Source organism: Citrobacter sp. wls829 (assembly GCF_005280825.1).
Taxonomy (GTDB): Bacteria; Pseudomonadota; Gammaproteobacteria; order Enterobacterales; family Enterobacteriaceae; genus Citrobacter; species Citrobacter gillenii.
Window position 1 is genome coordinate 1 of sequence record NZ_SZWP01000029.1, and the last position, 115,343, is coordinate 115,343.

General features: G+C 53.1%; 103 protein-coding genes and 2 pseudogenes (1 of these 105 running past the window's edge). 46 read left to right on the forward strand and 59 right to left on the reverse strand.

All coding sequences use genetic code 11. From position 1 onward, the window contains the following. Window positions 1-94 precede the first annotated feature (94 nt). Window positions 95-661, reverse strand: a complete 567-nt coding sequence (gene gmhB, locus FDW88_RS02620; protein WP_115259377.1) for a D-glycero-beta-D-manno-heptose 1,7-bisphosphate 7-phosphatase — start codon at window positions 659-661, stop codon at window positions 95-97. Window positions 662-850: 189 nt separating this feature from the next. Here gmhB and metN point away from each other — a divergent pair, with 189 nt between their 5' ends. From metN to proS, 6 genes are all read left to right on the forward strand, one after another. Beyond that, window positions 851-1,882 carry a methionine ABC transporter ATP-binding protein MetN gene (gene metN, locus FDW88_RS02625; RefSeq protein ID WP_137361968.1) on the forward strand — a complete coding sequence of 344 codons (1,032 nt, stop codon included), beginning with the start codon at window positions 851-853 and terminating at the stop codon, window positions 1,880-1,882. Beyond that, window positions 1,875-2,528, forward strand: coding sequence for a methionine ABC transporter permease MetI (locus FDW88_RS02630; RefSeq protein WP_003018471.1), 654 nt, complete (start codon window positions 1,875-1,877; stop codon window positions 2,526-2,528). The genes metN and FDW88_RS02630 overlap by 8 nt, the downstream gene beginning before the upstream one ends. Window positions 2,529-2,573: 45 nt before the next feature. Then, window positions 2,574-3,389 carry a methionine ABC transporter substrate-binding lipoprotein MetQ gene (gene metQ, locus FDW88_RS02635; RefSeq protein WP_096758215.1) on the forward strand — a complete coding sequence of 272 codons (816 nt, stop codon included), beginning with the start codon at window positions 2,574-2,576 and terminating at the stop codon, window positions 3,387-3,389. Between the two features lie 116 nt (window positions 3,390-3,505). Continuing rightward, window positions 3,506-3,910 carry an Rcs stress response system protein RcsF gene (gene rcsF / locus FDW88_RS02640; RefSeq protein ID WP_096758216.1) on the forward strand — a complete coding sequence of 135 codons (405 nt, stop codon included), beginning with the start codon at window positions 3,506-3,508 and terminating at the stop codon, window positions 3,908-3,910. Beyond that, window positions 3,907-4,614 carry a tRNA (N6-threonylcarbamoyladenosine(37)-N6)-methyltransferase TrmO gene (gene tsaA, locus FDW88_RS02645; protein WP_137361969.1) on the forward strand — a complete coding sequence of 236 codons (708 nt, stop codon included), beginning with the start codon at window positions 3,907-3,909 and terminating at the stop codon, window positions 4,612-4,614. Before rcsF ends, tsaA begins: the two co-directional genes overlap by 4 nt. 110 nt (window positions 4,615-4,724) lie before the next feature. Further along, window positions 4,725-6,443, forward strand: coding sequence for a proline--tRNA ligase (gene proS / locus FDW88_RS02650; protein ID WP_137361970.1), 1,719 nt, complete (start codon window positions 4,725-4,727; stop codon window positions 6,441-6,443). Between the two features lie 41 nt (window positions 6,444-6,484). Here the strand turns inward: proS and nlpE are convergent, their stop codons facing one another. The 3 genes from nlpE to FDW88_RS02665 are packed head-to-tail and all read right to left on the reverse strand — an operon-like array spanning window position 6,485 to window position 8,179. Next, entirely contained in the window at window positions 6,485-7,183 is a 699-nt protein-coding gene (gene nlpE / locus FDW88_RS02655; protein WP_115259383.1) for an envelope stress response activation lipoprotein NlpE, read from the reverse strand. Window positions 7,184-7,214: 31 nt separating this feature from the next. Beyond that, window positions 7,215-7,637, reverse strand: coding sequence for an alternative ribosome rescue aminoacyl-tRNA hydrolase ArfB (gene arfB, locus FDW88_RS02660; protein ID WP_137361971.1), 423 nt, complete (start codon window positions 7,635-7,637; stop codon window positions 7,215-7,217). Beyond that, entirely contained in the window at window positions 7,637-8,179 is a 543-nt protein-coding gene (locus tag FDW88_RS02665; protein ID WP_115259385.1) for a YaeQ family protein, read from the reverse strand. The genes arfB and FDW88_RS02665 overlap by 1 nt, the downstream gene beginning before the upstream one ends. A gap of 188 nt (window positions 8,180-8,367) precedes the next feature. Here FDW88_RS02665 and FDW88_RS02670 point away from each other — a divergent pair, with 188 nt between their 5' ends. Beyond that, window positions 8,368-8,568: a YaeP family protein gene (locus tag FDW88_RS02670; RefSeq protein ID WP_096758222.1), complete on the forward strand. Its 201-nt coding sequence runs from the start codon at window positions 8,368-8,370 to the stop codon at window positions 8,566-8,568. After that, window positions 8,555-8,815 (forward strand): Rho-binding antiterminator, encoded by a 261-nt coding sequence (rof, locus tag FDW88_RS02675; RefSeq protein WP_096758223.1) that lies wholly within the window; start codon window positions 8,555-8,557, stop codon window positions 8,813-8,815. Before FDW88_RS02670 ends, rof begins: the two co-directional genes overlap by 14 nt. 83 nt (window positions 8,816-8,898) lie before the next feature. On the opposite strand, the gene tilS is transcribed toward rof, so the two are convergent. From tilS to rpsB, 20 genes are all read right to left on the reverse strand, one after another. Beyond that, entirely contained in the window at window positions 8,899-10,191 is a 1,293-nt protein-coding gene (gene tilS, locus FDW88_RS02685) for a tRNA lysidine(34) synthetase TilS (protein ID WP_137361972.1), read from the reverse strand. Between the two features lie 61 nt (window positions 10,192-10,252). Further along, window positions 10,253-10,642 (reverse strand): VOC family protein, encoded by a 390-nt coding sequence (locus tag FDW88_RS02690; RefSeq protein WP_096758225.1) that lies wholly within the window; start codon window positions 10,640-10,642, stop codon window positions 10,253-10,255. Between the two features lie 53 nt (window positions 10,643-10,695). After that, window positions 10,696-12,846, reverse strand: coding sequence for a lysine decarboxylase LdcC (ldcC, locus tag FDW88_RS02695; RefSeq protein WP_137361973.1), 2,151 nt, complete (start codon window positions 12,844-12,846; stop codon window positions 10,696-10,698). Window positions 12,847-12,945: 99 nt separating this feature from the next. Beyond that, the gene (gene accA / locus FDW88_RS02700; protein WP_096758227.1) at window positions 12,946-13,905 is read right to left on the reverse strand and encodes an acetyl-CoA carboxylase carboxyl transferase subunit alpha; all 960 of its coding nucleotides are present in this window, start codon (window positions 13,903-13,905) and stop codon (window positions 12,946-12,948) included. A gap of 12 nt (window positions 13,906-13,917) precedes the next feature. After that, window positions 13,918-17,400 (reverse strand): DNA polymerase III subunit alpha, encoded by a 3,483-nt coding sequence (dnaE, locus tag FDW88_RS02705; protein ID WP_096758228.1) that lies wholly within the window; start codon window positions 17,398-17,400, stop codon window positions 13,918-13,920. A 36-nt stretch (window positions 17,401-17,436) separates the two neighbouring features. After that, window positions 17,437-18,033 carry a ribonuclease HII gene (gene rnhB, locus FDW88_RS02710; RefSeq protein ID WP_115259391.1) on the reverse strand — a complete coding sequence of 199 codons (597 nt, stop codon included), beginning with the start codon at window positions 18,031-18,033 and terminating at the stop codon, window positions 17,437-17,439. After that, a complete protein-coding gene (gene lpxB / locus FDW88_RS02715) occupies window positions 18,030-19,178 on the reverse strand; it encodes a lipid-A-disaccharide synthase (RefSeq protein ID WP_137361974.1) in 1,149 nt (382 codons plus the stop codon). The genes rnhB and lpxB overlap by 4 nt, the downstream gene beginning before the upstream one ends. Further along, window positions 19,178-19,966 carry an acyl-ACP--UDP-N-acetylglucosamine O-acyltransferase gene (lpxA, locus tag FDW88_RS02720; protein ID WP_096758231.1) on the reverse strand — a complete coding sequence of 263 codons (789 nt, stop codon included), beginning with the start codon at window positions 19,964-19,966 and terminating at the stop codon, window positions 19,178-19,180. The genes lpxB and lpxA overlap by 1 nt, the downstream gene beginning before the upstream one ends. Before the next feature lie 3 nt (window positions 19,967-19,969). Further along, entirely contained in the window at window positions 19,970-20,425 is a 456-nt protein-coding gene (fabZ, locus tag FDW88_RS02725; protein WP_000210739.1) for a 3-hydroxyacyl-ACP dehydratase FabZ, read from the reverse strand. A gap of 103 nt (window positions 20,426-20,528) precedes the next feature. Beyond that, window positions 20,529-21,554, reverse strand: a complete 1,026-nt coding sequence (gene lpxD / locus FDW88_RS02730; protein WP_115259393.1) for a UDP-3-O-(3-hydroxymyristoyl)glucosamine N-acyltransferase — start codon at window positions 21,552-21,554, stop codon at window positions 20,529-20,531. Window positions 21,555-21,557: 3 nt separating this feature from the next. Beyond that, window positions 21,558-22,043, reverse strand: a complete 486-nt coding sequence (gene skp / locus FDW88_RS02735) for a molecular chaperone Skp (protein ID WP_096758233.1) — start codon at window positions 22,041-22,043, stop codon at window positions 21,558-21,560. A 122-nt stretch (window positions 22,044-22,165) separates the two neighbouring features. Beyond that, a complete protein-coding gene (gene bamA, locus FDW88_RS02740; protein ID WP_137361975.1) occupies window positions 22,166-24,580 on the reverse strand; it encodes an outer membrane protein assembly factor BamA in 2,415 nt (804 codons plus the stop codon). A gap of 29 nt (window positions 24,581-24,609) precedes the next feature. After that, entirely contained in the window at window positions 24,610-25,962 is a 1,353-nt protein-coding gene (gene rseP, locus FDW88_RS02745; RefSeq protein WP_096758235.1) for a sigma E protease regulator RseP, read from the reverse strand. Between the two features lie 11 nt (window positions 25,963-25,973). Next, window positions 25,974-26,831 carry a phosphatidate cytidylyltransferase gene (gene cdsA / locus FDW88_RS02750; protein WP_137361976.1) on the reverse strand — a complete coding sequence of 286 codons (858 nt, stop codon included), beginning with the start codon at window positions 26,829-26,831 and terminating at the stop codon, window positions 25,974-25,976. A 12-nt stretch (window positions 26,832-26,843) separates the two neighbouring features. Continuing rightward, window positions 26,844-27,602 carry a (2E,6E)-farnesyl-diphosphate-specific ditrans,polycis-undecaprenyl-diphosphate synthase gene (gene ispU, locus FDW88_RS02755; protein WP_115259402.1) on the reverse strand — a complete coding sequence of 253 codons (759 nt, stop codon included), beginning with the start codon at window positions 27,600-27,602 and terminating at the stop codon, window positions 26,844-26,846. A gap of 188 nt (window positions 27,603-27,790) precedes the next feature. Continuing rightward, on the reverse strand, window positions 27,791-28,987 hold the full coding sequence (gene ispC / locus FDW88_RS02760; RefSeq protein WP_137361977.1) for a 1-deoxy-D-xylulose-5-phosphate reductoisomerase: 1,197 nt from the start codon (window positions 28,985-28,987) through the stop codon (window positions 27,791-27,793). A 108-nt stretch (window positions 28,988-29,095) separates the two neighbouring features. Then, complete coding sequence (gene frr, locus FDW88_RS02765) at window positions 29,096-29,653, reverse strand: ribosome recycling factor (protein WP_115259405.1); 558 nt, start codon at window positions 29,651-29,653, stop codon at window positions 29,096-29,098. A 139-nt stretch (window positions 29,654-29,792) separates the two neighbouring features. Beyond that, the gene (gene pyrH, locus FDW88_RS02770; RefSeq protein ID WP_096758240.1) at window positions 29,793-30,518 is read right to left on the reverse strand and encodes a UMP kinase; all 726 of its coding nucleotides are present in this window, start codon (window positions 30,516-30,518) and stop codon (window positions 29,793-29,795) included. Between the two features lie 146 nt (window positions 30,519-30,664). Then, entirely contained in the window at window positions 30,665-31,516 is an 852-nt protein-coding gene (tsf, locus tag FDW88_RS02775; protein ID WP_096758241.1) for a translation elongation factor Ts, read from the reverse strand. A gap of 134 nt (window positions 31,517-31,650) precedes the next feature. Further along, window positions 31,651-32,376, reverse strand: a complete 726-nt coding sequence (rpsB, locus tag FDW88_RS02780; protein WP_016151758.1) for a 30S ribosomal protein S2 — start codon at window positions 32,374-32,376, stop codon at window positions 31,651-31,653. Window positions 32,377-32,700: 324 nt separating this feature from the next. Here rpsB and map point away from each other — a divergent pair, with 324 nt between their 5' ends. From map to FDW88_RS02800, 4 genes are all read left to right on the forward strand, one after another. Continuing rightward, the gene (map, locus tag FDW88_RS02785; RefSeq protein ID WP_137361978.1) at window positions 32,701-33,495 is read left to right on the forward strand and encodes a type I methionyl aminopeptidase; all 795 of its coding nucleotides are present in this window, start codon (window positions 32,701-32,703) and stop codon (window positions 33,493-33,495) included. A 103-nt stretch (window positions 33,496-33,598) separates the two neighbouring features. Further along, window positions 33,599-36,271 (forward strand): bifunctional uridylyltransferase/uridylyl-removing protein GlnD, encoded by a 2,673-nt coding sequence (glnD, locus tag FDW88_RS02790; protein ID WP_117342285.1) that lies wholly within the window; start codon window positions 33,599-33,601, stop codon window positions 36,269-36,271. A gap of 31 nt (window positions 36,272-36,302) precedes the next feature. After that, complete coding sequence (dapD, locus tag FDW88_RS02795) at window positions 36,303-37,127, forward strand: 2,3,4,5-tetrahydropyridine-2,6-dicarboxylate N-succinyltransferase (RefSeq protein WP_115259408.1); 825 nt, start codon at window positions 36,303-36,305, stop codon at window positions 37,125-37,127. 109 nt (window positions 37,128-37,236) lie between these two features. Then, window positions 37,237-37,623 carry a DUF3461 family protein gene (locus FDW88_RS02800; RefSeq protein WP_096758245.1) on the forward strand — a complete coding sequence of 129 codons (387 nt, stop codon included), beginning with the start codon at window positions 37,237-37,239 and terminating at the stop codon, window positions 37,621-37,623. 87 nt (window positions 37,624-37,710) lie between these two features. On the opposite strand, the gene cdaR is transcribed toward FDW88_RS02800, so the two are convergent. The 3 genes from cdaR to dgt all read right to left on the reverse strand — a co-directional run bounded on the left by cdaR (window position 37,711) and on the right by dgt (window position 42,099). Continuing rightward, entirely contained in the window at window positions 37,711-38,868 is a 1,158-nt protein-coding gene (gene cdaR / locus FDW88_RS02805; RefSeq protein ID WP_096758246.1) for a DNA-binding transcriptional regulator CdaR, read from the reverse strand. Between the two features lie 150 nt (window positions 38,869-39,018). Next, the gene (degP, locus tag FDW88_RS02810; protein ID WP_137361979.1) at window positions 39,019-40,452 is read right to left on the reverse strand and encodes a serine endoprotease DegP; all 1,434 of its coding nucleotides are present in this window, start codon (window positions 40,450-40,452) and stop codon (window positions 39,019-39,021) included. Window positions 40,453-40,581: 129 nt separating this feature from the next. After that, complete coding sequence (gene dgt / locus FDW88_RS02815; RefSeq protein ID WP_115259411.1) at window positions 40,582-42,099, reverse strand: dGTPase; 1,518 nt, start codon at window positions 42,097-42,099, stop codon at window positions 40,582-40,584. Window positions 42,100-42,182: 83 nt separating this feature from the next. Here dgt and mtnN point away from each other — a divergent pair, with 83 nt between their 5' ends. The 3 genes from mtnN to FDW88_RS02830 are packed head-to-tail and all read left to right on the forward strand — an operon-like array spanning window position 42,183 to window position 44,336. Next, window positions 42,183-42,881, forward strand: a complete 699-nt coding sequence (gene mtnN, locus FDW88_RS02820; protein ID WP_137361980.1) for a 5'-methylthioadenosine/S-adenosylhomocysteine nucleosidase — start codon at window positions 42,183-42,185, stop codon at window positions 42,879-42,881. After that, entirely contained in the window at window positions 42,874-43,674 is an 801-nt protein-coding gene (btuF, locus tag FDW88_RS02825; RefSeq protein ID WP_117342287.1) for a vitamin B12 ABC transporter substrate-binding protein BtuF, read from the forward strand. The genes mtnN and btuF overlap by 8 nt, the downstream gene beginning before the upstream one ends. A gap of 38 nt (window positions 43,675-43,712) precedes the next feature. After that, window positions 43,713-44,336 carry a TRIC cation channel family protein gene (locus FDW88_RS02830; RefSeq protein WP_135912565.1) on the forward strand — a complete coding sequence of 208 codons (624 nt, stop codon included), beginning with the start codon at window positions 43,713-43,715 and terminating at the stop codon, window positions 44,334-44,336. A 119-nt stretch (window positions 44,337-44,455) separates the two neighbouring features. On the opposite strand, the gene erpA is transcribed toward FDW88_RS02830, so the two are convergent. From erpA to clcA, 3 genes and pseudogenes are all read right to left on the reverse strand, one after another. Beyond that, a complete protein-coding gene (gene erpA / locus FDW88_RS02835) occupies window positions 44,456-44,800 on the reverse strand; it encodes an iron-sulfur cluster insertion protein ErpA (protein WP_003018581.1) in 345 nt (114 codons plus the stop codon). Next, window positions 44,793-44,858, reverse strand: a pseudogene (gene yadW, locus FDW88_RS22555) (small protein YadW). The gene erpA and the pseudogene yadW overlap by 8 nt, the downstream one beginning before the upstream one ends. 23 nt (window positions 44,859-44,881) lie before the next feature. Next, window positions 44,882-46,303: a H(+)/Cl(-) exchange transporter ClcA gene (clcA, locus tag FDW88_RS02840; protein WP_115259415.1), complete on the reverse strand. Its 1,422-nt coding sequence runs from the start codon at window positions 46,301-46,303 to the stop codon at window positions 44,882-44,884. Window positions 46,304-46,471: 168 nt separating this feature from the next. Here clcA and hemL point away from each other — a divergent pair, with 168 nt between their 5' ends. After that, window positions 46,472-47,752, forward strand: a complete 1,281-nt coding sequence (gene hemL, locus FDW88_RS02845) for a glutamate-1-semialdehyde 2,1-aminomutase (RefSeq protein WP_096758253.1) — start codon at window positions 46,472-46,474, stop codon at window positions 47,750-47,752. Between the two features lie 136 nt (window positions 47,753-47,888). Here hemL and fhuB read toward each other — a convergent pair whose 3' ends face one another. The 6 genes from fhuB to hrpB form a co-directional block, all read right to left on the reverse strand. Continuing rightward, window positions 47,889-49,928 (reverse strand): Fe(3+)-hydroxamate ABC transporter permease FhuB, encoded by a 2,040-nt coding sequence (gene fhuB, locus FDW88_RS02850; protein ID WP_137362058.1) that lies wholly within the window; start codon window positions 49,926-49,928, stop codon window positions 47,889-47,891. Window positions 49,929-49,942: 14 nt separating this feature from the next. Then, entirely contained in the window at window positions 49,943-50,833 is an 891-nt protein-coding gene (fhuD, locus tag FDW88_RS02855; protein ID WP_137361981.1) for a Fe(3+)-hydroxamate ABC transporter substrate-binding protein FhuD, read from the reverse strand. After that, window positions 50,833-51,630: a Fe3+-hydroxamate ABC transporter ATP-binding protein FhuC gene (gene fhuC, locus FDW88_RS02860; RefSeq protein ID WP_137361982.1), complete on the reverse strand. Its 798-nt coding sequence runs from the start codon at window positions 51,628-51,630 to the stop codon at window positions 50,833-50,835. The genes fhuD and fhuC overlap by 1 nt, the downstream gene beginning before the upstream one ends. 47 nt (window positions 51,631-51,677) lie before the next feature. Then, window positions 51,678-53,867 (reverse strand): ferrichrome porin FhuA, encoded by a 2,190-nt coding sequence (fhuA, locus tag FDW88_RS02865; protein WP_137361983.1) that lies wholly within the window; start codon window positions 53,865-53,867, stop codon window positions 51,678-51,680. A gap of 232 nt (window positions 53,868-54,099) precedes the next feature. Continuing rightward, window positions 54,100-56,637 carry a bifunctional glycosyl transferase/transpeptidase gene (gene mrcB, locus FDW88_RS02870; protein ID WP_115259419.1) on the reverse strand — a complete coding sequence of 846 codons (2,538 nt, stop codon included), beginning with the start codon at window positions 56,635-56,637 and terminating at the stop codon, window positions 54,100-54,102. A 125-nt stretch (window positions 56,638-56,762) separates the two neighbouring features. After that, window positions 56,763-59,192, reverse strand: a complete 2,430-nt coding sequence (gene hrpB / locus FDW88_RS02875; protein ID WP_170974150.1) for an ATP-dependent helicase HrpB — start codon at window positions 59,190-59,192, stop codon at window positions 56,763-56,765. A 73-nt stretch (window positions 59,193-59,265) separates the two neighbouring features. On the opposite strand from hrpB, the gene thpR reads away from it, so the two are divergent. The 16 genes and pseudogenes from thpR to FDW88_RS02955 all read left to right on the forward strand — a co-directional run bounded on the left by thpR (window position 59,266) and on the right by FDW88_RS02955 (window position 73,622). After that, on the forward strand, window positions 59,266-59,799 hold the full coding sequence (gene thpR, locus FDW88_RS02880) for an RNA 2',3'-cyclic phosphodiesterase (protein ID WP_096758260.1): 534 nt from the start codon (window positions 59,266-59,268) through the stop codon (window positions 59,797-59,799). A gap of 12 nt (window positions 59,800-59,811) precedes the next feature. Beyond that, on the forward strand, window positions 59,812-60,516 hold the full coding sequence (gene sfsA / locus FDW88_RS02885; RefSeq protein ID WP_117342293.1) for a DNA/RNA nuclease SfsA: 705 nt from the start codon (window positions 59,812-59,814) through the stop codon (window positions 60,514-60,516). Between the two features lie 178 nt (window positions 60,517-60,694). Continuing rightward, window positions 60,695-61,150, forward strand: a complete 456-nt coding sequence (gene dksA / locus FDW88_RS02890; protein WP_003829221.1) for an RNA polymerase-binding protein DksA — start codon at window positions 60,695-60,697, stop codon at window positions 61,148-61,150. 72 nt (window positions 61,151-61,222) lie between these two features. Further along, window positions 61,223-62,119 carry a tRNA glutamyl-Q(34) synthetase GluQRS gene (gluQRS, locus tag FDW88_RS02895; RefSeq protein WP_115259993.1) on the forward strand — a complete coding sequence of 299 codons (897 nt, stop codon included), beginning with the start codon at window positions 61,223-61,225 and terminating at the stop codon, window positions 62,117-62,119. 83 nt (window positions 62,120-62,202) lie between these two features. Continuing rightward, window positions 62,203-63,588 (forward strand): annotated as a pseudogene (gene pcnB / locus FDW88_RS02900) (polynucleotide adenylyltransferase PcnB); the annotation flags it as partial. Between the two features lie 110 nt (window positions 63,589-63,698). Further along, complete coding sequence (gene folK / locus FDW88_RS02905) at window positions 63,699-64,190, forward strand: 2-amino-4-hydroxy-6-hydroxymethyldihydropteridine diphosphokinase (RefSeq protein ID WP_137361985.1); 492 nt, start codon at window positions 63,699-63,701, stop codon at window positions 64,188-64,190. A 120-nt stretch (window positions 64,191-64,310) separates the two neighbouring features. Further along, window positions 64,311-65,102 (forward strand): 3-methyl-2-oxobutanoate hydroxymethyltransferase, encoded by a 792-nt coding sequence (panB, locus tag FDW88_RS02910; protein WP_137361986.1) that lies wholly within the window; start codon window positions 64,311-64,313, stop codon window positions 65,100-65,102. A gap of 11 nt (window positions 65,103-65,113) precedes the next feature. Then, window positions 65,114-65,968, forward strand: a complete 855-nt coding sequence (panC, locus tag FDW88_RS02915; RefSeq protein ID WP_115259425.1) for a pantoate--beta-alanine ligase — start codon at window positions 65,114-65,116, stop codon at window positions 65,966-65,968. Between the two features lie 95 nt (window positions 65,969-66,063). After that, window positions 66,064-66,444 carry an aspartate 1-decarboxylase gene (gene panD, locus FDW88_RS02920; RefSeq protein ID WP_023178331.1) on the forward strand — a complete coding sequence of 127 codons (381 nt, stop codon included), beginning with the start codon at window positions 66,064-66,066 and terminating at the stop codon, window positions 66,442-66,444. 290 nt (window positions 66,445-66,734) lie between these two features. Next, the gene (locus FDW88_RS02925) at window positions 66,735-67,319 is read left to right on the forward strand and encodes a fimbrial protein (protein ID WP_137361987.1); all 585 of its coding nucleotides are present in this window, start codon (window positions 66,735-66,737) and stop codon (window positions 67,317-67,319) included. A 59-nt stretch (window positions 67,320-67,378) separates the two neighbouring features. Then, a complete protein-coding gene (locus FDW88_RS02930; RefSeq protein WP_137361988.1) occupies window positions 67,379-68,101 on the forward strand; it encodes a fimbrial chaperone in 723 nt (240 codons plus the stop codon). Window positions 68,102-68,146: 45 nt separating this feature from the next. Then, complete coding sequence (locus FDW88_RS02935) at window positions 68,147-70,702, forward strand: outer membrane usher protein (protein WP_137361989.1); 2,556 nt, start codon at window positions 68,147-68,149, stop codon at window positions 70,700-70,702. A gap of 22 nt (window positions 70,703-70,724) precedes the next feature. After that, window positions 70,725-71,306, forward strand: coding sequence for a fimbrial protein (locus tag FDW88_RS02940; RefSeq protein ID WP_137361990.1), 582 nt, complete (start codon window positions 70,725-70,727; stop codon window positions 71,304-71,306). Between the two features lie 22 nt (window positions 71,307-71,328). Further along, entirely contained in the window at window positions 71,329-71,886 is a 558-nt protein-coding gene (locus FDW88_RS02945) for a fimbrial protein (protein WP_137361991.1), read from the forward strand. A 72-nt stretch (window positions 71,887-71,958) separates the two neighbouring features. Continuing rightward, window positions 71,959-72,525, forward strand: a complete 567-nt coding sequence (locus tag FDW88_RS02950; RefSeq protein WP_137361992.1) for a fimbrial-like protein — start codon at window positions 71,959-71,961, stop codon at window positions 72,523-72,525. Window positions 72,526-72,539: 14 nt separating this feature from the next. Further along, window positions 72,540-73,622 (forward strand): fimbrial protein, encoded by a 1,083-nt coding sequence (locus tag FDW88_RS02955; protein ID WP_137361993.1) that lies wholly within the window; start codon window positions 72,540-72,542, stop codon window positions 73,620-73,622. A 17-nt stretch (window positions 73,623-73,639) separates the two neighbouring features. On the opposite strand, the gene FDW88_RS02960 is transcribed toward FDW88_RS02955, so the two are convergent. From FDW88_RS02960 to FDW88_RS02975, 4 genes are all read right to left on the reverse strand, one after another. Next, window positions 73,640-74,833: a polysaccharide deacetylase family protein gene (locus FDW88_RS02960; RefSeq protein ID WP_137361994.1), complete on the reverse strand. Its 1,194-nt coding sequence runs from the start codon at window positions 74,831-74,833 to the stop codon at window positions 73,640-73,642. Between the two features lie 61 nt (window positions 74,834-74,894). After that, a complete protein-coding gene (locus FDW88_RS02965; RefSeq protein ID WP_096758267.1) occupies window positions 74,895-75,335 on the reverse strand; it encodes a PTS sugar transporter subunit IIA in 441 nt (146 codons plus the stop codon). Window positions 75,336-75,438: 103 nt separating this feature from the next. Next, window positions 75,439-76,209 carry an ABC transporter permease gene (locus FDW88_RS02970; RefSeq protein ID WP_096758268.1) on the reverse strand — a complete coding sequence of 257 codons (771 nt, stop codon included), beginning with the start codon at window positions 76,207-76,209 and terminating at the stop codon, window positions 75,439-75,441. Beyond that, window positions 76,206-77,132, reverse strand: a complete 927-nt coding sequence (locus tag FDW88_RS02975; RefSeq protein WP_096758269.1) for an ABC transporter ATP-binding protein — start codon at window positions 77,130-77,132, stop codon at window positions 76,206-76,208. The genes FDW88_RS02970 and FDW88_RS02975 overlap by 4 nt, the downstream gene beginning before the upstream one ends. A gap of 101 nt (window positions 77,133-77,233) precedes the next feature. Here FDW88_RS02975 and can point away from each other — a divergent pair, with 101 nt between their 5' ends. Continuing rightward, window positions 77,234-77,896: a carbonate dehydratase gene (gene can, locus FDW88_RS02980; RefSeq protein ID WP_137361995.1), complete on the forward strand. Its 663-nt coding sequence runs from the start codon at window positions 77,234-77,236 to the stop codon at window positions 77,894-77,896. A 72-nt stretch (window positions 77,897-77,968) separates the two neighbouring features. Here can and hpt read toward each other — a convergent pair whose 3' ends face one another. The 3 genes from hpt to cueO form a co-directional block, all read right to left on the reverse strand. Further along, window positions 77,969-78,505: a hypoxanthine phosphoribosyltransferase gene (gene hpt / locus FDW88_RS02985; RefSeq protein WP_003018658.1), complete on the reverse strand. Its 537-nt coding sequence runs from the start codon at window positions 78,503-78,505 to the stop codon at window positions 77,969-77,971. 248 nt (window positions 78,506-78,753) lie between these two features. Next, complete coding sequence (locus tag FDW88_RS02990) at window positions 78,754-79,278, reverse strand: hypothetical protein (RefSeq protein ID WP_096758271.1); 525 nt, start codon at window positions 79,276-79,278, stop codon at window positions 78,754-78,756. A 125-nt stretch (window positions 79,279-79,403) separates the two neighbouring features. After that, the gene (cueO, locus tag FDW88_RS02995; RefSeq protein WP_117342305.1) at window positions 79,404-81,014 is read right to left on the reverse strand and encodes a multicopper oxidase CueO; all 1,611 of its coding nucleotides are present in this window, start codon (window positions 81,012-81,014) and stop codon (window positions 79,404-79,406) included. 153 nt (window positions 81,015-81,167) lie between these two features. Here cueO and FDW88_RS03000 point away from each other — a divergent pair, with 153 nt between their 5' ends. Further along, window positions 81,168-81,515: a YacC family pilotin-like protein gene (locus FDW88_RS03000; protein ID WP_096758273.1), complete on the forward strand. Its 348-nt coding sequence runs from the start codon at window positions 81,168-81,170 to the stop codon at window positions 81,513-81,515. A 59-nt stretch (window positions 81,516-81,574) separates the two neighbouring features. On the opposite strand, the gene yacL is transcribed toward FDW88_RS03000, so the two are convergent. Both yacL and acnB read right to left on the reverse strand, forming a co-directional pair. Further along, window positions 81,575-81,937: a protein YacL gene (gene yacL, locus FDW88_RS03005; protein ID WP_096758276.1), complete on the reverse strand. Its 363-nt coding sequence runs from the start codon at window positions 81,935-81,937 to the stop codon at window positions 81,575-81,577. Between the two features lie 174 nt (window positions 81,938-82,111). After that, window positions 82,112-84,709 carry a bifunctional aconitate hydratase 2/2-methylisocitrate dehydratase gene (gene acnB / locus FDW88_RS03010; RefSeq protein ID WP_137361996.1) on the reverse strand — a complete coding sequence of 866 codons (2,598 nt, stop codon included), beginning with the start codon at window positions 84,707-84,709 and terminating at the stop codon, window positions 82,112-82,114. Between the two features lie 433 nt (window positions 84,710-85,142). On the opposite strand from acnB, the gene FDW88_RS03015 reads away from it, so the two are divergent. Together FDW88_RS03015 and FDW88_RS03020 are read left to right on the forward strand one after the other, a co-directional pair. Continuing rightward, window positions 85,143-86,747, forward strand: a complete 1,605-nt coding sequence (locus FDW88_RS03015) for a DUF3300 domain-containing protein (protein ID WP_137361997.1) — start codon at window positions 85,143-85,145, stop codon at window positions 86,745-86,747. Window positions 86,748-86,757: 10 nt separating this feature from the next. Further along, window positions 86,758-87,552, forward strand: coding sequence for a DUF2950 family protein (locus FDW88_RS03020; RefSeq protein ID WP_096758279.1), 795 nt, complete (start codon window positions 86,758-86,760; stop codon window positions 87,550-87,552). A 53-nt stretch (window positions 87,553-87,605) separates the two neighbouring features. Here the strand turns inward: FDW88_RS03020 and traT are convergent, their stop codons facing one another. The 5 genes from traT to pdhR all read right to left on the reverse strand — a co-directional run bounded on the left by traT (window position 87,606) and on the right by pdhR (window position 95,627). After that, the gene (traT, locus tag FDW88_RS03025) at window positions 87,606-88,337 is read right to left on the reverse strand and encodes a conjugal transfer complement resistance protein TraT (protein ID WP_137361998.1); all 732 of its coding nucleotides are present in this window, start codon (window positions 88,335-88,337) and stop codon (window positions 87,606-87,608) included. Between the two features lie 194 nt (window positions 88,338-88,531). Continuing rightward, the gene (lpdA, locus tag FDW88_RS03030; protein WP_096758280.1) at window positions 88,532-89,956 is read right to left on the reverse strand and encodes a dihydrolipoyl dehydrogenase; all 1,425 of its coding nucleotides are present in this window, start codon (window positions 89,954-89,956) and stop codon (window positions 88,532-88,534) included. Between the two features lie 175 nt (window positions 89,957-90,131). Next, on the reverse strand, window positions 90,132-92,021 hold the full coding sequence (gene aceF, locus FDW88_RS03035) for a pyruvate dehydrogenase complex dihydrolipoyllysine-residue acetyltransferase (protein WP_137361999.1): 1,890 nt from the start codon (window positions 92,019-92,021) through the stop codon (window positions 90,132-90,134). Between the two features lie 14 nt (window positions 92,022-92,035). Next, window positions 92,036-94,699, reverse strand: a complete 2,664-nt coding sequence (aceE, locus tag FDW88_RS03040; RefSeq protein WP_096758282.1) for a pyruvate dehydrogenase (acetyl-transferring), homodimeric type — start codon at window positions 94,697-94,699, stop codon at window positions 92,036-92,038. Window positions 94,700-94,862: 163 nt separating this feature from the next. Next, window positions 94,863-95,627, reverse strand: coding sequence for a pyruvate dehydrogenase complex transcriptional repressor PdhR (gene pdhR / locus FDW88_RS03045; protein WP_096758283.1), 765 nt, complete (start codon window positions 95,625-95,627; stop codon window positions 94,863-94,865). Window positions 95,628-96,191: 564 nt separating this feature from the next. Between pdhR and aroP the strand changes: the two genes are divergently transcribed. The 3 genes from aroP to FDW88_RS03060 all read left to right on the forward strand — a co-directional run bounded on the left by aroP (window position 96,192) and on the right by FDW88_RS03060 (window position 100,052). Further along, window positions 96,192-97,565: an aromatic amino acid transporter AroP gene (gene aroP / locus FDW88_RS03050; protein WP_096758284.1), complete on the forward strand. Its 1,374-nt coding sequence runs from the start codon at window positions 96,192-96,194 to the stop codon at window positions 97,563-97,565. Between the two features lie 130 nt (window positions 97,566-97,695). Further along, window positions 97,696-99,102, forward strand: coding sequence for a glycoside-pentoside-hexuronide (GPH):cation symporter (locus FDW88_RS03055; protein WP_115259443.1), 1,407 nt, complete (start codon window positions 97,696-97,698; stop codon window positions 99,100-99,102). Next, window positions 99,102-100,052 carry a family 43 glycosylhydrolase gene (locus FDW88_RS03060; protein WP_115259444.1) on the forward strand — a complete coding sequence of 317 codons (951 nt, stop codon included), beginning with the start codon at window positions 99,102-99,104 and terminating at the stop codon, window positions 100,050-100,052. Before FDW88_RS03055 ends, FDW88_RS03060 begins: the two co-directional genes overlap by 1 nt. Before the next feature lie 81 nt (window positions 100,053-100,133). Here the strand turns inward: FDW88_RS03060 and ampE are convergent, their stop codons facing one another. After that, window positions 100,134-100,988 carry a beta-lactamase regulator AmpE gene (gene ampE, locus FDW88_RS03065; RefSeq protein ID WP_137362000.1) on the reverse strand — a complete coding sequence of 285 codons (855 nt, stop codon included), beginning with the start codon at window positions 100,986-100,988 and terminating at the stop codon, window positions 100,134-100,136. Further along, complete coding sequence (gene ampD / locus FDW88_RS03070; protein WP_096758288.1) at window positions 100,985-101,548, reverse strand: 1,6-anhydro-N-acetylmuramyl-L-alanine amidase AmpD; 564 nt, start codon at window positions 101,546-101,548, stop codon at window positions 100,985-100,987. Before ampD ends, ampE begins: the two co-directional genes overlap by 4 nt. 87 nt (window positions 101,549-101,635) lie before the next feature. Here ampD and nadC point away from each other — a divergent pair, with 87 nt between their 5' ends. The 4 genes from nadC (at window position 101,636) to hofC (ending at window position 105,785) form a co-directional block, all read left to right on the forward strand. Then, a complete protein-coding gene (nadC, locus tag FDW88_RS03075; protein ID WP_137362001.1) occupies window positions 101,636-102,529 on the forward strand; it encodes a carboxylating nicotinate-nucleotide diphosphorylase in 894 nt (297 codons plus the stop codon). 231 nt (window positions 102,530-102,760) lie between these two features. Next, complete coding sequence (ppdD, locus tag FDW88_RS03080; protein ID WP_115259446.1) at window positions 102,761-103,198, forward strand: prepilin peptidase-dependent pilin; 438 nt, start codon at window positions 102,761-102,763, stop codon at window positions 103,196-103,198. A 9-nt stretch (window positions 103,199-103,207) separates the two neighbouring features. Further along, a complete protein-coding gene (gene gspE / locus FDW88_RS03085; protein WP_137362002.1) occupies window positions 103,208-104,593 on the forward strand; it encodes a type II secretion system protein GspE in 1,386 nt (461 codons plus the stop codon). Further along, window positions 104,583-105,785, forward strand: a complete 1,203-nt coding sequence (hofC, locus tag FDW88_RS03090; RefSeq protein WP_137362003.1) for a protein transport protein HofC — start codon at window positions 104,583-104,585, stop codon at window positions 105,783-105,785. The genes gspE and hofC overlap by 11 nt, the downstream gene beginning before the upstream one ends. 109 nt (window positions 105,786-105,894) lie before the next feature. Here the strand turns inward: hofC and FDW88_RS03095 are convergent, their stop codons facing one another. Then, complete coding sequence (locus FDW88_RS03095) at window positions 105,895-106,938, reverse strand: GMP reductase (protein ID WP_115259449.1); 1,044 nt, start codon at window positions 106,936-106,938, stop codon at window positions 105,895-105,897. 225 nt (window positions 106,939-107,163) lie between these two features. Here FDW88_RS03095 and coaE point away from each other — a divergent pair, with 225 nt between their 5' ends. Genes coaE through yacG form a run of 3 tightly spaced genes read left to right on the forward strand, consistent with a single transcriptional unit; the run spans window position 107,164 to window position 108,731 of the window. After that, window positions 107,164-107,784 carry a dephospho-CoA kinase gene (gene coaE / locus FDW88_RS03100; RefSeq protein WP_135912586.1) on the forward strand — a complete coding sequence of 207 codons (621 nt, stop codon included), beginning with the start codon at window positions 107,164-107,166 and terminating at the stop codon, window positions 107,782-107,784. Then, window positions 107,784-108,527, forward strand: a complete 744-nt coding sequence (gene zapD, locus FDW88_RS03105; RefSeq protein ID WP_115259451.1) for a cell division protein ZapD — start codon at window positions 107,784-107,786, stop codon at window positions 108,525-108,527. Before coaE ends, zapD begins: the two co-directional genes overlap by 1 nt. A 9-nt stretch (window positions 108,528-108,536) precedes the next feature. Continuing rightward, on the forward strand, window positions 108,537-108,731 hold the full coding sequence (gene yacG, locus FDW88_RS03110; RefSeq protein WP_137362004.1) for a DNA gyrase inhibitor YacG: 195 nt from the start codon (window positions 108,537-108,539) through the stop codon (window positions 108,729-108,731). Between the two features lie 101 nt (window positions 108,732-108,832). On the opposite strand, the gene mutT is transcribed toward yacG, so the two are convergent. From mutT to ftsA, 6 genes are all read right to left on the reverse strand, one after another. Beyond that, window positions 108,833-109,222 carry an 8-oxo-dGTP diphosphatase MutT gene (mutT, locus tag FDW88_RS03115; RefSeq protein ID WP_137362005.1) on the reverse strand — a complete coding sequence of 130 codons (390 nt, stop codon included), beginning with the start codon at window positions 109,220-109,222 and terminating at the stop codon, window positions 108,833-108,835. Window positions 109,223-109,278: 56 nt separating this feature from the next. Next, the gene (secA, locus tag FDW88_RS03120) at window positions 109,279-111,984 is read right to left on the reverse strand and encodes a preprotein translocase subunit SecA (protein ID WP_137362006.1); all 2,706 of its coding nucleotides are present in this window, start codon (window positions 111,982-111,984) and stop codon (window positions 109,279-109,281) included. Window positions 111,985-112,044: 60 nt separating this feature from the next. Beyond that, a complete protein-coding gene (gene secM / locus FDW88_RS03125) occupies window positions 112,045-112,551 on the reverse strand; it encodes a secA translation cis-regulator SecM (RefSeq protein ID WP_115259455.1) in 507 nt (168 codons plus the stop codon). 280 nt (window positions 112,552-112,831) lie between these two features. Next, a complete protein-coding gene (gene lpxC / locus FDW88_RS03130; protein ID WP_045439825.1) occupies window positions 112,832-113,749 on the reverse strand; it encodes a UDP-3-O-acyl-N-acetylglucosamine deacetylase in 918 nt (305 codons plus the stop codon). Window positions 113,750-113,849: 100 nt separating this feature from the next. Continuing rightward, window positions 113,850-115,001, reverse strand: coding sequence for a cell division protein FtsZ (gene ftsZ / locus FDW88_RS03135; protein ID WP_003018753.1), 1,152 nt, complete (start codon window positions 114,999-115,001; stop codon window positions 113,850-113,852). A 185-nt stretch (window positions 115,002-115,186) separates the two neighbouring features. Next, on the reverse strand, window positions 115,187-115,343 hold the 3' end of the coding sequence (ftsA, locus tag FDW88_RS03140) for a cell division protein FtsA (protein ID WP_003018755.1). Its footprint extends 1,106 nt past the window's final position; the window shows 157 of its 1,263 coding nt (coding positions 1,107-1,263); its start codon lies beyond the right edge, outside the window; the stop codon is at window positions 115,187-115,189.

Genomic DNA, 115,343 nt, shown 5'->3' on the forward strand with positions numbered 1-115,343 from the left:
CGTGTCGATGGAGGCGCATTATAGGGAGTCGACTCAGGAAGACAAGCGGAAAAATGCATTTTTGTTTCAACCGCTCACCTTTTATCCATAACGCTTACTTTTGCTGCTTTTTTATCGCCAATGGCAGGTCAGCCAGGCTATTTATCACTAAATCAGCCGCATTTTCTGCTTCTGGCGTGACAGGCTTACCCGTGCGCACCAATACTTTGGTCCCAACGTTAGCGGCTGCTGCTGCCTGCATATCTTCTATTTTGTCGCCCACCATATAGGAAGCCGCCATATCGATGTGCAGGAACTCTTGCGCAGAGAGAAGCATTCCTGGATGCGGTTTACGACAGTCGCAAACCTGGCGGTACTCTTCTACTGTTCCCTGCGGGTGGTGAGGACAATAGTAGATGCCATCCAGATCAACATCACGATCGGCCAGCGACCAGTCCATCCACTCCGTCAGCGTTTCGAACTGCGCTTCAGTAAATTTACCGCGGGCAATACCCGACTGGTTAGTCACGACGATAAGTGCATAGCCCATCTGTTTAAGTTCACGCATGGCATCAATAACGCCGTCGATAAACTCGAACTCGTCGATCTCATGTACGTAACCGTGGTCCACATTAATGGTGCCGTCACGGTCGAGAAAAATTGCAGGTACAGACTTTGCCACCTTTTATAGCTCCTGAATAAGGCATGTTGCTCTAGTATCGCATGTTTCGGCAGGCAAGAAAGTGCTCATCGTGCAAAGCTAGATTGATTTAGACGTCTGGATGCCTTAACATCCATTTTATTAACGACGTCGACCGTACCAGACAGACGAAAATGCCACGGCTAACTTAATTACGATAATAAATAATCCATGATTAAACTTTCGAATATCACCAAAGTGTTCCAGCAGGGGACGCGCACCATTCAGGCACTGAACAATGTCAGCCTGCATGTTCCTGCCGGAAAGATTTATGGCGTTATTGGCGCCTCAGGTGCCGGTAAAAGTACGCTCATCCGCTGCGTTAACTTACTTGAACGCCCAACGGAGGGCAGTGTACAGGTCGGCGGTCAGGAGCTCACTACGCTTTCTGAATCCGAGCTGACCAAAGCTCGCCGTCAAATCGGCATGATTTTCCAGCACTTTAACCTGCTGTCTTCCCGCACGGTATTTGGTAACGTCGCGCTTCCACTGGAGCTGGACAACACCCCAAAAGAAGAGATCAAACGTCGCGTTACCGAGCTGCTGGATTTAGTGGGCCTTGGCGATAAGCACGACAGCTATGCCGCCAACCTTTCAGGCGGCCAGAAACAGCGTGTCGCCATTGCCCGTGCTCTGGCAAGCCAACCGAAGGTATTGCTGTGCGATGAGGCCACCAGCGCACTCGATCCGGCAACGACCCGTTCGATTCTGGAATTACTGAAAGACATTAACCGCCGTCTTGGGTTAACCATCCTGCTGATTACCCATGAGATGGACGTCGTAAAACGTATTTGTGACTGCGTGGCGGTTATCAGTAACGGTGAACTGATCGAGCAGGACACGGTGAGTGAAGTGTTTTCACATCCGAAAACGCCGCTGGCGCAGAAATTCATTCAATCCACGCTGCATCTGGATATTCCAGAAGATTATCAGGAACGCTTAAAAGCAGAACCAGAAGCCGATAGCGTCCCGATGCTGCGTATGGAGTTTACCGGCCACTCTGTCGATGCCCCACTGCTTTCCGAAATTGCTCGCCGCTTTAATGTGAACAACAACATTATCAGTGCGCAGATGGATTACGCCGGTGGCGTCAAGTTCGGCATCATGCTGACTGAAATGCACGGCGCACAAGAAGATACACAAGCGGCCATCAACTGGCTGCAGGAACACCATGTAAAAGTAGAGGTACTGGGTTATGTCTGAGCCAATGATGTGGCTGCTAGTTCGCGGCGTATGGGAAACGCTGGCAATGACCTTTGTGTCCGGTTTTTTTGGCTTTGTGATTGGCCTGCCCGTCGGCGTACTGCTGTACGTCACGCGTCCGGGGCAAATCATCGAGAACGCGAAGCTCTATCGTACGCTGTCGGCGCTGGTCAATATTTTCCGCTCCATCCCATTCATTATACTGCTGGTATGGATGATTCCATTTACCCGCATGATTGTCGGCACCTCGATCGGTTTACAGGCTGCTATCGTCCCGCTGACCGTGGGTGCCGCACCGTTTATTGCCCGAATGGTAGAAAATGCGCTGCTGGAAATCCCGACCGGGCTGATTGAAGCCTCAAGAGCGATGGGCGCTACGCCGTTACAGATCGTGCGTAAAGTGTTACTACCAGAAGCGTTGCCAGGCCTGGTGAATGCGGCAACGATCACGCTGATTACCCTGGTCGGTTACTCAGCAATGGGCGGAGCCGTCGGTGCGGGCGGTCTTGGGCAGATTGGCTATCAATACGGTTACATTGGATACAACGCTACCGTGATGAATACAGTACTGGTATTACTTGTCGTTCTGGTTTATTTAATTCAGTTATCCGGCGATCGCATCGTCCGGGCGGTCACGCACAAGTAACGTTACACACAACACAGAAAAACTCATTAAGAAAAGGAAATAAGCATGGCGTTCAAATTCAAAACCTTTGCGGCAGTTGGAGCCCTGATCGGTTCTCTGGCACTTGTGGGTTGCGGTCAGGATGAAAAAGATCCAAACCACATCAAAGTGGGCGTTATTGTTGGCGCAGAGCAGCAGGTTGCCGAAGTCGCGCAGAAAGTGGCGAAAGAAAAATACGGTCTGGACGTTGAACTGGTCACGTTCAACGATTACGTCCTGCCTAACGAAGCGCTGAGCAAAGGCGATATCGATGCCAATGCCTTCCAGCACAAACCATACCTGGATCAGCAGATCAAAGATCGCGGTTACAAACTGGTTGCTGCAGGCAATACGTTCGTCTACCCAATTGCTGGCTATTCCAAAAAAATCAAATCACTGGATGAACTGCAGGACGGTTCTCAGGTAGCGATTCCAAACGACCCGACTAACCTCGGCCGTTCCCTGCTGCTGCTGCAGAAAGTGGGCCTGATCAAACTGAAAGACGGCGTTGGCCTGCTGCCAACCGCGCTGGATGTGGTTGAAAACCCGAAAAACCTGAAGCTGGTAGAGCTGGAAGCACCACAGCTGCCGCGTTCACTGGACGACGCACAGATCGCGCTGGCGGTTATCAATACCACCTACGCCAGCCAGATCGGCCTGACCCCGGCAAAAGACGGTATCTTTGTTGAAGATAAAGACTCCCCGTACGTAAACCTGATCGTAACTCGCGAAGACAATAAAGATGCTGAGAACGTGAAGAAATTCGTTGAAGCATATCAGTCCGACGAAGTTTACGAAGCGGCAAACAAAGTCTTCAATGGCGGCGCTGTTAAGGGCTGGTAATTTTAGGCTGTTTCCAGAATCTGTAATATCATCAGGACGGGCGCTTGCCCGTCTTGTCATTTATGCAAGCACCTGATTCAATATCTGACGTTTAGATCATTCATTGAGGAAATATTATGCGTGCTTTACCGATCTGTTTAGTAGCACTCATGTTGAGCGGCTGTTCTATGTTAAGCAGATCCCCTGTTGAACCCGTTCAAAGCACTACGACCCCGCCGAAAGTGGAGCCAGAAAAACCAAAAGCACCGCGTGCCACACCGGTAAGAATTATCACCAACGCTGAAGATCTGGTCGGTAAACCATTCCGCGATCTGGGTGAAGTCAGCGGTGAATCCTGCCAGGCATCAAACCAGGATTCTCCTCCAAGCATTCCAACCGCACGCAAACGCATGCAGATTAATGCCTCTAAAATGAAAGCGAATGCGGTATTGCTGCACAGTTGCGAAGTGACCAGCGGAACACCGGGTTGCTATCGTCAGGCGGTTTGCATTGGTTCTGCACTGAATATTTCGACGAAATGAGCCACTTTCAGTTCGAGCAAATAGGCGTTATCCGCTCTCCCTATAAAGAAAAATTCGCCGTTCCACGCCAGCCAGGTCTGGTGAAAAGTGCCAACGGCGAACTGCATTTGCTCGCACCGTATAACCAGGCCGATGCCGTTCGCGGCCTGGAAGCGTTCAGCCATTTGTGGGTGATTTTTGTTTTTCACCAGACAATGGAAGGTGGATGGCGGCCAACCGTACGCCCGCCCCGACTTGGCGGCAACGCCAGAATGGGCGTCTTTGCTACACGTTCGACCTTTCGCCCTAACCCTGTCGGCATGTCGCTGGTCGAACTAAAAGGTATTGTCTGCCAGAAAGATAACGTCGTCCTACAACTGGGCAGTCTGGATCTGGTCGACGGAACTCCGGTGGTCGATATCAAGCCCTACCTGCCGTTTGCTGAAGCACTACCCGATGCCACCGCCAGCTATGCACAGCATGCGCCAGTCGCGGAAATGGCGGTCGGTTTCACCCCTGAGGTTGAGCAACAACTTCTGATGATGGAAAAACGTTATCCGCTGCTAAAAACATTTATTGGTGAAGTGCTGGCACAGGACCCGCGTCCTGCGTATCGTAAGGGTGAAGAGACAGGCAAAACGTACGCCGTCTGGCTACACGATTTCAACGTGCGCTGGCGCGTGACGGCAGAGGGTTTCGAAGTCTTTGCGCTCGAACCCCGGTAATTTCGCACCCTTCTCTTTTGACATCCCTTTCTCGCTGGTAAACTAAACCACTTTTTTTGTGTCAGGCTCGCGTTGAGCCTGTTCGATCGTTCAACTGGAACCGTAACAACATGCGTACTAGCCAATATCTGCTCTCCACTCTGAAGGAGACACCTGCCGACGCCGAGGTTATCAGCCACCAGCTGATGCTGCGCGCCGGGATGATTCGCAAGCTGGCCTCCGGGTTATATACCTGGCTGCCGACCGGCGTGCGCGTCCTGAAAAAAGTCGAAAACATCGTGCGTGAAGAGATGAACAACGCCGGTGCTATCGAGGTGTTAATGCCGGTAGTTCAGCCTTCTGAACTGTGGGAAGAGAGCGGCCGTTGGGAACAGTACGGCCCGGAACTGCTGCGTATTGCTGACCGCGGCGATCGTCCATTCGTACTCGGCCCAACGCATGAAGAAGTGATCACCGACCTGATCCGTAACGAGCTCAGCTCCTACAAACAGCTGCCGCTGAACTTCTACCAGATCCAGACTAAATTCCGTGACGAAGTGCGTCCGCGTTTCGGCGTCATGCGCTCCCGTGAATTCCTGATGAAAGATGCGTACTCTTTCCATACGACTCAGGAATCTTTGCAAGAAACCTACGACGCAATGTATGCCGCGTACAGCAAGATCTTCAACCGTATGGGTCTGGATTTCCGTGCGGTACAGGCTGACACCGGTTCTATCGGCGGTAGCGCTTCTCACGAATTCCAGGTTCTGGCGCAGAGCGGCGAAGATGACGTGGTGTTCTCTGACAGCTCCGACTTTGCTGCCAACATCGAATTTGCAGAAGCCGTAGCACCAAAAGAACCGCGCGGCGCCGCCACGCAGGAAATGACGCTGGTCGATACGCCAAACGCGAAAACCATCGCTGAGCTGGTTGAGCAGTTCAATCTGCCGATCGAAAAAACCGTTAAAACGCTGCTGGTGAAAGCGGTCGAAGGCAGCAGCTACCCGCTGGTTGCGCTGCTGGTTCGTGGCGATCACGAACTGAACGAAATCAAAGCAGAAAAACTGCCGCAGGTTGCCAGCCCGCTGACCTTCGCCACCGAAGAAGAAATTCGTGCCGTAGTCAAAGCAGGTCCTGGCTCGCTCGGTCCAGTGAACATGCCAATCCCGGTAGTTATCGATCGTACCGTTGCGGTCATGAGCGACTTCGCAGCAGGTGCTAACATCGACGGTAAACACTATTTCGGTATTAACTGGGATCGTGATGTCGCCACGCCAGAAGTGGCTGACATCCGTAACGTCGTTGCCGGCGACCCGAGCCCGGACGGCAAAGGCACACTACTGATTAAACGCGGTATCGAAGTCGGTCACATCTTCCAGCTGGGTACCAAGTACTCTGAAGCAATGAAAGCTTCCGTTCAGGGCGAAGATGGTCGTAACCAGATTCTGACCATGGGCTGCTACGGTATCGGGGTGACTCGCGTTGTTGCTGCCGCTATTGAACAGAACTTTGACGATCGCGGCATTGTCTGGCCGGACGCCATCGCGCCGTTCCAGGTGGCGATTCTGCCGATGAACATGCACAAATCCTACCGCGTACAGGAACTGGCTGAGAAGCTTTACGCTGAGCTACGCGCGCAGGGTATCGAAGTGCTGATGGACGATCGTAAAGAACGTCCAGGCGTGATGTTTGCCGATATGGAACTGATCGGTATTCCGCATACCATCGTGCTGGGTGACCGTAACCTCGACAACGATGATATCGAGTACAAATACCGTCGTCACGGCGAGAAACAGCTGATTAAAACCGGCGACATCGTCGATTATCTGATTAAAGCCATTAAAGGCTGATACAGCAAAAGGCCCTGATCATCAGGGCCTTTTTTCAGAGATTAATTACACCCTTTACCGGGTATAAACTTCGCGTCTTTATCCGCCATCAGCGTTTTCACCTTCTCGCCCGTATCCGGGTTCGCCTCCTGCGTGAAATGCCCTTCAAGGGTCAACAAGACCGATTGGCCAGTTTCCGTGCGAGCAGCTAAATAGCCGCGTTCAAGCTGGGCATTATTTGCTACCGGCATACGCTTGCCCGTCGCACAGTCGGTAAAGACAGCCGCATCCGCCATGTAGAAATACATCCCACGCATCGGCATTGGCGTGACGGGCAAACTGGCTGACACCGGCTCAAGGGTATAGTTGAACTGCGATTCGATCGGATTACCTTCACGATCGAGCATTTCCAGCGCCTCGCCTTTTGCCCGGTAGTAAGACTTCTCACCTTTGCTGTCGGTCAACACCAGCTTATCCGCCGTGCGTGCCCAGGTGCCATAGGAGGCAAAGGAAGACGGTTCATCCCGTACGCCCTGATACCGTTCGTTCATCACCCAGGTCCCGTCTTTTTCCAGGAACAGCGAGGTTTCAATCCCTTCGCAGTCGGCGCAGGGCAAGATGCCACGCCAACTTTGCTGCATCGGTTTTAATTCTGCCGCCCGCGTCGACTGCAATGCTTCGACGTCAGTACGATTATTACAGCCGATCAAGGAAAAGAGCGTGCATACAGCGACCACTGACAATATTGCTGTTTTCACTATAAAATCCTTATGATTTTTTTATTCCTGTTCGTCAGTCCTGCGAACGACGAACTTTCCCGCGCAGCGCCTTCACGGTGGATTTTTGCGCCTTCGATGACAACCGGCGCTCTTTCGAGGCGCGCGTAGGACGCGTTGCCTGGCGGCTTTTTTGCACTGCGGTTAATTCTTTAATCAACGCCACCAGCCTGGCCTGAGCCGCGTCTCGGTTGAGTTCCTGACTGCGATATTCCTGCGCCTTAATGATGATGACACCGTCGGCAGTGATCAGATGATGACTGGCCGCCTGCAAGCGTTCCTTGTAATACTCTGGCAGGCCAGAGGCCCGAATGTCAAAGCGCAAATGGATGGCCGTCGAGGTCTTATTAACGTGCTGCCCACCCGCACCCTGTGCCCGGATAGCCGTGATTTCCAGCTCATTATCAGGGATAGAGACGTTTCGGGAGAGAACGATCATCAACGCTGCTGCCACGCGGTCAGATGAATTTCCAGATTGTTCTGAGAGTCTGACAACCAGATAGCCCCATCCTGGATGGTCGCCTGCAACGTCATAGTACGCCCGGCAAAGTCGCTCAGCTGCGCCAGCTGTTCGTCATCCAGATACCAGACAGTCAAATTTTTAAACTGTGCGCACTTATTCTGGTTTTGCTGCCACCAGATTTGCGCCGCCCGACTGTTATAGGTAAACAGAGCAACTTCCCCAGACTGAGTACAGGCCTTCTTAATCCGACGCTCATCCGGCAGGCCGAGTTCAATCCATAAATCAATGCCCAGATGATCGTTACGCAGCCATGCTTCTGGCTCATCTTCTGCGCTCAAGCCCCGCGTAAACTGTAACCGCTCATTGGCATATTTAATCCATGCCAACAGGCGCAGCATCATGCGTTCCTGGGTTTCAGAAGGGTGACGCGCCAGCGTCAATGCCGCGTCAAGAAACTGGTTGCGGTCAAGATCCGCCACGTTGACAACGGCTTTATAAATTGTCGCTTTAAGCGCCATGAGAGAACTCCTTTCGAATCAGGCGCACATTGTAGCGAAAACTACGCCAAAAGGCTGCTAACAGCTCTTCAATCAAGGCGCTGATATTGCTTGAATGAGTATGGTATAGTCACCTTGCTAAACAGAGTTTATCTTCGTAGGCTTAGACTTGCATCCACGGTTAAGTCAGAGTACTGACAGGAGGGCATGTGGAAAAATATTGTGAGTTAATACGCAAGCGGTACGCGGAAATCGCCAGCGGAGACTTAGGGTATGTCCCGGATGCGCTGGGTTGCGTATTGAAAGTGCTGAATGAAGTGGCGGAAGACAGCGCCCTTTCAGAGTCGGTCAGAGAAAAAGCGGCCTATGCTGCCGCGAACTTACTGGTGAGCGATTATGTCAATGAATGAAACGTATCAACCCATTAACTGTGATGATTACGACAATCTTGAGCTCGCCTGCCAGCACCATTTATTACTGACGCTGGCGCTGAAAGATGGCGAAGTGCTGCAGGCGAAAGCCAATGACCTGGTTTCACGCAAAAATGTGGAATATCTGGTTGCAGACGTCTCTGGAGAATCACGTGAGCTTCGTCTCGACAAGATTGCCAGCTTCAGCCACCCGGAAATCGGTACCGTGGTGGTTAGCGAATCCTGATTATTTTGTTGCCGGATGGCGGTGTAAGCACCTTATCCGGCCTACTTTCCATGCGATACGTAGGCCTGATAAGCGCAGCGCCATCAGGCATGCCATACCAGATTCACGCCTTCTTCCCCTTCCGCCTGTCCTTCCCGCGTAACAAAGACACCGGCTGCCGCAATCAGCGTTTCGCCGTAAAACAGTAACGGCGTGGTATCGCGTCGCCAGGGCGGAATTCCCTGCTCCTGCCATATTTTTTTGAGCTTACGCCCACCGTTACGCCCGACAATGTGTAATAACCCGGGCGCTTTAAAGCGAATACTGACCGGTTCACCCACGTGCGGCATACGTAATTTTCCCGTTGGGAGTAACTGTACTTCTCCCAGCCCGGCAGGCAGCGTCAGCGGTGTTTGCCAGCATGACCACGGGATGACAGTTTCACTTTGCCCGGTAACGGATTTCACCCACCACAGCTGTGACTGATAGCGGCGGATTGCATATTCGCCTACGCACAAGCACGGCGCAGCATCTTCCCGCGCCAGCACCACTTCCTGCCAGATTCGCGCCAGCGCATCCCGGGATGGCATCGGTGCATTCAGCCCTGCCAGCCAGCGACGAAGCAGCGCTGCACGTCGTACATCGCTCATCGTCATTAATGGCTCAACTAAAAGGGTGTCCTGCTCGGTGACACACTCCGCTAAATCATTGGCAAGTAACTCATCCAACAAACGTTCCTGCTCGGCACACAGCACCGCACTGCGGGCCGCCGCTTCAGCAAAGTGCGGCCAGCGCTGTTGCAGTTGCGGGATTATACGTAGCCGCAGAAAATTGCGATCGTAGGCATCATCCTGATTACTTTCATCTTCAATCCAGCGTAGTCCATGCTCCAACGCCCAGCGTTCAAGCGCGTCACGCGTTTGCGCCAATAGCGGGCGAATAAGCTGGGTCCCAGCAAACGGTGAACTTTCCCCCATTGCAGAAAGTCCGGCCGGGCCGCTGCCGCGTTTGAGCGCCAGCAAAAAGGTTTCACACTGGTCATCAAGATGCTGGGCGGTCATCAGCACTTCACCGGGCAGCAGCGTCCGGGCAAAAGCCTGATAGCGCGCCCGCCGGGCCTGCGCCTCTATCCCCAGCCCGTCATCCTGAAGATGCACCCGTTCAACCACCAGCGGCACCTGCCATTGCGCACAAACCGATTCGCAGTGCGTCACCCATTCGTCTGCGTGCGGACTCAATCCATGGTGGATGTGGATAGCGCGTAGTAAGACGTCGGGGTGTTGTTTTCGCCACAGCACCAGTTGGTGCAACAGCACGGTCGAGTCGAGGCCACCGCTAAAGGCCACCAAGATATGGGGAGATGTCAGAAGTGAAGTGTTTAGTGTGAGTGTCGTCATGATGAGTACTTACTAGGGTATTGCCCGGCACGTTACCGGGCTACCGTTACAATGACAAGCCTTACTGCTCGTATAATTCAAGCGGTAATCCATCCGGATCGTTGAAAAAAGTAAAGCGTTTGCCGGTAAAGGGGTCGACACGTACTGCCTCACATTTCACATTATGATTTTCCAGATGGGCTATCGCCTTTTCCACATCATCCACGCTGAACGCCAGATGGCGTAACCCGCAGGCTTCCGGTCGGCTGGGACGGCAAGGTGGAAATGGAAAAGAAAAAAGCTCAATCACGTACTGCCCGTTCAGCGCCAGATCGCCTTTCCAGGAGTCGCGCTCTTCCCGGTAGACCTCGCTCATCAGCGTAAAGCCCAGCACGTCGCAGTAAAATGCCTTACTCACCGCGTAGTCCGTCGCAATAATGGCAATATGGTGAACCTGTTTTAATCCCAGCATAGCTTCTTAGCCTCTTTAGTTTTCTTTTCGCACGTTACTCGTCCGCGGTCGGTTCAGGCAAGCTGCGATGCCATTTTTAGGACTCTCACACGGTACACGCCGTCCTCACCCAGTTTAGCGCCATGAATATCCGTGTCGAATCCAGGATAATGATGGCCGACAGAACACAGCATCAACAGGAAATCGAGCACCGCCCGGCTGTCTTCGGTGATCATTTCCCCCGGCATCAGCAACGGTACGCCGGGAGGATAAGGCAGGATCATATTTGCAGAAATGCGCCCCACCAGTTGGTCAAGCGTCACCGTCTCCACCTCGCCTTTGATCTGCCGCTGCCAGGCCTGATGTGGCGTCATTTTCATTTCCGGTAGGGTGTCAAATGCCCGTAGCATTAGCCCGGAGAGATCGTGTTGGCGGATCAGATTATGGATCCCCTGTGCCAGATCCTGAATACGCATATTGCGATAGAAATCCGGATCTTCAGCATACAAATCTGGCAGCATATTCTTCACACGCAAATTCAGATCGTACGAACGTTTGAACTCTGTCAGCCCACGTAGCAACCCCATCGCCCGGGTTTTATCAATGCCAATGCTGAACAAAAATAACAGATTATACGGACCCGTTTTCTCCACCACGACACCGCGTTCGTCGAGGAATTTCGCCACCAGCGCCGCCGGGATCCCTTCGTCACTCATGTTTCCCTGTTCATCCATCCCCGGTGTCAGAATAGTCACTTTCACCGGGTCGAGGAACATGTGGTCGGCGTCGGCATCGGTAAACCCATGCCAGTCTTCACCCGGCGCAACGGGCCAGCATTCCGCTTCATCCACCTTTTCCGGCTGCCAGATATCAAAGAACCAGCCGTCCGATTCTTCCCGCAGTCGCTGTACTTCTTTGCGAAAATGCAGCGCACGCTCAACGGAGCGATTGATTAAGCGCTTGCCTGAGTTGCCGCGCAGCATTGCCGCCGCCGTTTCTATTGACGCGACAATCGGGTAGCTCGGCGACGTCGAGGTATGCATCATAAAGGCTTCATTAAAGGTCTCTTCATCGTAGTCACCTTTAATGTGGATCAGAGAGGCCTGCGACAGCGCCGCCAGCATCTTGTGGGTCGACTGGGTTTCAAAGATAACCTTACCAGGTACTCGTTCGCCGCTCATGCCGCTTTTCCCCTGATAGATCGGGTGAAAATGGGTGTAGGGCACCCAGGCCGAGTCAAAGTGAATAGACGGCACGTCCAACGTCTGTTTGATCCAGTTGGTGTTATACAGCAGACCGTCGTAGGTAGAGTTGGTGATCACCGCATGTACTGGCCACTGGGCCTGGGCGGTCTCTCCGACTTTGCGCTCAATACTCTCACGGGTAAATTCACGTTTAGGTATGCCGCCAAGAATACCCAGCGCATTACGCGTGGGCTTCAGCCAGATGGGTACCACGTCGCTCATCATCAGCAAATGCGCCAGTGATTTATGACAGTTACGATCGATCAGTAGCGTACTTCCAGTCGGGGCAGCATACATACCGACAATTTTATTCGACGTCGAGGTGCCATTCGTCACCATATAGCTCTGCTCTGCCCCAAAGGTGCGGGCGATATACTCTTCGGCCTCCAGGTGCGGGCCAGTATGGTCCAGCAGCGAACCCAATTCGGTCACGGAAATGGAGACGTCGGCCTTGAGCGTATTGCCGCCAAAAAAGTCATAGAACAGGCAGCCCACTGGACTCTTTTGGTATGCCGTCCCCGCCATGTGCCCCGGCGTACAGAAGGTATACTTCCCTTCTTTCACGTAGGTGAACAACGCCTTGGTAAACGGCGGAGTGATGTTATCGAGGTATTCATTGGTGTACTGGCGAATACGGGTGGCAATATCGTCAGACTGGCCTAGAGCATACTCGAAAAACCACAGCGCCATGCGCAGGTCGTGTGCGCTGACATCCATCGTCGAATGGGTATTGATAAAGGCGTAAAGCGGCAGGTATTCGTTAAGCTGGTTGATATCGCTACACAGCTCCAGGCTGTACTCATCCCAGTCAAAAATGACGCCGCAAATTCGCGGGTTATGCTCAATAAATTTCAGCAGGTCGACGCTATTCTGCGGCCAGATAATCTGAAATCCCTGCTGCAGTAGTGCACGTTCAAGTTCCTTGATGGGCTCATCTTTATAAAAGACGCCATGCGGTCCCATGATGGCAATGATATTCATGCGTTCCTCCTGGAAAAACCTTAGTTAATCATAGCCTGGTCAAACCGCAGGTAAAAAAAAGGGCCACAGCGTTGTGGCCCTTTTCAGAATATATGCAGTTTACGCGTAACCGTAGCTCATCAGTCGCTGGTAACGGCGATTTTTCAGCTCTTCCGTACTTAACACATCGAGATCGGCCAGATCGGCCAGCAGCTGTGCTTTCAGCGACGCAGCCATGACTTCTGGATTACGATGCGCCCCGCCCAGCGGTTCCGGTACGATAGAATCGATCAGCTTCAGCTCTTTCAGACGCGGGGCAATAATGCCCATCGCTTCTGCCGCCAACGGCGCTTTGTCTGCGCTTTTCCACAGAATGGATGCACAGCCTTCCGGGGAGATAACAGAATAGGTGCTGTATTGCAGCATATTCACTTTATCGCCCACGCCGATCGCCAGCGCGCCACCGGAGCCACCTTCGCCGATAACGGTGCAGATAACCGGTACGCTCAGACGTGACATTTCACGCAGGTTACGCGCAATCGCTTCAGACTGACCGCGTTCTTCCGCGCCCACGCCCGGATAAGCCCCAGGGGTGTCAATGAAGGTAATGATCGGCATCTTGAAACGTTCGGCCATTTCCATCAGGCGCAGCGCTTTGCGATAGCCTTCCGGTGCTGGCATGCCGAAGTTACGACGAATTTTTTCTTTAGTCTCGCGGCCTTTCTGATGACCAATGATCATCACGGGACGACCATCAAGACGCGCGATGCCGCCGACGATAGCTTTATCATCCGCATAGGCACGATCGCCCGCCAGCTCATCAAATTCATCAAACGCCAGGCGGACGTAATCCAGGGTGTACGGACGCTGTGGATGGCGAGCCAGCTGGGCTACCTGCCATGCGCCAAGATCGGCAAAGATTTTGCGCGTCAGTTCTACGCTTTTTTCACGCAGGCGATGCACTTCTTCATCGATGTTAATATCCAGTTTCTCATCCTGACGGCTCACCGCAGTCAGAGAATCGATTTTTGCTTCCAGCTCTGCAATCGGCTGTTCAAAATCAAGGAAATTCAGACTCATAGTATTCCTGTATTAGTCAAACTCCAGTTCCACCTGCTCCGAACCAATAAGGCCACGGAGATCGTTCAGTAAACGATCGCTCGGAGAGACACGCCACGTTGCGCCAAAACGCAACCGCGCACGTGCATCCGCCCTCTGATAGTAGAGATGTACTGGAATTGTCCCCGAGCGGTGGGGTTCCAGAGACTGACGGAGTCGGTTTAAAAGCTGGTCATCAATTTGCCTGTCCGTCAGCGAGATAGCAAGCCCGCGAGCGTATTTTTCCCGGGCTTCGTCAATATCCATGACTTCACGGGCCATCATTTTAAGCCCACCGCTGAAGTCATCAAAGCTGACCTGTCCGCTGACGATAAGTATGCGGTCTTTTTCCAGCAAATGCTGGTATTTATCCAGGGCATCGGTAAATAACATCACTTCCAGACGCCCGGAACGGTCATCCAGCGTGCAGATGCCGATACGATTGCCGCGCTTGGTGACCATTACCCGCGCAGCAATGACGAGCCCCGCAGCCGTGGTAACTTTACCACGTTCTGTCGGATGCATGTCTTTCAGCCTGTGGCCTCCGACATAGCGCTCAATTTCTTTTAAATACTGGTTGATGGGGTGTCCCGTCAGGTAAAGCCCTAACGTTTCACGCTCACCATCTAATACCACCTGCTCCGGCCACGGCGTACAGTTGGCATAGGATTGTTCAATTTGTTCCGGCTCTTCGGCCAGAACGCCAAACATATCGGCCTGACCGATGGCTTCGGCTTTTGCGTGCTGATCGGCGGCTTTAAGCGCGTCGTTCAGCGAATTCATCAGTGCGGCGCGATGCGGGCCAAGGCGGTCAAACGCCCCGGACATGATCAGTTTTTCCAGCACCCGGCGGTTTAGCTTTTTGATATCCGTACGGGCACAGAGATCGAACAGCTCGCGGAAATAGCCACCTTTGTTACGCGCTTCAATAATAGCTTCAATGGGGCCTTCACCCACGCCTTTTATCGCGCCGATGCCATACACAATCTCGCCATCATCATTTACGTGGAAATGATACAGCCCGGAGTTGATATCCGGCGGCAGGATTTTCAGCCCCATACGCCAGCATTCATCCACCAGCCCGACCACTTTCTCAGTGTTATCCATATCGGCGGTCATTACCGCGGCCATAAACTCGGCGGGGTAATGCGTTTTCAACCATAGCGTCTGGTAAGACACCAGCGCGTAGGCTGCGGAGTGCGATTTGTTAAACCCGTACCCGGCGAATTTCTCCACCAGGTCAAAGATTTTGATCGCCAGCTCACCGTCTACGCCGCGCTTTCTCGCCCCTTCTTCAAAGGTGCCGCGCTGCTTGGCCATTTCTTCCGGCTTTTTCTTACCCATAGCACGGCGCAGCATATCCGCGCCGCCAAGAGTATAACCAGACAGCTCCTGGGCAATCTGCATGACCTGTTCCTGATACAGGATAATGCCGTACGTCGGCTCCAGAACAGGTTTCAGGCACTCATGCTGCCATTGTACATCCGGGTAGGATATCTCTTCTCGCCCGTGCTTACGGTCGATAAAGTTATCTACCATTCCCGACTGCAGTGGGCCTGGGCGGAACAACGCCACCAGGGCTATCATATCTTCGAAGCAGTCAGGCTGCAGGCGTTTGATCAGATCCTTCATGCCGCGAGATTCAAGCTGGAAGACGGCGGTTGTCTCCGAGCGCTGCAGCATATCAAAACATTTTTTATCGTCGAGCGGGATGGCGGCGATGTCAATCGGCTCCAGTCCCTGCTTTGCCCGACGCGGGTTGATCATTTTCAGCGCCCAGTCAATGATCGTCAGCGTACGCAGACCCAGGAAGTCAAACTTAACCAACCCGGCGTATTCCACGTCGTTTTTATCAAACTGAGTGACCGGATGAAGACCTTCTTCATCACAATAGAGCGGAGCAAAGTCGGTAATTTTAGTGGGCGCAATAACCACGCCGCCCGCATGCTTACCGGCATTACGCGTGACGCCTTCCAGCTTACGCGCCATGTCGATCAGCGCCCTGACCTCTTCGTCCGCTTCGTAGATCTCTGGCAGCTGCGGCTCTGCCTCAAAGGCTTTTGCCAGCGTCATCCCCGGATCGGGTGGCACCAGTTTAGAAATCCTGTCGACAAACCCGTACGGATGCCCCAGTACGCGGCCCACGTCGCGGATAACCGCTTTTGCGGCCATCGTACCAAAGGTAATAATCTGTGATACCGCGTCTCGACCATACATTTCCGCCACATGTTCAATCACCTGGTCGCGTTTCTCCATACAGAAGTCAACGTCGAAGTCAGGCATCGAGACACGTTCCGGGTTAAGGAAACGTTCGAACAGCAGGTCAAATTCCAGCGGATCAAGATCGGTAATTTTTAGCGCATAGGCCACCAGTGAGCCGGCACCGGAACCACGGCCAGGTCCGACCGGCACGCCGTTGTCTTTCGACCACTGGATAAACTCCATGACGATCAGGAAGTAGCCCGGGAACCCCATCTGGTTGATAACCTGAAGTTCAATGTCCAGGCGTTCGTCGTAAGGTGGGCGCTTCTCTTTGCGTTCGGCTTCATCCGGGAACAAAAACGCCAGACGCTCTTCCAGACCTTCTTTCGATTTTTTAACCAGATAGTCTTCGGTGGTCATATCTCCGGTCGGGAACTGCGGCAGGAAGTATTCACCCAGACGCACCGTCACGTTACAGCGCTTGGCTATCTCGACGGTATTTTGCAGCGCTTCCGGAATGTCGGAAAACAGCTCGCACATCTCTTCTTCGCTGCGCATATACTGCTGCGGCGAATAGTTGCGCGGACGTTTCGGATCATCGAGTGTGAAACCATCATGGATCGCCACGCGGATCTCATGCGCGTCAAAATCTCCGGTTTCAAGGAAGCGAACATCGTTGGTCGCCACCACCGGCAGACCCCGCGTTTCGGCCAGCGCCACTGCGGCATGCAAATAATTCTCTTCGTCCTGCCTGCCGGTACGGATCAGTTCCAGAAAATAACAATCGGGGAAATGTTCTTCATAAAACGTGACGCACTCATCAACCAGCGCGCTGTTACCGCGTAGCAAGCTCCGTCCGACGTCGCCCATGCGACCACCGGAAAGTAAAATTAAGCCTTCTTTTAAATCAAGCAACCAGTCTCTGTCGATGACCGGTCCTTCGGATCCATAGCCACGTTGATAGGCTTTTGATATCAACAACGTCAGATTCTGATAGCCCGTATTATTGGCCGCCAGCACCGTTAGTTGCGTCAACTCGTCGCCAAACTGCTCGCTACGGACATGAAAATCAGCACCAACAATCGGTTTAATGCCCGCACCGTGACCCGCTCCGTAAAACTTCACCAAACCACACAGGTTAGTAAAATCGGTGATCGCTAGTGCAGGCATGCCCAACGCGGCCGCCTTTTTCACCAGCGGCCCCGTTTTTGCCAACCCATCAATCATGGAGTAGTCGCTGTGTACCCGCAGGTGGACGAAACGTGGTTCAGACATCTTCAGATTCCGGTTTACTTATTCTTGCCACAAGAATCAGGACGTGAGTCCCAGTGCGCGTTTAACAGGGCCAAAGCTGCGACGGTGGTGTTCTGTCGCGCCATGCTCTATAAGCGCCGCCAGATGAAAAGCTGTTGGGTAGCCTTTGTGCTGCGCAAAGCCGTACTGCGGGAAAACCGTATCCAGCGTCGCCATCTCCGCATCGCGGGTGACTTTCGCCAAAATAGACGCTGCGCTGATTTCCGCCACGCGACTGTCCCCTTTCACCACCGCCATCGACGGCATCGGCAATACCGGGCAACGATTACCGTCAATCAGCACGTATTCAGGCGTAATGTGCAAACCGGCCACCGCGCGCTGCATGGCCAGCATGGTGGCATGCAGAATATTCAGCTCGTCGATTTCATGCGGTTCCGCCCGTCCCAGGCTCCAGCTTAACGCTTTTTCTTTGATTTCATCGTAAAGCGCCAGACGACGCTTTTCAGAGAGTTTTTTGGAGTCGTTCAGACCGACTATCGGACGCGCTGGATCAAGAATAACAGCAGCTGTCACCACAGCCCCGACCAAAGGGCCTCGTCCTACTTCATCCACACCCGCCACTAAATGCGTATGTGGATAAACAAATTCAATCATTGTGCTAACTCCAGGACTGCATCCGCCGCCTGCTCATCAGCATTACAACGGATCTGCTGGTGCAGGTCGCGGAACGTATCGTGCATCGCATGGCTGATTTTGCCATTCGCCAGCAACGGCTGCAGCGCTTTCGCCAACGCCTGCGGTTCGCATTCATCCTGCAACAGCTCTTTGACTAATTCTCTTCCCGCCAGCAGGTTCGGCAACGAAACATAATCGGTTTTCACCAGACGTTTCGCCAGCCAGAACGTGAAGGGTTTCATACGGTAGCCGACAACCATCGGGCACTTCGCCAGCATACACTCCAGCGCTGCCGTGCCTGAAGCCAGCAGCGCTGCATCGCTGGCAACCATCGCTTCGCGTCCCATCCCATCAAGCAGATGTACGGAAAGTTCCGGTGCTACCTCAGCTTTAATGCGCTCAAACTGTTCTCGTCGTTTGGCATTCACCAGCGGCACGACCACTTCGAGATCGGGATACTGCTGGCGTAGCAACTGTGCTGTTTTCAGAAAATCAGCGCTAAGCATCTCCACTTCAGCGCCCCGGCTTCCTGGCAATAGTGCCAGGCAGTGCGCATCATGGGGAATACCCAGCACGTCGCGAGCCGCGTTTTTATCCGGATCCAACGGCATGGCGTCCGCCATGGTGTGGCCGATAAAGCGGCACGGGACATTAAATTTGTCATAAAACGCTTTTTCGAAAGGCAGAAAGGCCAGCACCATATTGGTGGATCTGCCTATTTTGAAAACGCGTTTCTGTCGCCATGCCCACACGGAAGGGCTGACGTAATGAATGGTTTTAATGCCCTGTTTTTTCAAGTTCCCTTCAAGGGTAATATTAAAATCAGGTGCATCAATGCCAACGAAAACGTCCGGCTTGAGATCGGTAAAACGACGAGTCAGATCGGCGCGAATATGCAGTAAACGGCGCAGGCGTCCGAGCACTTCAACAATGCCCATTACCGCCAACTCTTCCATTTCGTACCATGCTTCACAGCCTTCGGCCTGCATCAGCGGACCTGCCACGCCAACAAAACGGGCATTGGGTACACGCGCCTTGAGTGCGCGAATTAATCCTGCACCAAGAATATCGCCGGAGGTTTCTCCGGCGACGAGGGCAATCGTTAATGGACGCTGCTCAGTCATTAACGAATCAGGCCACGCGTTGAGCGTTCAAAGAAATCACTGAAAGCCTGAACATCCGGGTACTGCTTCGCCAGCTCGGCGATTTCCGGCTTCACTTCTTCCAGAGTTTTACCACTGCGATACAACGCTTTATAGGCGTTACGGATCGCGGTAATCGCTTCACGGGTGAACCCGCGACGCTTCAGACCTTCGATGTTGACGCCAAATGGCGTGGCATGATTACCTTGGGCGATAACGTACGGCGGAACGTCCTGAGCAACACCAGAACAACCACCAACCATCACATGTGCGCCGATGATGCAGAACTGATGCACCGCCGTCATCCCGCCGATGATAACGAAATCATCCAACGAAACGTGTCCGGCAAGCGTGGCGTTATTCGCCAGAATACAGCGATTACCAATCGTACAATCATGCGCAACGTGCGCGTTGATCATCAGTAAGTTATCGCTGCCCACCTTCGTCAACCCACCGCCTTGCACTGTGCCACGATGAATGGTGACGCTTTCGCGGATGCGGTTGCGATCGCCAATTTCCACGCGGGTCGGTTCGCCAGCATACTTCAGATCCTGGTTTACTTCGCCGATGGAGGCAAACTGATAGATCTCGTTATCGCGACCAATTTTAGTATGGCCATTCACGACAACGTGAGACTTCAGTACGGTACCCTCACCAATTTCAACATGGGGTCCAACAATACAAAAAGGTCCAATGTGGGCATTGGCACCAATACTGGCGCCCTCTTCCACAATGGCGGTCGGGTGAATAAAGGCGGATTTATCAATCACGTATTAGGCCTCCCGGCTACGGGCACACATCATCGTTGCTTCGCACACAACTTTACCGTCAACCAGTGCAACCCCTTTAAAACGGGTCAGGCCACGGCGCGTTTTCTCGAAAGTGACTTCCATGATCATCTGATCGCCAGGTACGACAGGACGCTTGAAGCGTGCTTCATCGATACCAGCGAAATAATACAGCTCGCCTGGCTCCAGTTTTCCTACGCTTTTAAACGCCAGAATACCCGTTGCCTGGGCCATTGCTTCCAGAATCAGCACGCCAGGGAAAATCGGTTTACCCGGGAAGTGGCCCTGGAAGAAAGGCTCGTTAACGGATACATTTTTCACTGCGCGCAGAAAACGACCTTCTTCAAAATCCAGCACACGATCAACCAGCAAAAACGGAAAACGGTGCGGCAGAAGTTCTAAAATCTCTTCAATTTGCAGAGTATGAGTGTTAGTAGTCAAAATACTCTTCCTGTCAAAATATACTAAAAGGCAATAATAACACGGCCTGTCGCAATCGTATGAATGGGACAGGCCGAAAAGTCAGACGTGCAAAAAAGGTGCTTTAGTCTTGTTGATTAACCTTGCGCTCAATTGCTTTGAGGCGCTTGCTCATATCATCAATATTCATCACCAGTGCAGCTGTTTTACGCCATACCTTGTTGGGCTGTAGCGGAATGCCTGAGGAATAGACGCCTGGTTCGGTGATAGGACGCATCACCATACCCATACCAGTGACCGTGACTTTGTCGCATATTTCCATATGCCCATTGATCACACTGGCGCCGCCAATCATGCAGTAACGGCCAATCTTCAGACTGCCCGCCATAATGACGCCACCGGCTACCGCCGTATTGTCGCCAATCACAACGTTATGCGCAATCTGACACTGGTTATCAATGATAACACCATTGCCGATCACGGTATCGTCCAGAGCGCCACGATCGATGGTCGTGCAAGCGCCGATCTCGACACGATCGCCAATAATTACGCGACCAAGCTGTGGGATCTTCACCCAATTACCACGATCGTTCGCATAGCCAAAGCCGTCAGATCCGACAACGGTGCTGGACTGGATCAGGCAATGTTCACCGATCTGGATATCGTGATAAATCGTCACATTCGCCCACAAGCGTGAACCTGCACCGATTTTTGTGTTTTTTCCGACGAAACAGCCTGCGCCGATAACCACGTTATCGCCCAGTTCTACGCCAGACTCGATGACCGCATTTGCGCCAACAGAGACATTGCTACCCAGCTTTGCCGTCGCATCAATCACTGCACTGGGTGCAATGTTCTGTGCCGGCTGAGGCGTGGTATCTAAAATTTGCGCCATTCGTGCATAGGTCAGGTAGGGGTTCTTCACTACCAGCGCAGCACTCTTAGCAAAAGGAAGATCGTCCTGCGTCATCACAACGGCAGAAGCCTGGCACAGGCTTAAATGCTCACGGTACTTAGGATTCACCATGAACGTAATATTGCCAGTTTGCGCAGATTGCATGGACGCTACGCCGGTGATGACGATATCGCCATCACCGTGTAATTCTGCATCCAACTGCTCTGCTAAATCAGCCAGTCGAATTGAAGGCATTACTTATTTAACCTGTTTCAGTACGTCAGCGGTGATGTCTTTAACATCGCTGCTGTTGTAAGCAACGGTGTTTGCGTCAACGACCAGATCGATGCTCTGGCTGCTAGCGACAGATTTCACGGCTGTCTGGATACGCGTAACCAGTTTGCCACGTTCTTCGTTGGAACGACGTGCACGATCCTGTTCAAAAGCTTGCGCTTTCTGAGAGAAAGTCTGGCGCTGAGCCATAACGTCTTTTTCCAGCTTAGTACGATCGCTACCTGCTTTCATGGATTGCAGACGCTGCATTTTAGATTGCAGATCGGATTCCATGCGCTGCAGTTCGCTGGCGCGGCCTTTGAACTCGTTTTCCAGCGTGCTGGATACACCAGTCTTCTGCGCAACCTGTTGGAACAGGCTACCCATATTGACGATTGCAATTTTGTCGGCAGCCTGTGCGGACGTTGCCATCGCTAAACCGAGACCTGCAGCTAATAACCACTTTTTCACAATAAACTCCTTACCATCCCATTTGCACCCGAAGGTACAGTTCTTTGCGTGGCCAGGCGACCCTATGCAGGATCGCCTAAAGTCATCGCTACACTACCACTACATTCCTTTGCGCAGAACAATTACCAGGTTTTACCAATGTTAAACTGGAACTGTTCTGATTTGTCTCCATCGTACTTTTTGAACGGCTGGGCGTAGGAGAAGACCAACGGCCCTAATGGGGACATCCATTGTAACGCGATACCCGCAGACATACGGATATTGTTCGGATCGCTGTAGTCTGGATAGCCAGAATACTTCGCAGAATCCCAGTTGGTATCCCAGACGGTACCCATATCCCAGAAGAAGGAGGTACGGACCGAGTTAGCATACTTGTCGCTAATAAACGGCGTTGGGGTAATAAACTCCAGGCTGGCGACAGCCATGGCGTTACCGCCCACTGCATCGTCTGATTTACACGGTGACGTATTGGTGGTGTCACATTCGTTGTCATAATCGTCATCATTATTATAACGATTTGCCGGTAAATAGACGGCTTTTGGACCAATGGTGTTGGACTGGAAGCCACGCACGGTGCTGGAACCACCGGCATAGAAGTTCTCATAGAACGGCATTTCTTTGCCGCTTAATCCATCACCATAACCCCACTTGGTACGACCCAGAACAACCCATTTATGGTCGTCATCGATCGGTACGTAGGTCGCGGTATCCAACGTCGCTTTGTAGTATTCGTTATCAGAACCCGGAACGGTGACTTTCCCGTTCAGGTTGACACGCGTACCTTCCGTTGGGAAATAGCCACGGTCCAGCTTGTTATACGTCCAACCGTAGTTGAAGGTGAAATCGTCTGATTTGAAGCTATCCGCATCAGGATTTTCACCCATGGAAACCAGATAACGTTGCATTGCAACCTGTGGATCCATGTTAGACAAGGAGTTATGCACGTAACCCAGGCCCGCACGCAACGTGTTATATTCGTTGATCGGGAAGCCCAGTGTGACGTCTGTACCATAACTTTTGTTGGTGTAGTCAGACAGGTCTGCGTCATCCGCTTCAAAGTCGTTATAGAAGACGCGGCCACCAAGGCTCACACCATCCACGGTGAAGTACGGGTTGGTCACAGACAATTCAGTATAGGTCTGGTAATCGTTTTTGGTGCCGTTAATGCCGACAGAATACCCGGTACCTAACCAGTTATCCTGCTGAACGCCCGCCTGGAAGCTCACGCCGCTTTCGGTACCGTACCCGACGCCGAAGTTAAAGCTACCGGTGTTACGTTCTTTCACCTTGTAGACCACATCAACCTGATCCGGACTGCCCGGAATACGCTGAGTATCGGTGTCGACTGTTTCGAAATAGCCCAGACGATTCAGACGCTCTTTACCCTGATCGACCAGATCGCTACCCAGCCAGGCACCTTCCATCTGGCGCATTTCACGACGCAGGACGGAGTCTTTAGAGGTATCGTTACCTTCAAAGCGGATCTTACGCACATAGAAACGGTTACCCGCATCCACGTTTACGCGCAATTTAACCGTCTTATCGGCATCGTTGATTTCAGGCTGCGACTGTACGCGCGGGTAGGCATAACCGTAGCGACCCAGAAGCTTCTTGATATCATCTTCCATTTTGGTCACTTTGGTGCCGTTATAGAGTTCACCCGGTTCGATTTTCGTCAGGCTCTCAATTTCGGCAGAGTGTCCAGCCAGGTTACCGCTCACCTGTACCCCAGAAAGCTTATACTGCTCGCCTTCTGTAATGTTGACGGTGATGTAGATACCTTTCTTATCCGGCGTCAGGCTGACCTGCGTGGAGTCGATATTGAAGCGAGCATAGCCGCGATCCAGATAGTAACTACGCAGGGTTTCAAGGTCGCCCGCCAGTTTCTGTTTCTGGTATTTACGATCGCCCACCACGTTCCACCACGGCACTTCATCGCGCAGTTGGAAGTGAGAGATCAATTCGTCGGTTGTAAAGGCATGGTTACCGACGATATTGATCTGTTGGATCTTCGCCGAGACACCTTCCTGGAACACCAGTTTGAGGTCAACGCGGTTACGTGGCAACGGCGTCACCACCGCTTTCACACTGGCGCTGTACTTACCGACGCTATAGTAAAAATCTTCCAGGCCTTTTTCGATATCGGCAAGCGTGGTGCGATCGAGAGACTCGCCAACACGCACGCCAGACGCCTCGAGGTTTTGCTTCAGCATGTCATCTTTAACCGATTTGTTACCGGAGAAAGTGATGCTGGCAATCGTCGGGCGTTCTTTTACCTGAACCAGAAGGGTATCACCATCGCGCAGGACGCGGACATCCTCAAAGTTACCGGTGGCGAACAGAGCACGAATGGTATTACTGATATCTTCATCATTAACCGTGTCGCCTGTGCGCACCGGCATACTGAGGAGAGCCGCACCAACGGCGACTCGCTGTAGGCCTTCGAAATGAATGTCCTTCACGACGAACCCTTCAGCACCGTATACGGTGGCGCTGCTAAACAGCAGCGACGCTATGAGCAACTTTTTCATCGCCATCGTTATTATGCGTTCTTCCTAACACTCTCTTACAACCGAGAGAAATCATTGAAAAGTGCAAGCCCCATTAACAACACCAGCAAAATCGAGCCAATGCGATAACTAAAGTCTTGAACCCGCTCGGATACCGGACCGCCCTTCAGCTTTTCAATCGCCAGGAACAGCAGATGCCCCCCGTCAAGAACGGGCAACGGAAACAGGTTAATTATCCCTAAGTTCACGCTGATAAGCGCAAGGAACATCAGGTAATAAATCCCCCCGAACTCCGCTGACATCCCAGCCCCCTGGGCGATAGAAATCGGCCCACTGAGGTTGTTCAGTTTCACATCACCGGTAATCAATTTTCCCAGCATACTGACCGTCAACTTCATCAACTGCCACGTTTTATCCGAGGCTTCGAGGATGGCGCCGAATGGTCCATACTGGCGTACAGTCTTATACTCATCAGGCAGAGGAATAATTTTAGGCACGACACCCGCAAATCCCTCTTCCTGACCGTTACCCGGTTTTGAGTCCGGAGTTAACGTCAAAGACAAGGAACTCCCCTGCCTTTCAATTTCTAGCGCTAACGGCTTATTCGGATTATCACGCACCAGCGTCACGAACGTCATCCATTGCGTGAGCGGCTGGCCATTGACTTTAACGATCCTGTCGCCAGCTTGCAAACCCGCCTTACTTGCTGCGGAGTTAACCTGTACTTCTGACAGCACCGGTTCAATCTGCGGACCACGTGGACGAATCCCTAAACTCGTAACGGGATCCTGTTTGTCTGGCTCAAATGCCCATTGGCGCAAATCCAGCGTTTTGTCCTGTCGCTGGTTGCTGCCAAACGGCGCCACGCTAAGAATGGTCTGCTCATCGCCAATTTTAGCGACCAGCTGCAATCTCACGGTATCCCAATCAGGGGTTTCGATACCATCAACCGCTTTTAGTTCCGTACCTGGCTGAATTTGCGCCTGTGCGGCAATCGAGTTGGGTGTTATTTCACCCACAACCGGACGAACACCAGGGACGCCGATGATAAACACTAGCCAGTAAGCAAAAATAGCGAAAAGGAAGTTTGCAATCGGACCTGCGGCAATAATGGCCGCACGCTGCCCAACCGTTTTGTTGTTGAACGCGTGGTGGCGCAGTTCCGGCACCACCGGTTCTGCACGCTCATCCAGCATTTTGACGTAGCCGCCGAGAGGGATCAGGGCGATGACGTATTCGGTGCCCAATCTATCAGTGCGCCGCCACAGCGCCTTTCCAAAACCAATGGAAAAACGCTCAACGCGAACACCACAGCGCCGGGCAACCCAGAAATGACCAAATTCATGCACGGTGATAAGCACACCGAGTGCGACGATGAATGCAGCCAGATTCCAGAGAATACTCAGCATAAGACCATCCGTTAAAGCGTCCTGAAAACCAGTAACAGCAAGCAAGCAAAGACCGGTACCGCAGCCGTCAGACTATCAATACGATCCAGAATGCCGCCGTGCCCTGGGATTAAGTGACCACTGTCCTTAATACCTGCTTCACGCTTAAACATACTCTCAGTCAAGTCACCCAGCACCGAGGCCAGGACCGCAACAATAGAGCAAATGAGCAAGGTGACAGGCGCGACATCAAGATTCGCCCACATACCATAACCCCATGAGATCACAGCCGCAGTGGCGAGTCCGCCAATAAAACCTTGCCAGGTTTTACCCGGAGAAACCTTCGGCGCCAGTTTATGTTTACCAAATAACTTGCCAAACATATACGCACCGGAATCCGCTCCCCAGACGAGGATCATGACATACAGCAGCCATACTGCGCCACTATAATGATTCTCATCATAATGCCAGGCACGTAGCGCCAGCATTCCCCAAAAGAAAGGGATAATGGTTAAGATGCCGAAAATGATGCGTAATATCTTTGAATTACGCCAGACAGTCGCCGAACCTGGGTAAAATAACACCAGCAATAGTGCAACGCTCCACCAGCCCAACGACGCCCAAAGCGACACTTCGACCAACGGCTGATGAATATTATGATGATATTCAGGCAGTAAAAACAGCATAAGTGCCAGCAAAAGCCCGCACAGAACCGCCAGCCAGACTCGCTGTGTGCGAGTGGTGAAACCGCTTAACTGTCCCCACTCCCACGCGGCCAACATACATACGACCAGCGTAACAATGGCGAACCCCACCGGCGGCAATAAAAACAGCGCCGCGATGACAACGGGTATTAAAACAAAAGCAGAAATCAGGCGATACTTCAGCAAAAGCGACCCCCATCAGGCTTTTTCATCACCGGGTTCGGTCCCGCCGAAACGACGCTCTCGATTAGCAAAGGCATGCAGCGCACCTTCAAAGTCTTGTTCATCGAAATCGGGCCAGAGAACATCCGTAAAGTAAAGTTCAGCATAGGCAATTTGCCACAGCAAAAAATTACTGATGCGATGCTCTCCCCCAGTCCTTATCACTAAATCCACAGGAGCCAGTTCATTCATACAAACTTGCTGACCAAGCATTTCTTCGTCAATTTGCTCAGGGCGCAGCAGACCGTCTTGCACCTGTTGCGCCAGTTGCCTGACTCCCTGGACAATGTCCCAACGTCCGCCGTAATTCGCAGCAATATTCAGCGTTAACCCCGTATTCTGGGCTGTAAGCGCTTCCGACTTGCGAATCCGTTCTTGCAAACGTGAGTTAAATCGACTGATATCCCCGATAATACGCAGACGAACGTTATGGCGATGCAGGTTTTTCACTTCACTATCAAGTGCCCACACGAATAATTCCATTAACGCGCTCACTTCCTGCGCAGGTCGGTTCCAGTTCTCACTGCTAAAGGCATACAGCGTTAACGCATCAATACCGTTATTGGCAGCAAAAGAGACAGCCCGGCGGACGGATTTTGCTCCGGCCTTATGCCCAAAGGCGCGAATCTTCCCTTGCTTTTTCGCCCAGCGGCCATTGCCATCCATAATAATGGCTACATGGCGACAGCCATGTGCTGGCAAATTTTCGCTTAATGGTTGAGTTGCAGACAACATAACGCGTTTTTAGTCCCTGAAAGGATTTAACGGTACTCAGGAATACTGAAGCCTCTACACAAAAAAGCCGTGTCAAACCACGGCTTACCCGACCGAAAAAATGCCAATACCTGCGATCGGGTGGCGCAGACTATATCACTGAAGCCCAACGCTAACAAATAGCACGAATCTCTGTAGAGGGATTATCATCAGCTTGAGAGTCGCATCACTTGTTTTCTGGCGACGTCCCGTGCAACGGCATCAACCCTCAACACGTCATCAACGTTCTGGGGTTCCTGCAAATCCATCTTATCCAGTACCGATAAATTGAGCTCGGCAATATCGGTAAATCGAATTCGTTGCGCCAGAAATGCGGCAACGGTAATTTCATTCGCAGCGTTCAGCGCGGTAGTCGCCGCTTGCCCTTGCTCAAACGCATCCATCGCCAGTTTCAGGCACGGATAGCGTTGGTAATCCGGCGCGGAAAACGTCAACGCGCTCAGTTTGCAAAAGTCGACAGGCTTCACACCAGATGTGACGCGTTCCGGCCATGCCATAGTATGGGCAATAGGCGTGCGCATATCAGGCTCACCCAGTTGTGCCAGAACGCTACCATCCTGATACCGAACCATCGAATGAATCACCGACTGTGGATGAATCAGCACTTCCATCTGGCTTGCACTGGCATTAAACAACCAGCGCGCTTCAATGTATTCCAGACCTTTATTCATCATAGTGGCAGAGTCGACGGAGATTTTTCGTCCCATCGACCAGTTCGGGTGACGGCATGCTTGATCGGGGGTCATTGACACCAGATCGTGCAATGGCGTTTCACGGAAAGGGCCACCAGACCCGGTAAGCAGAATGGACATGACGCCATTTTGCTCAAGGTCAGCGTATCCCAGATTGTGCTGAATAGGTTGGGGTAAACTCTGAAAAATCGCGTTATGTTCGCTATCTACCGGCAAAAGCTGCGCTTTGTGGCGCTTCACGTCATCCATAAACAAACGACCGCAGGTCACCAGCGACTCTTTATTCGCCAGTAAAATGCTTTTGCCTGCACGGATTGCCGCCAGCGTAGGCAGCAGCCCCGCCGCGCCGACAATCGCGGCCATCACCTGATCGACATCATCCAGCGCAGCCATATCACAGGCCGCCTGTTGTCCGCTCATCACCTCGGTACGACTTCCCTGCTCCAGCAGAGCCGCTTTCACCTGCGCAGCGCTTGTTTCATCATCCATTACTGCATAGCGGGGAGAGAACTCCAGGCACTGCTCGACCATACGGGCAACATTTTTACCCGCGACCAGCGCAGTAACACGAAACGTTTCCGGGTTATGGCGTACGACATCCAGCGTACTGCAACCAATAGAGCCGGTTGAGCCGAGAATGGTTAATTGCTTCATCAGACATCCTGAAGAATTTTACCCTTTAGGGGATAGACAGAAAAAAGCAAAACGCCGCCATCCAGCCTTTGCAGACCTTCTGAGCGGCGTTTTAAGCGTACAGGCGAATCAGAACTGCATCAGTTCCGCTTCTTTCTCTGCCAGCGCCGCATCCACTTTCTTGATAGCGGCGTCAGTCATTTTCTGCACGTCGTCCTGAGAACGGCGATCGTCATCTTCGCTGATCTCTTTATCTTTCAACAGCGCTTTCACTTTGTCGTTAGCATCACGACGAACGTTACGCACGGCAACACGCGCGCCTTCTGCTTCGCCACGCACGATCTTGGTCAGATCTTTACGACGTTCTTCGGTCAGCGGCGGCAGCGGAACGCGGATGTCAGAACCCGCAGAGCTTGGGTTCAAACCGAGGTCAGAAGCCATAATCGCTTTCTCAACGGCCGGGCCCATAGAACGGTCAAACACGTTGATTTTCAGAGTACGGGAATCTTCAACCGTTACGCTTGCCAGCTGACGCAGCGGAGTTGGCGTGCCGTAATATTCCACGATAATGCCATCCAGCAGGCTGGGAGAAGCACGACCCGTGCGAATTTTGCTGATTTGATTTTTGAATGCTTCGACGCATTTGTCCATGCGTACTTCAGCATCTTTTCTGATTTCGTTGATCACGTTACGAATCCTTGAAAGCTTGTTTCAGTCAGACCATATCCACCACGCAAGATGCGACAAGTATAGTCTTGATTAATTTTGAGGGACGTATCCCGCGACATTAAAGCAGAATATTACCTGCATTTAGCCGCAACGGGAATTATTCCGTGATTAACGTCCCTTCTTTTTCACCCATCACCACACGGCGCAGCGCGCCCGGTTTGTTCATGTTGAAGACACGAATAGGCAATTTGTGGTCACGAGCCAGCGTGAACGCCGCCAGATCCATCACTTTCAGTTCTTTATCCAGAACTTCAGTATAGGTCAGTTGTTCGTACATGGTCGCGGTTGGATCTTGCGCCGGATCTGCGGTAAATACGCCGTCAACTTTGGTGGCTTTCAGCACTACATCAGCTTCAATTTCAATACCGCGCAGGCAGGCTGCAGAGTCTGTCGTGAAGAACGGGTTGCCGGTACCGGCCGCCAGGATAACAACACGGTTGTTGCGCAGCAGGCTGATAGCCTCCGCCCAGCTGTAGTTATCGCACACACCGTTCAAAGGAATTGCGGACATCAGGCGAGCGTTCACATAGGCGCGGTGAAGCGCATCGCGCATTGCCAGACCGTTCATTACGGTGGCCAACATGCCCATGTGGTCGCCCACAACGCGGTTCATTCCCGCTTTCGCCAGACCAGCACCACGGAACAGGTTACCGCCACCAATCACTACGCCAACCTGAATACCCAGCTCAACCAGTTCTTTGATTTCCTGAGCCATACGGTCAAGTATGCTTGCATCAATACCGAAGCCTTCTGAACCTTGCAGCGCTTCGCCACTTAACTTAAGCAGAATACGTTTGTAGACGGGTTTTGCATTGGTAGCCATGTTTCTTTCCTGAGACTGTCAACGAATGATATGAGTTAATACCAGCGACATTGTATGTCGCTTTTCAACGTAGCCACTATAGCGGTTCGCTGAATTTACAAGCCAGACACAAAAAGAAGCCGCCCTCAGGCGGCTCCTTTAAAAAATTAAGACTGCTTGGACATCGCAGCAACTTCTGCTGCAAAGTCAGTCTCAACTTTCTCGATGCCTTCACCCACTTCAAAGCGGATGAAGCCTGTTACGTCAGCGTTGTGCTCTTTCAGCAGCTGAGCAACAGATTTGCTCGGATCCATAACGAAAGGCTGACCCGTCAGAGAAACTTCGCCGGTGAATTTCTTCATGCGGCCTTCAACCATTTTCTCTGCGATTTCTTTCGGCTTACCAGACTGCATCGCGATATCCAGCTGAACCTGGTATTCTTTCTCTACCACTTCAGCAGATACGTCTTCTGGCTTAACGAATTCAGGCTTGCTTGCAGCAATGTGCATTGCCAGCTGTTTAACCAGCTCTTCGTCTGCGCCTTTAGCCGCAACCAGAACACCGATACGTGCACCGTGCTGGTATGAACCCAGTACGTCGCCTTCGATGGAAGCAACACGACGGATGTTGATGTTCTCACCGATTTTAGCAACCAGCGCAACACGTTCTTCTTCGAACTGTGCTTTCAGAACGTCAACGTCAGTGATTTTGCCCGCGATTGCAGCATCCAGAACTTTGTCTGCAAATGCCTGGAAACCACCATCTTTAGCAACGAAGTCAGTCTGGCAGTTAACTTCCAGAATGATGCCGTAGTTGCCGTCGATTTTGGTTTTGATCACGCCGTCAGCAGCAACGTTGCCTGCTTTTTTCGCCGCTTTGATCGCACCAGATTTACGCATGTTTTCGATTGCCAGCTCGATGTCGCCATTAGCTTCAGTCAGTGCTTTTTTGCAATCCATCATGCCTGCGCCGGTACGCTCACGCAGCTCTTTTACCAGGGATGCGGTAATTTCAGCCATTCTAAAATCCTCGGAAGATTTGATCTGCCCGGCGTCAAACCGCACAGATTTAAAAGTGAAAAAGGGGCCTAAAGGGCCCCTAACCAAACGTGATACAACCTGGTTTATAAGGGGGCTCTAACGAGCGTGCCTTATTATTCAGCTTCTACGAAGCTTTCTTCCGCCTGGGAAGCCAGATCCTGAGAACGGCCTTCACGAACGGTAGTAGCTACAGCGCCCAGGTACAGGGTCACAGCACGGATTGCGTCGTCGTTACCCGGGATAACGAAGTCAACACCGTCCGGATCAGAGTTGGTATCAACGATTGCAAATACCGGGATACCCAGGTTGTTTGCTTCTTTGATAGCAATGTGCTCGTGGTCAGCATCGATTACGAACAGAGCGTCCGGCAGACCGCCCATGTCTTTGATACCGCCCAGGCTGTTTTCCAGTTTCTCAAGCTCACGGGTGCGCATCAGCGCTTCTTTCTTGGTCAGCTTTTCGAAAGTACCGTCCTGAGACTGAGTTTCCAGATCTTTCAGACGTTTGATGGACTGACGAACGGTTTTCCAGTTAGTCAGCATGCCGCCCAACCAGCGATGGTTCACGAAGAACTGGTCGCAGTTGTTAGCAGCTTCTTTCACCGCTTCGCTTGCAGCGCGTTTAGTACCAACGAAAAGGATTTTACCTTTACGAGCAGAGATCTTGTTCAGTTCAGCCAGAGCTTCGTTGAACATCGGTACAGTTTTCTCAAGGTTGATGATGTGAACTTTGTTACGCGCACCGAAGATGAAAGGCTTCATTTTCGGGTTCCAGTAACGGGTCTGGTGACCGAAGTGAACACCAGCCTTGAGCATGTCGCGCATGGAAACAGTTGCCATGATTAAAACCTCTATATATAAAAGTTGGGGTTAAGCCTCCACGCATCCCATATTACCGACCCAAAAGGGCACCCCGGAATATGTGTCGATACGTGTGTGTTGTTACACAAAGTGAGATTTGTCGCTCCCGTCCATCGTGTGTAGTCTTCGAATGGATCGGAAGTCCGGCGCGCTTTATACCACAAATACGCCATAGACACCAATAATAGTTGGCGGTCTGTGCTGTTAATGATTCTCAATTTGGCAGGGTACACCCCTGACTGATACCATTAGCAGCACTTACACAATTATTGTCGAAATCATCGACACTGATGGACAGAATTTATGGCTATCTCAATCAAGACCCCTGAAGAAATCGAAAAAATGCGCGTCGCTGGTCGTCTGGCCGCCGAAGTGCTGGAAATGATCGAACCGTTTATCAAACCGGGCGTCAGCACCGGCGAACTGGATCGTATCTGCAATGACTACATCGTGAACGAGCAGCAGGCGATCTCCGCGTGCCTGGGTTATCACGGTTATCCGAAATCCGTCTGCATCTCCATCAATGAAGTGGTATGCCACGGGATCCCGGACGACGCCAAGCACCTGAAAGACGGCGATATCGTCAATATCGACGTTACCGTGATTAAAGACGAGTTCCACGGTGACACCTCCAAAATGTTTATCGTCGGCAAGCCGACGATTCTGGGCGAGCGTCTGTGCCGCGTCACGCAGGAAAGCCTGTATCTGGCGCTGCGTATGATAAAACCGGGTATTCGTCTGCGCACGCTGGGCGCAGCCATTCAGAAATACGCGGAAGGCGAAGGCTTCTCTGTGGTACGCGAATACTGCGGCCACGGCATCGGTCGCGGCTTCCATGAAGAACCTCAGGTTCTTCACTACGATGCAGACGATGGCGGCGTAGTGCTGCAACCGGGCATGACCTTCACCGTTGAACCGATGCTCAACGCCGGTGATTATCGTATCCGCACCATGAAAGACGGCTGGACGGTAAAAACCAAAGACCGTAGCTTGTCTGCACAGTACGAGCATACTATTGTGGTGACGGAAAACGGTTGTGAAATTCTGACGTTACGCAAGGATGACACTATCCCGGCGGTCATCACACACAACGAATAATGTTTTGCCTGATGGCGCTGTCGCTTATCAGGCCTACAAATGGCACTCTCCCGTAGGCCGGATAAGCGTAAGCGTCATCCGGCTTTTTTATGGGTGGCGCACAATGAATACTCTTCCTGAACAACACGCAAATACTGCCCTCCCCACCCTGCCGGGCCAACCGCAAAACCCGGGAACCTGGCCTCAGCACGATCTCAACTGTAGCGGCATTAAAACGCATATCGATTCGTTTCAAAACTGGTTAGGTGAAGCCTTTGACAGTGGTATTTCCGCAGAGCAGTTGATCGAAGCGCGCACCGAGTTTATTGACCAACTGCTGCAACGCCTGTGGATTGAAGCCGGTTTCGGTCAAATTGCCGATCTGGCGCTGGTCGCCGTCGGCGGCTATGGGCGTGGCGAACTGCACCCGCTTTCCGATATCGACCTGCTGATTCTGAGTCGTAAAAAACTGCCTGATGCGCAGGCCGAGAAGGTCGGCGAACTGCTAACCCTGTTGTGGGATGTGAGACTGGAGGTGGGGCACAGCGTGCGTACGCTGGAAGAGTGTCTGCTGGAAGGCCTGTCCGATTTAACCGTCGCCACTAACCTGATTGAAACACGCCTGCTGATTGGCGACGTGGCGCTGTTTCTTGAGCTACAAAAACATATTTTTAGCGAAGGCTTCTGGCCCTCCGATAAATTTTACGCCGCCAAAGTGGAAGAGCAGAACCTGCGCCACCAGCGCTATCACGGCACCAGCTACAATCTGGAACCGGATATCAAAAGTAGCCCCGGCGGCCTGCGCGATATCCACACCCTCCAGTGGGTAGCCCGCCGCCACTTTGGCGCCACGTCGCTGGATGAGATGGTTGGATTCGGCTTCTTGACGCTGGCGGAACGTGCTGAACTGAATGAGTGTCTGCACATCCTCTGGCGCATTCGCTTCGCACTGCATCTGGAAGTCACGCGTTACGATAACCGTCTACTGTTTGACCGTCAGCTTAGCGTCGCGCAACGGCTACACTACGGCGGTGAAGGCAACGAGCCTATCGAACGGATGATGAAAGACTATTTTCGCGTCACGCGCAGGGTCAGTGAGCTGAACCACATGCTGCTACAGCTGTTTGATGAGGCCATCCTCGCTCTATCCGCAGATGAAAAGCCGCGCCCGATCGATGACGACTTTCAGCTACGCGGCACGTTAATTGATTTGCGTAACGACGATCTGTTTATCCGCGAACCGGAAGCCATTCTGCGGATGTTTTACACCATGGTGCGCAATAGCGCGATCACCGGGATTTACTCCACTACGCTGCGCCATTTGCGCCATGCCCGCCGCCATCTGACACAACCGCTGTGCTACATCCCGGAGGCGCGTTCGCTGTTTCTCAGCATGTTACGCCATCCGGGGGCGGTGAGCCGTGGCCTGCTGCCGATGCATCGTCACAGTGTGCTGTGGGCCTATATGCCGCAGTGGTCGCACATTGTCGGCCAAATGCAGTTTGACCTGTTTCATGCCTATACGGTGGATGAACACACGATTCGCGTGATGCTAAAGCTGGAAAGCTTTGCCAAAGAAGAGACCCGTCAGCGTCACCCGCTGTGTGTCGATCTCTGGCCACGTCTGCGCCAGCCGGAGCTGATTCTGATTGCCGCGCTGTTCCACGACATCGCCAAAGGTCGCGGCGGCGACCACTCGGTTCTCGGTGCTCAGGATGTCCTCAAGTTTGCCGAACTGCACGGGCTGAATTCCCGCGAAACACAGCTGGTCGCCTGGCTGGTCCGCCAGCATCTGCTGATGTCGGTTACCGCCCAGCGCCGCGATATTCAGGACCCCGAAGTCATCAAGCAGTTCGCCGAAGAAGTGCAAACGGAACACCGCCTGCGCTTCCTGGTGTGCCTGACGGTGGCGGACATTTGCGCCACCAACGAAACGCTGTGGAACAGCTGGAAACAAAGCCTGTTGCGCGAGCTGTACTTCGCTACCGAAAAACAGCTACGTCGCGGCATGCAAAACACGCCGGATATGCGCGAACGCGTGCGTCATCACCAGCTGCAGGCGCTGGCGCTGCTGCGCATGGACAACATTGATGAAGAAGCGCTGCACCATATCTGGTCGCGCTGCCGCGCCAACTATTTCGTGCGCCACAGCCCAAACCAGCTGGCCTGGCATGCGCGCCATCTACTGCAGCACGACATGAGCAAGCCGCTGATCTTACTCAGCCCACAGGCCACGCGCGGCGGAACGGAGATTTTCATCTGGAGTCCGGACCGTCCCTATCTGTTTGCCGCGGTTTGTGCTGAACTGGATCGGCGAAACCTTAGCGTCCACGATGCGCAGATTTTTACCACCCGCGACAACATGGCGATGGATACATTTATCGTGCTGGAGCCGGACGGCAGTCCGCTGTCGTCAGACCGCCACGACGCCATCCGTTCAGGGCTGGAGCAGGCGATCACCCAACGCAGTTGGCAGCCACCACAACCGCGCCGCCAACCAGCAAAACTACGTCACTTTACCGTCGAGACCGAGGTGACTTTTCTACCGACCCATACCGACCGAAAATCATTCCTCGAGCTTATCGCGCTCGACCAGCCCGGCCTGCTGGCGCGGGTCGGACAGATTTTTGCCGATCTGGGAATTTCGCTGCATGGCGCCCGAATTACAACCATTGGCGAGCGAGTAGAAGATTTATTCATAATCGCAACGGCCGACCGGCGCGCCCTTAATAATGCGCTGCAGCAGGAAGTACATCAACGGTTGACAGAGGCCCTCAATCCAAACGATAAAGGGTGATGTGTTTATTTATTATGGAAAGAGTTTAACAATGCAGCAGTTACAGAACGTTATTGAGTCCGCTTTCGAGCGCCGCGCCGAAATTACTCCGGCAAATGTAGATACCGTAACCCGTGAAGCGGTAAATCAGGTTATTTCTCTGCTGGATTCCGGTGCGCTGCGTGTTGCAGAAAAGATTGAGGGTCAGTGGGTCACACATCAGTGGCTGAAGAAAGCGGTACTGCTCTCTTTTCGTATTAACGACAACCAGGTTATCGATGGCGCAGAAAGCCGCTATTTCGATAAAGTCCCGATGAAATTCGCCAACTACGACGAAGCGCGCTTCCAGAAAGAAGGCTTCCGCGTAGTTCCCCCTGCTGCCGTGCGCCAGGGTGCCTATATCGCACGTAACACCGTCCTGATGCCGTCTTACGTCAACATCGGTGCTTACGTTGATGAAGGCTCCATGGTGGATACCTGGGCAACCGTCGGCTCATGTGCGCAAATCGGTAAAAACGTTCACCTGTCCGGTGGCGTTGGCATCGGTGGCGTGCTGGAACCGTTACAGGCGAACCCAACCATCATCGAAGACAACTGCTTCATTGGTGCGCGTTCTGAAGTGGTAGAAGGCGTGATCGTCGAAGAAGGCTCCGTTATCTCCATGGGCGTATACCTGGGCCAGAGCACCAAAATCTACGACCGCGAAACCGGCGAAGTTTTCTATGGCCGCGTTCCGGCGGGTTCGGTTGTGGTATCGGGAAATCTGCCGTCGAAAGACGGTAAGTACAGCCTGTACTGCGCGGTAATCGTCAAGAAAGTCGACGCCAAAACGCGTGGCAAAGTCGGAATTAACGAGCTATTGCGTACCATCGACTAACGGCAATTTGAAAAAGCGGGCTTAGCCCGCTTTTTTTACATCTGCGAGTGGCATAAACAAGGCTTTTCGTTAATTATTCAATGGTTATAGTGAGCTTAAGGGTACCGCTATGTATGACAATCTGAAAAGTCTGGGCATTACCAATCCTGAAGAGATCGATCGTTACAGCCTGCGGCAAGAAGCCAACAACGATATCCTGAAAATCTATTTCCAGAAGGATAAAGGCGAGTTTTTTGCCAAGAGCGTTAAGTTTAAATATCCCCGTCAGCGTAAAACCGTGGTTGCCGATGGTATCGGCCAGGGTTACAAAGAGGTGCAGGAGATCAGCCCGAATCTGCGCTATGTGATTGATGAACTGGATCAGATCTGCCAGCGCGATCGCAGTGAAGTCGATCTCAAACGCAAGATCCTCGATGACTTACGACATCTGGAAAGCGTCGTCACCAACAAGATCAGCGAAATTGAATCAGATCTGGAAAAACTGACGCGTAAATAACCGTGGGTGGATGTATTCGTAGGCCGGGTAAGGCGAAGCCGCCACCCGGCATTTTGCCTGATAAGCGTAGCGCCATCAGGCAATCAATCAATGCTGTTCATCCAGCTGTAACGCCACATACAGCAATAACCTGTCGTCGAAATTTCCCAAATCCAACCCGGTAAGCTCAGAGATACGATTCAGACGATATTCCAGCGTATTGCGGTGGATAAACAACGCTTTTGACGTCGCCAGCGGCTGCACGTTATGGCGAAACCATGCCGCTAACGTCCGACGCAGTAACCCATTATTATCCATTGCTTTTAGCCGTACCAGCGGACGCGCCAGCTCGTTGGCCTGCCAGCCGCCGCGCAGGCTGTCCAGTAACACCGGCAGCATCAAATCCTGATAGAAATAGCTGCGGCTTTCCGGCATACGCTGCTTACCGACCATCATCGTCGTCCGCGCCGTGCGGTAAGAACGGGCAATGCTGCCTGGTCCAGTAAAGAAGTTACCCAGCGACACGCGAAAACGCAGCTGTCCGTTCTCTTTCATGCGAGCGATAAGCTGCTCTACGCGCTTGCGGTGATCTTCCGCGTCCCAACGGCCAAACTGATTAAGAGCGGGTTTCAGCACCACCATCTCGGTCAGTGACACAATCGCAATCAGGTTGTTACGCTCTGGCGTGGTTAATGCATTCTGTAGCTGCTGCAGTTCTGCCATCGCGCTGTCAACGCCCAGTTGGCCGCTATCGACTTCCAGCACCGCCACCACGCGCGGCTGGTTCAAATCAATGCCTAAACGCTGTGCCCATTCCATCAGCGCGGGCGTATTTTCTTCCGCCTGAATCAGGTTCATGACCAGCTCTTCACGCAGACGGCTGTCCTGCGCCAGCAGGTGCATCAGACGCGACTGCTCCAGCATCATTTCGGCGGTCATACACACCAGCTCGCCGTATTTGCGCAGATGCTCCGGCTCGCCGGTTAAGCCAATGACGCCAACAATTTCACCTTCGAGTCGTAGCGGCAGGTTTATCCCCTGTCGTACGCCGTGCAAATGCTTCGCGACCGCATCGTCAATGTCTACCACCCGGCCCTGTGAAAGCACCAGCAGTGCACCTTCGTGCAATTCACCAATACGCTCGCGATCGCCGCTACCAATGATCCGCCCACGGGCATCCATTACGTTGATATTGGTATCGATGATGCGCATCGTGCGCGCCACAATATCCTGCGCCATTTTGGTATCAAGATGCCAGCCAGCCATAAACCCCTCCTGTGAGCAATGCTCAGCATAAGGAAGATAATAATCGGCAGCATTGTGCAGATGCACAAACTGAAGGAGAGAAGTATGGAGTTGTGGGAGGGTTCACAAAAAGAAACCCCTCCCCGCTGCCGGGAAGGGGTTTAGAGAGGCTTACTGCATCAACAGATAGATGGAGCTGTCACCACGCTGAATATTCAGCGCCAGAACAGCCGGTTTGCTGTCGAGGATTTTGCGCAGTTCGGCAATGTTTTTCACCGACTGCTGGTTAGCTCCGATAATTACATCCCCTTTCTTCAGGCCAATCATCGCTGCCGGCGTTTTTGGTTTTACATCGCTGACCACGACACCTTTGTCCTGGCCTTTGTTACTCATATCCGCCCCTTCAATACCTTTGAAGATGGAGCTGGAATCAACCTGAGTCTGGCTGCTCTGCTGCAGTTCCAGATTCACCGTCACAGGTTTACCGTCACGCAGCAGGCCAAGGCTGATTTTGCTGCCTACCGGCATCGTACCCACCTGCGCACGCAGCGCGGCGAAGCTGCTGATCGGCTTACCGTTCAGCGAGGTAATCACGTCACCCGCTTTAATACCGGCTTTCGATGCGGAAGAGTTCGGCATCACCTGGCTAACGAATGCCCCACGCTGGGCATCCACTTTCATTGCTTTCGCCAGCTCAGAGCTCAGCTCTGTCCCCATAATTCCCAGCTCACCGCGTTTCACCTGACCGAACTCAACCATCTGCGAGGTCAGGTTTTTCACCATGTTGCTTGGGATAGCAAAACCGATACCGATATTGCCACCGTCCGGCGCGAGGATCGCGGTGTTAATACCGATCAGTTCACCGTTCAGGTTGACCAGTGCGCCACCGGAGTTACCACGGTTGATCGCCGCATCGGTCTGGATAAAGTTTTCATAGTTTTCTGCGTTCAGGCCGCTACGACCCAGTGCAGAAACAATACCGGAGGTCACCGTTTCACCGAGTCCAAACGGGTTACCAATCGCCACGGTATAATCACCCACGCGCAGCGCATCGGAGTCTGCCAACTTGATTGCAGTCAGGTTCTTCGGATCCTGAATCTGAATCAGCGCAATGTCAGAACGCGGGTCTTTGCCGACCATCTTCGCGTCAAATTTACGTCCGTCGCTCAGTTGGACTTTAATCACTGTGGCGTTATCCACCACGTGGTTGTTAGTCACAACATAACCTTTTGCAGCATCGATAATCACGCCGGAACCCAGCGCCATAAATTTCTGCTGCTGACCGCCGCCATTACCCGCGCCCGGTGCGCCTTCCTGACAGAATGGGGAACTCTGGAACGGAGAACCGTCCTGGCAGAACGGGGAGTTATCCCCAAAGAACTGCTGGAAATTACGCGGCATACGCGGCGTATTCACCGTCGTGCTCCCCTCGACATTAATACTCACCACCGATGGCATCACTTTTTCGAGCATCGGGGCCAGACTTGGCATCTGTTGAGCCGTGGTTGCTGAAGACGCAGTCTCAGCCGCCGTTGCAGACAGAGGGGACAACGCCAAACCTAAACTCAGAGCCAGTGCACTCATTGCTAATGTGGTTTTTTTCATGTGTTTCATTCTCGATTAACTGATAACGCAAAATTGCTGTATACGTCAGAGTCGTTTTATCGCGCTAAGTTCCAGAATAAACTTTAAGGAAAAAGTAAAATTTTATTGTCCGTCTTTACAAATGGATGTTTATTGTTCTACCGCCATCAACCGTCGATATTCATCCCAGGCATACAAATCGGTCATCCCGCTGATATAATCCTGGATCAGGCGGCAGCGATAATAATATTCCAGTACCGGGTACTCGGCAGACGTCGGTGATATTTTACTGACCACTTCGACATAAGCAAGTCGATGGCGCGTAGAGAGCTTTTGAAATAATCGTGACTCAATGGGGAACTGTTTTAATCTTTCGTTTTGAACAAGTGTAGAAAAATCGGCAAGCGCCATCTTTAATAACGGCTGATAAATCTCCAGCAGGCCACTGATCACCCGATACCCCTGTAATTCCAGTTGCTCGACATCAGGATGGCTAAATACATGTTTCATCGCCACATTTTTATAGACTCCCAGCAATTGGCTGAAGCTGCTGGCGTCTTCTAACAGGGCGTGATTAAAGCTACCCTCAAAAATCTGCGGCAAATTATCAATAAAACGCTGCGCGGCGTAGGGCACAAGTTTATTTAGCGTGTTGACCCGCAAATACATAAAGAACTGATCTTCTGTACTACGACTTAATGTATTTGAGCGCGATTTTTCCCACGCGTTCTCCACGACCTGACTAAACAGGGAGCCTTTTTCATGTTGTCCCCAGGCCTCATACAGATGATGATACAGTTGCTCGACGCTGAAGATTCTTTTCTCCACGGCATCTTCAAGATCGGCCACGCAATAAGAGATATCGTCAGCGGCTTCCATAATCCAGGTTAATGGAAAACGACTGTAAGGTGCTAATGATAACTCTTTACGTAACCGCTCAATATACGGTTCCTCGGAAAGGTAATAGCCCGGTTTCTTCATTAAATAGTTATGCGTTGCTGGCGTCTCTCCACGCCACCACGCCGGACGAGTATATTTTAAAATACCGCCGACCTGCGCCCACGTCAGATTCATTCGCATCAAAGTGTGCACAAGACGAATACCCTGCGCATTTCCTTCAAAATGGCACAGATCCTGACGCACCTTGCGGCGAATGTCATTAAGCGACTCTTCACCTTCACGCAAACGTAGCGCCGCGATCAGGCAGCGATCGTCGCTGAGAGGCTGGCTTTCCGCATCGGCGGGGAAAAGGCGCTGGCGAAACCAGTCGTTAATCGCCGCTTCACCAAAGTGACCAAACGGTGGATTACCGATGTCATGCATCAGGCAGGACATTTCGACCACGCTTTCAAAAGGACCGGTTAATTCATCCAGGCCGTACTGCTCTAACAGTTTTAGCTCTTTCAGTCGGCTGAGGATCTCTTTGGCGATGTAGCGCCCTACCTGCTGAACTTCCATCGAGTGCGTCAGACGTGTCCGCACTGCGGCGTTGCGCTCCAGCGGAAAGACCTGGGTTTTTTGCTGCAGTCGGCGGATAGCCGGAGAATTGATAATACGTCCACGATCGCTTTCGAAAATTCGCAGGATCTCATGCTCAGATTTTGCGCCCTGCGGCGAACGGTAACGACGATGCCAGTTTATTTTTTTTCGAAAATCGATCTGTGCCATGTCCTCTCCCGCCTGAGAAATGCGCTACCCCTTAAGCGCATGATAGACTATGCCCTCAAATCTGGCTTATCGCGAGTAAATCTATGAAAATCGGCATCATTGGTGCAATGGAAGAAGAAGTTACGCTGCTGCGTGACAAAATCGAAAACCGTCAGACTATCACCCTTGGCGGTTGTGAAATTTACACCGGCCAACTGAACGGGACTGAGGTTGCGCTACTGAAATCGGGCATCGGTAAAGTGGCTGCGGCACTGGGCGCCACGCTGCTGCTGGAACGCTGCAAACCGGATGCCATCATTAATACGGGCTCTGCGGGCGGCCTGGCTTCTACGCTGAAAGTCGGCGATATCGTAGTCTCTGACGAAGCGCGTTATCACGACGCCGACGTCACTGCATTTGGCTATGAATTCGGTCAGTTACCGGGCTGCCCGGCTGGTTTTAAAGCCGACCCTGCGCTTATCGCCGCGGCGGAATCCTGCATTACAGAACTGAACCTTAACGCCGTTCGTGGTCTTATCGTTAGCGGCGACGCCTTCATTAACGGCTCTGTTGGCCTGGCAAAAATTCAGCATAACTTCCCGCAGGCGATTGCCGTAGAAATGGAAGCCACCGCGATTGCACATGTTTGCCATAACTTTAACGTTCCGTTCGTGGTGGTTCGTGCCATCTCCGACGTTGCCGATCAGCAGTCCCACCTGAGCTTTGACGAATTCCTGGTGGTTGCCGCGAAGCAGTCAAGCCTGATGGTCGAAGCGCTGGTACAGAAACTGGCGCATGGCTAAATTCATCTCCAGGGCGCTGGTCGCCCTGCTTTTTACGCTTCCGGCGTGGCTTTATGCCGCTCCGCGTGTGGTTTCCCTCTCCCCTGCTAACACCGAACTTGCCTTTGCCGCCGGCATTACGCCCGTTGGCGTCAGCAGCTACTCAAATTATCCGCCCGAGGCCGAAAATATTGAAGAGGTCTCCACCTGGCAAGGCATGAATCTGGAACGCATCGTGGCGCTCAAACCGGATCTGGTCATCGCCTGGCGCGGAGGCAATGCCGAGCGGCAGGTGAATCAGCTAACCGCACTGGGGATTAAGGTTATCTGGGTGGATGCCGTCACCATCGAGCAGGTTGCCGACGCACTGCGCCAGTTGGCACCGTGGAGCCCCAAGCCTGAGCAAGCAAAACAGGCCGCGCAAACATTGCTTGATGAGTATGCTTTACTAAAATCTCAGTATGCCAATAAACCGAAAAAACGGGTGTTTCTCCAGTTTGGTGCAAATCCTCTGTTTACCAGTGGAAAAGGCTCCCTTCAACACCAGGTTCTTGAGGTATGCGGGGGAGAAAACATCTTTGCTGGCAGCCGGGTTCCCTGGCCACAGGTCAGCCGCGAACAAGTACTGGCAAGAGCCCCCCAGGCAATCGTCGCCACCGGTGGTTCGGGCGAAAATCTTAAAATTGAGCAATACTGGGGAGAACAGTTAAAAATCCCGGTTATTATCCTTAATAGTGACTGGTTTGAACGCGCGAGCCCGCGTATTATCCTCGCCGCAAAACAACTCTGTAATGCGCTTTCACAGATAAATTAGCGTCGGCCCCCCACCAGGTGTGTTGTGAGGATTTAAGCATGCTCGTCTATTGGCTGGATATTGTCGGTACCGCGGTATTTGCTATCTCTGGCGTATTACTGGCCGGGAAATTACGTATGGATCCGTTCGGCGTTCTGGTCCTCGGGGTGGTTACCGCAGTCGGCGGCGGCACGATCCGCGATATGGCCCTGGATCATGGGCCGGTATTCTGGGTTAAAGATCCTACAGATCTGGTGGTTGCCATGATCACCAGCATGCTGACGATCGTATTGGTACGCCAGCCCAGACGTTTGCCTAAATGGATCCTTCCGGTGCTGGACGCCGTGGGTCTGGCGGTGTTCGTCGGCATTGGCGTCAATAAGGCGTTCCTCGCCGGAACCGGTCCGCTGGTGGCGATTTGTATGGGGGTCATTACCGGCGTCGGCGGTGGGATCATACGCGACGTGTTGGCCCGTGAAGTGCCGATGATATTACGTACAGAAATTTATGCCACGGCCTGCATTATCGGCGGCATTGTTCACGCAACCGCGTTTTATACTTTCGCAATACCGCTGGAAAACGCCAGTATGATGGGGATGGTTGTCACGCTGGTTATTCGACTGGCCGCTATTCGCTGGCACTTAAAGCTACCGACATTTGCGCTGGATGATAACGGACGTTGATGTAACGATGCAGAACATGTAGGCCGGATAAGGCGTTTACGCCGCCATCCGGCACATTGCCCGGTGGCGCTACGCTTACCGGGCCTACACCATCAGACCATCGGTATTGCAGACAGCAATCAGATGCTGAAAGAGGAACCACACCCGCAGGTGCTTTTGGCGTTAGGGTTAGTCACCACGAAGCGGGAACCTTCCAGACCTTCGGTATAGTCAACCGCGCCGCCCACCAGATACTGCAGGCTCATCGGGTCAACCACCAGGCCAACGCCCTGTTTCTCAATAGTCATATCGCCATCATTCACCTGATCATCAAAGGTGAAACCATACTGGAAACCGCTGCAACCACCGCCGGTGATATATACGCGCAGTTTCAGATTCGGGTTATCTTCGTCAGCGATCAGGCTTTTTACTTTATTGGCTGCTGCTTCAGTAAATTGCAGTGGCAGCGCTACATCATCACTCATATTTTGCTCCAAACGACATTGGCAATTGGGCAAATTATAACCCAATAGTTAAGGCCATTATCTAATACCCTGGTATTTCGTTCAAGTATTCTCGCCAGCGGCTGTACTCTGGCTTTTCGCCGCCTGCTCCGCTTCCTGTTTTGCCAGCGTACGGGCAAGGATAGTCGAGTATAGCGGCTTTCCGCCCATAAATTGGGCTAATAGTGTTGCGCCAAGACAGGTAATAATCATTGGCAAAATGAGCTGATAGTTATCGGTCATCTCCAGCACCAGCACGATGCCGGTGAGTGGCGCACGTACCGACGCCGCCAACAACGCCCCCATTCCGGCAATGGCAAACGTCCCAGCCTCCAGATGATACTGCGGAAATGAGGCCGCGGCCGCCATGCCGAACGCGGTACCGAGCAGTGTCCCCAGCGCCAGCATCGGGGCAAAAATCCCGCCCGGCGCACCGGATGAGAAGCACAGCAGCGTGGTGATAACCCGGGCAATAAAAATAAACAGCAGGATACCGACGCTGAAATTGCCCGCGGCGGCGATTGGGATCAGGTTGAACCCACCGCCTGCGGCTTCCGGTTTAATTAAGCCCAGGATCCCACACAGGCCGCCGATCGCCCCGCCCATCAGCACCCATTTTTTAATGTCACCACCGTGGAACCGCTGAAACATATCCTGAGTGCGTAACACCAGGGTATTGAACAACGGTCCGACACAGCCAAAAATAATCCCGAGTATCAGATACAGCCACAGGGTATTCACCGGCGCATTGGAGAGCTTCCCAACTTCGATAATCGGGGCCTCGCCGTTGAAAATACGAAACACAATGCTCGACATGATAACGCCGGTAAACACGGCTTTGATCGACACAAGGTTATAGCGAAACTGCGGACGCATCTCTTCCAGAATGAACAGGATGCCGGCCAGCGGCGCATTAAACGCCGCCGAAAGACCGGCAGCCGCACCGGTTGCCAGCAGGGTATGCCGCGCTTCGGCGCTGCGCATACGAAAGACATCCAGCACCATGCGCCCGATGTTACCGCCAATTTGCACCGTCGGCCCTTCACGACCGAGCACCATACCGGCCCCCAACGTCCCCATGCCGCCGACAAATTTTACCGGCAATACACGCCACCAGCGCACCGGGCGCAGCTCTTCCAGCGCGCCTTCAATCTCAGGGATCCCCGAACCACCGGCCTCGGGTGCAAATTTACGCACCAGAAAATAGCCCACCATGGCCAGCAGCGCCGAGAGAATAAAGGCCAGCGGCCATACCAGAATGGCATGATCGGCAACCTGTACCAGTGCGCCAATGCGCAGGTTCTGTACCCAGGTGACAGATTTCTCAAACGCCACGCCCACCAGCCCGGTCACGGTGCCAACCACGGCCGCCATAAAGAGGATCGCGAGCGGTGTTTTGTCCCGATCAAGGAGTCGACGGATCTGATCCCTGCGCCGTAACCGCACAATTTGCTGTGCTTCAAAAGAGGGAGAGTCTGTTTTCATCGGATGATCATTAATTGGTAATACAAATACGGAGTCGGCATTCTACTCGCTCATTTTGTGAAAATCCCCTGCAAATCGTATTGTTTCCAATGCACAAAACTTTCATAACCTTCACTGAATAACTAGAATAGCCCGCATTCACTTTTTCTACGAACCAGGACCCCATCCATGAGTAAGTCTGAGAACCTCTACAGCGCAGCACGCGAACTGATCCCCGGCGGCGTTAACTCCCCTGTTCGCGCCTTTACCGGCGTGGGTGGTACTCCGCTGTTTATCGAAAAAGCAGATGGCGCGTATCTGTATGACGTCGATGGTAAAGCCTACATCGATTACGTCGGATCCTGGGGCCCGATGGTGCTGGGTCATAACCACCCGGCGATCCGCAATGCAGTGATCGAAGCCGCCGAGCGCGGTCTGAGCTTTGGTGCACCGACCGAGATGGAAGTCAAAATGGCGGCGCTGGTTACCGAGCTTGTGCCCACCATGGACATGGTGCGCATGGTCAACTCCGGTACCGAAGCGACGATGAGCGCCATCCGTTTGGCGCGTGGCTTCACCGGGCGCGATAAAATCATCAAATTTGAAGGCTGCTATCACGGTCATGCCGACTGCTTGCTGGTAAAAGCAGGTTCCGGTGCGCTGACGCTGGGCCAGCCGAACTCACCGGGCGTTCCGGCAGATTTTGCCAAGCACACCCTGACCTGTACCTATAACGATCTCTCCTCGGTACGGGCAGCATTCGAGCAGTATCCGCAGGACATTGCCTGTATTATCGTTGAACCGGTTGCGGGCAACATGAACTGCATCCCGCCGCTGCCGGAATTCCTGCCTGGCCTGCGCGCACTGTGCGACGAGTTCGGTGCGCTGTTTATCATCGACGAAGTGATGACCGGTTTCCGCGTCGCGCTGGCTGGCGCGCAGGATTACTACGGCGTAGTGCCTGACCTGACCTGTCTGGGCAAAATCATCGGTGGTGGCATGCCTGTTGGTGCATTCGGCGGGCGTCGTGATGTGATGGACGCACTGGCGCCAACCGGCCCGGTTTACCAGGCGGGAACGCTGTCCGGTAACCCGATAGCCATGGCAGCAGGATTCGCCTGTCTGAACGAAGTTGCTCAGCCGGGAATTCATGAGACCTTAGATGACCTCACCACGCGTCTGGCAGAAGGTCTGCTGGAAGCCGCTCAGGAAGCCAATATTCCGCTGGTGGTGAACCATGTGGGCGGGATGTTCGGGATTTTCTTCACCGATGCCGAAACCGTGACCTGCTATCAGGACGTGATGGCATGTGACGTTGAGCGCTTCAAGCGCTTCTTCCACATGATGCTGGATGAAGGTGTTTATCTGGCACCGTCCGCGTTTGAAGCGGGCTTTATGTCCGTAGCGCACAGCATGGAAGATATCAATAACACTGTCGACGCCGCGCGCCGGGTGTTTGCGAAGCTGTAAAAGAGAACGTCCAGAAACAACGTAGGCCGGGTAAGGCGAAGCCGCCACCCGGCTTTTTTATTGCCGGATGGCGACGCAAAGCGTCTTATCCGGCCTACATGAAAGGGGTCCGTCCATAGGCCACCATCCGGCAAACTCAGCGACTCTGCTTTCTCAACAAATAGATAAAGTACGGCGCACCAATAAACGTCGACAGTAATCCCGCCGGGATCTGATACGGAAACAGCACCATTCGCCCGCACCAGTCGGCAAACACCAGCAACACGCCTCCCGCCAGCGCCGAGATGACCATATGCGGCATCGTGCGCCGGAAACCTAACATCCGCGCAATATGCGGCGCCATAAGCCCAACAAAGCTCAGCGGCCCGATGGTCATGGTGGCTGTCGCCGTCAGACCCGCAGCCAACATCAGTAACGCCACGCGCGACGGCGTCAATGCGATACCCACCGCCCGCGCAGTTTCTCCGCCCAGCGGTAAAATCGTTAACCAGCGACGGCACAGCGGCGTAACCGCCAGCAGAATCACCATCACGATCCCGGTCCGTAGCACCTGTTCGCCAGTGGCGTTGTAGGTCGAGCCGGAGATCCAGGTCAGCACGCTTGCCATCCGCGGATCGCCGCTGGCCTGCAACATCATCAGCAGCATCGTGAACGCGGTGCTGAGCGCCATCCCCGCCAGCAGCATGCGTTGCGGCGAGAAGCCGCCGCGCCCGGCGGCAATCATAATAATCAGCAGCGTTACCGCCGCCCCGAGACTTCCGGCGGGCAGCAGCCAGCCAAACGCATCACCCGGTACGAGGAACAGCATCAACACCACGCCAAACGCGGCACCGGAGCTAATCCCAAGGACTTCCGGACTAGCCATCGGGTTACCGGTCAGGCGCTGAATAATACAGCCCGCTACCGCCAGCATCACCCCGGCAATCATCGCCGCCAGAATACGCGGCCAGCGCCAGGGCATCAGTTCATCCAGCATTGCGCCGCTGGCCCAGGTCCAACCGTGGGCATCACGACCAAACGAGAGCGCCACGACGGCAGTCAGTAGCAATATCGCCCCACCCGCCAGCGCGAACATCAGCACGTTCTGACGTTCTGCTGCCACGTGGTTATTGGCATTCATATCCGGCGCGCTCATGCTGCGCAGGCGCGGCAGCAGCCACAGCAGCAGCGGCGCACCAATCAACGCGGTCACCGAACCGGTGGAGACTTCCATCCACACGCGGATCAACCACAGAATAATTTGATCGGAAAGCCAGAGGATCAGGGCCCCAATCAGCGGGGCCAGCATCAGGCGCGCCAGCAAACGCCGTGCGCCGAGCATTTTCGCCAGCAGCGGGGCAAACAGGCCGATAAAGCCGATAATCCCCACCGCGTTAACCAGCAAGGCACTGAGCACAATCGCCAGCGTTAACGCCGCCAAACGCGCCAGCGACAGCGCCAGCCCGAGATTACGCGCTACCCCGTCATCCAGCCCCATCAGCGTCATTGGACGCAGTAACAGCAGGGTCAGCATCACGCCACCCAGCAGCTGTGGCCACAGACGCTGCACGCCGTTCCAGTCGGTTTGGGTGAGCGTCCCGCTGCTCCACATAAACATGCTTTGCAGCTGATCGTGATGGAAGAGGACCATCAGCTGGTTAATCGCACCGCAGTACAGGCTGACCACCAGACCAGCAAGGATCAGCGTCACAGGTGACAAACGCTTGCCCCAGGCAACGCCAAACACCAGCGCCCCGACGATACACGCCCCGGCCAGCGCTGCGAATTGCGTGGTCAACGCGCCGGGAATGGCCCACAGCGTGGTGACCGTAATGCCCAGCTGCGCACCGGTTGCCACACCCAGCGTGGTCGGCTCCGCCAGCGGGTTACGTAACACCTGCTGAAACAGCACGCCAACCAGGCCCAATCCGGCACCGACCAGTAACGCAATCGCCAGTCGTGGCAGCAGGCTGTAATGGAAAACCATCTGTTCGATGGCGTCGATATTCGGTGACCAGATAGCCTGCTGCCACTGGTCACGCGGCAGGGCAATGGAGAAGTTAATCCAGGTCAGCCAGATCGCAACAATAAACAGCGCCACCAGCAGCAATGCCGGATGGCGGCTTCGTCTTATCCAGCCAACAACGCGCCCGAACCGTAGGCCGGATAAGGCGCTTTTAGCGTCGCCATCCGGCATTTCAAGTTTCCTGCTCACGCTTTGCCTCCCAGCGCAGTGTCCAGAATGCGGGCAAAATGCATCGCCGACAGCGTGGCGCCATAAAACCAGACCGCGGGTACCCGCTGAAAGCGACCGGCGCGAACAAACGGCATCGCCTGCCACAGCGGCGTGGACATCAGCGCGTCCATTTCTTTATCGTTACCATGATCGAAGCACAGCACATCAACATCTTTATACGCGGCAAGCCGGTCAATCCCCACGGCAGTGCTGCCCCAGAAGTTGGTTTCTCCCTGCCAGGCGTTAGGGATCCCGTATTCGTCCAGCACGTCCTGGAACAAACTGTTCGGGCCAAATACCAGCATATGCCGCGAATCAAGCAGGGATGTCAGGAGCACGGGACGCGCGCCGCGGTGAATAAAGCGCGGTTTCAGGCTGGCAATCACGGTATCGTATTGCGCCAGATGACGTTCAGCAGCCGTTTGCAGATTCAGCAGTTGCGCCATCTCCTGCAACGACTGGCGAGCGACCGCCAGCGGTTTTTTGCCGTCGCTGAAGCTAAATCCGCGACCCGGCGCAATGCGCGCCAGTTTTTCTGGCGCGGGGCCATAGCCTGCCGACCAGACCATAAACGAGGGTTTCATTTCGGTCAGCAGTTCGAGATTGGGTTCTGTGCGTAACCCGACGTCAATCACCGAGTCCGGCAACGGGGGTTGATTGACCCACAGCCTGTAGTTAGGAACATCGGCTACGCCATAGGGAGTGATTCCCAGCGCCAGCAACAGTTCTACCGGCAACCATTCCAGTGCCACAATACGTTTTGGATCAACCGCCGCCGCATGCGCCGAATTCATCTGCCAGAGCAGCGGTGACAGCGCCATCGCCGTTAATAAACGTCGACGGGTGATATGATGTAATCCGACCATTAATAGACAAAACTCACGGGTGCGGCACCGCCCGGATGCGGCAAAATGCCCATCGGGATGCCATAAATCAGTTCCAGGGTTTCACTGCGCATCAGCTCCGCGGGCGTTCCCTGAGCAATCATTTCGCCACCGCGTAGCGCCACCAGATAATCGCAGTAACGGGCCGCCATATTGATATCATGCAGTACGGCGATCACCGTCAGTCCGCGCTGCTGGCTTAAGCGGTGCACCAGCGCCAGTACATCAACCTGATGCGCGATATCCAGCGCCGAAGTCGGTTCGTCAAGCAGCAGGCAGCGACTGTCCTGCGCCACCAGCATGGCGATCCACGCGCGCTGACGCTCGCCGCCTGACAGGCTATCAACCAGTCGATGCGCCAGCGGCTTTAACCCCACAAGCGTGATCGCCTCTTCCACTTTTTCTCTGTCAGCCACGCCAAAGCGTCCCAACGCGCCGTGCCACGGATAGCGACCAATCGCCACCAGTTCACGCACCGTCATCCCTTCCGCCTGCGGCAACTGTTGCGGTAAATAGGCGACCTTACGGGCAAATGCTTTACTGTTCCAGCTCTCCAGCGGTTGCTCGTCGAGCAGGATTTCGCCGTCTGAAGGCGGCTGATGACGTCCGAGCATTTTCAATAAGGTTGATTTACCGGAGCCGTTATGACCGATAAGACCGGTCACTTTTCCCACGGGAAACGTTAACGAGAGGGGATGTAAAAGCGTGCGGCCAGGCACACGAAAGGAGACGTTACCTAACGCAAAAGTGGTGTCGGGATGGGATCTGTTTTCCTGCATAGCGGCCAACTTGTAAAACGGGCACGCAAAGCGTGCCCAAAGAGAAATTAGAAACGGAAGGTTGCAGTTGCAACGACCTGACGTTCCGCGCCCCAGAAGCAGCCATAGGTCTGGAAGCAACTGGCGACATATTCACGGTCAAGCAAGTTGTTAACGTTAACCGCAATGCTAGAGCCAGCCATACCGAAACGTGCTAAATCGTATTTTACAACAGCATCCATAACTGCTGCGCTACCCACTTTAAAGGTGTTTGCTGGATCGCCGTAGCTGGAGCCAATAAAGCGGCCGCCGGTGCCCAGGGTCAAGCCAGATAACGGACCTTCATAGAAGGTGTAATCTCCCCACAGAGAAGCCATTTGTTCTGGCACTTGCTCAGGCGTATTCCCCTTAAGCTTGGTGTCTTTCGTGTATTCCGCATCTGTATAGGTGTAAGAAGCCGTCATATTGATATTTGCGGTAAGTGCCGCTTTGGCTTCCAGTTCAACACCACGCGCGCGAATTTCACCTGCAGGAACCTGAGCCAGCGGATTATTAGGATCGGCAGTAAGGTTATTGGTTTTCGTCAGCTGATAAACCGCCCCGGTTACGACAATCGGCAGATCTTTCGGTACATACTTAATCCCGGCTTCATACTGCTCGCCTTTCGAAGGCTCGTAAGAAACGCGTGGAACGCTCCACAGGTCAAATGAACTCGGTTCAAACGACTGGCTGTAGCTGATATACGGCGTAATACCATTATCAAACAGATAGTTTACACCGCCGCGCCAGGTGAACTGATGATCATTACGCTCAATGTATCCTTCTGTTGGCGTATAAGAGTTCTGACGTATCGTTGTGGCTTGCTGAGACCAGTCGTAGCGACCACCGAGGGTAAACACCCACTTATTCCACTCAGCCTGATCCTGAACGTAGATACCGGTCTGTTTGGTTTCATTCATCTGATAAGGTTCGGTATCACCGAATGCAAAATACTCAGGGTCGTAGTTGCCGTTAAGATCAATCGGTGGCGCACTACCAAAAGCAGCATTGATATCATTACGCATGCGCATGAAATCAACACCGGTTAACAACGTGTGTTCAACAGCACCAGTTGCGAATTTGCTTTCCAGTTGTGTATCGACACTGAAGTTTTGCAGGCGCTCATCATCCACGACCGTCCCACGGTTCAATGTATGTCCATCGGAAGCAATCCCGGTACCGTACACACTCTGCTGCGACGTCTTCATTTCAGTAAAGCGCAGGTTCTGGCGAACGGTGAAGGTATCGTTAAAGCCATGCTCGAAGCTGTATCCCACCATTTTCTGATTGCGGGAATAGGTGTTGTTTGAAGCACCTTCATTGAAATCGGTCGGCAAACGCTTGCCATTTGGCAGAGGCTCAACGGTACCTTCTTTCGGTAACCAACCGTAGTAACCCGTTTCTGGTTCGTTCTGGAAATAGGACAGGAACGTAAAGTTGGTTTTGTCATCCGGACGCCAGGAGAAGGACGGAGCGATCGTGTAACGCTGCGATTCGGACCCTTTCTGCTGCTCGTTTGTTGAGCGCGCCAGCCCGGTTAAACGGTAGGAAAACTCACCGTTGTCATCCAGCGCATCGCTAAAGTCAAAACCGGTCTGGAACAAATTGTCCGACCCCATTTTGAACTGAATTTCTTTTAGTGGCTCGGTGGTCGGGCGCTTGCTGACCATAGAGATAATGCCACCAGGGTTGCTCTTACCGTAGAGTACAGACGTTGGGCCACGCATCAACTCAACACGCTCAAGCATGTAAGGATCAATAACCGCATCGTTGTAGAAGTTACCCTGCAATTTCAGTCCATCCAGATAGTTATTCTGGCTCAGACCGACGGAAGAGAACCCACGGATAATAACAAAATCATAGGTGTTAGATGCACCACGACTGTTAACAGTAACACCTGGCGTATAGCCCAGTGCTTCTTTCACTGACTGGAATTGATGCATTTGCATCTCTTCGTTGGTCACGACCGAAACAGACTGCGGGGTTTTTTCGATAGGCGTATCAGTCTTGGTTGCCGTGGCGGAACGCTTGGCAGCGATGGTCGGAGCAGGTCCCCATGCGCTTTCTTGTGCGGCGGGTGCTGCGGTGACAGTGATGGTTTCTTCTTTTGGTTCAACCGCCGCCTGTGCATAGACAGACATGCCGCTAACCGCTGTGGCTACCAGCACTGCCATTTTACGCAGCGAGGAATTTGGCTGAGCAGTTTTATAACGCGCCATTGGTATATCTCTGATGAAAGTGAATGATAACGTAAACGAGAATTATTATTATAACGGCAGCATAATATTCGAAACGCTGGCGAGATAGCAAGCGATACACATCCCTACTAAAACTGAGGGGTCAAGAAATAACCAGATGAAAAGAAAGGGTTAATGAATTACGCTGAAATGTTGTTTGGTCGGAGTCTGGGATGAGAAAAGAAAAACCCGCCGAAGCGGGTTTTGGGAGAGATTAGTTACTGCCAAACATATCTTTGATCCAGCCTGCGACACCGTCGCCGTCTTTCTTCTCTTGCTGCGGCGGTTGTTGCTGTTGCTGCTGTTGAGGCTGCTGCGGCGGCGTTGACTGATCAAACGGATTGCCAGACTGTTGCAGCATCTCACCTTGCTGACACAGCGAATCCGGATCGCTGGTCCACACCGGGAGCGTACGCATCCCGCCGCTGCACACGAAGTTGCCGTCGTAATCCACGCCCATGTCGACAATATCTTCCGGCGGCGTCAGCGTTAACGGCGTTGGCGTCTGGTTTGCCAGATAGCGCTGGTAAATCGACATCGCCCCGCTCGCACCGTACAACTTGGTAGGCTGGTTGTTATCGCGACCCACCCAGGTAATGGTCACCTGACTGCCGTCAATACCAGCGAACCAGGTATCAACGTTGTTGTTGGTGGTCCCGGTTTTCCCCGCCAGATGCAGCCCCGGATACTTCGCGCCAAGCTGACGGCCGGTACCGCGTTGCACTACCTGCTGCATGGTCCACAGCGTCATGTACGCCGCCTGTGCTGGCACAGCGCGTTCGGCCTGCGGGAAGCTTTGATACAACACCGTACCGTCTTCGGCAATTACCGAGCGCAACGCTGATAACGGCGCGCGGTTACCGCCGCTGGCGATGGTCTGGAACGCCTGCGCCACTTCAATTGGCGTCAGGTTCAATGCCCCCAGCAGCATAGCTGGCACCGGGTGCAGCTGATCTTTCGGCGCGCCCAGTTTTTCCCAGGTCTCGGTGACAGCTGGCAGCCCCAGCGCCATGCCCAGATTGACCGTCGGCACGTTCATGGAACGGGTTAACGCATCCACCAGCATCACTTTACCGCTTTCGCTGTAGCGACGGTCATCGTTCTGCGGGGACCACACCTGACCGTTTGGCTGACGCAGCGCAATCGGCGCATCGGCAATCCAGGTATTGAGGCGGTACAGCTTCGGCTGGCTCAGGGCGGTCAGATAGGTCGCGGGCTTCGCCAGAGAACCAATTGAACGACGCGCCTGCATAGCACGGTTGTAGCCTGCGAACTGCGGCTCCGACCCACCGACCATGGCGCGAACCTCACCACTAAAGCGGTCCACTACCACAATCGCCGTTTCCAGATCGCTCAGCTTACGCTGTTTCTTCAGCACCGGAATGCCTTCCACCGCCGCTTTTTCTGCGGCGTCCTGCGCCACGGAATCAAAGGTGGTGAAAATCTTCACGCCGGAAAGATCTTTAACTTTGTCGCCCAGCTTCGCCTGTAGCTCCTGACGCACCATCTGCATAAACGCGGGCTGTGGAGAGATCACCCCACCGCGCGGCTGCACGCCTAGCGGACGCGCGCTCAGCATTTCATACAGTTCCTGGTCGATAATCTGCTGCTGTTGCAGAAGACGCAGCACCAGGTTACGTCGCTCCAGCGCCAGTTTCGGGTTACGCCACGGGTTGTAGATCGACGCCCCTTTCACCATCCCCACCAACAGCGCCTGCTGATCGAGGCTCAACTCTTCAACCGGACGGCCAAAGTAATACAGGCTCGCCAGCGGGAAGCCGCGGATCTCGTTGTCGCCGCTCTGGCCGAGATAGACTTCGTTCATGTACAGCTCAAGGATCCTGTCCTTGCTGTAACGGGCATCCATCAGCACGGCCATGTACGCTTCGTTGGCTTTACGCCAGTAAGAACGTTCGCTGGAGAGGAACAGGTTTTTCACCAGCTGCTGGGTCAGCGTACTGGCGCCCTGCACCGTGCGACCTGCCGTCAGGTTCGCCAGCACCGCACGACCAATGGAATACAAGCTAATGCCGTCATGCTCGTAGAAATGACGATCTTCGGTTGCCAGCAGCGTGTCCACCAGCAGATCCGGGAAACCGCTACGCGCCACGAACAGACGCTGCTCGCCATTTGCCGAAGAGAGCATGGTGATCAGGCGTGGATCGAGACGGAAGAAACCGAACTGACGGTTGTTATCCAGATTCTCGATGGTGTCCAGATGATCGCCGTCAAAGGTCAGACGCGCACGCACCTGCCCTTCTTTACTGTCCGGGAAGTCAAACGGACGACGGATCATCTCAATGCTGTTCGCCTGCACGGTAAACTCACCGGGCCGCGTCATCTTCGAGACCTGACGATACTGCGTAGCCTCCAGCAGCTTCACCATCTCTTTTTTGCCGATGGGCATTTCTGGCTCGAGGTTAACCATCCGGCCATACACGGCCGCAGGCAGCTGCCAGACTTTGCCATCAATACGGCTACGGATTTTTTGATCCAGATAGACGCCGTAAATGGCAATCAGCACCAAAAAGACAATCGACAGTTTTACCAGCAGCCAGAACCAGCCGCGTTTACCACGAGGCTTACGCCCTTTGCCTTTACCTTTACGCGGCATCGGTTCTTCATCCTCATAGTCATCATCATAATCGTCGTCATACTCATCATCTCTGAGCTGACGACGGCTCACCTTTTGTTTCGCCGGACGCGTCGGTTTCCCTTTACGTCCAATTGGCTCGCGGTCATTCCCCGCCATGCTTTTTCTCCGCAACATTCAGGCGCAAAGACCTGATTCTCTGTTCTTCCGTCAAGCGACAGAAGAAGAAATCTCTCAATTTTTTTGCCTGATGGCGCTTCGCTTATCAGGCCTACCACTACAACTCATGAATACTTTTTGGTGCGCCGCGTCGGCGCGGTATTCGCCGGGTCGTCCGGCCAGACATGTTTGGGATAACGCCCTTTCATCTCTTTTTGCACCTCACGGTACGCCCCCTGCCAGAACGCGCTCAAATCACGGGTGATTTGCAGCGGTCGCTGCGCCGGGGAGAGCAGTTCCAGCACCAGCGGGACGCGCCCCTGCGCGAGGGTCGGCGTATTGGCCTCGCCAAACATTTCCTGCATCCTGACCGCCAGCGCCGGTGGATTATCCTCGTGATAGCGAATGGCTATCCGGCTTCCCGTCGGCACAGTGTAATGTGTGGGCAATTCACTATCCAGACGTTGCAGCATTGACCAGTCCAGTAATCCGCGCAATGCCTGGCCCACATTTACTGCTTTAAGCGCGCGTAAAGCGTGCACACCGCTCATATGCGGCAGCAGCCAACTCTCCAGCGTCGCCAGCAACGACGCGTCGTCCATGGCAGGCCAGTCGTATTCCGGTAGCCATTTTGCCGCACATTGCAGACGCAGTCGGAACTGCTCTGCTTCCGGCGTCCAGTTGAGCACACTTAGCCCTTTATCGCGAATACCATTCAGCATCGCCTGATGCAGTTCCTCTTCCGAGGGTTTGGCCAGCGGCTGCACTTTTAGCGTCAACTGACCTACCTGCGTGCGGCGCAATGCCTTTAGTGTCCCCTGATTTTCATCCCATTCAATAGTGTCGGACTGCTGCAGCAACTCAGGAGATGATTGTATCAGCGCATCGATATCCAGCGGCAGGGCCAGCAAAATACGCGCATCCGGTGAGGCGCTGCCTTGCAGCAATAAAGGCGCAATAATCCATTCATGACGCCCTGATGCGTCGTCGGCATCCAGCATCGCCCCCATCCCGTTAGCCAGCTGATACCGCCCCTCCTGACCACGACGTCGGGCAATGCGATCGGCGAAAGCCGAAGCCAGTAACGGGGCGATCAGCGCGCTATCAGGCTGCCCACCTCGAATGTTCAGGCGCTTCAGCAATTGCTGGCTACGCTGCTGCCAATTCGGCTGATTGCGTGAAAACGCCACCGTCAGATCGGTACTGCCACCGCGCGGGGGCTCTTCGAGAATCGCCGCCAGTTTTGCTGCCGTTGCCGCTTCGTTGTCATCTGTGCCACGGACCAGCATCGCCGCCAGACGCGGATCGTTGCCGAGCGCAGCCATTTTCTGCCCCGCCGCACTGAGCCTGTCGCCCTCAAGTGCGCCCAGCATGTGCAGCAGCCGTTTTGCCGCCTGCAAATTGGCCGTCGGCGGCCTATCCAGCCAGCTTAACTGCGCTGGGTCAGTGCATCCCCATTGCAGCAATTCCATTAGCAAGCCGGACAAGTCGCTTTGCAGCATCTCCGGCTCGCCCTGCGCCGCCGCTCTTTCGGCCTGCTCTTTCGCCAGCAGATGCAGGCAAATACCGGGTTCCAGACGGCCTGCTCGCCCGGCTCGCTGGGTCATCGACGCCTGGCTAATACGCTGGGTAATCAGGCGCGTCAAACCGGTGCGCGGGTCGTAACGCGCCACGCGCTCCTGCGCACAGTCCACCACCAGCCGGATACCTTCGATAGTTAAACTGGTCTCGGCAATATTGGTGGCCAGCACCACTTTGCGCGAGCCTGGCGGTGCGGGCAAAATCGCCTGACGCTGTTCGGTAAGCGATAACGCACCGTATAGCGGGCAAAGCAGAACATCATTGCCTACGCGCGAGGTCAGCTGTTCCTGCACTCGCTGAATCTCCCCCACGCCCGGTAAAAAAAGCAGCAACGAGCCGCTTTCCTGGCGCAATAGCTCCGCCGTTGCCACCGCCACGGCTTCATCAAAGCGCTGATGCGCCGCCAGCGGCTGATAGCGTCGTTCTACGGGAAAGGCGCGGCCTTCAGAGACAATCGTCGGCGCATCGGGCAACAGCTGCTGCAGACGCCCGTTATCCAGCGTTGCCGACATGATCAGCAGTTTTAAATCATCCCGCAGCCCTTGCTGTACATCCAGCAATAGCGCCAGCGCCAGGTCAGCCTGCAAGCTGCGCTCATGAAATTCGTCGAGGATCACAAGGCCAACGCCGTTTAGCTCGGGATCGCGTTGGATCATGCGCGTGAGCACACCTTCTGTTACCACTTCGAGCCGGGTATGCGGTCCAACGCAGTGTTGAGCACGCATGCGGTAGCCCACGGTCTCACCGGGCTTTTCGTTCAGCAACTCGGCCAGACGCTGCGCCACGTTGCGGGCCGCCAGACGACGCGGCTCCAGCAGAATAATCCGCCCCTGAATGCCATTGTGCGCAAGAAGCTGCAACGGCAGCCAGGTCGATTTCCCGGCGCCGGTCGGTGCGGTCAGCAGAACCTGCGGTGAGGTATCAAGGGCGGTAAGCAGTTCAGGCACTACGGCGGCAACGGGCAACGTCGTCACAAATGGCTCCAGAGGGTTAACATTCTTCGCGCTGCATTGTAGCATCGCGTTAATTCATAACCGAGTATCCATCATGTCTGAGCCAAAAAGGCTGTTCTTTGCCATTGAATTGCCAGCCGAGGTTCGGGAGCAGCTTATCCACTGGCGAGCCGCACAGTTCCCGCCTGAAGCGGGTCGCCCCGTCGCGGCTGACAATCTGCACCTGACACTGGCCTTTTTAGGCGAGGTCAGCGCTGAGAAGCAGCAGGCGCTGTCACAACTGGCCGGGCGTATTCGCCAGCCGGGTTTTACGCTAACACTGGATGACGCCGGACAATGGCTGCGCTCACGCGTGGTCTGGCTAGGAATGCGCCAGCCGCCACGCGGGCTGTTGCAATTGGCGAGTATGCTGCGGGCGCAGGCCGCGCGCAGCGGGTGTTACCAAAGCCCACAGCCGTTTCATCCGCATATCACACTGTTGCGCGATGCCGGCCATGCGGTCACGATCCCGCCGCCGGGTTTTTGCTGGTCATTTCCGGTCACCGAGTTTGCGCTTTACGCCTCTTCATTTGCACGCGGTCGCACACGCTACACGCCACTACAGCGCTGGACGCTTGGCGAAAAATAAAAGGACATTTCCATGGAATTTTCTCCGCCACTTCAGCGCGCGACTTTAATTCAGCGCTACAAGCGTTTTTTAGCGGATGTGATCACACCCGACGGTACAACCTTAACGCTACACTGCCCGAATACCGGCGCGATGACCGGTTGCGCCACACCGGGTGACACCGTCTGGTATTCAACATCAGAAAATACTAAACGGAAATACCCGCATACCTGGGAATTAACGCAAACCCAATCCGGTGCGTTTATTTGTGTTAACACCCTGTGGGCTAACAGATTAACGAAAGAAGCTATTCAGAATGCGTTAATTTCAGAACTTTCGAACTACAGCATATTGAAAAGTGAAGTAAAATACGGCGCCGAAGGCAGCCGCATTGATTTTTTGTTACAGGCGGATTCCCGCCCTGACTGCTATATTGAAGTGAAATCAGTCACGTTGGCGGAAAAAAATCAGGGTTATTTTCCCGATGCCATCACTGAACGAGGTCAGAAACACCTTCGGGAATTGATGAGCGTAGCGGCCGAAGGCAAGCGAGCGGTGATATTTTTCGCAGTGCTGCATTCAGCCATTACACATTTTTCACCCGCGCGCCATATCGATGCAAAATATGCGCAATTATTAGTCGAAGCACGGCTTAAGGGGGTAGAAATTCTGGTATATAAAGCGGAACTTTCTGCCCACGGCATGACTCTTAAAGAGCCATTAGCCATTACGTTGTAATGGCGTATACAAACGGGTTAATTAGTATTCTGGCCGCGTGCGCAAATACGCTTTTCCTCACAGGGTTGTCAAGTGTAACGTTTAGATAATTGCTATCCGGAAAAGCATCTGCTATTTATAGCGACCTGATTTTTCCCCCGAACATGGGGATCGATAGTGCGTGTTAAGGAGAAGCAACATGCAAGAAGGGCAAAACCGTAAAACATCGTCCCTGAGTATTCTCGCCATCGCTGGGGTGGAGCCGTACCAGGAGAAACCGGGCGAAGAGTATATGAACGAAGCCCAGCTGTCGCACTTCAGGCGTATTCTTGAAGCATGGCGTAATCAACTCAGGGATGAAGTCGATCGCACTGTGACTCATATGCAGGATGAAGCAGCTAACTTCCCCGATCCGGTTGACCGTGCCGCACAGGAAGAAGAGTTCAGCCTTGAGCTGCGTAACCGTGACCGTGAGCGCAAACTGATCAAAAAGATCGAGAAGACGCTGAAGAAAGTAGAAGACGAAGATTTCGGCTACTGCGAATCATGCGGCGTAGAAATTGGTATTCGCCGTCTGGAAGCGCGTCCGACAGCCGATCTGTGCATCGACTGCAAAACGCTGGCTGAGATTCGCGAAAAACAGATGGCAGGTTAATCCCGTCATTTGTACCACGTTGACTACAGGCGGGAGTTTCTCCCGCCTTCTTCTTTTATGCTATCCACCGACATGACTGACAAACGCTATATTGGCCGTTTCGCCCCATCCCCTTCCGGCGAACTGCATTTTGGTTCATTGATTGCCGCTCTCGGCAGCTACCTACAGGCTCGCGCACAGCACGGGATCTGGTGGGTGCGCATTGAAGATATCGATCCCCCTCGTGAAGTTCCCGGTGCTGCAGATACGATTCTGCGTCAGCTGGAACATTACGGACTGCACTGGGATGGCGAAGTACTGTGGCAATCTCAGCGCCATGACGCGTACCGTGAAGCGCTGGCCTGGTTACAAAAGCAGGATCTGAGCTATTACTGCACCTGCACCCGTGCCCGCATTCAGAGTATTGGCGGCATTTATGACGGTCACTGTCGCACATTACGCCACGGACCGGAGCACGCGGCGGTGCGTATCAAGCAACGCCACCCGGTCATGCAGTTTAACGACCGACTGCGCGGCGAGATTCAGGCCAACCCTCAGCTTGCTCGGGAAGATTTTGTCATCCACCGACGCGATGGGCTGTTTGCCTATAACCTGGCGGTGGTGGTTGATGACCATTTTCAGGGCGTGACGGAAATCGTGCGTGGCGCGGATCTTATCGAGCCCACAGTGCGCCAAATTTCGCTGTATCAGCAGTTTGGCTGGCCGGTACCGGACTATATTCATCTCCCGCTGGCGCTCAATGAACACGGGGCTAAACTTTCTAAGCAGAATCATGCGCCTGCCCTGCCGCAAGGCGATCCGCGCCCTGTTCTCATCGACGCGTTGCGCTTCCTCGGACAAGACATAGCAATACCGTGGCAAGCGCTAAGCGTGGAAGAATTACTGCATACTGCGGTGCAAAATTGGGTGCTTACGACGGTGCCGGGTTCAGTGAATGTAAATCCGGCATTCTCAAATGCCTCTTGCTGAGCTATGATTAGCCGCTATTTTTACACAGCAACACTTGTTCTGACTAAAGTTTGACACTACCGAGGTGTACTATTTTTACCTGAGTCGCTAATTTTTGCCGCAAGGTGCTAAGCCGCGAGGAGCGCGAGGCCGAGCTTGCCGTCGCCCGTCCACATATGACGGTAATCCCGCGTGAGCAGCACTCTATCTCCCGCAAAGATATCAGTGAAAATGCCCTGAAGGTAATGTACAGGCTTAATAAGGCTGGATACGAGGCATGGCTGGTCGGCGGGGGCGTACGCGATCTTTTGCTGGGCAAAAAGCCGAAAGACTTTGATGTCACGACCAACGCGACCCCCGATCAGGTTCGGAAACTGTTCCGTAACTGCCGTCTGGTAGGACGTCGTTTCCGTCTGGCCCATGTGATGTTTGGCCCGGAAATTATCGAAGTGGCAACCTTTCGCGGACACCATGAAGGCAGCGAAGCCGACCGTGCAACCTCACAGCGCGGTCAAAATGGTATGCTGCTGCGTGACAACATCTTCGGTTCCATCGAAGAAGATGCGCAACGCCGCGATTTCACCATTAACAGCCTTTACTATAGCGTAGCGGATTTTACCGTTCGCGATTACGTCGGCGGGATGCAGGATCTGGAAGACGGCGTCATTCGCCTGATCGGTAATCCTGAAACTCGCTATCGTGAAGATCCCGTGCGTATGCTACGCGCCGTCCGCTTTGCAGCAAAACTCGACATGCGTATCAGCCCGGAAACCGCCGAGCCGATCCCGCGTCTGGCAACCTTGCTGAACGATATTCCGCCGGCACGCCTGTTTGAAGAAGCTCTCAAACTGTTACAGGCGGGCTACGGCTACGAAACTTATAAGAAACTGCGTGAGTACAGCCTGTTCCAGCCGCTGTTCCCGACCATTACCCGCTATTTCACCGAAGAAGGTGACAGCGCAATGGAACGCATTATTGCCCAGGTACTGAAGAACACCGATACCCGTATCCACAACGATATGCGTGTCAATCCGGCGTTCCTGTTTGCCGCCATGTTCTGGTACCCGCTGCTGGAAGCCGCGCAGAAAATTGCTCAGGAAAGCGGTCTGGCCTACTACGACGCTTTCGCGCTGGCGATGAACGACGTGCTGGACGAAGCGTGCCGCTCGCTGGCGATTCCTAAACGCCTGACATCGCTCACCCGCGATATCTGGCAGCTTCAGTTACGCATGTCCCGTCGTCAGGGAAAACGCGCCTGGAAGCTGATGGAGCATCCGAAATTCCGCGCAGCCTACGATTTACTGGCGCTGCGTGCCGAAGTGGAAAACAACGCCGAACTGCAGCGTCTGGCGCAGTGGTGGGGCGAATTCCAGGTTTCCGCGCCACCAGAGCAAAAAGGCATGCTGAACGAGCTGGATGAAGAGCCAGACGCACGCCGTCGCCATCGTCGTCCGCGTAAACGTGCGCCGCGCCGCGAGGGAAGTGCGTGACCCATCGCGTATACCCAACGGATTTCGGGTTGCATCAAGACGGCGACACAGCAAATGCCCAGGAGCGTACATCAGTACGTGACAGGGATGAGCGAGGAAAGCCAACACAGATGCAGCTAGAAAGACGACGGGTATATATCGCACTCGGCAGCAATTTAGCCTCTCCGCTGGAACAGGTTAATGCTGCCGTACAGGCGCTGGGAGAAATCCCGGACAGCCGGATCGTCGCCGTATCCTCCTTCTACCGCACGCCACCATTGGGTCCTCAGGATCAACCTGATTACCTGAACGCCGCCGTTGCGCTGGAAACCACGCTCGCGCCTGAAGAGCTGCTCAACCACACGCAGCGTATCGAGTTGCAGCAAGGGCGAGTACGGAAAGCCGAACGCTGGGGTCCGCGCACGTTGGATCTCGACATCATGTTGTTTGGCAACGACGTGATTAATACCGACCGTCTGACCGTTCCGCATTACGATATGAAAAACCGGGGCTTTATGCTGTGGCCACTGTTTGAAATCGCGCCGGAACTGACTTTCCCGGACGGTACCCGCCTGCATCAGCACCTCACCCTCCTTGGCGCAGCAAAACCTGCCCACTGGTAAATCTTCCCCTCCCCTTTAGCGTTTACTGCTTTCGCGCCAAACGGTTGCTTAAAACCATTGCCCCCCTGAATGTGACTGCTAGAATGCCGGTAAATATGACTTTCACACTCAGGAAATGTTATGAAACCGACGACCATTTCCTTGCTGCAAAAATGCAAGCAAGAGAAAAAGCGCTTCGCGACGATTACGGCCTACGACTACAGCTTCGCTAAACTCTTTGCCGACGAAGGCATCAATGTGATGCTGGTCGGCGACTCACTGGGAATGACAATACAAGGGCACGATTCCACCCTGCCAGTCACCGTTGAAGACATCGCCTATCACACCCGGGCAGTGCGTCGCGGTGCACCAAACTGCCTGCTACTTGCCGATCTACCGTTCATGGCCTACGCCACACCGGAGCAAGCCTTTGCTAACGCGGCGGTGGTGATGCGCGCTGGCGCAAACATGGTCAAGATTGAAGGTGGCGCGTGGCTGGTTGATACGGTGAAAATGCTGACCGAACGTGCGGTCCCGGTGTGCGGTCATCTGGGCTTAACACCCCAGTCGGTGAATATCTTTGGCGGTTATAAAGTGCAGGGCCGTGGCGATGCGGGCCAAACGCTGCTCGACGATGCGCTGGCATTAGAAGCCGCAGGTGCGCAGCTGCTGGTGCTGGAGTGTGTTCCGGTTGAGCTGGCAAAACGCGTAACCGAAGCGCTGTCCATCCCGGTCATCGGCATCGGCGCAGGCAATGTCACCGACGGTCAGATCCTGGTGATGCATGATGCGTTTGGTATTACCGGCGGTCATATTCCGAAATTTGCCAAAAATTTCCTCAATGAAGCGGGCGACATGCGCGCCGCGGTGCGGCAGTATATTACCGAGGTTGAATCCGGCGTTTACCCGGGTGAAGAACACAGTTTCCATTAAGGAGTCAAGGTGTGCTAATTATTGAAACCCTACCGCTGCTGCGCCAGCACGTTCGTCGTCTGCGTCAGGAAGGTAAGCGCGTCGCGTTAGTTCCCACCATGGGCAACCTGCACGATGGTCATATGAAGCTGGTCGATGAAGCCCGGGCTCGAGCGGATGTAGTGATCGCCAGCATTTTCGTTAACCCGATGCAGTTTGACCGCCCGGACGATCTGGTGCGCTACCCGCGTACGCTGCAAGAAGATTGCGAAAAGCTGAACAAACGTAAAGTCGATTACGTCTTTGCTCCAGCCGTAGAAGAAATCTACCCTCAGGGTCTGGAAGGCCACACTTTCGTTGATGTTCCCGGCCTCTCCACCATGCTGGAAGGTGCAAGTCGTCCAGGTCACTTCCGCGGTGTTGCCACCATCGTTAGCAAGCTGTTCAACCTGATCCAGCCTGATATCGCCTGCTTTGGCGAGAAAGACTTTCAGCAGCTGGCGCTAATTCGCAAAATGGTGGCCGATCTGGGTTACGACATTGAGATCGTCGGTGTGCCGATTATTCGCGCCAAAGACGGTTTGGCCCTCAGCTCACGCAACGGCTACCTGACGGCTGAGCAGCGTAAAATCGCCCCAGGCTTGTACAAAGTGATGAGCCGGATTGGGGAAAAATTACAGGCCGGTGAGCGCGATCAGGAAGAGATCATTGCCATTGCCGAGCAGGAGCTGAACGAAAAAGGCTTCCGTGCCGATGACATTCAGATTCGCGATGCCGATACTTTGCTGGCGCTAAGCGAAACCAGTAAACGTGCAGTAATTCTGGTCGCTGCATGGCTGGGCCAGGCGCGTCTCATCGACAATCAAAGCGTTACATTAGCCCAGTAGACAGGGGCTAAAAATCGGGCAATACTGCCTAAAAATTTCTCAAAGCAGGTCGTTTTTGCCTGCTTTGCCAAGGTAAACGACAGGGTATAGACGTTATGATTCGCACCATGCTGCAAGGCAAGCTTCACCGCGTGAAGGTCACGCAGGCGGACCTGCATTACGAAGGCTCCTGCGCTATTGACCAGGACTTCCTCGATGCTTCCGGTATTCTGGAAAACGAAGCGATTGATATCTGGAACGTGACCAACGGTAAACGTTTCTCTACGTATGCCATTGCGGCTGAACGCGGCTCGAAGATCATCTCCGTGAACGGTGCTGCGGCGCATTGCGCTGAAGTTGGCGACATCGTGATTATCGCCAGCTTCGTGACGATGTCTGATGAAGAAGCGCGAACCTGGCGCCCGAAAGTTGCCTACTTCGAAGGCGATAACGAAATGAAACGTACTGCGAAAGCGATTCCGGTACAGGTTGCCTGATAATATAATAGCCTTGAAATATTTTTCAGGGCTATTATTCACAAAATATATAAAAACGCAGAAAAATAAACATCACAAAATATATTATATTTTATTAATTAATCCTGTAAAACTTATTTTTGATTTTAACATATTCACCTAAGCCATTCAAACGTTCAATTCTACATTCATTATCAACAATTCTTAATTCCCCCTACAGTCCTTTCAAGAATAGAATCCCCAGACCTAAAATTCTTTAGGCTCCCTCCATTTATTGCCGGGAATATTTTATTTTATATGGATGTTAACAAATGAATAAGTTGAGCATTGCTGCGGCAGCAATTGTTTTCGCACTGGGTTCAGCATCTGCATTCGCAGATGATGTAGGTCTGATCACTTTTGATGGTGCCGTTACTGACACCACCTGCACCATCACCACTAACAACGGTGTTGACGCCAACAACGTCACCATCACCATGCCAGTGGTAAAAGTCAGCGAAGTTGAAGGGGCGACCACTGATACTGGCGGCGTTGGTTCCAAAGAGTTCGAACTGCATCTGAGCGGTTGCCCGACAACGCTGACCAAAGCGTCAGCCACCTTCACCTCTCAGCAGTTCGCTGAACTGTCTAACGGTACCCTGAAAACCGATCCGAGCGTTTCTGGACATGCCGATAACGTAAGCCTGGCGCTGTATAACAACGGTTCCAGCAACACTGACCGCATCGAGGTTGGCCTGCCGGCGAACAACACTCAGACAGCAACGCTGGACGAAGGTGTTGGCGTACTGGCTTACCGCGTGGCTTACGTTCCAAGCGCAGACTGGGTGAAAGGGACGACTGATATCACCGCCGGTAAAGTCAGCAGCAACGCTACCTTTACTATGTCCTACGAGTAATCACGCCGTAGTTGGATTATGCGCCTGCCTTTTCCGCAGGCGCATCGCAGGGAGCATATATGCATCGTTACACCCAATTTACCCTCGCTGCTCTGGTATGCGCCAGCGCTGCGTTAAGCACATTTAGCGCCAGTGCGGACATCGTTATCTCCGGCACTCGCGTGGTGTATACACAGTCATCCAAAGACGTTACCGTCAAGATGGAAAACCGTGGCAACAAACCGCTGCTGGTGCAGTCCTGGCTGGACGACGGTCGTGATACGGTTAATCCACAAGAGCTGAAATTACCGTTTATCGTCACGCCACCGGTCTCGCGCGTTGATCCGTCAAAAGGCCAGACCGTCCGTATTACGTGGACCGGGCAGGCCCTGCCTCAGGATCGGGAATCTCTGTTCTGGTTTAACGTGCTGGAAGTTCCACCAAAGGCAAAAGACGCCAATGCCCAGAACGTCCTGCAGCTCGCGTTCCGTACTCGTATTAAGATGTTTTTTCGCCCGGACGGTTTACAGGGCGATCCGGCCACCGCGGCGGGAAATCTGAAATGGTCACAGCAGGGCGGAACACTGGTTGCCAATAATAGCAGTCCTTATTACGTATCGATGGCAAGCGCCACTATTACGGCAAGCGGTAAGAAAATAAATGTCGATTCCCATACGATCTCACCGCTATCAAGTGAAGTTATTCCGCTAAAAAACACGCCTAATATATCAGGTGGAAAAATAGAATATGCCGCAATTAATGATTTCGGTGGGATAGAGAAGCACCAGGCCAGCATTAATTAATTACCGCGCTGAAGGATATCAGCATCCAGAAGAGATAAGGGAACTATGCTTTTTCGTCGATCATTATTGTGTACAGCTATTTATATTGCACTCCAGTCTCCAGTAATGGCAGAAGAAGCATCTCCAGTTTTAGCGGATGATGTTGAATTTAACGATCAATTTCTCTTCAATACTGGCTCAAACATCGACGTAAGTCGTTATTCAAAAGGCAACCCAGTCCCACCGGGTACCTATAAAACGCAGATCCTGCTGAATGGTCAGCGTAAATTGCTGGGCGATTTTACCTTCAACGATAATGGCACGCCACGCGCTACGCCCTGCTTCACTAGCAAGTTATTGACGCAAATTGGCGTCAAAACAGCAGGGATGGATCTCGAGTCTGCTGAATGTGTCGATCTTGCCAAACAGTTCCCGCAGTCCTCATGGAATTATGATATCGGCACTCAGGAACTGTCACTCTCCATGCCGCAGATTTACGTCCTCAAAAACCCTAACGGATACGTCGATCCTTCGTTATGGCAGGATGGTATTCCGGTGGCAATGTTTTCTTATGATCTCAACAGCTGGCATTCGGAAAACAGCGGTAGCAGCTCTGACTCGGCCTATGCCGGATTAAAATACGGTGCCAATTTTGGCGCATGGCATCTGCGTGCCAGAGGTAACGCGAACTGGGACAAAGACAACGGCAGCGAATACTCTAGCCAGGATATTTATCTACAGCGTGATATCACGGCATTGCGCTCGCAGTTTCTGGTTGGCGACTCCTTTACCCGCGGTGATGCCTTTGATTCCTTCAGCCTGCGCGGCGTTCGCTTTTATAACGATGACCGTATGCTCCCCGGCGGGGCGTCAACCTTCGCCCCGGAAATTCGCGGCGTGGCAAAAAGCAACGCCAAGGTCACGATTAAGCAAAGCGGCAGTAAAATTTATGAAACCACGGTGCCGCCCGGCCCCTTCGCTATCAACGATCTCAGTACCACCGGCTATGGCAGCAATCTGGATGTTTCTATTGAAGAAGCCGACGGCAGCGTGCGCACCTTCTCGGTGCCCTACTCCTCCGTCACGCAGATGCTGCGTCCTGGCTATGGTCGCTGGGACGTTGGCGCAGGCGAACTGCACGACAATGGCTTAAAAGAGAAGCCTCGACTGGGCTACGCCAGCGGCTACTACGGCCTGAATAATACCTTCACCGTTTACACCGGTGCTCAGTACATGGACGTCGGCTATTACGCTGGCTTACTGGGTATCGCCACCAATACGCCAGTGGGTGCCTTCGCTTTTGACATTACGCACTCAAACACATCGATCGACGATCTGGACACCCTCACCGGGCAGAGCTATCGCATCACCTGGAGCAAGCTGATTGAAGATTCGCAAACGTCTTTCAACATTGCCGCCTACCGTTTCTCGACTGAAAACTACATGTCGCTGCGCGATGCCGCTACGTTAAACGATAACGTGAAGCACAACGGATCGGATGCAAACAATGAGTTCAGCAATTTCCAGCGCATGAAAAACCAGTTCCAAATCAATATTAGCCAGCCGGTCTCTCTGTGGGATTCCAGCAGCGGGAACCTGTATGTCAACGGGAGTTGGGAGGACTACTGGAACAAGTCGTCATCGACCTCGCAATACAGCATCGGCTACAGCGATTCCTTCTCGTGGGCCAGCTACAGCCTTTCCGTTCAGCGCACCTATAACGAATACGGTGATAAAGACGACAGCGTTTACTTAAGTCTAAGTATTCCGCTGGAAAACCTGTTCGGCCGTAACAAAAGGCCGCTCGGTTTTTCCACCGTCAACATGAGCGTCAACAGTGATCTGAAGTCGAACAATAACTTCGCCACCAGCGCCAACGGTAACACTGACGACTATCGCTTTAACTATAGCGTTAACACCAGCGCCAGCCGTAGTGACAGCGGCTCAATTAACCAGGTTGGCGGCTACGGTAGCTACAACAGCTCACTGGGGCCACTCAGCGTGTCGGCTTCCGCATCCGACGATAACAGCCGTCAATATTCATTAAGTTACAGCGGCGGCATGTTGCTGCACTCCGGCGGCCTGACGCTGGCGCCGAACAGCATTGGCGATACCGACACGCTGGCACTGGTTCACGCTTCGGGGGCCAAAGGCGCGCGCTTAACCAATGGCGACGGCGAAATTAACCGCTTTGGCTATGCCATCCAGCCTTATCTGTCCGCTTACCGAGAAAATAATGTAGGCATCAATATCGACAAAATGGAACACGACGTCGAGGTGAAAAATACCAGCTCCGTGGTAATTCCGCGCAGCGGCGCCGTGGTACGGGTGGATTTCGAAACCGATGAAGGGCGTTCACTGCTGCTGGAGTTACAACGTACCGATAACGGCTTTATCCCGCTCGGCGCGGATGTGCAAAACGAAAAAGGTGAATCTATCGGGACCGTCGGGCAGGCCGGTATGGCTTATGTTCGCGGTGTCGTTGATAGCGGCAAACTGCTTGTCATCTGGGGCAGCGGCAGCGACGGACGCTGCACCGTCAACTATCAGCTCGATAGCGAGAAAGCTGAACAGAAAGTTGGCCTTACCCGTCTACTGAGTAACCAACGTTGCCAGATGTAATGGCATTATTTTTACAGGGATTATGAAGATAATGAGACTGAAAAAACTCTACCTACTGGGCTGTAGCGGACTGCTGTTCGCAACCGCATACCCAACCCAGGCGACATCGCTGGATGTCACCTTTACCGCAACGCTGCGCGAAACCACCTGTGATATGGCTATCGAAGGCGGCAGTGGTACTGGTCAAAATAACACCATCCCCATTGGCTCGGGCGGAACCGTCAGCCTCGATAAAATCGTCAACGGCGACAGTTCAGCACAGGCGACCTTTAAGCTGAAAATCACCGAATGCCCGGACAGCTTACAAGGGCTAAAAACCACCATTACGGGCACCAAGTCTGGCTATTCCGACTACATCATTGCCAACGGAGCGGGAACGGCTAATGCCGCAAGCTTCCTCGGTATCACTATCGCCAGGGTTTCCGCAACCGATGCGCCTTTCACCATTAACACCGCGTCCGATACAGGCCGGATCATATGGAGCAGCGCAGAAATCAGCGCGAAAGAGGTGCCGTTAGTCGCCACGTTAGCGGAAACCCGCACGGGCCAAGGCACCACCGGTGACTTTAGCGCCGTAGCGACCTTCAACTTCACCTACGAATAATCATCAGAAAAGGGATCTCTTGATGAAAAAATTATCATTTCTGGGCGGCGTTGCCGGTGCAGTGCTTTTCTCCGCTCACTCTTTTGCCGCAATAACCGGTACCACCAGCGTTTCGGCTACCTTTACCACGACTATCTCGGCGGGCACCTGTACGGCACAAATTCAGAACAGCGGTGGTCAGGCTATCAGTACGCTGGATTTCGGCGAGGTCTTTAAGTCAGATCTGGTCAATCAAAGCCGCAGCGAGCCGTTCAAAGTGGCCTTTACCGACTGCGCGGGCGTCAAAACCGCCAGCTATCAGGTCGTCGCCGGTACCGGGAGCGGGTGTTCAGGGCCAAACACTAACGGAGATTCATTCTCTGCTGGCAACGCCACCGGTTTTGAAGTCTGGCAAGGCGTAGCCGGAACAGGAACGCTGCTAAGCTGCAATACCAAACCCGCGCAAACGCTCACCATGAGCGGCAGTACGCTCGATGTTGCTTTCGCCTCCCGTATTGTTATCGCCAAGGATAGAACGATTTCCAACGTCACGGCAGGCAGCGTCAGCGCGCCGGTCACGTTTGTTGTCACCTATCAGTAAACCTAGAGGAGTAGAGCCGTCATGCCATTCAACATCCAAATACTCTCTCCACTAGGGAGAGCACTACTGATAATGGGAGTGACTGGCGGACTCTACACTGCCCCCTGCTTTGCGGATGAGGACGCGGGAGGTCTGGACGTCACAATCACGGCAAACGTCGTGGAGAACACCTGCCAGATCTCCCTCTCCGATAACGGATTGGTACATTTACCTATCGTTTCACGGAGTTGGTTTTACAACGCCGACGGCACAACACGCCTGCAGCCGAGCGATGCCGACAGCGGCACGCAGTTTAGCGTCAACGTCGAAAGCTGCGCTGATGATACGGCAACGGTTAACGCAATGGTGTTCCGCTTTCAGCCGCAAAACGGCACCTGGCCTGCCGAGAGCCAGCAGGTATTTATCAACGACACCCCCGCGGCAACTGGCGGGGCGGAAAACGTCGGTATCGTGATTTTCTCCAGCAGCGATAACCGTAATGTCGTCAATAGCGACGGCAGTTCATCCGTCGCCATTGACGTTTCAACATCAGCCAACTATCTGACCCGTTACGACTTTTACGCCCGCTACCAGAATACCGGCATCGTGAGCGCCGGAAAGGTCACCAGCCATGTGCTGGTTGATGCTATTTATCAATAATCAAGGAAGATGACATGATTAAATATCTACTACTCTCGGTAACATTATTAATCCTGAGCTTTAATGTTAGCGCGAGAGAATGCCACCTGGCAGAGAAGGGCAAAGCTGGCACGATGGCGCTGAACGGCGGAGGGACATACCCAATTTCATTTCACTCTGTGGCCGACGACATCTCTGGCTCCATACACGAACTCACCTATTTTGACCCCTCGCTTGACCATGAGCTCTGGACCTATTGCGATCTCGGAAATGACGGCGTGGCATTTTATATGAATACCACCGAAGCCTCGAGAGTCAGCGCGGCCGATGGCAGAGCACTTTATCCTACCAATATCGACGGTATTTACTATGCGGTAAAACTGTACAGCACCGGCGGCGGCGGCGGTTATTTCCCATCGTCAAATGGGGGTTCATGGGTCATGGTCGACAGCGGCAGCGAAAGCTACTGGGACAGTAAGCAAATGAAAGCTACCGTGACGCTATATCAGGGCGGTGGGTTTGCTGGAAACGTTAACAACGTCAGCGCGATTACGCCAAAAGACTCTCGCACGCTGGGACAAATCCGTATTGGTACAGCAGATTCTGATGATAACAACCCGTGGACCATTAACGTTACACCGACCAGCTTTAGCGTGCCGGTTTACGCAGCGACGTGCAGCGCGGTATCGGCCAATAACGGTACCAACAACGTTGATTTCGGTGAGATCATGATGTCATCACTCAGAGATGGCTACTGGCCATATCAGAATTTTACCTTGCAGATGAAGTACTGTGCCAACACCGTGTGGATGCGTTTTAAACTTTCCTCAACGGCCAGCACCACCGATGGCAACGGCTATATGCTCCTCAAAAATACACTCAGCGGCAGCAATGCGGCGAAAGGGATTGGGGTTTACGTGCAAACCAATGCGATAACTCGTGACGGCACCAATGCCTTTAAACCTGGCGCTGAAATCTGGAGTCCAATGACGAGCGTCGCGAATAACGCCTCCTACGACCTGCCTTTTTATGCACGTATGTACTCACTCGATGATGGTAGTACAGTGACCGCCGGTGAGTTTAAGGCCATCGGTACCTTCACCATCGACTACTTTTGATTTACCCCTGCGGCTGGTTACTCCAGCGAATCCGTTCTTAAAATATACAGTCTCTTCAATAAGAACGGATTATCCCCCGGCTTCACCTTCCCTTTCACCGTTGTCACCGCTAAGTGAAACCCCGCCTCTCCTGCCGCCGTCACCGCCGTGGCGTTATAACTGCCAAAGGGGTATGAAAGGTACAGCACATGCGGATTAAACTGCGCCAGCGCGCGCCGCGAACGGGCAAAATCAAACAGGATATTATGGTGGCTACGACTCAGCAGGATCGGCCGACGGTAACCATCTACCCGATGTAAAAAATGGGTATGTGACTGAAAGTCAAACACATCCCTGATGCCATTCAGTTCAGAGACGCTCATAAACTGCAGCGATTTTGGATCCCACTTTTGCGGATGCCGCTTAATACGCGATGAGATAATAAACGCCGTTGCTTTCATGCCGTATTGTTTCAACACCGGATACGCATAGCGGCTGACCGACTTCAGGCCATCGTCAAAGGTTACCACCACCGCGCGCGCGGGCAGATTAGCGCGGTTACGCACGTAGTCTTCTAACTGGTACATCGTCAGCGTGGTGTAGCCCATATCACGCAGCCAGGTCATCTGGTTGCTGAAAGCACGTACGGAAGTGGTCGTCGAGGTATGGCGAAAACGGGTGTTCTCTTCATCACGCAGAATGTGATGGTAAGTCAGCACCGGGATCCCATTATCGGTCTGAGCATCTAAGGCGCTGATATAGGCCAGCCGGTCGCCAATACGGATTTGAAACCACGTCTGGTTCAGCCTGTCTTTCAGCTTGTTTATTATGGGATAGCGCAGATTGTCCGCCAGCACGCCAAACGGCGCACTCCCGGCGTCGGGGGCGTTATAAACCGGCGTATCTTTCCAGGTGATCAGGTTCTGATTGCTTAGGGGCTTATTGAGATCGCCCAGTCCATCTTCGACCTTCTGTCGCCCCTGGACGCGCTCCAGATGACCTTTATCGATAAATCCCTTACCGAAGCCAAAGGTAAACGCGTAATAGTCTTCGCCACCGGGAATGACCGAGAGGATCTGGCCCGCACGAATATTCCCTACCGTCACCATTTTATTGCCAACCTGTGCCCAGACAGCAGCATCTTCAGTGGTTTGCATATAGCGCGCAGGCAACGCCGCAACCGCAAAACCAGAAAACAGGAACATCAGAATAAGCAGAGCACGCATAACCATATGGGATAACCGAGGCGAAAAACCTCGGTTATTGTAGCAAAAGCATTATCAATACCAATGCTTAATACTCATACAAATCATGCTTCAACACAAAGGGGGGATTTTTCTGTTGCTGATGCCACAGGCTGGTGACATCAGGACCGCCGAGGGAAACAATTTGATTGCGAAACGCCGCGCTGCTCATCGATTCTCGCGACAAAAGCATTCGCTCAAGCAATGGATACGTCACGCCTGAGATCACTTCACACTGGGAATGTTTATGGCTCATCAGCGCCGCGACGCGATAGGGTGCAGAACCCGAAATATCGCTCAGGAATATCACGCCTTCGCCAGAGTCGGTGTTGTGAAGCGCATCACACATCATCCGGCTTAACATATTTGCGCTGAGCCCGCGCCAAAAACTCACCGCCCGGCATTGCGCCTGCGGGCCGAACTTTTTTTCCAGACGATGCAGCATATCCTGTGCCGTATCGTCATGACAGGTAATCACCCAACCTAACATTGCCTACCTCCTTAGCAGACAAGTAGTTTATCAGGGTGATAAATACATAACGGTGATAAACATCAAAAGTCTTCCTCTCCCGGTCCGGGAGAGGAAGAAAGAATCAGCTACGTAACCCACGTCCGCGTTGAATCAGATACCAGCAGAGTAAATAAAAGGCGGCAATAAACACCACCAGCACGCCAAAGGTCGTGACCAGCGGTACATCATGAATGCCGAGGAAACCGTAGCGGAAACCACTGATCATGTAGACAATCGGGTTCAGGTGCGACAGTCCCTGCCAGAACGGCGGCAGCAGTGTTAGCGAGTAGAACACGCCGCCCAGATAGGTCAGCGGTGTCAGCACAAAGGTCGGGATCAGGCTGATATCGTCAAAGGTTTTGGCAAAAACCGCATTCAGCAATCCGGCCAGCGAGAACAGGACCGCCGTCAGCACCAGCGTAAGCGCCACAAAGACCCACGAATGTACCTGAAACGGCACAAAGAACAGGGAGATAGCGGTCACCAGAATACCTACGCACAGCCCGCGCGCCACGCCACCACCGACAAAACCGGTAATAATGACGTGCGTCGGTACCGGCGCGACCAGCAGTTCTTCAATGTTGCGTTGAAACTTGGCGCTGAAAAATGACGACGCGACGTTGGCGTACGAATTGGTAATGACAGCCATCATAATCAGCCCCGGTACGATGAACTGCATATAGCTAAAGCCGTGCATTTCGCCGATGCGTGAGCCAATCAAATTACCGAAGATAATAAAATACAGCGTCATGGTAATGACCGGTGGGACCAGCGTCTGGATCCAGATCCGCATAAAACGGTGGATCTCTTTCGCCCAGATGCTTTTCAGTGCGACCCAGTAAAGCTGCATCATGTGCGATCTCCTTGTTTGTCATGCACCAGAGAAACAAACAGCTCCTCCAGTCGGTTCGCCTTGTTACGCATACTCAATACCTGAACGCCCTGGGCGCTCAGCTGGGAAAACACGCTGTTTACCCCCTGCTCTCTCAGCACTTCGACTTCCAGCGTGGAAGTATCAACCAGACGGTATTGATAGCCCTCCAGTTTGGGCAACGGGCTTTTCGCTGCTAAATCGAGAATAAAGGTCTCGGATTTCAGTTTGGAAAGCAGGTTTTTCATCGACGTATTCTCCACCAGCTCACCATGCTGAATAATACCGATATTACGGCACAGCATTTCCGCCTCTTCGAGGTAGTGGGTGGTCAGAATAATCGTCGTGCCTTTGTCGTTTAAATCTTTTAAAAATCCCCACATTGAACGACGCAGTTCGATATCAACGCCCGCCGTCGGTTCATCGAGGATCAGTAGCTTCGGCTCATGCATCAAGGCACGGGCGATCATCAAACGTCGCTTCATACCGCCGGACAACATACGCGCCCGTTCGTTACGTTTTTCCCACAGATCGAGCTGTTTTAGATAAATTTCGCTGCGTTTTACCGCCTCTTTATACTCAACGCCGTAATAGCCCGCCTGGTTCACCACGATCTGCTGCACGGTTTCAAACGGGTTAAAGTTAAACTCCTGCGGCACGAGCCCAAGCTGGCGTTTAGCGTTAACCGTGTCTTTTTCAAGATCGTAGCCAAAGACGCTCACCCGCCCTGAGGATTTATTCACCAGCGAGCTGATAATCCCGATGGTGGTGGACTTTCCTGCGCCGTTAGGACCTAAAAGCGCATAAAAATCACCCGCTTCGACTTGCAAATCTATGCCGCGTAGCGCCTGAACGCCACCGGGATAAGTCTTTTTAAGTTGTTGAAGTTCCAGAGCAATGGTCATGGTTTTATACTTACCTTACATTCTAATACTTGATATTTGGTTTTAATAAATCAGGAGTTACCCTATATTAGCGCAACGCAATTTACTGGGTTACAGCCTCCATGAAAGACATAGATACACTTATCAGCAACAATGCACTATGGTCAAAGATGCTGATAGAAGAGGACCCCGGATTTTTTGAAACGCTGACGCATGCGCAGAATCCGCGCTTTCTATGGATTGGATGCTCCGATAGCCGCGTTCCCGCGGAACGTTTAACCGGTCTTGAACCAGGCGAATTATTTGTTCACCGTAATGTTGCCAATCTGGTAATTCATACCGATCTGAACTGCCTCTCAGTGGTTCAGTATGCGGTTGATGTGCTGGAAGTGGAACACATTATTATTTGTGGGCACTACGGTTGCGGTGGCGTACAGGCCGCCATTGAAAATACAGAATTGGGACTGATTGATAACTGGTTGCTGCATATCCGCGATATCTGGTTTAAACACAGCTCACTGCTCGGGGAAATGCCGCCGGAGCGTCGTATTGATACACTGTGCGAGCTGAATGTCATGGAGCAGGTCTACAACCTGGGCCACTCCACCATCATGCGTTCAGCCTGGAAGCGTGGTCAGAAGGTCACTATTCACGGATGGGCTTACGGTATTCATGATGGCCTACTTCGCGATCTGGACGTGACCGCCACCAGCCGTGAATCCCTGGAACAGCGCTACCGACAGGGGCTGTCGAACCTCAGCAAAAAGCACAGTAACCATAAGTAACGCAACATTGCCGGGAGGCGGCTACGCCTTACCCGGCCTACAAAACGCTCACCATCAGGCACGTTCGCAGTTTTACTCGTCCAGCAGTACCACTTTGCCAACATACGGCAGATGGCGATAACGCTGGGCGTAGTCAATGCCATAACCGACAACAAACTCATCCGGAATGGAAAAGCCGATAAATTCGACTGGAACATTCACTTCACGACGGGAGGGTTTGTCCAGCAGCGTACAAATAGCCAGAGATTTCGGCTCGCGCAGGCTGAGGATTTCACGCACTTTTGACAGCGTGTTACCGGAGTCGATGATATCTTCGACAATCAGTACATCTTTACCACGAATGTCTTCATCCAGGTCTTTGAGGATTTTAACATCACGGGTAGTCGACATGCCGCTGCCGTAGCTTGAGGCAGTCATGAAGTCGACTTCGTGGGAGACATGCACTTCACGGCACAGGTCTGCCATAAACATAAATGAGCCGCGTAACAGACCAACCAGCACCATGTCACTGCCGCTGTCCTTGTAACGTTCGTTAATCTGACGCCCGAGTTCAGCAATGCGCGCTTTGATCTCCGCTTCCGGGATCATGACTTCTACAGTATGTTTCATATCTCTAACCATATGATTTAAAAACAAATCACTCAATGCTCACTCTAAATAAGACAGCATCTAAGCGCAAGGTACGAAGTATACCAGTAAAAGCCTTTATTCGCGGCATCTGTTGTCCTATGACGGTATCTTTACCCCACGCCAGAACAGAGAACATGGGTCTTCCCTAGCCACCCTGAGCAAGACTCAATAAAAATACCCGCTATTTACTGCGGGTATTTTTATTGCTCTCAGATTTTTGACAACAATCACTTATCAAATTTAAGCGACATTAACGATGCTTTCGCCACATCCTGATATTGTTCAACCAAATCTTTGGTCATATTAAAAGCGACCTGCACGGCTTTATCTTTTTCCGACGTTACCAGCATCATATTTAGGATTTCGGTATCCGGCGCCTGGGAGCGGAAGGTAATTAGCCAGGCTTTATGCCCATCCACGGTCACGGCTTCCGCCTGCGGTTTGAAGTTAGTCAGCATTTTTAGCATCGCATCTTTCGCTTGATCCAACTGTGATGCGGGCAACGCGCTGCGCCCGGCGGTCATCCCTAAAGAGGCCTTGCCACGCTCGTCGCCATAAATAACCTGCGGACGATTTTCCGAAGGGTACTTAATTTTCGCCATTTCGTCGGACATTGGCGTCAGCGTTTGCGGAATTTCGATGCTCAAATTGAGCTGCGGGATATTCTGGCGTTGCATTTTCATTTCGGCATGCGCTGAAATCGCCACCATCATGACAAAAGATGCGGTGAGTACCTTGCGGAAAAGATCCATTCTAACCTCATGATTTATTATTAATCATATCAGTATATCCGCCGCGCTAATGAATGAAACGGTAAATGCCCATTTTAAGAACATCCTGTTTTACCGGATGGCAAAAATGCCACCCGGCCATTTTGTTACACGGTAAAGCCGAGCATCATGCCGGTGTCTTCATGTTCTAACAGATGGCAGTGCGCCATATAGGCATGCTCTTTCGGTGCATCGTGATCAAACTTCACTAACACTTCGCTGACGCCGCCTTCAACACGAACAGTATCCTTCCAACCCGCACGATGCGCGGCCGGTGCTTTACCGTTCTCAGACAGAATGCGGAATTGGGTGCCGTGAATATGGAACGGATGCAGCATCATGTCGCCCTGCCCGGAAATCACCCAGCGTTCGTGCTGACCTTTCGTCGCGGCAAACATCGGTTTATTCATATCAAATGCCTGGCCATTAATGCGGTTGGCATTATGGAAATCGAACGTCCCGCCGTGGTCCATGCTGCCCATATTGCCGTGATTCATATTACCGTGATTCATGTTGCCATGATTCATTTTACCGTGGCCCATCTCGCCATTATTCATATGCCCCATCATCTGCCCATGCCCCATGCCTGCCATGGCCTGGTCGCCATATTTCTGCATCAGCATTTGCATGCCCATCATGTCGAGCATCGGGTCCATAGACAGCTGCAGCCTGCGCACCGTCAGTCCTTCCAGTGAAGGCAAGGCTGGCAGGGTGGTCAACGTGTCTGGCAGCGTACCGGAAGCGGTGATACGCAATGGCTGGATGCGCATCACCGGATGCGGCTTATCAAAGGGTGCAATCGCCATCCCCATCTGACTCACCGGCAGCGTGACCAGATCAAAAGCTTTGCCATCGCTGATATCCACCAGCACTTCAAACCGTTCGCCCATTAGCATGGGCAGCTCGGAGACTTTCACCGGCTCTGCCAACAGTCCGCCGTCGCTGGCAATGACGTACAGCGGACGGTTGTCGCTGGCCGCCACGTTAAGTGAGCGGGCGTTACAGCCATTCAGCAAACGCAGACGCAGCCAACCGCGCGGCGCGGCATGCTGCGGATACATCGCCCCGTTAGTCAGCAGCGTATCGCCAAACCACCCGACGGCGGCGGTCATCATATCCAGCTGATAGTTAATTTGTCCGTCTGCGGAGAACTGTTTGTCCTGAATAATCACCGGAACATCATCAATGCCCCACTGTTTCGGCAACAGCAGTTTGTGGATGTCCTCATCTTCAATCAGCACCAGTCCGGCCAGCCCCATCGCCACCTGACGACCGGTTTTGCCGTGCTGATGTGGGTGGAACCAGCAGGTCGCTGCCCGTTGTTCGGGCGTGAAGGTCACAGAACGTTTCCCGCCCGCCTGAATAACCCCTTGCGGTCCGCCATCGACGTCGCCGGGAATTTCCAGGCCGTGCCAGTGCAGCGTCGTCTCTTCGGCCAGCTGATTATGGATATCAACGGTGACCGCTTTACCTTTCTGCAGTTTCAGCGCCGGTCCCAGTAAATTACCGTTATATCCCCAGGTGGTCGCGGTTTTACCGGCAAAGGTCGACTGCCCGGCTTGAACGATCAACTGTATACGATCGGCAGCATCTGTCGTTAACAGGTCAGGGATAGGTAACGCAGGACGCTCAGCAGCGAAAACCGAACGGCTCCAGAGAGGTAACGCTGACGCGACGCCCAGCGCCACGGAGTACTTTAAAAAGTCACGACGTTGCATAATCACTTCCTTATATTCAGCAGCTTAAGCAGGCTATCTTTTAAGCATAAGCCTTCCCCTTACGGGAAGGTCAAGTGAACCGCTGATAATAAAGGTCGTCGCTTCGCTCGCAGTGTGCTAACGTTTAAATTCCGTGATGCAGTGGTAGAAGCAATGAAGACGTTTTTCAGAACAATTTTGTTCGGCAGCCTGATGGCCGTATGCGCAAACAGCTACGCGCTCAGCGAGTCCGAAGCCGAAGATATGGCCGATTTAACGGCAGTGTTTGTCTTTCTGAAAAATGACTGTGGATACCAGAATTTGCCCAATGGGCAGATCCGTCGCGCACTGGTCTTTTTTGCCCAGCAGAACCAGTGGGACCTCAGTAATTACGACACCTTCGACATGAAATCACTCGGTGAAGACAGCTACCGCGATTTAAGCGGTATCGGGATCCCGGTTGCCAAAAAGTGCAAAGCGCTGGCGCGTGACTCCCTGAGCCTGTTGGCCTACGTTAAATAATGTGATGCCGGATGGCGCTTGCGCTTATCCGGCCTACAAAATACATCCGACGGCAATCATTATTTCTGCTGAACAAACTCGCGGTATGCCGCCACCACCTGCAGGAAATCTTCGACGCCGCACAGAGACAAACTCTCTTCGTCGTAGTAGTTCATCCCTTCTTCCATTTCGTCGCCCGTAAACTCCAGTTGATTGGCACGCACCATGACTTCTTCGCCATCCAGCCAGAGCGTGTACTCATGCCCTGCCCGCTGCCAGGAACGCTCACTGCCTTTTACCGCACGCGCTGCCTGTTCCACTTCATCCAGTAAGGCCAGGTTCTCTTTCACTTCTTCATTAAACCAGTGCCCTACCACTTCGTGGCCCATGGACATTCGCACTTTTACCACTCCGGTAATATCGCGCAGAAATTCGTAATCCATAATGTGTTCCTCTGCTCCCGGCAGTGCGCCAATACCGCACTGCACCTTGCTGTAATTATCGCAGCAGCGCGGCAGAAAAAAAGCGTAACGGGTATAAGGAATAGAAATAAAAATGCCCGAAGAAGCTGACCTCTCCGGGCATTGATGCGTTTTTGTGCAAAATCCGCTAGCGAATTATACCGCCGTCTGGAAAATCACGCTGTCCGCTTTCTCGGTGTACTGAGAGAGCTGGTCAAAGTTCAGATAACGGTAGGTATCCACGGCGGTTTTATCCACCTGGGCAACATAGGTCTGATACTCTTCCGCCGTTGGCAGCTTGCCAATCAGCGCCGCCACGGCCGCCAGTTCCGCAGACGCCAGATAGACGTTCGCGCCGGTACCTAAACGGTTCGGGAAGTTACGCGTTGACGTTGACACCACGGTCGCACCGTCGGCCACACGCGCCTGGTTACCCATACACAGTGAACAGCCCGGGATCTCAATACGCGCCCCACTCTTACCAAAGACGCTGTAATAGCCCTCTTCGGTCAGCTGTGCGGCATCCATACGGGTTGGCGGTGCCACCCACAGACGAGTCGGCAACTGGCCTTTATGCGCATCCAGCAGCTTACCTGCGGCACGGAAGTGACCAATGTTGGTCATGCAGGAACCGATGAACACTTCGTCGATCTTCTCACCCTGCACGTCAGACAGCAGACGCGCGTCGTCAGGATCGTTCGGCGCACACAGGATTGGCTCTTTGATATCCGCCAGATCGATGTCGATCACTGCCGCATAGTCTGCGTCAGCGTCGGCTTCGAGCAGCTGTGGATCCGCCAGCCATTTTTCCATGCCCTGGATACGACGTTCCAGCGTACGACGGTCACCGTAACCTTCGGCGATCATCCACTTCAGCAGGACGATGTTAGATGTCAGGTACTCAACGATCGGCTCTTTGTTCAGCTTAATGGTACAGCCAGCAGCAGAACGCTCAGCGGACGCATCGGTCAGTTCAAATGCCTGCTCGACTTTCAGATCCGGCAGGCCTTCGATTTCCAGGATGCGGCCGGAGAAGATGTTTTTCTTACCTTTCTTCTCAACGGTCAGCAGGCCTTGCTTGATCGCGTACAGCGGGATCGCATGGACCAGATCGCGCAGGGTGATACCCGGCTGCATTTTGCCTTTGAAGCGCACCAGCACTGACTCCGGCATATCCAGTGGCATCACGCCGGTTGCAGCGGCAAACGCTACCAGACCAGAACCCGCCGGGAAGGAAATACCGATCGGGAAACGGGTATGCGAGTCACCACCGGTACCGACGGTATCCGGCAGCAGCATGCGGTTCAGCCACGAGTGAATAACACCATCGCCCGGACGCAGCGAGACGCCGCCACGGTTCATGATGAAGTCAGGCAGCGTGTGGTGCGTGGTCACGTCAACCGGCTTCGGATAGGCGGCGGTATGACAGAACGACTGCATCACCAGGTCTGCGGAGAAGCCCAGGCACGCCAGGTCTTTCAGTTCATCACGGGTCATTGGACCGGTGGTGTCCTGAGAACCTACAGAGGTCATTTTCGGTTCGCAGTAAGCACCCGGACGAATACCGGTAACACCGCAGGCACGCCCGACCATTTTCTGTGCCAGCGAGTAGCCGCGGTTGCTTTCCGCCACGTCTTTCGCCTGACGGAATACGTAGCTGTGCGGCAGACCCAGCGCTTCACGCGCTTTGGTGGTCAGGCCACGACCGATGATCAGCGGAATACGGCCACCGGCGCGTACTTCGTCAATCAGCACATCGGTTTTCAGCTCAAAGGTCGCCAGCAGTTCATTGGTTTCATGGTTACGCACTTCACCTTTGAGTGGGTAAACGTCAATCACGTCGCCCATGTTCAGGTTGTTTACGTCCACTTCAATCGGCAGCGCGCCTGCATCTTCCATGGTGTTGAAGAAGATTGGCGCAATTTTACCACCGAGGCACAGACCACCGCCGCGCTTGTTCGGCACGTTCGGGATGTCATCGCCCATGAACCACAGTACGGAGTTGGTCGCAGATTTACGTGAAGAACCGGTGCCGACAACGTCGCCAACGTAGGCCAGTGGGTAGCCTTTCTTCTGCAGTTCTTCAATCTGTTTGATCGGACCAACGGCACCCGGTTGATCCGGCTCAATGCCTTCGCGGGCGTTTTTCAACATCGCCAGCGCGTGCAGCGGGATATCCGGACGCGACCATGCATCCGGAGCCGGAGACAGGTCGTCGGTATTGGTTTCGCCGGTCACTTTGAACACGGTAACGGTCATTTTCTCAGCGAGTGCTGGACGGTTCAGGAACCATTCGGCATCGGCCCAGGACTGCATTACCTGCTTCGCGTAGGCGTTGCCCGCTTTGGCTTTTTCTTCTACGTCATAGAAGTTATCGAACATCAACAGCGTTGAAGAGAGCGCTTTGGCAGCAATCGGCGCCAGTTTCGCATCGTCCAGCGCGTCAATCAGCGGATGAATGTTGTATCCGCCTTGCATGGTGCCCAGCAGTTCAATGGCTTTCTCTGGTGTCACCAGCGGGGACATAGTGTCGCCTTTCGCGACGGCAGCAAGAAAACCCGCTTTAACATAAGCGGCTTCATCTACGCCAGGAGGAACGCGGTTGATCAACAGGTCTAACAGGAATTCTTCTTCGCCCACAGGCGGAGTCTTCAGCAGCTCGACAAGTGCGGCCATTTGGGTTGCGTCTAACGGTTTTGGCACAATCCCTAAGGCGGCACGCTCAGCTACGTGCTTACGGTATTCTTCTAGCACGACGGTATCTCCTCGCTCTCATTGTCATATGCGGTAGGCGATTCTCTTCACGCTCCTGTAAGACAGCAGTTTGTAGGGTAAATGCCCGGTACCGCATAAGGCACAATAACAGGATTTTCACTAAGTGTTAATCCGTTTACAAAAAAGCAACATAAAAAATTGGCTGAATCGTTAAGAATGGTATAGCAAGGAGGCGAGGCAAATTTGTGTCCCCTCCCACTCTCTTAAAGCGATTGATTTAAAACGGCGGCATCAGAATATTTCTACGCATTTTCAGGCATCAGATATAATTGTGTAATAAATGTTCACACTCTTTTTCCGGACATACCGGGCGGTTACCCAATAAAAGTCAAAACTGTAAAACACGGGTGAATAATACTCGCGGCAACAGAAACGCCTTACGGCACAGCGCTTGTCTCGTTGGAGTCATTTTATGAAGTTGCCCTTTAAGCCACATCTGCTCGTCCTTCTGTGCAGTGCCGGGCTGTTTGCCGCCTCTGGCGTGATGTTCGTCAAAAGTCGCACAACGGAACCCGTTGCACCGGCCCCTGTCGCACAACAACCTTCAGCACCTGCTCCAGCGCCCGTAGCTGCACCTGCCGTGCAACCCGCGCCCGCTGTCGCACCAACATACACTGCCGCACAAATCGATCAGTGGGTTGCGCCAGTCGCGCTGTACCCGGATGCATTGCTGTCGCAAATTTTGATGGCGGCGACCTATCCGGCCAACGTTATCCAGGCCGCACAGTGGTCTAAAGACAATCCTAAAATGCAGGGTGACGCCGCTATTCAGGCCGTTGCCGGACAGCCCTGGGACCCCAGCGTAAAATCACTGGTCGCATTTCCTCAGTTGATGTCACTGTTAGGTGAAAATCCGCCGTGGGTACAAAGCCTGGGTGATGCTTTCCTCGCGCAGCCGCAAGACGTGATGGATTCGGTTCAACGCCTGCGCGCACTGGCGCAGCAAACCGGGGCATTACAATCAACGCCTCAGCAGACGGTTACCACCGTAACAAAGCCTGCACCGACGAAAACCGACACCAGTCAGTCGACAACTCATACCACGACCACCACCACAACAAGCCCAACGGTTATTAAAATTGAATCCGCCGATCCGCAGGTGGTTTACGTTCCGACCTATAACCCGAATACGGTGTACGGCACCTGGCCAAATACCGCCTATCCTCCCACCTATCTGCCGCCATCGCCCGGTGAGCAATTTGGCAGCAGCTTCGTTAACGGTTTAGGCTTCAGTCTGGGGGTAGCGACAACCTATGCCATCTTCAGCAACATCGACTGGGATGACGACGACGACTGGGACCACCACCATAATAATGATGACTGGGATAATCATGGCGGTTATAACCGCAACGGCGATAACAACATCAATATCAACGTTGATAACTTCAATAAAATCAGTGGTCAGCGGCTGACTGACGCCAACCGTACCTGGCAGCATAACCCGGCCTATCGTGAGGGTGTGCCCTATGCGAATAACCAGCTCAATAACCGCTTCCACGCCACAAACACGGCAACCGGGCTCAGTGCGACCCAGCAAAACCCGCAAAGAGCGGTCAACCGCGATAGCCAGCGTCAGGCAGCCATGAGTCAGATGGAGAAATCGACGGGTAAAACGCTTTCTCAGACCGCGCGCCCAGGAACGAAAGATGCTCAGCGCCAGGCATCAAATCAACAGTTGAAGCAGATTTCTCAGCGCAACAACTACCGTGGCTACGACACCAAACCACAAACCGCGAAACGGACAAGCACGCAACAACGAGAGACTCGCCAGACGACCGCGCAGAGACAGGAGAAACGGGTTTCGCAACCTGCACAGCAACACAACGTGCAACAGCGGAATACTCAACAGCGCACCAGTCAGCCGCGCGCCAATGCGCTGAGCGGTAACGATAGTCGCTCAGGCAGCTGGCAAGCACAGCAGCAGCGAGGCGCTCAGAGCAGGGAAATATCCCGCAACCAACCATCGCGCCAGGCATCCGGCGGGCGCGCTGAACACCGTGAACTCCGTCATCGTTAAGGGAACCGACATGAAAATGAAATTACTCAGTGGAATGGTGTTGTTCATGGTTTCGGCCACCGCGATGGCACAGCAATCTTTCAGTACACCAGACCAGGCAACCGACGCACTGGCCAGCGCGATCGGTGAACAAAATGAAAGTGCGATGAACAACCTGCTTGGAGAAGACTGGCGCGATTTTCTGCCGCCAGAAGGTGTCGATCCTGATGCCGTTGATCGCTTCCTGCGTGACTGGAAGGTCCATCATAATACCGTCGTCGAGGGCAATACCGCGCACCTTGTTGTCGGGGACAGCGGCTGGCAGTTGCCAATCCCGGTGATCAAAACCACATCCGGCTGGCAATTTGATATGCAGCAAGCCGCCGAAGAGATCCAGACTCGCGAAATTGGCCGCAACGAACTCGCCGCCATCGAGGCATTACACGCCTATGTAGATGCTCAGCAGAGCTATTTTGCGATGAACCAGAAGTATGCGCAGAAGGTTGTCAGCACGGAAGGGAAAAAGGATGGCCTGTACTGGCCCGTTGCGCCAGGTGAAGCGCCAAGCCCTCTGGGACCGGCCTTCAGCCCGCAAGAGCCTGGCACGGGTTATCACGGTTATCGTTTCCGCATCCTTCCCGACAAAACCAGCGGCTTTGCGATGGTGGCCTGGCCCGTCAGCTACGGTCATACGGGCGTGATGAGCTTTATGATTAACGGCGATGACACCGTCTACCAGGCAGATCTTGGTGAAGCATCACAAGAAAAAGCGCAGGCGTTGACCACCTACGCCCCGGATAAAAGCTGGCATCCCGTCGCGCAGTAAAACGGGGGAAAACCGAAGGCCGGGTCAGCGCGAGTGCTACCCGGCAGGTTATCTTACAGAATGTTCGCCACCGACTTCGCCAGCTGCGCTTCCAGCACCGGCTTAGCTTCTTCGAATTTCAGGTTAACTTTGTTGGCGTTAGAGACTACGCGGGTTTGATATTTCGCGCGATCACCCTGCGCGCTGCTGGTTTGCAGTTTGATGCCAGACGTGCCCTGACGCAGGGCCGCTACATTATCCGTGGTTACTTTCGCTTTGCTGCGTTCGGAGATTTGCAGGTCGGTAACCATGGTATAGTTCACATCTTCAACCATCGCATCTGCGGCCATGCCGATCAGACCCGCCGCCAACCCGACACCCAGCGCGGCACCGGAGGAGTTGCTGTTATACGCCGTGATACCAGCTCCTAAAGCGGCCCCCATCGCGGCACCTTCATAACCGGTTTTCAGGAATCCCTGCGACTCACGCAGATCCATTTTGTCCGCTTTTAGCACGTTTGCCTGTACCCAATAGTAGGCGCTGTCCGGAGAGCTGGTCACTTTGTACCCTTTCGCTGACAGGTCATTGGCTAACAACGTCTGCAGGTTGCTCATATCTTTATCAGAGGTGTTTTTAACTTGAATATAGACAGTCTTCTCGCTGGAAGGCTCCAGCCAGATGGTTTCACTCATCTGCGTTTTCACTTCAAGGTTACGTTTTTTCACGGCGGTCGTCATTGCACCACAACCGGTCAGCGTCATTGCCGCGACAACCATGCCAACAACCGCGATTTTTTTTAAAGACATGTTTTTTCCTTTTTTCGTGTAATAGAGAGTCCAGAGCCTCTTCTCCGCGCGGCCAGTAGCCACACAATGGTGAAAAAAGTATCGGCAGTTGAATGGAAATTTTTAGAGGAAATATCAATAAGATCACTACCAGAACAGGTAGCTACAGGCAAAAAAAACGCCTCCGAAGAGGCGTTTCTTACAAAGTCAGAAGATTACTTCTTCTTCGCTTTCGGGTTCGGCAGGTCGGTAATGCTACCTTCAAAGATTTCTGCCGCCAGGCCCACGGACTCGTGCAGAGTCGGGTGTGCGTGGATGGTCAGCGCGATGTCTTCCGCATCACAACCCATTTCGATCGCCAGACCGATTTCGCCCAGCAGCTCGCCGCCGTTGGTACCGACAATCGCACCACCGATAACACGGTGAGATTCTTTGTCGAAAATCAGTTTAGTCATACCGTCTGCACAGTCAGAAGCGATAGCACGGCCAGAAGCAGCCCACGGGAAGGTGGCGGTTTCGTAGCTGATGCCTTTTTCTTTCGCTTCTTTCTCGGTCAGACCGACCCAGGCAACTTCTGGTTCGGTGTAGGCAATGGACGGAATCACTTTCGGATCGAAGTAGTGTTTCTTACCGGCGATAACTTCAGCGGCAACGTGGCCTTCATGAACACCTTTGTGCGCCAGCATCGGCTGACCGACGATATCGCCGATAGCAAAGATGTGCGGTACGTTGGTACGCAGCTGTTTGTCCACGCGGATAAAGCCACGGTCATCAACTTCAACGCCCGCTTTGCCTGCATCGAGGTTTTTACCGTTCGGTACACGACCAATAGCAACCAGTACGGCGTCGTAACGCTGTGCTTCAGCAGGTGCTTTTTTGCCTTCCATGGAAACGTAAATACCGTCTTCTTTCGCTTCAACGGCAGTCACTTTGGTTTCCAGCATCAGGTTGAATTTCTTGCTGATACGTTTGGTGAAGACTTTTACCACGTCTTTATCGGCAGCAGGGATAACCTGGTCGAACATTTCAACCACGTCAATCTCTGAACCCAGCGCATGGTAAACGGTCCCCATTTCCAGACCGATGATACCGCCACCCATAACCAGCAGGCGTTTTGGTACGGTTTTCAGTTCCAGTGCGTCGGTGGAGTCCCACACACGCGGGTCTTCGTGCGGAATAAATGGCAGTTCAATCGGACGGGAACCCGCCGCGATGATAGCGTTGTCGAAGTTGATCACGGTTTTACCGTTTTCGCCTTCAACTTCTAGGGTGTTAGCCCCAGTAAATTTACCCAGACCGTTTACCACTTTCACTTTACGGCCTTTAGCCATACCAGCCAGACCGCCGGTCAGTTGAGTGATAACTTTTTCTTTCCAGGTACGAATCTTGTCGATATCGGTTTTCGGCTCACCGAAGACGATACCGTGATCGGCCAGTGCTTTCGCTTCTTCGATAACTTTTGCTACGTGCAACAGCGCTTTAGAAGGGATACAGCCGACGTTCAGACAAACACCACCAAGGGTGCTGTAACGTTCTACGATGACGGTCTCCAGACCTAAATCTGCGCAACGGAAGGCAGCAGAGTAACCTGCCGGGCCTGCCCCAAGTACCACGACTTGAGTTTTGATTTCAGTGCTCATCATGACCTCTTAATTTATACCCGTCGTCCACCGGGTCGTTCTATCCGCCGGTATTTTACAAAATTGTTAACAATTTTGAAACAACAAACGGCAACCGATTTGTCTTTCGCACAATAACCTCACTGACTTCATGAGATTACCAGAAAAAAGCCGGCCGTCGGGCCGGCTTTTTCGCTTACATCACCAGACGGCGAATGTCAGACAGCGTGTTGTTGATGATGGTAATGAAACGAGCACCATCAGCACCGTCAATCACGCGGTGGTCAAAGGAGAGAGAAATCGGCATCATCAGACGCGGAGTAAACTCTTTACCATTCCACACCGGTTCAATAGCCGACTTGGACACGCCAAGGATAGCCACTTCAGGCGCGTTCACAATCGGTGCGAAGTGGGTAGTCCCCAGGCCGCCGATGCTGGAGATAGTGAAGCAACCGCCCTGCATTTCGCCAGCCGTCAGCTTACCATCACGCGCTTTCTTAGAGATCACCGTCAGTTCACGAGACAGCTCGGTAATGCTCTTCTTGTTCACATCTTTAAAGACCGGAACAACCAGACCATTTGGCGTATCGACCGCAACACCGATGTTGATGTATTTCTTCAGCGTCAGCTTCTGGCCATCTTCGGACAGGGAGCTGTTGAAGCGTGGCATCTGCTCGAGAGCCGCTGCGACCGCTTTCATGATGAAGACTACTGGGGTGAATTTCACATCCAGTTTACGTTTTTCAGCTTCGGCGTTCTGCTGCTTACGGAACGCTTCCAGATCGGTGATATCGGTTTTGTCGAAGTGGGTAACGTGCGGGATCATCACCCAGTTACGGCTCAGGTTAGCGCCAGAGATTTTCTGGATGCGGCCCAGTTCCACTTCTTCGATTTCACCAAACTTGCTGAAGTCCACTTTCGGCCAAGGCAGCATGCCCGGGATACCGCCGCCAGCCGCAGCTGCCGGTGCAGATTCAGCGCGTTTAACCGCGTCTTTCACGTAAGCCTGAACGTCTTCGCGCAGGATACGACCTTTACGGCCAGACCCTTTCACTTTCGCCAGGTTCACACCGAATTCGCGCGCAAGGCGACGAATCAGCGGCGTTGCATGGACGTAAGCGTCGTTTTCTGCGAAGTCAGATTTGCCTTCAGCTTTTGCGGCCTGAGCCGGAGCTGCGGCAGGTGCAGGTGCTGCGGCCTGAGCCGGAGCAGCCGCTTGGGCAGGGGCAGCAGCCGGTGCCGCGCCTTCAACTTCGAAGACCATAATCAGAGAACCGGTTTTCACTTTATCGCCGGTGCTGATTTTGATTTCTTTCACGGTACCCGCGAACGGTGCCGGCACTTCCATCGACGCTTTGTCACCTTCAACGGTGATCAGTGACTGCTCAGCGGCAATTTTATCGCCCACTTTGACCATCACTTCAGTGACTTCAACTTCGTCACCACCGATGTCCGGTACGTTAACTTCTTTAGAGCCAGACGCTGCCGGAGCCGCTGCGGCTGCCGGTGCAGCAGCCTGAGCTGGTGCCGCGGCTGGCGCGCTACCAGCGACTTCGAAGACCATAATCAGGGAGCCAGTAGACACTTTGTCGCCGGTGTTGATTTTGATCTCTTTCACGGTACCCGCGAACGGTGCCGGGACTTCCATAGAGGCTTTGTCGCCTTCTACGGTGATCAGAGACTGCTCAGCCGCAACGGTGTCGCCGACTTTGACCATAATCTCGGTGACTTCAACTTCGTCGCCGCCGATGTCCGGTACGTGTACGTCTTTCGCTGCTGCCGCAGCAGGTGCAGCTGCCGGAGCGGCTGCTTGCTTCTCTTCTGCCGGAGCAGGTGCAGCTGCTGCTGCACCGTCGGCGGAATCGAAAATCATGATCAGTTTGCCGGTCTCAGTTTTGTCGCCAACAGAGACTTTGATCTCTTTAACGATACCTGCCTGAGGGGACGGAACTTCCATAGAGGCTTTATCGCCTTCTACGGTGATCAGCGACTGTTCAGCTTCAACTTTGTCGCCTACTTTGACCAGGATCTCGGTGATTTCAACTTCATCAGCCCCGATGTCCGGTACATTGATTTCGATAGCCATGTTTCTTTTACCTCTTACGCCAGACGCGGGTTAACTTTATCTGCATCGATATTGAATTTGGTGATAGCGTCAGCAACCACTTTCTTATCGATTTCGCCACGTTTAGCCAGTTCGCCCAGTGCCGCTACAACCACATAGGAAGCATCAACTTCGAAGTGGTGACGCAGGTTTTCACGGCTGTCAGAGCGACCGAAGCCGTCAGTACCCAGTACGCGATAATCATCAGCCGGTACATAAGTACGAACCTGTTCGGCAAACAGTTTCATATAGTCAGTAGATGCTACAGCCGGTGCGTCGTTCATCACCTGAGCGATGTACGGAACGCGCGGAGTTTCCAGCGGATGCAGCATGTTCCAGCGCTCACAATCCTGGCCATCACGCGCCAGTTCAGTGAAGGACGTGACGCTATACACGTCAGAACCTACGCCGTAGTCGTTCGCCAGGATCTGCGCTGCTTCACGGACGTGACGCAGGATAGAACCAGAGCCCAACAGCTGAACTTTACCTTTCTTACCTTCGAGGGTTTCGAGTTTGTAGATACCTTTACGGATACCTTCCTCAGCACCTTCCGGCATTGCCGGCATGTGGTAGTTTTCGTTCAGCGTGGTGATGTAGTAGTAAACGTTCTCTTGTTTCTCACCGTACATACGCTCCAGACCATCGTGCATGATGACCGCAACTTCGTACGCGTAAGACGGATCGTAAGAGATACAGTTCGGAATAGTCAGAGACTGAATATGGCTGTGACCATCTTCGTGCTGCAGACCTTCACCGTTCAGCGTCGTACGACCAGAAGTCCCGCCGATCAGGAAGCCGCGCGCCTGCTGGTCACCCGCCTGCCAGCACAGGTCACCGATACGCTGGAACCCGAACATGGAGTAGTAGATGTAGAACGGGATCATCGGCAGATCGTTGGTGCTGTAAGAGGTCGCAGCCGCCAGCCAGGATGCACCAGCACCCAGTTCGTTGATACCTTCCTGCAGGATCTGACCTTTTTCGTCTTCTTTGTAGTAAGCAACCTGCTCACGGTCCTGCGGGGTGTACTGCTGGCCGTTCGGGCTGTAGATACCAATCTGACGGAACAGACCTTCCATACCGAAAGTACGTGCTTCATCGGCGATGATCGGCACCAGACGATCTTTGATCGACTTGTTCTTCAGCATCACGTTCAGGGCACGAACGAAAGCGATAGTGGTGGAGATTTCTTTGTTCTGCTCTTCCAGCAGTGCACCGAAGTCTTCCAGCGCCGGCAGCTCCAGCTTCTCAGTGAAGTTAGGCTGACGAGCCGGCAGGTAGCCGTGCAGTTTCTGACGCTGAGCGTGCAGATAGGTATGCTCTTCAGAACCTTCCGGGAAGGTAATGTAAGACAGGTTTTCAACCTGCTCATCGGTAACTGGAACGTTGAAACGGTCGCGGATGTAACGCACGCCGTCCATGTTCATTTTCTTAACCTGGTGAGCGATGTTTTTACCTTCGGCGGTGTCACCCATGCCGTAACCTTTGATGGTATGGGCGAGGATTACAGTTGCTTTGCCTTTGGTTTCCTGCGCTTTTTTCAGTGCAGCGTAAACTTTCTTCGGATCGTGACCGCCACGGTTCAGCGCCCAAATCTGCTCGTCAGTCCAGTCAGCAACCAGTGCTGCGGTTTCCGGGTATTTACCGAAGAAGTGCTCACGAACATACGCGCCGTCTTTGGATTTGAAGGTCTGGTAGTCGCCGTCAACGGTTTCGTTCATCAGCTGGATCAGTTTACCGCTGGTGTCTTTACGCAGCAGCTCATCCCAACGACCGCCCCACATGACTTTGATAACGTTCCAGCCAGCACCTGCGAAGATGCCTTCCAGTTCGTTAACAATCTTGCCGTTACCGGTGACCGGGCCGTCAAGACGCTGCAGGTTACAGTTGATAACAAAGACCAGGTTGTCCAGTTTTTCACGGGTCGCGATGGTGATAGCGCCTTTAGATTCTGGCTCATCCATCTCGCCATCGCCCAGGAAGGCATAAACGGTCTGCTTAGAGGTATCTTTCAGGCCACGGTGTTCCAGATACTTCAGGAATTTAGCCTGGTAGATAGCACCGATTGGACCCAGACCCATGGATACGGTCGGGAACTGCCAGAATTCCGGCATCAGTTTCGGGTGCGGATAGGAAGACAGGCCTTTGCCATGAACTTCCTGACGGAAGTTGTTCATCTGCTCTTCAGTCAGACGACCTTCCAGGAATGCACGTGCATAGATGCCCGGAGAGATGTGGCCCTGGAAGTAAATCAGGTCGCCGCCATCCTGCTCGTTGCGTGCACGGAAGAAATGGTTGAAGCACACATCATATACCGTTGCGGAGGACTGGAAGGATGCCATGTGGCCACCCAGCTCGAGGTCCTTTTTAGACGCACGCAGTACGGTCATGATGGCGTTCCAGCGGATAGCAGAACGAATACGACGTTCCAGCTCCAGATTGCCCGGGTATTCCGGCTCATCTTCAACGGCAATAGTGTTTACATAATTGCTGGCCCCTGTACCTGCCGCTACTTTCACGCCGCCTTTGCGGGCTTCTGAAAGCAGTTGGTCGATCAGATACTGAGCACGCTCAACACCTTCTTCACGGATGACCGATTCGATCGCCTGTAGCCAGTCGCGAGTTTCGATCGGATCCACGTCATTTGGGAAACGTTCTGACATGGGGGTATTCCTTATCTATCTAATACGTTGAGTTATCTGGAACCTGTCCCATTACGTTCTCGCCAGAGAGCGTAATAAGACAGGTTCTGCGTTTAGTTGCCGCGCACTTTAAATGGCGCTTGATTTACAACATCTTCTGGTTAACTTGCTGCCAGAAAAATCACTAATTCTTTCGTTGCTCCAGGCGGCGTAAGGCGCGTTCACGACGGCTTTCCTCACGGCTTCTGTCCAGGAGAATTTCTTCGATAAACGCCAGGTGACGGTGGGACGCTTCACGCGCCTCTTCCGGCTTCCCGGCGATAATCGCTTCAAAAATACGCGTACGGTGACTGCTTACCAACGGCAGCATATCCCGACGCGAATACAGCAATTCAAAGTTTTGACGAACGTTCTGGGCCAGCATCGGCTCCATACAACGGAGCAAATGGAGCAGTACCACATTGTGCGCAGCTTCGGTGACAGCAATTTGATACTGGAGAACGGCATCAGATTCGCCGTCAAGATCGCCGGACTGTTGAGCAAGCTCGATCGCATGGTGGAGTTCACGGATACGCGTTTTATCTTCATCCGTGCTGCGTAGTGCGGCGTAATAAGCAGCAATACCTTCCAGCGCATGGCGCGTCTCAAGCAGGTCAAACTGGGATTCAGGATGGTCGGAGAGCAACTCTACCAGTGGATCGCTAAAGCTCTGCCACAGGCTGCTCTGAACAAAAGTGCCACCGCCCTGACGACGAAGCAGCAAACCCTTCGCTTCGAGACGTTGGATCGCCTCGCGCAAGGAGGGACGGGAGACGTCGAACTGTTTTGCCAGTTCACGTTCCGGTGGGAGTTTTTCTCCGGGGCGAAGTGTCCCCTCAAGAATTAAAAACTCCAGCTGCTGCTCAATCACATCGGAGAGTTTTGGTTGGCGGATTTTGCTGTAGGCCATGATTTCCTGTCTTAAGCCATTTGCCCGGAGTCAATTGGTCTTACCAATTTCATGTTCTTGACGCTAAAGTAACAAAGTATTCACCTTCTGTCCATACAGGTTTTGATTGAAATCAGTAAAGGAGGCATATTTTAACAACATTACAGAAATAACGTTTCAAACATGTAACTATGCACAAATGTTAAATTTACCCACCACGAGGTAGTTTTAACGTAATTGAAACGAAAAATTATCCCATCTGAACCGATTCACCTGCTTAAATATCGATTTAAAAAGCAAAATTAACGAATAAAAATTCAAAATGGAAATTTTGTGGTAGATAAACTCGCGCTTACAAATGGTTTCTTTTTATTCAACTCGTCATCCTCCCTTCATAAAGCAGGTGCATTCGCGCTCGCATAACATTATTCTGATCAAGACAAAAGTATTTAGGCAACATTTTACTAAGCATCTCCGTAAACAAATTAATACAACAAACGGAATTGCAAACTTACACACGCGTCACTGCGTGGTTCAAAATATAAGTACTCGAAAGATGAAGAGTAAAACCACACACGAGGTTTCATGATGGAAAGTCAACAGCATGGCGATCAGCTAAAGCGCGGTCTTAAAAACCGCCATATACAGCTTATCGCGCTGGGTGGCGCGATAGGCACCGGGTTATTCCTCGGTAGCGCGTCCGTTATCCAGTCTGCAGGGCCAGGGATTATCCTGGGTTACGCTATCGCCGGTTTTATCGCCTTTTTAATTATGCGCCAGCTAGGTGAAATGGTGGTTGAAGAGCCGGTAGCCGGTTCCTTCAGCCACTTTGCCTATAAGTACTGGGGCGGTTTCGCTGGATTCTCCTCCGGCTGGAACTACTGGGTGCTGTACGTTCTGGTTGCCATGGCTGAGCTGACTGCCGTCGGAAAATACATCCAGTTCTGGTACCCGGAGATCCCTACCTGGGCCTCTGCCGCCGTCTTTTTCGTGGTAATCAACGCTATCAACCTGACCAACGTAAAAGTATTCGGTGAGATGGAGTTCTGGTTTGCCATTATTAAGGTTATTGCGGTCGTGGCGATGATCCTGTTCGGTGGCTGGCTGCTATTTAGCGGCAACGGTGGCCCGCAGGCCAGCGTCAGCAACCTGTGGGATCAAGGTGGCTTCCTGCCACATGGCTTCACCGGTCTGGTGATGATGATGGCCATTATCATGTTCTCCTTCGGCGGGCTGGAGCTGGTCGGAATCACTGCGGCAGAAGCGGATAACCCGGAGCAAAGCATTCCGAAAGCGACCAACCAGGTTATTTACCGTATCCTGATCTTCTATGTAGGTTCACTGGCCGTCCTGCTCTCCCTGATGCCGTGGACGCGCGTAACGGCAGATACCAGCCCATTTGTCCTTATCTTCCACGAACTGGGCGACACGTTTGTGGCTAACGCACTGAACGTCGTGGTGCTGACCGCCGCCCTGTCTGTCTATAACAGCTGTGTGTATTGCAACAGTCGTATGCTGTTCGGTCTGGCTCAACAGGGCAACGCGCCAAAAGCGCTGATGAACGTGGATAAACGTGGCGTTCCGGTGAATACCATCCTCGTCTCCGCGCTGGTCACCGCCCTGTGCGTCCTGATCAACTACCTGGCACCGGAATCTGCCTTTGGCTTACTGATGGCACTGGTGGTCTCTGCGCTGGTGATCAACTGGGCGATGATCAGCCTTGCACACATCAAGTTCCGCAAAGCGAAACAACAGCAGGGCGTCGCCAGTCGCTTTCCGGCGCTGTTCTATCCGCTGGGTAACTGGGTTTGCCTGATTTTCATGGCGGCAGTGCTGGTGATTATGCTGATGACGCCGGGCATGGCAATCTCCGTTTACCTGATCCCGGTGTGGATTGCTATTCTTGGCGTCGGTTATCTGTGTAAGCAGAAAACAGCCAGAGCGGTTAAAGCACATTAATTCCCCCCCCCCCGCCTCACACTTTCCCACAGACGACTATTTCATCCATATCAGCGGCGCTATCCTGCAACGCAAAAACACGCTCACCAGACAATAATTCTCTCCATATCTTATTTATGGAGCGCAGTTGATGGAAACCAGTAAACTGTCGGTGAAAGAAAAAATCGGCTATGGTATGGGCGATGCCGGATGCAACATCATATTTGGCGCTATCATGCTGTTTGTTAACTATTTTTATACTGACATATTTGGCCTCGCCCCTGCATTGGTCGGCGTTTTATTACTCTCAGTTCGCGTTATTGATGCCGTAACTGACCCTATAATGGGCGCAATGGCCGATCGCACACGCAGTAAATATGGTCGGTTTCGTCCATGGCTTTTATGGATGGCTTTCCCCTACGCATTATTCAGCGTACTGATGTTTACCACCCCAGAGTGGACGTACAACAGCAAAGTTATCTATGCGTTTGTCACTTACTTCCTGCTGTCTATCACCTACACGGCGATCAATATTCCCTACTGCTCACTCGGCAGCGTCATCACCAACGACCCGAAAGAGCGTGTCGCCTGCCAATCTTATCGCTTTGTGCTGGTGGGCATTGCCACTCTGCTACTTTCTCTCACTTTGCTGCCGATGGCTGACTGGTTCGGTGGAGAAGACAAAGCGAAGGGCTATCAGATGGCGATGGCCGTGCTGGCCTTTATTGGCATGTGCATGTTCCTGTTTTGCTTTGCGACAGTACGCGAGCGCGTGCGTCCTGCCGTCCAGACCAACGACGATTTAAAAGCCGATCTGAAAGATGTCTGGAAGAACGATCAGTGGGTAAAAATCCTGTTGTTAACCCTGTGCAACGTCTGCCCGGGCTTTATTCGCATGGCTGCCACCATGTACTACGTCACCTGGGTTATGCAACAAAGCACGCACTTTGCCACCTTGTTTATTAGCCTCGGCGTTGTCGGCATGATGATCGGCAGTATCCTGGCGAAGGTGTTAACCGACCGCTGGTGCAAGCTGAAAGTGTTCTTCTGGACCAATATCGTACTAGCGATTTTCTCTGGCGCGTTTTACTTCTTCGATCCAAAAGCTACCGTGATGATTATGGTGCTCTACTTCCTGCTCAACATCCTGCATCAGATCCCTTCACCGCTGCACTGGTCGTTGATGGCCGATGTCGATGACTACGGCGAGTGGAAGACCGGAAAACGCATCACCGGTATCAGCTTCTCCGGCAACCTGTTCTTCCTGAAACTGGGTCTGGCGATTGCCGGGGCGATGGTCGGATTCCTGCTCTCCTGGTACGGTTACGACGCAGGTGCTAAAGCACAAAGCGAGTCCGCCATTAACGGTATCATGCTGCTGTTCACCCTTATTCCGGGCGTGGGCTATCTGATTACTGCTGGCGTAGTTCGTCTGCTGAAAGTTGACCGCGAGTTTATGCAGCAAATCCAGTCAGATCTGGAAAAGCGTCGCGCCAACTACCGTGAATTGAATGAGTATCACGACATTAAATCTCCTGAAAATGCAAGGAAAGCCTGATGAATCAGTGGCCTAACCCCTTTATCGAACAGCGTGCCGATCCGTTTATTCTCCGTGACGGCAGCCACTATTATTTCATTGCTTCGGTACCGGAATACGATCGTCTGGAGATCCGGCGGGCTGACTCCCTGGAAGGACTACGCACCGCCGCTGCGGTGGTTGTCTGGCGCAAACCAGACAGCGGCCCGATGAGCGAACTGATCTGGGCACCGGAGATCCATCATATTGCTGGCAAGTGGTACATCTATTTTGCCGCTACGCACACTCAGGCACTCGACAAGCTGGGAATGTTCCAGCACCGCATGTTCGCCCTCGAGTGTGCAGATGCCGACCCGCTAACCGGCACCTGGACAGAGAAAGGCCAGATTAAAACGCAGTTTGATACCTTCGCCCTGGACGCCACCACTTTTAACCACCAGGGAAAGCAGTGGTATCTGTGGGCGCAAAAATCCCCCGATATTGCCGGGAATTCCAATATTTATCTCGCGGAGCTGGAAAATCCGTGGACGATTAAAGGCGAGCCGGTAATGCTCAGTCATCCAGAGTACGACTGGGAGTGCCGTGGCTTTTGGGTCAACGAAGGCCCTGCCGTGATGGTGCACGGCGACAAACTGTTCATCAGCTATTCCGCCAGCGCCACCGACGAAAACTACTGCATGGGGTTACTGTGGATTGATCTCAGTGCCGATCCACTGAACCCGGATAACTGGCACAAATCTCCGCGTCCTGTCTTTACCACCAGCTACGAGAATCGTCAGTTCGGACCGGGACATAATAGCTTTACGCAAACGCCGGAAGGGGAAGATGTGCTGGTGTACCATGCGAGGAACTACACCGAGATTGAGGGCGACCCGCTATACGATCCCAACCGCCATACACGTTTGAAACTCGTACGCTGGGACGAAAACGGCATGCCGGATTTTGGCATCCCGCCTGCTGATACATTCTAAAACCATTGCCCGGTGGCGCTGCGCTTACCGGGCCTACATATGGTGTAGGCCGGATAAGCGTTAGCGCCATCCGGCATAACGCTATACTAATGTCCCATAAATGGTCAGTAACGCAATAATCACCACCACCACAAACGATGTCTTTTTCGCCAGCGCCACGGCGGCTTTTGGCGTTTCGACTTTATCGGTGTGCGGTTCGCGCGCCAGCGAGAACTGCGCCAGACGTGTTAACACCTGATACTGCGAAGTATGCAAATCCGCCAGAGAAGCAAACCACGCAGGCAGCGCCTTCTCACCATGCCCCAACAGCGCATAAACCACACCCGCCAACCGCACGGGGATCCAGTCCAGCACATGCAGGATCGCATCAATTCCCGACTGCAAACGCTGATGCGGGGTCTGATAGCGTGCCAACCAGGACTGCCATGCACGTAAAAAGGCATAACCGACCAGCGTCACCGGTCCCCACGCACCGCCGACAATCAGCCAGAATAGCGGTGCCAGATAAAAGCGAAAGTTATTCCACAACAGCGCATTTTGCAGCTCGCGCAAATACTCCCGCTCATTGCACTCCGGCGGGACGCCATGGATAAGCGTTAACTCGCTGGCCATCGCCTCACGAGCGTGGGCATCATTGCGCGACGCCGCATTCAGGTACGCATGATAATGCAGGCGTATCTTGCCCGCACCAATGCACAGCACGCCAATTAAGATCCACACCACCAGCAGCGGAACGTTAAACAGCAGCCCGTACAGCGCACGCAGCAGCAGGAATGTCACCCCCATCGCTATCATTGTCATGCCAAGGGTTCGGGCCATAGAAAAATGCTTAATCCGGCGAAAAAAGGCTTCCGTTCGGTGATCGAGCTGCCAGTGTTCACCCAGCTTAAACAAGCGCTCAACGATCAGCACCAGTAATGTTGTAAACAGCGTCATGTCATCTCCTTGTGTGACGAGGGGGTGACCAGAGCGCGAAACCTTTCCCAGTCAAAAGACGCGCCAGGATCGGTCTTACGCTCGGGCGCAATATTGCAATGCCCGGTTATGTTATTGGCAATCGCCGGATAACGCTGAATCAGGACATGCGTTACAGCCGCCAACTGCTGGTACTGCGCATCGGTATAGGCCAGCGTATCCGTCCCTTCCAGCTCAATACCGATCGAAAAATCATTACAACGCTCACGTCCCTGATAGTTCGACACGCCCGCATGCCAGGCACGTTTATCAAAAGGGACATACTGGACGATTTCACCATCGCGGCGAATCAGACAATGGGCCGAAACGCGCAAATGGGCGATTTCAGCAAAAAAAGGATGGGCGTTAGGATCAATTGTTCCCGTGAATAACGCGTCGATCCACGGACCACCAAATTCACCCGGCGGCAGGCTGATATTATGTACCACCAGCAAAGAAGGGTTTTCGTCATCCGGGCGGCAATCATAATGAGGAGAAGGAACGCGTCGCGCCTCCGCCAGCCAACCCTTATCTAACAACATGCAGAATCTCCTTATTGGTGGTGCTCATATCGGGTTCAGGGTAGCATGTTTCTCTCTTATGATTCGTTAGCTATTTGGAGTTTTATCATGCCGCCTCGCCGCTATAACCCTGACTCCCGACGTGACGCGCTGTTGGAACGTATCAACCTGGATATCCCTGCAGCTGTCGCTCAGGCGCTGCGTGAAGATTTAGGCGGCGACGTTGATGCCAGGAACGATATCACTGCACAACTTTTGCCAGAGGATATGCGCTCCAACGCTACCGTGATTACCCGCGAAGAGGGCGTTTTTTGTGGAAAACGTTGGGTGGAAGAGGTCTTTATTCAACTTGCTGGCGATGATGTAAAAATCAGCTGGCACGTTGAAGATGGCGACAGCATTAAAGCGAATCAGCCATTGTTTGAACTGGACGGCCCCTCCCGCGTATTGCTGACCGGCGAACGCACTGCCCTTAACTTTGTGCAGACGTTGTCCGGCGTCGCCAGTGAAGTACGCCGCTACGTCGACCTGCTGACAGGGACAAAGACGCAGCTGCTGGATACGCGTAAAACTCTGCCGGGGCTACGTACCGCGCTAAAATATGCCGTGCTGTGCGGCGGTGGCGCGAATCACCGTCTGGGACTTTCTGACGCTTTCCTGATTAAAGAAAATCACATTATTGCCTCTGGCTCGGTGCGTCAGGCCGTAGAGAAAGCCTTCTGGCTGCATCCGGACGTTCCTGTTGAAGTGGAAGTGGAAAGTCTGGATGAACTGGACGACGCGCTGAAAGCCGGGGCGGACATCATCATGCTCGACAATTTCGAGACCGACCAAATGCGCGAAGCGGTAAAACGGACCAACGGCCAGGCGCGTCTGGAGGTTTCAGGAAACGTCACCTATGAAACGCTGCGTGAATTTGCCGAAACCGGCGTGGATTTCATCTCCGTCGGTGCTCTGACCAAGCATGTGCGCGCGCTCGATCTCTCCATGCGTTTTCGTTAATTGCTCATGGTAATGCCCGATGGCGCTTCGCTTATCGGGCCTACAACCCCAGCCGGATAAAGCATTTACGCTGCCATCCGGCAGTTTCTTCGCATTCCCTCGCAAATACGTTGTCTGCTTGTGTAATTTCGTAAAAACCCTCTGAACCTGCCTTCCCATTCTATTTTTTGCCCCTCGCCTAAGTACCTTCCGGTTTGCCACAGTAGCGTCAGCTAACTCAAGGAGCGAACTATGGACAAGCAACGAGGCTTCACGCTTATCGAACTGATGGTGGTCATTGGCATCATTGCCATTCTCAGCGCCATCGGTATTCCGGCTTATCAGAACTATCTACGTAAGGCGGCACTGACCGACATGCTGCAAACCTTTGTCCCCTATCGCACTGCTGTCGAGCTCTGCGCGCTGGAGCATGGTGGTACGGATACCTGTGATGCCGGGGCCAATGGTATTCCCTCTCCTGCCACCACGCGCTATGTCTCCGGCATGAGCGTCGAAAAAGGCGTCGTCAGCCTCACCGGGCAGGAAAGCCTCAACGGTCTGAGCGTCACCCTGACGCCCAACTGGGACAATGCCAACGGTATTACCGGCTGGAGCCGTAATTGCAACATCCAAAATGACGGTGCTTTGCAGCAGGCCTGTGAAGACGTTTTCCGTTTTGATGCCAACTAAGGAACAACGATGAATACCACGCAACTGACGGCACTATGCCAACGCTATCAAGGAATATTACTGGATGCAGACAATGACGTGGTTCACATCGCCGTCGTGGATGCGCCTTCCCACGAACTGCTGGATGCACTGCATTTTGCCACGACCAGACGCATCGACATCGTGTGCTGGACGCGCCAGCAAATGGAAGGTCATGCGCACAAACCGCGGCAAATGCTGCCAGCGGTCATCCCTGAAAGCAGCGCGACAGCAGCAGAATTACTCACACAGACGCTACAATCCGCGCTGGTAAAACGGGCATCTGATATTCACATTGAGCCCGCACAACATCACTATCGGATACGGCTACGCGTAGATGGCGTGCTGCACACGTTACCGGAGGTGTTGACGGAGAGGGGTATTGCGCTTACCGCAAGGTTAAAAGTGCTGGCCAGTCTGGACATTGCCGAGCACCGACTACCGCAGGATGGGCAATTTACCGTTGAGATTTCAGGTGCCCCCATCTCATTTCGCATTGCGACACTCCCCTGTCGCTACGGAGAAAAAGTGGTGTTACGCCTGCTGCATCAGGTTGAGCAGGCGTTGGAAATTAACGCGCTGGGTATGCAGGACGCGCAGATGGTCGCCTTTGCGCAAGCCTTACAGCAGCCTCAAGGGTTGATTCTGGTCACCGGTCCGACCGGAAGTGGCAAAACGGTCACGCTTTACAGCGCGCTACAAACCCGAAATACCCCGGAGGTGAATCTGTGTAGTGTAGAAGATCCGGTAGAGATCCCGATTGACGGGGTAAACCAGACGCAAATTCACCCGCGCGCAGGCCTGACGTTTCAGGGTGTATTACGTGCACTGCTGCGCCAGGATCCCGACATTATTATGGTGGGTGAAATCCGCGACGGTGAAACAGCAGAGATCGCCCTTAAAGCCGCGCAAACCGGTCATCTTGTTCTTTCAACGCTGCATACTAACTCCACCAGTGAAACACTGGTACGCCTGCAGCAAATGGGCGTCGCCCGATGGATGATCGCCTCCGCGCTGACGCTGGTTATCGCCCAGCGATTAGTCAGAAAACTGTGCCCCCATTGTCGGCAGCGCCTTGATGTCCCGGTCACGCTGCCAGCATCGCTCTGGCCCACGCCGCTTCCGCGCTGGCAGGCTCCAGGCTGCGAACACTGCTATCAGGGATTTTATGGCCGCACGGCGCTGTTTGAAGTTCTGCCCATCACACCCACAGTACGCCAGCTCATCGCTAACGGTACCACTGCTGACATAGTGGAATCCGGCGCCCATCAGGCGGGAATGAATTCACTTTTCGAGAACGGATGTCAGGCGGTTGAAAGAGGGTTAACGACGTTTGAAGAGCTCATCCGTGTACTGGGCATGCCCCATGCCCGTTAAGCAACTCTGGCGATGGCAAGGCATAAACGCTCAGGGTCAGCCAGCAGAAGGTGCGCTATGGTCGGACGATCGCCCCTCGCTGGTCTATGCGCTGCAACAACTGCACATTACGCCAATTCGTATTAAGAGTATGCGTGTTAAAACCTCGCACTGGCGTAGAGAACAAAGCACGGAAGTCATACACCAGTTAGCCACATTACTGAAAGCAGGGTTGACGCTTTGCGACGGATTAACACTGCTTGCCGACCAGCATCCCAGCAATCAGTGGCAGGCACTACTGCGCTCGCTGGCTTACGACATGGAACAAGGTATGTCACTGTCCGCCTCGCTGTCGCGTTGGCAACACGTTTTTCCGCCACTTTACCAGGCGATGATTCGCACCGGAGAGCTTACCGGCAAACTGGACGTCTGCTGTTTTGAACTGGCCCGCCAGCAGACACAACAGCAGCAGCTGACCGATAAAGTTAAAAAAGCACTGCGTTACCCAGTCATCATTCTCACCATGGCGGTGATGGTCGTCATCGCGATGCTGCACTTTGTACTACCTGAATTTGCCGCCATCTATCGTACGTTCAACACCCCGCTACCGGCGTTAACGCAGGGGATTATGACCCTTGCCCATTACAGCAGTCGATGGGGATGGATGATCGGATTACTCGGCCTGGTGCTGGGGGTGACATATAGCCTGATACAGCAAAAACCGTCCTGGCTTATTCTGCGTCAGCGTTTTTTGCTGCGCTGTCCGGTTATGGGACCGCTGGTCAGGGGCCAAAAACTCACGCAGATCTTCACCGTTCTGGCGTTGACGCAAAACGCGGGAATTCCCTTTCTACAAGGTCTGGAGAGCGTAGTGGAAACCCTCGCCTGCCCTTTCTGGTCACAACGATTAGCGCAGGTACACCGAGACATCAGTGCCGGAAAATCGGTCTGGCAAGGGCTGAAAAATGCAGGAGAATTTAGTCCACTGTGTTTACAGCTGGTGAGAACCGGTGAAGCTTCCGGCTCGCTGGATGCGATGTTGCATAATTTGGCCCGGCATCATAGCGAAAACACAATGTCTCAGGCCGAGAATCTGGCTGCGCTGCTTGAGCCTGCATTGCTTGTGATTACGGGATTAATTATCGGCACGCTGGTAGTGGCGATGTATTTACCGATTTTTCATCTGGGAGATGCGATGAGCGGAATGGGGTAAATTCAGATGCTGGATGGCGGCGTAAACGCCTTATCCGGCCTACGAAAATCATGAACGTAGGCCTGATAAGCTGAGCGCCATCAGGCATTTTACAGCGTGCTATTTGTTCTTACAGGCTATTGAAAATACGGTTTTCTTGTTCCTGCACACGAATAAAGGTTGTACGTTTGGTCAACTCTTTCAGACGAGACGCACCGACGTAAGTGCAGGCAGAACGCAGACCGCCGAGGATATCACGGGCGGTATTCTCAACCGGACCTCGCAGTGGCAGCTTAACGGTTTTACCTTCTGCTGCACGGTACTGGGCAACACCACCCACGTGACGCGTCATGGCGGACTCAGAGCTCATACCGTAGAACAGCATAAATTTCTCACCGTTCTCTTCCACCACTTTACCGCCGCTTTCTTCGTGACCGGCCAGCATACCACCCAGCATGACGAAGTCTGCACCGCCGCCAAACGCTTTTGCCACGTCACCCGGCATCGTGCAACCGCCATCGCTGACAATCATACCGCCCAGACCGTGTGCAGCATCCGCACATTCGATAACCGCTGACAGCTGAGGATAGCCCACGCCGGTTTTTACTCGTGTGGTACAAACAGAACCTGGACCAATGCCGACTTTGACGATATCCGCGCCAGAAAGCACCAGCTCTTCACACATTTCACCGGTCACCACATTACCGGCACAGATTGTTTTCGTCGGCCATGCTTCGCGTGCTTTCGACACAAACTGAACGAAATGCTCTGAGTAGCCATTTGCCACATCAATGCAAATGAAGTTCAGCGCAGGATTCAGCGCCAGAATTTGTTTGGTTTTTTCGAAATCGGTGTCAGATGTCCCAGTCGAAACCATCACGTGTTTGATGACATCAGCAGATGCATTCGCAACGAAAGCAGACCAGTCTTCTACGGAATAGTGTTTATGTACAGCAGTCAGAATGTCGAAAGAGGCAAGCGCGGTTGCCATGGCAAACGTTCCGACAGTGTCCATATTTGCGGCGATGATTGGCACGCCGGACCATTTCTGACCTGAATGTTTAAAGGTAAATTGACGTTCCAGCTCAACATCGGAACGGCTTTTGAGAGTAGAACGCTTAGGGCGGATAAGAACGTCTTTGAAACCTAACTTCAGATCTTCTTCGATACGCATGTGCGGATTCCTGGGGTTAATGGCGAAAAATCGAAACTCACAACTCCAGTGACGCTATCATACGCACTAATCAATACCGCGCAAGACTGCGAAATTCTCTTTTTTTACGCTACAATCCCATAAATTTACCTGGCGCAGAGTAGGTCAATCCTGCAGCAGCCTCGCCTTCGCATGCTTAACTTTTAACTGTTTGATAATCAAACTTAAACTCCAGGATCCGGATCTATGAGGTATACGGTAGCCTTAACTGGCGGTATTGGCAGTGGTAAAAGTACCGTTGCCAATGCGTTCGCTGACCTCGGAATAAACGTGATTGACGCCGATATTATTGCGCGTCAAGTTGTTGAGCCTGGTACGCCTGCCCTTAACGCGATTGCTGAACATTTTGGCAGTGAACTCATCGCCGCAGATGGCACGTTGCAACGGCGAATTTTACGCGAACGTATTTTTTCCGATCCTGATGAAAAATCCTGGCTGAACGCCCTGCTCCATCCACTGATTCAACAGGAAACTCAGCGCCAGTTTCAGCAAGCGACATCTCCTTATCTGTTATGGGTTGTCCCCCTGCTGGTTGAAAACTCACTGTACAAAAAGGCCAATCGCGTACTCGTGGTGGATGTTACTCCCGAGACCCAGCTCAGACGAACCATGCAGCGTGATGATGTGACACGCGAACATGTTGAACAAATTTTGGCAGCCCAGGCAACACGTGAAGCTCGTCTTGCCGTGGCTGACGATGTTATTGATAATAATGGCGCACCGGATGCCATCACCTCGGATGTCGCCCGCCTGCACGCGCGCTATTTGCACTGCGCGTCGCAGTTTGTCTCACAGGAAAAACCGTAATGCACACCCAGGTCCTTTTTGAACACCCTCTCAATGAGAAGATGCGTACATGGCTGCGCATTGAGTTTCTGACTCAGCAACTCTCCGTTAACTTACCCATTGCCGATTATGCAGGCGCACTGCATTTTTTTAGAAATATTGGGGATTTATTGGATGTATTTGAACGCGGCGAAGTCCGTACCGAACTCCTCAAGGAACTGGAACGACAACAGCGTAAACTTCAGGCCTGGGTTGAAGTTCCCGGCGTCGATCAAAGCAGAATAGATGCCCTGCGCCAGCAGTTAAAAAGCGCAGGCAGCGTTTTAATTTCAGCACCGCGTATTGGACAAACACTACGTGAAGATCGCCTGATTGGTCTTGTACGCCAGCGTTTAAGTATTCCTGGTGGATGCTGCAGTTTTGATTTGCCAACTCTGCATATCTGGCTGCATCTGCCTCAGTCGCAGCGAGATGTGCAGGTTGAAAACTGGCTTGCCAGCCTGAATCCACTGACTCAGGCGCTGACGCTGGTTCTGGATCTAATCCGTAATTCGGCACCGTTCCGTAAACAAACTAGCCTGAACGGTTTTTACCAGGATAACGGTGACGATGCGGATTTGCTACGTTTGCATCTGCCGCTTGATTCACAGCTCTACCCGCAGATATCCGGTCATAAAAGCCGTTTTGCCATTCGTTTTATGCCGCTGGATAGCGAAAATGGCCAGGTACCAGAACGCCTCGATTTTGACCTGGCGTGCTGTTAAGGAGTAAACATGTCTGAACAAACCATCGTCAACTGCCCAACCTGTGGTAAACCCGTCGTCTGGGGAGACGCGAGTCCGTTTCGCCCATTTTGCTGTAAACGCTGTCAGTTAATCGATTTGGGCGAATGGGCCGCAGAAGAGAAGCGTATTCCCAGCTCCGGCGACTTATCAGAAAGCGATGACTGGAGTGAAGAGCAGAAGTAATTCTGCTAAAGCGTAGGCCGGATAAGGCAACGCCGCATCCGGCATTTTTATGTCATTCTGCCGGATGACGCTGCGCTTATCAGGCCTACGAATACCGTTCATTATCCCGCAATCAGCTTGTTAATCACCGGTTCATTGGCCGGCGGAAAATCCTCTGCATTCAGTGCAGACTGCGCAACCCACTGCGCCGGTTGTCCCTCTTTACCCCATGGCTCACCTTCCCAGCTGTCGACCAGCCAGAACCACAGCGTGATGTGTCGGTCCGGGAACGCGTACTCCAGCTTTTCGAACAGCGAACTATGAACGGGTGTAATCCCGACTTCTTCCTGTAGCTCTCGAATCAGCGCCTGCTCAGGGGTTTCGCCTGCTTCAATTTTGCCACCGGGGAATTCCAGCTTATTCGCCATGTGGGCATCCGCGGCACGCTGAGTAATAAAAATCTCATTCTGCTGATTACGAATAATCCCAACGGCAATTTGCAGTATTTTCATTTTGTTTATCCATAAAAAAGGCGCAGAATTCTGCGCCTTTTCAGTGAGTTATTTGCTTAGCTCAATCGACCATGGCACTGCTTGAATTTTTTACCGGAACCGCAAGGGCACGGATCGTTACGACCAACTTTACGATCGCCGGTCTGCGCAGCAAGTTCTTCTGCTACAGCAGATTCATCATCTTTGTGGCTCAGTTGCTGCATCTGCGCTAAACGCTCAGCATCTTCGCGACGCTGCTGCTCCATTGCTTCGACTTCTTCAGGCATACGCACCTGAACTTTGCTCAGCGTACTGATCACTTCATATTTCAGTGATTCCAGCATAGAGGCGAACATAGCGAAGGATTCACGCTTGTACTCCTGCTTCGGATCTTTCTGCGCATAACCACGCAGGTGAATACCCTGACGCAGGTAGTCCATTGCTGCCAGGTGCTCTTTCCACAGGGAATCGAGGGTTTGCAGCATCACGCCTTTTTCGAAGTGGCGCATCATTTCTGCGCCCACAACCTCTTCTTTACGCTGATACACTTCAATGGCGTTAGCCAGAATACGTTCACGCAGCGTCTCTTCATGCAGCTCAGGTTCTTTATCCAGCCACTCTGAAATCGGCATCTCGAGGTCGAAATCGTTTTTCAAACGTTCCTGCAGGCCCGGAATATCCCACATTTCTTCCAGCGACTGAGGCGGAATATAAGCATCAATAGTAGCTTTGAAGACGTCTTCACGGATGCTGTTAATCGTTTCGCTAACGTCAGTCACATCCAGCAGTTCGTTACGCTGGGTGTAGATGGCGCGACGCTGATCGTTGGCAACGTCATCGTATTCCAGCAGCTGTTTACGAATATCGAAGTTGCGGCTTTCTACTTTACGCTGCGCGTTGGCGATGGCTTTGGTTACCCACGGGTGCTCGATCGCTTCGCCCGGCTTCATACCCAGTTTACGCATCATTCCTGACACACGGTCAGAGGCAAAAATACGCATCAACGCATCTTCCATCGACAGGTAGAAACGAGAAGAACCCGCATCCCCCTGACGGCCAGAACGACCACGCAGCTGGTTATCGATACGACGAGATTCGTGACGTTCGGTACCAATGATGTGTAAACCACCGGAGGCTAATACCGCGTCGTGACGCACCTGCCAGTCGGCTTTAATCTGCGCGATTTGCTCTTCGGTCGGGTTCTCCAGCTCGGCAACTTCTGCCTGCCAGCTCCCGCCCAGCACGATATCCGTACCACGACCCGCCATGTTGGTGGCGATGGTCACGGCTGACGGATAACCCGCCTGTGCAACGATCGCCGCTTCGTTGGCGTGGAACTTGGCATTCAGCACGTTGTGCTTAATACCGGCTTTGGTTAGCTCGTTAGAAACCACTTCAGATTTTTCGATGGAGATAGTCCCCACCAGCACCGGCTGACCGTTAGCGGTACGCTCTTTAATATCTTCAATAATAGCCTGAATTTTTTCCGCTTCAGTCATGTATACCAGATCCGGTAAATCCTTACGGATCATCGGACGGTTGGTCGGCACGACAACGGTATCCAGTTTGTAGATAGAGCTGAACTCAAACGCTTCGGTATCCGCTGTACCGGTCATACCGGCCAGTTTTTCGTACAAACGGAAGTAGTTCTGGAAGGTGATGGATGCCAGCGTCTGGTTTTCATTCTGGATATCCACGCCTTCTTTCGCTTCAACGGCCTGGTGCAGACCATCGGACCAGCGACGGCCCTGCATGGTACGTCCGGTGTGTTCGTCGACAATGATAACTTCGCCGTCTTTCACAATGTAATCAACATCGCGAGTAAACAGGACGTGCGCGCGCAGCGCGGCGGTTACGTGATGCATCAGCATAATGTTGCCCGGAGAGTACAGTGACTCGCCTTCATCCATGATGCCTTCATTCACCAGCAGTTCTTCGATCAGTACCAGACCTCGTTCGGTCAGGTTCACCTGACGCGCCTTCTCATCGACAGAGAAGTGGCCTTCGCCCTGGAAGGTGTCAGAATCGTCTTTCTCCTGACGCACCAGATGCGGGATGATTTTGTTCACTTTTTTATACATTTCCGAGCTGTCTTCAGCCGGGCCGGAAATAATCAGCGGCGTACGCGCTTCATCGATCAGGATGGAGTCAACTTCATCCACCAGCGCATAGTGCAGTTTACGTTGAACGCGCTCTTCCGGGCTAAACGCCATGTTGTCGCGCAGGTAGTCAAAACCGTATTCGTTGTTGGTACCGTAGGTGATATCGGCGGCATAGGCTTCACGCTTAGCAGGCGCGGGCAGGCCAGACATGTTGATCCCTACGGTCATACCGAGGAATTCGAACAGTGGGCGGTTATTCTCGGCATCACGCTGTGCCAGATAGTCGTTGACGGTCACCACGTGTACGCCTTTACCGCTTAACGCGTTCAGGTATGCCGGCAGCGTCGCGGTCAGCGTTTTACCTTCACCGGTACGCATCTCAGCGATGCAGCGCTCGTTGAGTACCATGCCGCCCAGCAGCTGCACGTCGAAGTGGCGCATACCAAATACGCGTTTACTCGCTTCACGTACCACCGCGAATGCTTCAGGGATCAGGCTCTCAACGGTCGCACCTTTTTCCAGACGCGCGCGGAACTCAGCGGTCTTCGCTTTCAGTTCATCATCGGAGAGTTTTTCCATCTCCGGTTCCATGGCATTGATGACGTTGACCACTTTGCGCATACGACGCAGTGTACGTTCGTTACGACTACCGAATACTTTCGTTAATAATTTGATTAGCATAATAAAATCTCAAACGCCCCGCAGCGCGGAGTCAAAAATTATAGTTGGAAGGTTCTTTTTTCAGCTGAGGCGTTGAGGACCGGCGCGGATCCCCTGCAGCTGGCTTATCCAGACAGGAACGCTAAACGCGGCTTGAGAAGTAAAATGGGCATAGGTCACGCGACTTACGGTCGCCGGCGGGTTGCCTTCCTGCGTCAGCATCGCGCTGAGCGTATTCAGTAAAGCAAGATGATGCGCCTGATTCGGCAATGGATCTTCGGCAACGGGTAACGCCTGAGGAGCCATGGCAAAAGAAAGGTGGCGGATAACCGTACGAATAGCATGCTGATGCCAGTAATCGACGGTAAAATTCGGGCGACGATTGCTCGCCTCCAGCAACGCCAATTGGCTAAAGTTGACCTTAGCTGATTGATCGTGATTACGGGTGGTCGCCTTGGCGGGGGTATTCGGTTCAGCGGCATTACCGATCGCGGGCAGGCCAAAACTCGCCGCGACCATCCCCAATAAGAGATGCGGCCAGAAGTACCGTCTGCCTAACTGTCGCCAGCGCGTCAGTATTCCACTCACGTTTTTGCCACCTGATATACCCTGCATTTGGGGTTATAAATTCAAAACGATTTTTGCGCACGGATCTTATCATTAAAGCGACCGCTCCACAGCAGTAATGACAACCCGCCATGGGAAAATATGCTCAACAAAGCAGCGATCGCACACTATTTTAACGTTACGGCAGGGAAAAGTTTGCGTTGAGAAAGGCTACGTTAGTGAGTATATAAAAAAACGACTGGCTTACCTGGCCGGAGAGAGTACCAGATTTACCAGTCGAATTTTGCGACAACGGGTGTCGTTACGCCAGTACGGTCGAAGGTGCTTTGAACGCCAGCGGCAGTTCTGCATCGTCCTGGAAGGTCACAAATTCCCAAGCTTCCTGTTTTGCCAGGACAGCCTGCAACAATTTATTATTTAATGCATGACCGGATTTATACGCGGTGAATGCACCAATAATGTTGTGACCACACATGAACAAGTCACCAATCGCGTCGAGCATTTTGTGACGAACGAATTCATCTTCAAAACGCAGGCCGTCTTCGTTCAATACGCGATAATCGTCAACAACGATGGCACAATCGAAGCTACCGCCCAGGCACAGGCCACGGGACTGCAGATATTCGATATCACGCATGAAGCCGAAAGTACGCGCACGGCTAATCTGGCGCATAAACGCATCCGCAGAGAAGTTCATCGCATAGCGCTGGGTGCTGGAATCAATCGCCGGATGGTTAAAGTCGATGGTAAAGTCCAACGAGAAACCATTGTACGGTTTGAATTCAGCCCACTTGTCGCCATCTTCGACACGAACGGTCTCTTTGATGCGTACAAATTTTTTGGCGCAGTTCAGTTCTTCAATACCTGCGTCAAGCAGCAGGTAAACGAACGGAGCAGCACTGCCATCCATGATCGGGATTTCCGGGGCATTAACCTCAATAACGATGTTATCGATGCCTAAGCCCGCCAGAGCAGCGTTGAGGTGCTCAACGGTTGAAATCCGTACATCATGCTCATTGACCAGACACGTACAGAGCATGGTATCACGCACAGATTTGGCATCGGCCGGGAAATCTACCGGAGGATTCAAGTCGGTGCGACGATAGATGACCCCGGTGTTGGCCGGCGCAGGGCGTAATGTCAGGGTGACTTTTTTGCCGGTATGCAAACCGACGCCAGTCGCCTGAACGATACGTTTAAGAGTCCTTTGTTTGATCATCGTATAATCTCGCCAAATTACCTATCCAACCGAAGTGTACTATACATTCGGTGGGCCAGTTTAGCACAAAGAGGCACAATTCCCAAATTCCAGCTAATTCTTAATCAGCTTGCTTACGCAGGAATGCGGGGATATCCAGATAATCCGGCTCTTTGGTGGTCTGCGGCGTATTGTCGTTGACCACTTTTGCTACCGGTTTCTGCTCTTGCGTCAACGGCGCCATACCGTGCTGCTGGTAACGATCCATTACCGGCTGCTGTACCTGCTTGTTGGTCACCAGAGTGATTTCCGGACGCTTGTCCATACCAATTCCAGTGGCCACCACGGTGACGCGCAGTTCGTCGTTCATATCCGGGTCCAGAGAGGTACCGATAACCACGGTCGCGTTATCCGAAGCAAATGCACGGATGGTGTTGCCCACGGTTTCGAACTCATCCAGACGCAGGTCGAAGCCCGCAGTGATGTTGACCAGCACGCCGCGTGCGCCAGACAGATCGATGTCTTCCAGCAGCGGAGAAGAGATCGCCATTTCAGCGGCTTCTTCTGCACGGTCTTCACCGCTCGCCACGCCAGAGCCCATCATCGCGTAGCCCATTTCGGACATCACGGTGCGTACGTCTGCAAAGTCAACGTTCATCAGACCCGGACGGGTGATCAGCTCAGCGATACCCTGAACCGCGCCTTTCAGCACGTCGTTCGCTGCGCCAAACGCGTCCAGCAGTGAAATACCGCGACCCAATACTTTCAGCAGTTTGTCGTTCGGGATAGTGATCAGAGAGTCCACATGTTTGGACAGCTCGGTGATACCCTGCTCCGCGAATGCCATACGCTTCTTGCCTTCAAAGTTGAAAGGCTTAGTCACGACAGCAACGGTCAGAATACCTAAATCTTTTGCTACTTCAGCAACCACTGGCGCTGCACCGGTACCGGTACCGCCACCCATGCCTGCTGCGATGAACACCATGTCTGCGCCGTCAAGCGCTGCACGCAGAGCTTCACGATCTTCATCAGCCGCATTGCGACCGACTTCCGGGTTTGCACCCGCGCCCAGACCTTTGGTAATACCGCTACCAATCTGAATGGTCTGTCCAACCGCAGTCTTACGCAACGCCTGAGCGTCGGTATTCACCGCGAAGAATTCAACACCTTCGATGCGCTCGCGCACCATGTGTTCAACGGCATTACCGCCGCCGCCACCGACGCCGATGACTTTAATCACCGCGTCGTTGGTTAGTTCCATAGGTTCAAACATAGTTTCTCTCTCCGTTTTACACTTCATCCTTCAAGCCGCCTCTTTGTTGGCTGCCTTCACTCACTCCCGTCACATAGTAAACTATGCTCCAGGTGATTCGCTCAGTTGCCGCCGCGATGCAACTTGAATGATGTTGTGTATGTGCCTGTCGCCTGAGACCGTAATTGTTGCCGGTCTCATAAAAATTAAAACTCTTTTCGCAGCCAACTGTTGAGTCGTTTGATCCACGATCCAACCGATGCTGTTACACGTTTTTCAACTTCAGCCTCACCACTCAAATGGGATTCTTTCCCGTAGTGAAGCAACCCCACTGCCGTTGAATAATACGGCTCTTGGGCATAA

Coding starts and splice junctions, on each gene's coding strand:
- FDW88_RS02930 (WP_137361988.1), top strand. CDS start 67,379: ATGCATCGTTACACCCAATTTACCCTCGCTGCTCTGGTATGCGCCAGC.
- dgt (WP_115259411.1), bottom strand. CDS start 42,099: ATGGCACAGATCGATTTTCGAAAAAAAATAAACTGGCATCGTCGTTAC.
- fhuB (WP_137362058.1), bottom strand. CDS start 49,928: ATGCCGGATGGCGACGCTAAAAGCGCCTTATCCGGCCTACGGTTCGGG.
- bamA (WP_137361975.1), bottom strand. CDS start 24,580: ATGGCGATGAAAAAGTTGCTCATAGCGTCGCTGCTGTTTAGCAGCGCC.
- glnD (WP_117342285.1), top strand. CDS start 33,599: ATGAATACTCTTCCTGAACAACACGCAAATACTGCCCTCCCCACCCTG.
- FDW88_RS03055 (WP_115259443.1), top strand. CDS start 97,696: ATGGAAACCAGTAAACTGTCGGTGAAAGAAAAAATCGGCTATGGTATG.
- yacL (WP_096758276.1), bottom strand. CDS start 81,937: ATGGATTACGAATTTCTGCGCGATATTACCGGAGTGGTAAAAGTGCGA.
- FDW88_RS02990 (WP_096758271.1), bottom strand. CDS start 79,278: ATGGATCTTTTCCGCAAGGTACTCACCGCATCTTTTGTCATGATGGTG.
- FDW88_RS02800 (WP_096758245.1), top strand. CDS start 37,237: ATGTATGACAATCTGAAAAGTCTGGGCATTACCAATCCTGAAGAGATC.
- rcsF (WP_096758216.1), top strand. CDS start 3,506: ATGCGTGCTTTACCGATCTGTTTAGTAGCACTCATGTTGAGCGGCTGT.
- proS (WP_137361970.1), top strand. CDS start 4,725: ATGCGTACTAGCCAATATCTGCTCTCCACTCTGAAGGAGACACCTGCC.
- aceF (WP_137361999.1), bottom strand. CDS start 92,021: ATGGCTATCGAAATCAATGTACCGGACATCGGGGCTGATGAAGTTGAA.
- mutT (WP_137362005.1), bottom strand. CDS start 109,222: ATGAAAATACTGCAAATTGCCGTTGGGATTATTCGTAATCAGCAGAAT.
- zapD (WP_115259451.1), top strand. CDS start 107,784: ATGCACACCCAGGTCCTTTTTGAACACCCTCTCAATGAGAAGATGCGT.
- FDW88_RS03015 (WP_137361997.1), top strand. CDS start 85,143: ATGAAGTTGCCCTTTAAGCCACATCTGCTCGTCCTTCTGTGCAGTGCC.
- metQ (WP_096758215.1), top strand. CDS start 2,574: ATGGCGTTCAAATTCAAAACCTTTGCGGCAGTTGGAGCCCTGATCGGT.
- ispU (WP_115259402.1), bottom strand. CDS start 27,602: ATGTTGTCTGCAACTCAACCATTAAGCGAAAATTTGCCAGCACATGGC.
- fhuA (WP_137361983.1), bottom strand. CDS start 53,867: ATGGCGCGTTATAAAACTGCTCAGCCAAATTCCTCGCTGCGTAAAATG.
- ftsZ (WP_003018753.1), bottom strand. CDS start 115,001: ATGTTTGAACCTATGGAACTAACCAACGACGCGGTGATTAAAGTCATC.
- panB (WP_137361986.1), top strand. CDS start 64,311: ATGAAACCGACGACCATTTCCTTGCTGCAAAAATGCAAGCAAGAGAAA.
- yacG (WP_137362004.1), top strand. CDS start 108,537: ATGTCTGAACAAACCATCGTCAACTGCCCAACCTGTGGTAAACCCGTC.
- FDW88_RS02960 (WP_137361994.1), bottom strand. CDS start 74,833: ATGGTTATGCGTGCTCTGCTTATTCTGATGTTCCTGTTTTCTGGTTTT.
- FDW88_RS02955 (WP_137361993.1), top strand. CDS start 72,540: ATGATTAAATATCTACTACTCTCGGTAACATTATTAATCCTGAGCTTT.
- dapD (WP_115259408.1), top strand. CDS start 36,303: ATGCAGCAGTTACAGAACGTTATTGAGTCCGCTTTCGAGCGCCGCGCC.
- FDW88_RS02925 (WP_137361987.1), top strand. CDS start 66,735: ATGAATAAGTTGAGCATTGCTGCGGCAGCAATTGTTTTCGCACTGGGT.
- FDW88_RS02630 (WP_003018471.1), top strand. CDS start 1,875: ATGTCTGAGCCAATGATGTGGCTGCTAGTTCGCGGCGTATGGGAAACG.
- mtnN (WP_137361980.1), top strand. CDS start 42,183: ATGAAAATCGGCATCATTGGTGCAATGGAAGAAGAAGTTACGCTGCTG.
- sfsA (WP_117342293.1), top strand. CDS start 59,812: ATGGAATTTTCTCCGCCACTTCAGCGCGCGACTTTAATTCAGCGCTAC.
- lpxC (WP_045439825.1), bottom strand. CDS start 113,749: ATGATCAAACAAAGGACTCTTAAACGTATCGTTCAGGCGACTGGCGTC.
- rof (WP_096758223.1), top strand. CDS start 8,555: ATGTCAATGAATGAAACGTATCAACCCATTAACTGTGATGATTACGAC.
- hofC (WP_137362003.1), top strand. CDS start 104,583: ATGCCCGTTAAGCAACTCTGGCGATGGCAAGGCATAAACGCTCAGGGT.
- aroP (WP_096758284.1), top strand. CDS start 96,192: ATGATGGAAAGTCAACAGCATGGCGATCAGCTAAAGCGCGGTCTTAAA.
- pdhR (WP_096758283.1), bottom strand. CDS start 95,627: ATGGCCTACAGCAAAATCCGCCAACCAAAACTCTCCGATGTGATTGAG.
- tsaA (WP_137361969.1), top strand. CDS start 3,907: ATGAGCCACTTTCAGTTCGAGCAAATAGGCGTTATCCGCTCTCCCTAT.
- FDW88_RS02945 (WP_137361991.1), top strand. CDS start 71,329: ATGAAAAAATTATCATTTCTGGGCGGCGTTGCCGGTGCAGTGCTTTTC.
- gspE (WP_137362002.1), top strand. CDS start 103,208: ATGAATACCACGCAACTGACGGCACTATGCCAACGCTATCAAGGAATA.
- lpxD (WP_115259393.1), bottom strand. CDS start 21,554: ATGCCTTCAATTCGACTGGCTGATTTAGCAGAGCAGTTGGATGCAGAA.
- thpR (WP_096758260.1), top strand. CDS start 59,266: ATGTCTGAGCCAAAAAGGCTGTTCTTTGCCATTGAATTGCCAGCCGAG.
- aceE (WP_096758282.1), bottom strand. CDS start 94,699: ATGTCAGAACGTTTCCCAAATGACGTGGATCCGATCGAAACTCGCGAC.
- rnhB (WP_115259391.1), bottom strand. CDS start 18,033: ATGATTGAATTTGTTTATCCACATACGCATTTAGTGGCGGGTGTGGAT.
- panD (WP_023178331.1), top strand. CDS start 66,064: ATGATTCGCACCATGCTGCAAGGCAAGCTTCACCGCGTGAAGGTCACG.
- FDW88_RS03000 (WP_096758273.1), top strand. CDS start 81,168: ATGAAGACGTTTTTCAGAACAATTTTGTTCGGCAGCCTGATGGCCGTA.
- metN (WP_137361968.1), top strand. CDS start 851: ATGATTAAACTTTCGAATATCACCAAAGTGTTCCAGCAGGGGACGCGC.
- btuF (WP_117342287.1), top strand. CDS start 42,874: ATGGCTAAATTCATCTCCAGGGCGCTGGTCGCCCTGCTTTTTACGCTT.
- ppdD (WP_115259446.1), top strand. CDS start 102,761: ATGGACAAGCAACGAGGCTTCACGCTTATCGAACTGATGGTGGTCATT.
- dksA (WP_003829221.1), top strand. CDS start 60,695: ATGCAAGAAGGGCAAAACCGTAAAACATCGTCCCTGAGTATTCTCGCC.
- FDW88_RS02665 (WP_115259385.1), bottom strand. CDS start 8,179: ATGGCGCTTAAAGCGACAATTTATAAAGCCGTTGTCAACGTGGCGGAT.
- rseP (WP_096758235.1), bottom strand. CDS start 25,962: ATGCTGAGTATTCTCTGGAATCTGGCTGCATTCATCGTCGCACTCGGT.
- pyrH (WP_096758240.1), bottom strand. CDS start 30,518: ATGGCTACCAATGCAAAACCCGTCTACAAACGTATTCTGCTTAAGTTA.
- secA (WP_137362006.1), bottom strand. CDS start 111,984: ATGCTAATCAAATTATTAACGAAAGTATTCGGTAGTCGTAACGAACGT.
- tilS (WP_137361972.1), bottom strand. CDS start 10,191: ATGACGACACTCACACTAAACACTTCACTTCTGACATCTCCCCATATC.
- nadC (WP_137362001.1), top strand. CDS start 101,636: ATGCCGCCTCGCCGCTATAACCCTGACTCCCGACGTGACGCGCTGTTG.
- can (WP_137361995.1), top strand. CDS start 77,234: ATGAAAGACATAGATACACTTATCAGCAACAATGCACTATGGTCAAAG.
- FDW88_RS03060 (WP_115259444.1), top strand. CDS start 99,102: ATGAATCAGTGGCCTAACCCCTTTATCGAACAGCGTGCCGATCCGTTT.
- ispC (WP_137361977.1), bottom strand. CDS start 28,987: ATGAAGCAATTAACCATTCTCGGCTCAACCGGCTCTATTGGTTGCAGT.
- rpsB (WP_016151758.1), bottom strand. CDS start 32,376: ATGGCAACTGTTTCCATGCGCGACATGCTCAAGGCTGGTGTTCACTTC.
- lpxB (WP_137361974.1), bottom strand. CDS start 19,178: ATGACTGAGCAGCGTCCATTAACGATTGCCCTCGTCGCCGGAGAAACC.
- hemL (WP_096758253.1), top strand. CDS start 46,472: ATGAGTAAGTCTGAGAACCTCTACAGCGCAGCACGCGAACTGATCCCC.
- cueO (WP_117342305.1), bottom strand. CDS start 81,014: ATGCAACGTCGTGACTTTTTAAAGTACTCCGTGGCGCTGGGCGTCGCG.
- FDW88_RS03095 (WP_115259449.1), bottom strand. CDS start 106,938: ATGCGTATCGAAGAAGATCTGAAGTTAGGTTTCAAAGACGTTCTTATC.
- FDW88_RS03020 (WP_096758279.1), top strand. CDS start 86,758: ATGAAAATGAAATTACTCAGTGGAATGGTGTTGTTCATGGTTTCGGCC.
- fhuD (WP_137361981.1), bottom strand. CDS start 50,833: ATGGTCGGATTACATCATATCACCCGTCGACGTTTATTAACGGCGATG.
- tsf (WP_096758241.1), bottom strand. CDS start 31,516: ATGGCTGAAATTACCGCATCCCTGGTAAAAGAGCTGCGTGAGCGTACC.
- FDW88_RS02690 (WP_096758225.1), bottom strand. CDS start 10,642: ATGCTGGGATTAAAACAGGTTCACCATATTGCCATTATTGCGACGGAC.
- ampE (WP_137362000.1), bottom strand. CDS start 100,988: ATGACGCTGTTTACAACATTACTGGTGCTGATCGTTGAGCGCTTGTTT.
- FDW88_RS02965 (WP_096758267.1), bottom strand. CDS start 75,335: ATGTTAGGTTGGGTGATTACCTGTCATGACGATACGGCACAGGATATG.
- coaE (WP_135912586.1), top strand. CDS start 107,164: ATGAGGTATACGGTAGCCTTAACTGGCGGTATTGGCAGTGGTAAAAGT.
- fhuC (WP_137361982.1), bottom strand. CDS start 51,630: ATGCAGGAAAACAGATCCCATCCCGACACCACTTTTGCGTTAGGTAAC.
- map (WP_137361978.1), top strand. CDS start 32,701: ATGGCTATCTCAATCAAGACCCCTGAAGAAATCGAAAAAATGCGCGTC.
- clcA (WP_115259415.1), bottom strand. CDS start 46,303: ATGAAAACAGACTCTCCCTCTTTTGAAGCACAGCAAATTGTGCGGTTA.
- FDW88_RS02975 (WP_096758269.1), bottom strand. CDS start 77,132: ATGACCATTGCTCTGGAACTTCAACAACTTAAAAAGACTTATCCCGGT.
- degP (WP_137361979.1), bottom strand. CDS start 40,452: ATGAAAAAAACCACATTAGCAATGAGTGCACTGGCTCTGAGTTTAGGT.
- gluQRS (WP_115259993.1), top strand. CDS start 61,223: ATGACTGACAAACGCTATATTGGCCGTTTCGCCCCATCCCCTTCCGGC.
- cdaR (WP_096758246.1), bottom strand. CDS start 38,868: ATGGCTGGCTGGCATCTTGATACCAAAATGGCGCAGGATATTGTGGCG.
- ampD (WP_096758288.1), bottom strand. CDS start 101,548: ATGTTGTTAGATAAGGGTTGGCTGGCGGAGGCGCGACGCGTTCCTTCT.
- mrcB (WP_115259419.1), bottom strand. CDS start 56,637: ATGGCGGGGAATGACCGCGAGCCAATTGGACGTAAAGGGAAACCGACG.
- FDW88_RS02830 (WP_135912565.1), top strand. CDS start 43,713: ATGCTCGTCTATTGGCTGGATATTGTCGGTACCGCGGTATTTGCTATC.
- FDW88_RS02950 (WP_137361992.1), top strand. CDS start 71,959: ATGGGAGTGACTGGCGGACTCTACACTGCCCCCTGCTTTGCGGATGAG.
- ldcC (WP_137361973.1), bottom strand. CDS start 12,846: ATGAATATCATTGCCATCATGGGACCGCATGGCGTCTTTTATAAAGAT.
- dnaE (WP_096758228.1), bottom strand. CDS start 17,400: ATGTCTGAACCACGTTTCGTCCACCTGCGGGTACACAGCGACTACTCC.
- arfB (WP_137361971.1), bottom strand. CDS start 7,637: ATGATCGTTCTCTCCCGAAACGTCTCTATCCCTGATAATGAGCTGGAA.
- folK (WP_137361985.1), top strand. CDS start 63,699: ATGCAGCTAGAAAGACGACGGGTATATATCGCACTCGGCAGCAATTTA.
- FDW88_RS02935 (WP_137361989.1), top strand. CDS start 68,147: ATGCTTTTTCGTCGATCATTATTGTGTACAGCTATTTATATTGCACTC.
- traT (WP_137361998.1), bottom strand. CDS start 88,337: ATGTCTTTAAAAAAAATCGCGGTTGTTGGCATGGTTGTCGCGGCAATG.
- FDW88_RS02940 (WP_137361990.1), top strand. CDS start 70,725: ATGAAGATAATGAGACTGAAAAAACTCTACCTACTGGGCTGTAGCGGA.
- FDW88_RS02970 (WP_096758268.1), bottom strand. CDS start 76,209: ATGATGCAGCTTTACTGGGTCGCACTGAAAAGCATCTGGGCGAAAGAG.
- hpt (WP_003018658.1), bottom strand. CDS start 78,505: ATGAAACATACTGTAGAAGTCATGATCCCGGAAGCGGAGATCAAAGCG.
- erpA (WP_003018581.1), bottom strand. CDS start 44,800: ATGAGTGATGATGTAGCGCTGCCACTGCAATTTACTGAAGCAGCAGCC.
- lpdA (WP_096758280.1), bottom strand. CDS start 89,956: ATGAGCACTGAAATCAAAACTCAAGTCGTGGTACTTGGGGCAGGCCCG.
- accA (WP_096758227.1), bottom strand. CDS start 13,905: ATGAGTCTGAATTTCCTTGATTTTGAACAGCCGATTGCAGAGCTGGAA.